The organism is Massilia sp. X63 (assembly GCF_041023745.1).
GTDB lineage: Bacteria > Pseudomonadota > Gammaproteobacteria > Burkholderiales > Burkholderiaceae_D > Telluria.
The window spans coordinates 113230-195355 of sequence record NZ_JBFTEF010000010.1 but is presented as its reverse complement, the minus strand read 5'-3'; the positions used below and the strand labels follow the sequence as shown (position 1 = coordinate 195355).

The window sequence follows — 82126 nt, the reverse complement described above, 5'->3', positions numbered from 1 at the left end:
GGCGCCGCGCCGCCAGGCGCCGCCCGCGCCGCCGCGGCGGCCGGCATGGTGCCGCCCGGGGTCACGCCGCCGAATGCCGGCATGCCCGCGGCCGCGCCGGCCAACGCCGCGCCGGGCACGGCAGCCGCCGCACCCGCCACCGGCGCGGCGCCGAACAGCCGCCAGGCGCTGAACGCGGCCAATGTTCCGATCAAGAGCGAAAAACTGGGTACCGCGGCGCCGAGCGAAGACGTCAAGAAGGCGCAGACCAGGTCGGTGCCGAAAGGGGTCGGCCCGGCGGTGGAGAAAAAGTCCACCCCCGAGACGGCGAACAAGCAATGAAGATGGGCAGCATGCCGATTGCGGTGATCATGCAGCGCCGCGCCGTGCAGCACCGCTGGGCCGACGAGGCCTGGGAGGCGGTGGGCGTGGTGCCCGACCGCGGCCAGCTGCCGCGCCTGCAGGTGCTGAGCCAGAGCCCGGAGCGCGACTACTACCTGGTGTCGGGTCTGGAGCTCGAGCTCTACACCGACGAGAACGAGGGCTACTACGAGAACTGCATGGCGCCCGAATCGAAGGTGTTCGTGCTGTGGCGCATGGAAGAGGGCAAGGCGATCCCGGTGCGCGCCTCGGTCAGCTACGTCGAGGGCACCCGCATGTTCGACTCCGGCGAGCAGGCCGACGGGGTGGCCATGCCGGCCGAGATCTATGCCTGGGTGGCCGGCTACCTGCGCGAGCACTACCAGCCCAAGCCGCGCGGGCGCCGCGGCCGCGAGCACGGATGAGCGGAGCCCCGATGTCGAACGAAGGTTTCCTGCGGCGCTGGGCGCGCCTCAAATCGACCGGCGGCGCAGCCGAAGCGGTGGCCGAGGCGCCGCCCGCAGCCCCGGCACCGGCGGCGCCCGCACCGGTCGCGGTTCCCGCATCCGCTACGCACCAGGACGAGGCCGGCGCGGCGCGGCGGCCGCTCCCCACCCTCGCCGACGCCGCCCGGCTCACGCCGGACGCCGATTTCTCCGCCTTCGTGGCGAAGGGCGTCGACAAATCGGTGCAGCGCCTGGCCCTCAAAAAACTGTTCGCCGATCCGCATTTCAATGCGATCGACGGACTCGACATGTACATGAACGACTACAACAAGGCGGCGCCGCTGCCGCCGGGCATGCTCGCTTCGCTCAAGCACGCCCCCGGCGTATTGAACCGGCTGCTGGACGACCAGCAGAAGGCGGTCGAGGCGGCAGGAGCCGCGCAAGCGGCAGAAGCGGCAGAAGCGGCCGAAGTAGCCGAGGCAGCCGAAGCAGCCGTAGCAATCGACACAGCCGCGGTAGCCGAACCAGCAGAGCAGGCGCCGCCGTCCACACGACAAGGGAACGCATGAACATCCGTTTTACCGACAATCCGCCGATCGACCCGGTCCAGGAAGGCCGCAACGCCCAGGCCAGGAGCGCCGCCGTCCTGGCCGCCGACGCCATCCCGGTGTTCGAGCCCAGCGTCACGGTGGACTACCGCTCGGCCGGCCGCAGCCTGGTGGTCGGCTCGGCCGAACACGCCTTGCCTTGGGCCGACCGCCTGGCCGGCGGCCTGCCCGTCACCGTCCTGCTGCTCGACAGCCAGGACAGCATCCCGGTGCGGCCCTATCCGGTGCACGTGGCGCGCACGGTGGCGGTGGCCGGCTGGCTGGGCGCTTTCGAGGCGCGCTGGCAGGCGCCCGGCCAGCCGGTCGGGCAGGGCCGCTTCGACCTGGTGCTCGACCTCAGCCCCAGCCGCCTGATCCCCAGCCACCAGCGTCCGCACGGTTATTACGCTCCCGGCTACGACGAGGCGGCCCGCCTCGAGGCCGTCGCGGCCATGCTCGACATGGTCGGCGACTTCGAAAAACCCAAGTACTTCTCGTACAAGGAACGCAGCTGCGCCCATGGCCGCAACGGCCGCAAGGGCTGCAGCGCCTGCATCGAGATCTGCTCGGCGCAGGCCATCGCCGACGACGGCGACCGGATCAAGGTGAATCCCTACCTGTGCGCCGGCTGCGGCGCCTGCTCCACGGTCTGCCCGACCGGCGCGATCAGCTACGCCTTCCCGCCGGCCGCGCTCACCGGCAAGCGCATGCAGGCCGCGCTGCGCTCCTACCGCGCGGCCGGCGGCGAAGATCCGGTGTTCCTGCTGCACGACCCCGAGCATGGCGCGGCCCTGCTGGCCCGGATGAGCGACGCCATGGGCGGCGATGCGATCCCCGGCCGGGTGATCCCGCTGGCCCTGCAGCACACCGCTTCGACCGGCATCGACGTCTGGTTCGGCGCGCTGGCCTACGGCGCGTCCGGCATCGCCATCCTGACGACAGGCCAGGAGGCGCCCCAGTACCTCGCCGCCCTCGACCAGCAGATGCAGATCGCCCAGGCGGTGCTCGACGGCCTCGGCTACGAGGGTCCGCACTTCCAGCTGCTGCAGGCGGCCGTCCCGGAAGAGCTGGCGGTGGCGCTGCGCCATGCGCCGCGCGGCCGGGCGCCGGCCGAGCCGGCCGTATTCCACCTGGCCAACGACAAGCGCAACACGCTCGACTACGCGCTCGAGCACCTGCACCGCCATGCCCCGGTCAAGCCCGAGCAGGTGGCGCTGCCCGCCGGCGCGCCCTTCGGCGCGATCGCCGTCGACCGCGCCAGCTGCAGCCTGTGCATGTCCTGCGTCGGCGCCTGCCCGGCAGGCGCGCTGCAGGACGGTCAGGGCGCGCCGCTGCTGCGCTTCATCGAGAAGAACTGCGTCCAGTGCGGGCTGTGCGCCAGCACCTGCCCGGAAACCGCCATCAGCCTGGTGCCGCGCCTGTCCTTCAGCGAGACGCGCGGCCAGGCGGTGGTGCTCAACGAGTCCCAGCCCTTCCACTGCATCCGCTGCGACAAGCCCTTCGGCACCCTGCAGATGGTCGAGAACATGCTCGGCCGCCTGGCCTCGCATCCGGCCTTCAGCGGCCACCTCGACCGTCTGCGCATGTGCGGCGACTGCCGCGTCATCGACATGATGGAGCCGGAAGGCGAGATGCGCATCACCGCCCTCAAGCGCAGCTGAGATCGGCGGCACGGCCGGCGCTGCCGGCCGTGCGTTCGACATCTGCATGCAGCGGCCCGCCGCCCGTCCGGGCAGCTTCAACTGCGCCCGCAAACATGGCAGAATGGCTACAGCAGCCATGCCAAACCAGTCACCAGGAGACACCATGACGCCAACCCAGCGCTTCCTTCAAGCGCGCGACTTCTTGCTGCAGCACCGGCTCGACTACGAGACCGCCTACCGCGACTACCGCGCGCCCCAGCTCGACGCCTTCAACTGGGGGCTGGATTATTTTGACCAGATGGCAAAAAATAACCCGGCGCCGGCGCTGTGGGTGGTCGAAGAAGACGGTTCCGAGCAGAAGATCAGCTTTGCCGACATGGCCTCGCGTTCGTGCCAGGTGGCCGAGTACCTGCGCCTGTGCGGCGTGAAGCGCGGCGACCGCGTGCTCCTGATGCTGCCGAACCGGGTCGAGCTGTGGGAGATCATGCTGGCCGGGATCAAGCTCGGCGCCGTGCTGGTGCCGACCACCATGCTGGTCTCGGGCGCCGACCTGCAGGACCGCCTCGAACGCGGGCGCGTGCGCCACGTCATCGCCCAGGCCTCCGAAGCGCGCAAGTTCGATGGCATGGCCGGCAGCTTCACCCGCATCGCCGTGGGCGGCGCTGCGGGCGCGAAACTGCACGGCTGGCACGACTTCGCGGACAGCCGCGAGGTGGTGTCGGTGTTCGACCCCCAAGGCGAAACCCGCGCCACCGATCCGCTGCTGCTGTACTTCACGTCCGGCACCACGGCCAAGCCCAAGCTGGTGCTGCACAGCCACCAGAGCTATCCGGTCGGGCACCTGTCGACCATGTACTGGATCGGCCTGCAGCCGGGCGACGTCCACTGGAACATCTCCTCGCCGGGCTGGGCCAAGCATGCCTGGAGCTGCTTCTTCGCGCCCTGGAATGCCGGCGCCACCATCTTCGTCTACAACTACGAGCGCTTCTCGGCCACGGCCGCGCTCGACACGATCCAGCGCTGCGGCGTGACCTCGCTGTGCGCGCCGCCGACGGTCTGGCGCATGATGATCAAGGAAGACCTGAGCGCCTGGAAGCCGCCGCTGCGCGAGCTGGTCGGGGCCGGCGAGCCGCTGAATCCCGAAGTGATCGAGCAGGTCGAGAAGGCCTGGGGCATCCGCATCCGCGACGGCTTCGGCCAGTCCGAAAGCACCTGCCAGATCGGCAACTCGCCGGGGCAGCGGATCAAGCCGGGCTCGATGGGCCGCCCGCTGCCTGGCTACCGGGTGGCCCTGCTCGACATCGACGACCAGCCTGCCGCGGAAGGCGAGATCGCGCTGGCGCTCGACCCGGCGCCGCTGGGCCTGATGATGTGCTACGAGGGCGACGACGACAAGACCGCCGCCGTCATGCGCGCCGGCCACTACCATACCGGCGACACCGCCAGCGTGGACGACGACGGCTATTACTTCTACGTCGGCCGCAACGACGACGTCTTCAAGTCCTCCGACTACCGCATCAGTCCCTTCGAGCTGGAAAGCGTGCTGGTCGAGCACGAGGACGTGCTGGAGGCGGCGATCGTGCCGAGCCCGGACCCGCTGCGCCTGTCGGTGCCCAAGGCCTTTGTTACGCTGCGCCAGGGCGTCCTGCCTTCCCGCGAGGTGGCCGCCGCGCTGTTCGCGTTTGCGCGCGCACGACTGGCGCCCTACAAGCGCATCCGCCGCATCGAGTTCCGCGAACTGCCCAAGACCATCTCGGGCAAGATCCGGCGGGTCGAACTGCGCAAGGAGGAAGCCGGGCGCGCCGGGGCGGGCGCGCAGGCGGACGGGCAGGGCGTCGAATACCGCGAGGAGGACTTCCCCGCCTAGCACAGCGGGGCGGGGGCGTGCTCCATGCAAGCATGCCCCCGTGCGCCTGCCGTCGAGTTGACGAAAAAAACAGGTCGTATATACTGATCCCGATTCCACCTTCTGTGATTCGAGCGGACATGCGCGGCATTTCATCCAACGGCTTCGGTTTTTCCTCCAGCGTGCGCCAGGCACACGCCGGCGCCGTTGCGGCCGTCCGCGTATCCCCTACCTCCCTGTCGCTCGGACTGAGCGTCTTCCAAGCTCGTCTGGCACAACGTTCGACGCGCGATCTCGCCTGCCTCTCTTGAGCTCGGCGAGCGTCCGTTGACGCTCCCGAGCCCCACCCACAAGACCGTCCAGCTGCCGCGGCGCCACCAGCGCCCGGCCTGATTCGTTACTGTCGGCCAGCCGTACCGGGCTGGGAAAGGCATTCCATGTGCAACAAGCAGTACCTGAGCCAGCGCGACCTGGCTGTTCTCCATCGGTTCGCACGCGAACATGGCATCGATGCCGGCTGCAGCGATCCCGCCGGCCGCCGGCTGGCCGGCCTGCTCGCCGCGGCCATCCCGCTGCCGGAGACCGACGAGGCGCAGGACCGGGTCGGGCTCGGCGCGACGGTCCACTACCGGCCCGCCGGCGCGCGCGACCTCAGCACCATCCTGATCGCCTGCCCCTACGACGCGAATGCGCTGCTGGCGCGCGTGACCATCCTCTCGCCGCTGGCGCTGGGCCTGCTGGGGCATGCCGTGGGCTGCACGGTCGCGATCGGGCTGCCGCTGGCGCGCTCGCTGCCGGTCGACATCGTCGCGGTCGAAGCACCGACACGCACGCCGGGCGCGGCGCCCTGGCTGCGCGGACTGCAGGATGCGCCGCCACCCCCAGTCAGCAACCTACCCGAAAGGAGAAGCCCATGACCGAGATGAACCGTGCCGGGTCGTTCCACCCGCAAGCCGAAGCAGCCGCGCCGCCGGCGTCGTCCGCGCACCAGGGCGGCATCGAGGAGCGCATCGCCGCCACCGGGCGCCGCATCGAGGCGCTGCAGCATCAGCTGGACGGCGCCATGGCCGAACTCGGCCACGCGCGGCGGCGCGCGGCGGCCGACCTGGCGCAGGCGGCGCGCTACGGCCACCAGGACCTGGCGCAGGACCTGCTGCCGTTCAAGGACGCGCTGGAAGCGGCGCTGGCGGTGCGCACCGGCGACGCCGCCGCCCTGCGCGCCGGCCTGGTGCTGGCCGGGCGCCAGCTCGACGCCGCGCTGGCGCGCCGGCACGGCTGACACATCGTTCTTACCATGCCGGCGCAAGACCGGCCCGCGGCGCCCGCCCATGGGCGGCGCCGCGCCATTCATCATCTGGAGGCACATTCATGCGTCGTTTCGACAGAATCCTGTTAGCGATCAACCAGCAGCACCCCGGCCGCGTCGAGTCGCGCGCCGCACTGCTCGCCCCCGGGCTCGGCATCGAGGCCTTCGACGTCGTTGCCGTCAAGCGCACCGGCGCCGGCATGGGCAGCGCGTCCACGGCCTACAGCCATGTCCGGGTCGAGCCAAGCGCACTGCGCGCATTCACCGGCGGCGCGGCGAGCGCCGGCAGTGCGCCGGCTTTCATCGACGGCGTCGAGGATGCCTGGATGGTCCAGCGCGGCCAGCCGGCCGAGGTGATCGCCGGGGCGGCCGAGCGGATCGGCGCCGACCTGACCCTGGCGGCCGGCAACCTGCGGCCGCGCCTGCCGTCCTGGGTGCGTTCCTCGCGCAACGCCGAGCTGATCCGCCTGTGCCGCAGCCCCGTGCTGCTGGTCCACGGCGAACCGCGCGACGTCTATCGCACCGTGGTGGTGGCCATCGATTTCTCGCGCGCCTCGCTGGCGGCGGCGCGCACCGCCGCGCTGCTCGCGCCTTCCGCCCGCTTCGTGTTCGTGCATGCCTGCCGCCTGCCGGAAGAACTCATGATGCGCGAGCTGGACCTGCCGGTGCGCACCCTGGAGGCCTACCGCGGGCGGGCCTGCGCGGCCGCGCGCGGCAAGCTCGACGACTTCATCGATCTGTACCTGCAGGACATGCCTTCCGGTACCCGCGAGGTCCGGGCCGGCCGTCCCCACGCCGTGGTGGCCGAGTGCGTGCGCCGGCACGGCGCCGACCTGCTGGTGCTGGGCCGCGGCGCGACCCATCCCGGCGCCTGGCTGTCGTCCTCGAACGTGATGCACAAGCTGGTGGACGAGGGCCTGTGCGACATCCTGGTCGGCGCCGACCGTTTCGGGGACGATGACGCCCCGCGCCTGGCGGCATGAACCGTTTCCCTCCCACCGTGATGTTCCGGATGCGCCGGATGCGAGGCCCTGCCGGCCTGGCGTCGGCTCGGGAATGCCCAGGCGCGGCCGTCAAGGCGGGCGCACGGCATGTCCCGGGCCTGTTTGCGGACACGAAGCGCGGCCCGGGTGCCGCGGCATGACGAACTTGCCCCGCAGGAGGGGCGACATGGAGGATGAAATGTCAATGTATCGACCGGGATTGTTTGGCCGGGATGCGGCGCTGCGCGCCAAGCAGCGGATGGAGCAGCGGATGGAGCGGCGCAGCAAGCGGCGCCTGGCGAAGCACCTGCTGGAGCGTAACGCGCAATGGCGCCGCACGGTGGTCAAGAGCATGGCGGCCGGCCTGGCGGCGGTGCTGGCGGCGCAGCTGCTGTTCGGCGAACTTGCCGCGGCGGCCCCGCTCGCCGCCGCAATCGGCGCCGCCTGAGCGCGGCGCCTTTTCAGGCTTGCCCGGTCACCCGACCGGGTTCTGCAGGTGCTGGCGCACCAGGTCCGCGATCGAATCCACCTGCAGTTTTTCCATTACCCGTGCCTTGTGCACTTCCACGGTACGCACGCTGATCCCGAGTTCCTCGGCGATCTCGCGGTTGTGCCGGCCCGCCACCACCAGCTCCATGACTTCGCGCTCGCGCGGGGTCAGGCTGGCATGGCGCTTCAGGTACTCGGGCGACGCGCGTCCGTCGCGCGGCGCCGCCGCGGCGCGCGCCAGCGCTTCCTCGATCGCCGCCACCAGCGGCCCTTCCTGCAAGGGCTTTTCCAGGAAGTCGACCGCCTCCGAACGGAATGCTTCGCGCGCCGAGTGCACGTCGCCGTGGCCGGTGATGATCAGGACCGGCAGGCGGCTGCCCAGTTCGCGCAGCTTCTTCTGCAGGCTCAGGCCGTCCATGCCCGGCATCCGGATGTCGAGCAGCAGGCATCCGCTGGCCTCGGGCGTCCAGGCGCGCAGGAAGGAGGGCGCGTCGGAAAAGAAGGCGGTGCGGTAGCCATGCAGGCTCAATAACAGGCCGAGCGCGTCGCGCACGGCGGCATCGTCGTCGACGATGTAGACAGTCTGGCTGCGGTCCATGCTAACAGGTCCTTTCGCCGGCCTCGGTCTGGGCCGGCAGGGTGATTTTCAGGATGGCGTGCCGCCCGGGCTCGACCGCGAGGGTGCCGCCGTGGGTCTCGATGATCGCGCGGCTGATCGCCAGGCCCAGGCCCAGGCCGCTCGACTTGAGCGAGATGAAGGGCTCGAACAGGCGGGCGCGGATCTTGTCGGCGATGCCGGGGCCATTGTCGGCGATCCGGATCCACACCGTGTCGCCCTCCATGCCGGCGTCCACCGCGATGCGGCGCTCGACGCCCTCGGGCATCGAGGCCACCGCGTGGATGGCGTTCGACAGCAGGTTGCGCAGCACGATCTCGAGCTGCACGCGGTCGCCCAGCAGGAAGGCCGGCGGCAACGGGCCGGTTTCCAGGCGCACGCCTTCCCTGGCCGCCTGGTCCGCGAACGAGGCGACCATGTCGCCCACCAGGGCGGGCAGGGCGACCGGGGCCAGCGCGGTGGTGCCGGTGCGGAAGAACTCGCGCAGTCGCTTGAGCACCTCCGAAGCGCGCTGCGATTCCGCGACCATCGCGCGGATGGTCTTCTGCAGCAGTTCCTCGCTGTCGCCGCGCGCCAGCAGGCGTTCGCAGGCGCTGCCGTACATCGACAGGGCGGTCAGCGGCTGGTTCAGTTCGTGCGCCACCGCACCCGCCATCTCGCCCGCCGCCGCCAGCCGCAGCGAATGGCGCAGCTCGTGGCTGGCGCGGCGCGCGACGTCGACCGCGATGCCGATCAGGAAGCCGGACAGGGTCAGGGTGAGCACCAGCATCTGCACGTTCGGCATCTGCGCGGCGTATGCGATCGGGCGCAGCGAGGCCACCGTGACGCCGATTTCCAGCACCAGAGCGGAAGTGACCGCGCCGGCCATGCCCTGGCGCGCGGCGGACCAGGCCAGCGGCAGGATCAGCAGGTAGTAGGCGAGCGACTCCGGCGCGGGTCGCTGCAGCGCCACGGCCAGCACCGCGGCCATCAGGGCGATGTAGGCGGCGGTCTCCCGGCGCAGCACCCGGCCGAGGTAGGAGGCGCGCAGTTCCGGGTCGAGCAGGAACTGGCTGACCGGCACCACCACCAGCATGCCGGCGGTCTCGGCGATCGCATAGCGCGACACGACGTCGAGCCAGGCGCGCGTGGCGAACACCTCCGCTCCGCGCAGGACGCTGGCATAGGCGACGGCGCCGGCCAGGCTGCCGAGGGTGGCGAACACCGCCCACAGCAACAGGCCCTGGTGGCTGGCATGGAAGGCGCTGCCGGGCAGGTAGCGGCGCATCGCCGTGCCGACGGCGAGGTAGATCGGCAGCGGCAGCAGTCCGGTGAGCAGGGACAGCGCCGGCTGGGCCGGAATGGCGGGGGTGACCGCGGCCGCCAGCAGCGCGGCGGCGACCAAAGGCAGGATCGCGCGCCGTCCGCAACGCAGGACCAGGAACAGCGCCAAGCCCGCGGCGGGGTGCCAGACCGGCGCGATGGTCTGGTGGCGCGCCTCCGGACCGCTGGTCACGTCGAGAACCAGGTAGACAAGGCAGAAAGCGCCGCCAAGCCAGAAGGCGCGGACGGCACGGAGATCGAACATGTCGGATTCCTCGGTGCGCCCCATCTCAGGGGCAAAAGCATGGCCGGGAGCGCCTGGCGGGACCTGCACGGCAGGCCGCATGGTCGCCGCATGCAAGGCATCAGGGTTTCCCTTACGCGGGCTGCGGATGTGGTGGACACCGGCGCCTCATTATACTGGAGCCATCGGGCGGCCGTCGATGCGCGGCAGTGGCGCAGGCCGCCGGCGGAGGATGGATGTCGGCAATGGATTGGGGCGCAAAGGATGGCGCAAACGAGGGCGCGAGCGCGGACTGGATGCTGGTCGCTGCCGAATGGTCGGACAGGACCGCGCAGGTGGCGCGGCGCGGAGCCAGCCTGGCGCAGCAGCGCGGCGAGCGCGGCCTGCTGGTGCACCTGCATCACTACGGGATCAAGCAGTTCCTGCGCGGGATGAGCGCCGAGGCATGCGCGCGCCACCAGCGCGAGCGCCTGGCGCAGCTCGCGCAACTGGTGCAGCGGCAGACCGGTTTCCGCTTCGAGATCGAGGTGCAGCGCAGCGGGCCGCAGGGCGGCGCCGACCTGCACCGGCGCTTCCGCCAGGCGCGCCTGAGCGTGGTCGAAGCGCAGCGCGCCTGGGACGGCGGCCACGCGCCCCGTTTTGCGCCGCCCTTGGCGCAGCGGCTCGCGCGCGAGGGCGGCCATCCGGTCCTGATGGTCAGGCGTGACGCCGCGCAGCCCTACCGGCGCGCCCTGGTGCTGGTGGACCCCGCCAAGCCCGCGGCGGATGCGCTCGCACATGTCCGGGGCGTGGCGCCGGCCGCGGAGATCGTGCTGCTGGCGGCGCTCGACCGCAAGGGCGAGAACCGGCTGCGCGCCACCGGCGCCGACGAGGAACGGATCGACGCGCTGCTGCAGCAGCAGCGCGAGGATGCACTGGAGCGCCTGGCCGGGCTGGAGGGCGTGCCCCGCATCGTCGAGCATGGCTACGCCCCGACCGTGCTCCAGTACGCGGAGCGACGCCTGCGCCCCGACCTGCTGGTGCTGCCGAACGACCGGGCGCAAGGGCTGCGGCGCCTGTTCCTGCGCAGCCTGGTCGGCGAGGCGCTGGCCCGATCCGACTGCGACATCCTGGTGCTGCCTGACGGCGGCGCAGGCTAGACCGGCGCGCGCGCCGGCCCCACTTCACATCGGCCAAGGAGGAAGGCGGTGTCGGACCAATCCTGTGTTTTCCCTTCGCATGCGCTCCCGTTCCCGGACAGCCGGCCGGCCGCCGCCCGACCTGCCGTGTCGACGGTGGTGCTGGGCTGGCAGCCCCACCCGTGGTGGCCGGTCCTGCACAACCTGCGGCGGGCGCAAGCCGCGCGCCTTGGCGGCGCCCACGCCGTGCTTCTGGTGCGCGCCGCAGCGCGCCGCCGTTACCGGCACGCCCTGTTCCCGACCGATTTTTCGGGCGCTTCGCTGGCCCTGCTGCGGCTGGCGATCGCGGTCCTGCCTCCCATGACCGTGACCCTGCTGCACGCCTACCGCGCATGCGGCGACGGTGTCCTGCAGGCCGCCGGCGTGGGCCCGCGAACGGTAGACGCCTGCCTGCAGCGCGCCGAGCGCAGCGCCCGTGCCGCCGGCTGGCGCTTCGCGCGCCAGGTCCGGTCCACCGATACGCGGCTGTCGCTGCTGGCGCTGCGCCAGCCCTGGGCCGGCGCGGTGGCCGACAGCGCCAGTGAATCCGGCGCCGACCTGCTGGTGCTGGCCGACGGGGGCGGGACCGGCTGGCGCCAATGGCGGCAGCGGGCGCGCTTGCGCGCGCTGCTGGCGCGCACCGACTGCGACGTGCTGCTGCTGGCGGGCAGCCGCCATTGAAAAGAGCGCTCTAGGGGAAACCCGTACGAGGCTGGGCGAATAGTCAGGACCGCCGATTTGGCCGATACTGCCGCCGGCTCCGGGGCGGCCTGTCCCGGTGCGCCTGCACGCACGACGAGTATCCCATGGACCTGACCAAGAATTTCATCAAGACGAAACGTCCCTGCGCGGAGGGCTTCCGCTGGTTCCTGCAACACCATGCGCAGGGGAGCGATTACCAGCCGCTGCTCGACGCCCTGGTGGCCGCCGGCCGGGTCGACGACGCCTGCTGGCTGCTGGCGCAGTTCGGCCCCACCGGCGCGGTGCTGGCGGTCGACGCGATCGATGCCGAGGCCCTGGTGTTCGCGGGTTCGCTCGAGGTGAAGGGCAACATCGAGATCGGCACGGTGCTGAGGACGGGCGGCGCCATCCGTGCCGGCGGCGGGATCCGCGCCGGCGTGTCGATCGAAGGCGGCGACGATATCCGCGTGGCCGGCGGCATCCAGTGCGGCGGCAAGCTCACGGCGGCGGGCAAGGTCGATGCCGGCTGGGGCGTGCATGTGCTGGGCGACATGCGCGTGGACGGCACGCTGCGCGCCGGTTGGGACATCGCCTGCGGCGGCATGCTGACCCTCGGGGGCGACTGCAACGCGGGACACGAGATCGTGCTGGGCGGCGCGGCGCGCTGCGAGCAGGGCATCCGGGCCGGCGGCGCGATCACCGCCCAGGGGGAGCTGCGCGCCGGCCGCGGCATCGAATCCGGCGCCGGCATCGAGTGCGGCGCCCACCTGGACGCGGCCTCGGGGATCAGGGCCTGCGGCGCCATCGTCGCCGGGGGCGCGATCCGGGCCGGCGAAAGCCTGCAGGCCGGCGAAGAGATCCGGGCCGGCGAGGGCTATGGCGTGTACGCCGGCCTCGCGGTGCAGCAGGACCGCTGGGACAGCAGCGCGCAGGTGCGTGCCTGCGCCCGGCCGCCGCAACTGCTGAGCGGCCACTGGGTGGGCGCGTGATGCCCGCGCGCCCGCAGCGGGAGCAGGCCGGTGTTTAGCGCCAGCTGGCTGGCGGAGCTGGGCTGGCGCAGGCCGGGACCGGCGGAGCTGCGGATCGACGTGGTGCACCGCCCCGACGACCTCGAACGCGAACTCGAGGAGCTGTACCGCCGCATGCAGCGTCCCGGACACCGGCTGCACGGCCTGGCGGTGGCGCCGGTAGCGCCGCTGGAGTTCCCCGGCCTGGTGTTCCGCCATCGCGAAGCCGACGGCGAACACTATGTGTATGCGGAAGACGTGCAGTTGCGCCGCCTGGCCGGCTACACGGTGTTCAACCGCCTGGTCGAGCTGGACCGGCGCGCCGACCGCCACCTGCGCGCCCCGCATTCCAAGTATGCCCCTGCCTACCAGCGTCGCGGCATCGCGACGGCCGTCTACCGCTGGTGGCTGCAGGGCGGGAACTGCCTGATCAGCGGCGCGCGCCAGTCGGCCGGCGCGCATGCGCTGTGGCGCGCGCTGGCGCGCGAGCGCACGCTGCTCAGCGTGGCGCTGCGCGACAAGACCCTGCGCCAGCAGCCTGGCGGCGCGGCGCCTTCGCACAGCGACGATTTCCATACCCGCATGATCCTGCTCGGCGCCGGCTGGAATGTGGAAGCCCTGGTGTCGCGCGCCGGGATGCTGCCCTGTGCCCTGGAGCGGTCCGCGACGGCGTGAGCGCGCGAGGCGCGCATGCCGTCAAAATGTGCGGCATCGGGCCGCCGATTCGCTCCATAATGTGTGCTCGACCTGCAATCGCGACGACCACACAAGGACCCATGAGCACCAGAACACGCAATCCCGCCGCCAAGGCCTACGAAGTCCGCAAGTCTCCTGTCCACGGCAACGGGGTGTTCGCCGTTGCGCCCATCGGCGCCGGCGAACGCATCATCGAATACCGGGGCGAGCGCATCACCTGGGACGAAGCGACCCGGCGCGCGGCCGCGGCGGGCGGCCCGATCAACCATACCTTCTACTTCACGCTGGCCGACGGCCGCGTGATCGACGGCGGCAGCGGCGGCAACGCGGCGCGCTGGATCAACCACGCCTGCTCGCCCAACTGCGAGGCCTTCGAGGACGACGGCCGCGTCTATATCCACGCGATGCGCGACATCGAAGCGGGCGAGGAGCTGAACTACAACTACGCGCTGATCTACGACGAGCGCCACACGCCGGCGCTCAAGAAGCTGTTCGCGTGCCGCTGCGGCACGCCCGGCTGCACCGGCACCATGCTGGCGCCGAAGAAGCGCGCTAAGCGCGGCGCCCCGAAGACCACCGCCACCACCTGAAGGAAGCCGATGAAGCCCGTCGTCCGTAGCCTGCTGGAGACCGACCTCTACAAGTTCACCATGTGGCAGGCGCTGCTGCACAGCCATCCGGGTGCTGTCGGCGAATACGAATTCCTGTGCCGCAACCAGCCGGCCTATCCGCTGGCCGAGCTCAAACCCGACATCGAACGCGAACTCGACCACCTGTGCTCGCTGATGTTCCTCGAGCACGAGGTCGACTACCTGCGCGGACTGCGCTTCATCAAGAGCGACTTCGCCGACTTCCTCACGCTGTTCCGCTTCCAGCGCAAGTTCATCCGGGTCGAGACCGACGGGCCGCACCTGCGCATCCGCGCCACCGGCCCGCTGGTGCACGTGATGGGTTTCGAGATCTTCGTGCTCTACATCGTCAACGAGCTGTATTTCCGCCGCTTCGACCAGCAGGCGGCGTTGGCCGAGGCGCGGCTGCGCCTGCAGCAGAAGCTCGACGAGCTGCGCGCCTTCGAACGCGAGCCGCAGCGCGCCACGCCCTTCGAGTTCTTCGACTTCGGCGTGCGCCGGCGTTTCTCGGGCGAGTGGCACGACGAAGTGGTGGCGACCATGGCGCGCGAGCTGCCGCAATTCTTCAAGGGCACCTCGAACGTCTACCTGGCGCACAAGTACAATCTGGTCCCGATCGGGACCATGGCGCACGAATACCTGCAGGCCTACCAGGCCTTCGGCGTACGCCTGCGCGATTTCCAGAAGGCGGCGCTGGAAGACTGGGTGCAGGAATACCGGGGCGACCTCGGCACCGCGCTCACCGACGTGGTCGGCATGGACGCCTTCCTGCGCGACTTCGACCTGTACTTCGCCAAGCTGTTCGACGGCCTGCGCCACGATTCGGGCGATCCGGTGGAGTGGGGCGAGAAGGCGCTGGCGCACTACGCCCGCCTGCGCATCGACGCGCGCAGCAAGCGCCTGGTGTTCTCGGACGCACTGACCGTGCCCAAGGCCCTCGACCTGTACCGGCACTTCGCCGACCGCACCATGCTGGGCTTCGGCATCGGCACCAAGCTCACCAACGACACGCCTTATCCGGCGCTGAACATCGTGATGAAGCTCACGCACTGCAATGGGCAGCCAGTGGCCAAGCTATCGGATACCGCGGGCAAGTCGATGTGCACCGACCAGACCTTCCTGGCGTATCTGCGCCAGGTGTTCCAGCACCCCGGCGAAGGCTGATCCCGTAGGGTGGCCGGCTTTGCCGGCCACCCTACACATGCGACAGCCGCTTCTGCCGCCGCGTAGGCGGCTCTTCCAGCTGGAAGGTATTCACCATTGCCGCCAGCTCGGCCGCCTGGGATTGCAGCGACTGCGCCGCGGCCGCCGCTTCCTCGACCAGCGCCGCGTTCTGCAGCGTCATCTCGTCGAGGCGGGCGATGGCCGCGTCGACCTGCTCGATGTCGGCGCGCTGGGCGCCGGTCGCGCTGCTGATCCTGCCCATGATGTCGGTGACGTGGTGCACGCCGTCGACCACCTGGCGGATGGTGTCGCCGGCTTCGCCGACCAGCACCGCGCCGGTGCCGACCTTGCTCACCGAGTCCTCGATCAGGGCCTTGATTTCCTTGGCCGCGGCAGCCGAGCGCTGCGCCAGGTTGCGCACCTCGCTCGCCACGACGGCAAAGCCGCGCCCCTGCTCGCCGGCGCGCGCCGCTTCGACCGCCGCATTCAAGGCCAGGATATTGGTCTGGAAGGCGATGCCGTCGATGACCGCGATGATGTCGACGATCTTCTTCGAGGATGCGTCGATCATCTGCATCGTGGTGACGACCTGGTCGACCGCCGCGCCGCCCTTGACCGAGATGCTTGAGGCCTGGGTGGCCAGCGTGCTGGCCTGGGCCGCGTAGTCGGCATTCTGGCGCACCGACACGATCAGCTGCTTCATCGCATTCGCCACCTGGGCCAGGGCCGCGGCCTGGGTTTCGGTGCGGCTCGACAGATCGAGGTTGCCCGCGGCGATCTCGGACGAGGCCGCTGCGATGGCGTCGGTCCCGCCGCGCACCTTGCCGACGATAGCGCTCAGGCCGTCGTGCATGGCGCTCATGGCGTACAGCAGGCTGTTCGGGCGGGCGCGGGCCGTGTCGACCGGCCGGTGCAGCTCGCCGCCGGCAATCGCGCGCGCAACGCTGGCGGCATACGCCGGTTCGCCGCCGAGCTGGCCGAGCAGGCTGCGCACCAGCACCACGGCCACCAGCACGCACAGCAGCACCGACAGGGCGCTCAGGCCGGTGATCCAGTAGCGCGTGCCCGAGGCCTCGGTGTTGGCGGCCGCCACCGCCCCGACGGTACGCGCCTGCAGTTCCCTGAGCAGGACGTCGATGTCGGCAACGATGCTGCGGCGCAGCGGGCTGCATTCCTCGACCAGGAAGCGGCCGAAGCCCTCCAGGTCGCCGGTGCTCCGGTACTTGCGCGGCCGTTCGAGTTCGCGCGCCATCGCCAGCATGCCCTCGCGCACCCTGGCGTAGTGCGGACTATCGCGCAGGACCGGATCGAGGCGGGCGAGGGCGGCCAGGTAGTCGGCCTTGTGCGCATCGACGAGCTCGAGTTCGCGCCGCGCGGCGACCTCGTCCTTGAATACGTAGGCATTACGCGCCGCGATGCCGGTCTGGGCGAGGGATTCGCGGGCCGCATACAGCGGCTCGAGTTCGCTGTTCCTGACCGTGTCCGCAAGCTGCAGTGCCCGCTCGATGCTGTTCACGCGCGATACCGAAAAAGCCGCCAGGATGAGGGTGACCGTCAGGATCAGGGCAAAAGCCGCATATAACCTGCTGGCGATGCCAGTATGCTGGATGGGTAACATAGGTGTTTTTTTTGAACAAATGAACAAATAGTTATTAATCGGGGTGAAGTTATTTACGAAATTTGGGTGCGATTCTGCGCCGATATTTGCTTCAATGCAACTGAAATTGAGCTATTTGTGTATATCGGAGACCTATCTTTCGGAAATACCTTTTAGATGAGGGATTTCGTCATTTCGGCTATACTTGGCGGGATAACCAGGACCGCTAATGCAGAGCAAGTTCACCGAAGAAGACCCGATCCTCACTACCAGTGCCGCAGCCCGCATGCTGGGCGTCGCCACCAGTACCGTACAGTTATGGATGGAAAGCGGAGCTATTCCATCCTGGAAAACTCCGGGTGGCCATCGGCGTACCCGCCAGAGCACGATCCAGGCCATGCTGGACCGTGCCGGTCCGCTGTCGGGCTCGCTTTCCGGCGAGACCCTGGTGCAGGCCCCGACCGATCCCGAATTCCTGTTGCAGGGCGGCGAAGGCTTCCCCGTCGTCGCGGACGAGCCGCGCCGTCTGGCCGCGCTCGCCGCCTCCGGCCTGGTCGACAGCCCACAGGAAGAGCGCTTCAACCGCATCGTGCGGCTGGCCGCCACCGTGACCGCCTCGCCGATCGCCCTGGTCTCGCTGCTGACGGCGCGCCGCCAGTGGTTCAAGGCGCGCGTCGGCCTGGGGCCGCAAGAAACCCCGCGCGAATGGGCCTTCTGCTCGCACGCCATCCTGCAGGGCGCGCCCTTCATGGTCGAAGATGCCGCCACCGACGAGCGCTTCCGCGAAAATCCGCTGGTGTTGGCCGAGCCCCATATCCGCTTCTATGCGGGCGTGCCGCTGCGCGACCGTTCCGGCCTGCCGATGGGTACCCTGTGCGTGATCGACCGCGAGCCGCGCCGCCTGCGTTCGGCCGAGCTGCAGGCGCTGTGCGACCTGGCCGATATCGCATCGTCCGAATTCCAGGCCAAGCCGGCCTGATCCAGATGCAATAAAGCGCGACAAAGTCGCGCTTCGCTTCCGGTATGCTGGACAGTCCGATCACGTCCATACCGGGAGACCCCATGCGATTTGCCCCTGCCGTCCTGCTGTCCGCCGTCGTTCTCGTCCAGCCTGCCGCCGCGCAGGACGCCCCGGTCGCCACGCAGGCCACCACGCAGGCCGCGGTCAAGGCGGCCGAATCCTGGCTGGCCCTGGCCGACGCGGGAGCATATGCCGACAGCTGGCGCCAGGGCGCGGCCCTGTTTCGCTCCGCGGTGACCGAGCAGGGCTGGGCCCAGGCCCTGCGCGCCGCGCGCGCGCCCTACGGGGCGGTAAAGGCGCGCGTGCTGGTGGCGGCGCAGTACACCCGCAAGCTGCCGGGGGCGCCGGAGGGCGACTACGTCGTGATCCAGTACCGAACCGAATTCGCCGCCAAACCGGGTGTCGAGACCGTCACCCCGATGCGCGAGGCAGACGGCAGCTGGAAGGTGTCCGGCTACTACATCAGGTAAGCGCCGGCAGCCAGGGGGGGCAGCCTAGAACTGCCCGCCGGCCAGCTTCCACAGCTGGGTCGGCAGCGCCGGCGGCGCATCCGGCTTGAAGAAAGCCGAATCCTGGATGTGCGAGGTGGTGACGAAGACCGTGCCGTCCGGGCCCTGGGTGAAGGTGTCGGGCCAGCGCAGGCGCGCGTCCTGCACCAGCACCTCGGGCTGCCCCTCGGGGCCGGCGTCGAGGTCGCGCAGCTTGACGGCATCGTCCTCCACGGCGCTGAGCAGCATCTTGTTGGTGCCGCGCGGGATCAACAGGCCGTCCGACACGCCGTTCTTGCCGTAGTCCTCGACCTCGGCGCCGACGTCCTGCCCCTGCAGTCCCTTGCCCAGCAGGGTGGCGGTGGCGATGCGGTACAGGGTGTCGCCCTTGATGGCCTGCCAGTACAGCCACTTGCCGTCGTCGGACAAAGCGATGCCGTCGGCCGAGAACTCGACGCCGCGCCCGTCCGGCCGGCGCAGCTCCTTGCCGTCGGCCTTGACGTTCAGGCCCTTCTTCATCTGGGTGGAGGGGTGGCCGTCGAGCAGGCGCACGGCCTTGCCCTGGTCCAGGTCGACCACCAGGATGGCGCCGACCACACCCGAATCGGTGATGAAGGCATGCTTGCCGTCCTGCGAGAAGCGCACGTCGTTCAGGTAGGAACCCTGCGGCGCGGCCTGTTCGTCGAAGGCGATGCTGCGCACCACCTTGTCGCTGGCCAGGTCGACCTGCACCAGCTTGGCGCCGCCCGCGACCAGGTGGGCCTGGGCCGGCGCGGCCGGATCCAGCACCCACAGGCTGCCGCGGCCGTCGGCGACGATGCTCTGCACGCAGATCCAGTGCCGCTCGGGCGGCAGTTCGTCCTTGCGGGCGTTGCGCCAGGCGTTCCATTGGTCGTCGGGGTAGGGGCGCAGCGCGCCGTCCTTGCCCACTTCGGCCACCGACACGGCAGTGTCCTCGGTCCAGCGCGGGAAGTTGACGAAAAGGCGATTGTCCTCCGAGACCGAGACGCCGGTGACCTGGTGCTCGAAAGCGGCCACCTGTTCGATGGTCCAGGACGGCGATGTGCTTGTGTCCAGACGTGTGCTCATGCTGCTCCTCTCATGGATGGTGCGGGCGCCGGCTTGCGCGGCGCGCGTGCGGTTTTCCTGGGGCGACCTTGTGCGGGTCCCTTCGATTTGGCGGCGGCGGCCCGGCGGCGTTCCTGCTCGCGCTTCTGTTCGGCTTCTTGTTCGTGGCGCAGGCGCTGCTGCAGCATGGCCAGCACCGCGGCTTCTTCCGGCTGCAGGGCGTGCAGGTCGTCAAGCAGTTCCTGTTCGGTGCGCTCGCGCAGCACCTCCAGTACCGTGCCGTCGAGGTAGGCGTCGAGTACCACCGGGTGCACGTAGCACTTGCGGCAGACCGAGGGCGTGTTGCCCAGCTTTTCGGCCACCGATTCGATCGCGCGCACGATGTTCTTCTTGGCCTGGGCTTCGGAATCGAATTTCTCGAACTCCTGCAGGGCCAGCGCGGCCAGCACGGTGCCCGACCAGGTGCGGAAATCCTTGGCGGTGTAGTCTTCGCCGGTGATTGCCCGCAGGTAGTCGTTGACGTCGCTCGAGTCGATGCTGTGGGTGTCGCCCGCGTCGTCCACGTACTGGAACAGTTCCTGGCCCGGCAGGTCGCGCGAGCGGCGGATGATGCGCGCCAGCCGGCGGTCGTGCACCTGCACCTTGTGGTACACCCCGCTCTTGCCGCGAAAGCGGAACTCGACGTCGCTGCCGTCGATTTTCACGTGGCGATTGCGCAGTGTGGTCAGGCCGAAGGACTTGTTGGTGCGGGCGTATTCCTCGTTACCGACACGCATCATGGTCGCTTCGAGCAGGTAGACGATGGTGGCCAGGGCCTTTTCGCGCGGCAGTCCGGGCAGCGACAGGGCGCGGTCGACCTCCTTGCGGATGCCCGGGAGGGCCTGGCCGAAATTCAGCATGCGTTCGTATTTCGCTTCGTCGCGCACGGCGCGCCACTTCGGGTGATAGCGATATTGCTTGCGGCCGCGGGCGTCGCGGCCGGTTGCCTGCAGGTGGCCGTTGGCTTGCGGGCAGATCCACACTTCGGTCCAGGCCGGCGGGATCGCCAGCGACTTGATGCGCGCCAGGGTGGCTTCGTCGGTGACCGGGTCGCCGGACGCGTCGAGGTAGCGCAGGCCGTCTCCCAGCTTTTCGCGCCGGATGCCGGGGCGGTCGTCATGGACGTAACGCAGTCCGGCGGCCTTGGCGGCTACGGGCGGGTCACTGAGCGGCTGCTCGGCGGAACCATGGTCTTCGCTGTGCATGATGGGGCTTCCCTGTGGTCTGGTCGGCCCGATCCTACGCCGAACCGGGCGCGGGCACCGTTCGGGAGCTCACTTAGGTAATGCGCGTTCTCCGCTAGTGCCTGGCCCGGGAGCGGTAGCGCGCCTCGACCAGGTCGATCTCCTGCACCAGGCGGCGCGCGATCTCGTCGGACAGCTCGCCCCTGCGCGCCATCTGCAGCAGCACATCGCGCTCGGCTCCCAGCGCCGCCAGCCGGTAATGGCGCTCGGCTTCTTCGGCGACGCGCACCCGCGCCGGATGGGTGCTGTCGCCCGATCCGCCGCCCAGGCGGTGCTGGTACAGCCCGCGCACCTGCTCGGCGGCGCTGGCATGGATGTCGGCATCCTTCTCGTCGAACGTTGCCGGATGGCCGGCGCTGTCGATGGCGCCGAGCGCGGCCAGCGCGGCCGCCTGGCGGGCCCGGTCTTCCTCGGCAACGAGGGTGGTTTCGGGAGGCAGCTCCAGGCCGCGCAGCAGACGCGGCAGCCCGATGCTGGCCACCACCAGCGAGATCACGATGACGGCGCTGGCCAGGAACACCGCCAGCTCGCGGCCTGGGAAGGGCGCGCCGCCGGGCAGCGCCAGCGGCAGTGTCAGGATGCCCGCCAGGGTGATGGCGCCGCGCACGCCGGCCAGCGAGGTGGCAAGGATCAGGCGCTTTCTCGGCATGATGCCTTCGCGCCCATGGCGCCGCGCCGCCACCCTGGCCAGCTGCAGCGAGACCCACACCCACAGCAGGCGCAGCAGGATCAGGCCGAAGCTGATCGCCAGTGCGGTGCCGGCCAGCCACCAGACGGCACGCGGCGCCGGCAGGTCGGGACCGGCCAGCGCGGCCCGGACAATGTCGGGCAGCTGCTCGCCCAGCAGCACGAACATCACGCCGTTCAGTGCGAATTGCATGGTGTCCCAGACCACATTGCGGCGCACCCGCGTGGTGGCCAGCGCGCGCCCGCTGAGCTCCACATAGCTCATGGTGATGCCGGCGGCCACCGCGGCCAGGATGCCCGACCCTTGCAGCCGTTCCGCGACCATGTAGGCGCCGAAGGGCAGCAGGACGTTGAGCAGGATCGAGGCCCCGGGCTCTTCGCCGAAGCGCTTGCCCAGCAGGCGTTGTGCGCCGCTGAGCGCCAGCGTGAGCAGGACGCCGGTAGCGATGCCGGCCAGCGCCACCCACAGGAAGGTGAGGGCGGCGCTCGACAGCGAGAACGTGCCAGTCAGCGCGGCCGCCACCGCGAAGCGGAAGCACACCAGGCCGCTGGCGTCGTTGAGCAGCGATTCTCCTTCGAGGATGTGCATCAGGCGCGGCGGGATCGGCACCCGCGCCGCGATCGAGCCGACCGCCACCGGGTCGGTCGGCGCCAGGATGGCGGCCAGGGCGAAGGACACCGCCAGCGGCAGTTCCGGCGCCAGCCAGTGGATCAGGAAGCCGGCGCCGGCGACCGTGAACAGCACCAGGCCGAGCGCCAGCTGGAGGATCACGCCCTTGTCGCGGAACAGCCCGACCTTGGGGATGCGCCAGCCGTCCAGGAACAGCAGCGGCGGCAGGAACAGGATGAAGAAGGTATGCGGATCGAGCCGCACCGGATGCCAGCCCATGCCGGCGATCAGCACGCCGAGTCCGATCTGCACCAGCGGCAGGGGCAGGGCGAGCGGCAGCAGGCGAACGATGTAGCCGCTCGCCACCACCGCCAGCAGCATGGCCAGCACTACTCCGACTTCACCCATGCGCGTCCTCTCCCGTGCAAAGCCCGATGATATGCCACCGGCCGGCGGCGGCGTCGCCCAACATGGCGCCCGGCCGGCCGGCTAGCGGGCGCCGGGCGTGGCGCCTTCCTGGGCCAGCAGCTCGCTCAGCTGCAGCGTATTGACCGGCTTGACCATGTAGTGGTCGAAGCCGGCCTCGCGGGCGGACTCGCGGTCCTGCTGGCGGCCGTAGCCGGTGGCGGCGACCAGCACGGCGCCGGCGGTCTGCGGCAGGCGGCGCAGGCGGCGCGCCAGTTCGTTGCCGTCCATGTCGGGCAGGCCGATGTCGAGCAGGCAGACCTGGGGCGCGAACACCTTCGCCAGCTCGAGGGCGTCGAGCGCGTTGTAGGCGATCTGGACCCGGTGCCCGGCGGCCTGCAGGAACAGTTCGAGGGTATGGGCGGCGTCGAGGTTGTCGTCCACCACCAGCACGCGCAGCGGCGCATGCGCGGTGGCGGCGTGGCGCACCGCTTCGGCGACCTGCGATTCGGTCTCCTGTTCGTAACGCGGCAGGCGGACGGTAAAGGTGCTGCCCTTGCCCGGGCCCGGGCTGGCGGCGCTGACACTGCCGCCGTGCAGCTCGACCAGGCTGCGGGCCAGCGCCAGACCCAGGCCGAGGCCGCCCTGCGAACGGTCGGGCGTGCGTTCGGCCTGGGTGAACAGGTCGAACACCCGGTCCACCAGCGCCGCGTCCATGCCGATGCCGTCGTCGGCCACGCTCAGCACGTAGCAGTCGGCGTCGGCATCCTCGCTCAGGCTCAGCTGGATGTGGCCGCCCTCGGGCGTGTACTTGGTGGCATTGCCGAGCAGGTTGGCCACCACCTGCACCAGGCGCTTGTGGTCGCCCTTGACCTGGGCCGGCGTGGCGGGCAGGTCGAGTACCACCTTGTGGCGGCGCGTCGTGATCAGCGGGCGGATCTGCTCGGCGGCGTCGTCCACCACCTTGCGCAGGTCGAGCACCGAGGTCGAGATCGAGACCAGGCCGCGGGTCACGCGCGACACGTCCAGCAGGTCGTCCACCAGGCTGGTCATGTGCTCGACCTGGCGCGCGATGATGGCGCAGGTCTGGGTGATCTGGGCATTGTCCGAGTGCAGCAGCTTGAGCAGGTGGGCGCCGGTGCTGATCGGCGCCAGCGGATTGCGCAATTCGTGGGCCAGCATCGCCAGGAACTCGTCCTTGCGCTGGTCGGCCGCGCGCAGTTCGCGTTCGGCCTGGCTGCGCGCCGCTTCCTTGGCCTGCAGCGCGGCCGCCATCTCGTCCAGGGCCGATGCCAGGCGGCCGATTTCCTCGTTGCCGTAGCTGATGCCGGAACGCGCCTGCAGTTCGCCGGCGGCGATGCGGCGCGCGGTGTCCATCAGCTTGCGCACGCGCTGCACGATCAGGATGTCGCCGGCCAGCCAGGCCGCCAGCAGCGCCAGGGCAGTGGTGATGGCCAGGCCCAGCAGCGACATCATCTGGGCCTCGCGCGCCGCCGCCGTGATGGTTTCGAGCGGCACCCCGATCGTCACCGTGTACTCCGACAGCGACGGGCCGCCCACGCGCGCGAAGGCATGCAGGCGCTCGATGCCGTCCTCGCCGCGCATCAGCACCGGATGCTGGGCCGGATCGCGCATGGCGGCCAGCAGGGCCGGGCTGATCTTCTTGCCGAACCAGCGCTCCGGATCGGGCCGGCGCGAGATCAGGAGGCCGTTCGCATCGGCGGTCTCGAGCATCGAGCCGTGCGGCAGGTTGATGTCGTTGACGAAGGTGTCGAGGCCGGCCAGGTCCATGGCCGAGAACACCACCGCCACCACGCGGCCGGCGCGGTCGGTGACCGGGTAGGTGAGGTTGATGGTGTGGCGGCGGATCACGCGACCGAACACGTAGTCGCCGGCGATGAAGCGGCGCTCGGCGATGGCGCGCCGGAAGTGGCGGCGGTCGCCCAGGTTCACCGGGTGCAGCATGGGCACCGCGCTGCAGGTGACCTCGCCGTCGAGGCGGATCAGGCCGAAGTTGACGTAGCCGTCGTTACGGTCCAGCACATCGGCCAGCAGGGCGTTGCAGCGGTCGGACGGGCCCATCAGGTCGGGCACGCTCACCAGGTCGACCAGGATCTGGCGCGCGCGCTCGAGCGACTGGGCCTCGTTGGCGGCGGCCAGGTTGGTCAGGCGCTGCAGGTTTTCCTCGGAGGCGCGGATCGCCGCTTCACGCTCGCGCACGCCGCCCAGCACCGTCATGACGGCGATCGGGGTGATCGCCAGCGCCACCAGCAGCATCAGGCGGCTGCGCAGGCTGTTCAGGCGTAGACGCTGGAGCAAGGGGTTCATCGGCATCGGCGTACTCGCGGTTGGCCTGCACCGACGTGGTGCAGGCATTTCTCTATTGTACTAAAACCCTGGGACAGACCGTATGGACGCATGCGTCGTCCATTATTACTTGACACTTAAAGCATCTGCCCATGTAAGATGTCGGCAACATATCGCCGCAACAGCGGACTGGGAGCGGGAATGAACATCGTGTGCGTGGGCGGCGGTCCGGCCGGCCTGTATTTCGGACTCTTGACCAAGAAGCGCCACCCGGAGCATACCGTGACCGTCGTCGAGCGCAACCGGGCCACCGACACTTTCGGCTGGGGCGTGGTGTTTTCCGACCAGACCCTCGGCAACCTGGCCGCCGCAGACGAGGAAAGCGCGCGCGCCATCCTGCAGTCCTTCAATCACTGGGACGATATCGACGTCCACTTCAAGGGCCGCACGATCACTTCCGGCGGCCACGGCTTCTGCGGCATCGGCCGCAAGCGCCTGCTGAACATCCTGCAGGAGCGCGGCGCCGCACTGGGCGTGCGCCTGGAGTTCGAACACGAGGTGCGCGACGACGCCGAGCTGGCCCGCCGCTACCGGGCCGACCTGGTGGTGGCCTGCGACGGCGTCAACAGCGCCGTATGCAACCGCCATGCGCAGGTATTCGAACCCGAGGTCGAACGCCGCCATTGCCGCTTCGTCTGGCTCGGCACGCGCAAGAAGTTCGAGGCCTTCACCTTCGCTTTCGAAGAAACCGCGCATGGCTGGTTCCAGGCCCACGCCTACCAGTACGACGGCGATACCTCGACCTTCATCGTCGAGACGCCGGAGGAAACCTGGCAGGCCGCCGGCCTGGAAGCCATGAGCCAGGAAGAAGCGCTGGCCTTCTGCGAGCGCCTGTTCGCGCGCTACCTCGACGGCCATCCTCTGATGGCCAACGCGGCCCACCTGCGCGGCTCCAGCATGTGGATCCGCTTTCCGCGCATCGCCTGCCGCCGCTGGGTCCACGTGCTCGAGGTCGACGACCAGCCCGACGGCCGCCGAGTTCCGGTGGTCCTGATGGGCGACGCCGCCCACACGGCCCACTTCTCGATCGGTTCCGGCACCAAGCTGGCGCTGGAAGACGCCATCGAGCTGGCGCGCTGCCTGGACGACCCCGCGCGGCCGCTGGAGCAGGCCCTGGCCGCCTACGAGGAGGCGCGCCGGGTCGAGGTGCTCAAGCTGCAGAGCGCGGCGCGCAATTCGATGGAATGGTTCGAGAACGTGCAACGGTATACGGCGATGGAGGCCGAGCAGTTCGCGTACTCGCTGCTGACGCGCAGCCAGCGCCTGTCGCACGAGAACCTGCGCCTGCGCGACCCGGACTACGTCACGGGTTTCGAGCGCTGGTTCGCGGCGCGCGCAGCCGCCCAGGCCGGCGTGCCGGCGCCCGCCGGCTTCACGCCGCCGATGTTCACGCCCTACAAAGTGCGCGGCGTGCTGCTGAAGAACCGCGTGATCGTCTCGCCGATGGCGCAATACTCGGCCGTGGAGGGCACGGTGGGCGACTTCCACCTGGCCCACCTCGGCGCCCGCGCGCTGGGCGGCGCCGCCCTGGTCATGGCCGAGATGACCTGCGTGGAGGCCGACGCCCGCATCACGCCCGGCTGTCCGGGACTGTACCGGCCGGAACATACGGCGGCCTGGAAGCGCATCGTCGACTTCGTGCACGCCAACAGCGATGCGAAAATTGGCGTGCAGCTGGGCCACGCCGGCGCCAAGGGCTCGACCCGGCCGATGTGGGACGGCATCGACCTGCCGCTGGCCGACGGCAACTGGCCGCTGGTCTCGGCATCGGCCCAGCAGTACCTGCAAGGCGTATCGCAGCTGGCGCGCGAAGCGACGATGGACGACCTGGAACGCATCAAGCGCGAGTTCGTGCGCGCCACGCAGGCGGCGCATGACGCCGGCTTCGACTGGCTGGAACTGCATTGCGCCCACGGCTACCTGCTGTCGAGCTTCATCTCGCCGCTCACCAACTGCCGCCAGGATGCCTACGGCGGCAGCCTGGAAAACCGCTGCCGCTATCCACTCGAGGTGTTTGCCGCGATCCGCGCCGCCTGGCCCCAGGACAAGCCGATCAGCGTGCGCCTGTCCGCCCACGACTGGGTCGAGGGCGGCATCACGCCCGACGACGCGGTGGCGATCGCGCGCCTGTTCAAGGCGCTTGGCGCGGACATGATCGACTGCTCGTCGGGCCAGGTCAGCAAGGAAGAGAAGCCGGTGTACGGGCGCATGTTCCAGACCCCGTTCGCCGACCGCATCCGTAACGAGGCCGGCATCCCGACCATCGCGGTCGGCGCGATCTACGAGGCCGACCATGTGAACGGCATCGTTTCGGCCGGCCGCGCCGACCTGTGCGCGGTGGCCCGGCCGCACCTGGCCAATCCGGTTTGGACCCTGCTCGAGGCCGCGCGCATCGGCTACACCGCGGCCAGCTGGCCGCGCCAGTACCGCCCGGGCAAGCTGCAGCTGGAACGCAACCTCGAACGCGAGCGCCAACTGCAGGCGGCCGGCGCGGGCTTGAGTCCGCAGCAGCTGGCGGCGCGCCTGCTCGAAGGCTGAATCATCCACTTCAGGAGTCATCGCATGCACTATCTACCGGGCCAGGCGCACCGGCTACCGGGCAGCCGCGCCAGCCTTGCCGGCTACCAGCCCACCCATTTCCAGTACACCGTGCAGGACCGGGTGGCGACCATCCTCCTCAACCGTCCGGAACGCAAGAATCCGCTCACCTTCGACTCCTACGCCGAGCTGCGCGACCTGTTCCGCGCGCTGAGTTACGCGGACGACGTCAAGGCCGTGGTCATCGCCGGCGCCGGCGAGAACTTCTGCTCGGGCGGCGACGTCCACGAGATCATCGGGCCGCTCACCCAGCTCGACATGCCGGGCCTGCTGGCCTTCACCCGCATGACCGGCGACCTGGTCAAGGCCATGCGCGCCTGCCCGCAGCCGATCGTCGCCTGCGTGGACGGGGTGTGCGCCGGCGCCGGGGCGATCCTGGCGCTGTCTTCCGACATCCGCTACGGCACCGCGCGCAGCAAGACCGCCTTCCTGTTCACCCGGGTCGGCCTGGCCGGCTGCGACATGGGCGCCTGCGCGCTGCTGCCGCGCGTGATCGGCCAGGGCAGGGCGGCCGAGCTGCTCTACACCGGGCGTGCAATGAAGGGCGACGAGGCGGAGCGCTGGGGCTTCTTCAACCGCCTGTGCGAACCCGCGACGGTACTGGGCGAGGCCCAGGCCTTCGCGGCAAGCCTCGCGTATGGGCCCACTTTCGCCCACGGCATGACCAAGAAGATGTTGCAGCAGGAATGGAACATGGGCGTGGACGAAGCCATCGAGGCCGAAGCCCAGGCCCAGGCAATCTGCATGGCCACCAACGACTTCCACCGCGCCTACCACGCCTTCGTGGCGAAGGAGACGCCGCGCTTCGAAGGAGACTGAGATGGCGGACCGCGACTACCTCGACTGGCCCTTCCTGGAGCCGCGCCACCGCGCGCTGGCGCTGGAACTCGACGCCTGGGCCGCCGGCCACCTGCACCAGGCGCATGGCAAGGACGTGGATGCCGCCTGCCGCGCGCTGGTGAAAGCGCTCGGCAGCGGCGGCTGGCTGCGGCACGCCGTCGGCGGCGCCGGCCGGGCGATCGACACCCGCGCCATCTGCCTGATCCGCGAGACCCTGGCGCGGCATGTCGGCCTGGCCGATTTCGCTTTTGCGATGCAGGGCCTGGGGAGCGGAGCGATCTCGCTGTTCGGCAGCGCGGCGCAGCAGCAGGCCTGGCTGCCGCGGGTGGCGGCCGGCGAAGCGATCGCCGCCTTCGCCCTGTCCGAGCCACAGGCCGGTTCCGACGTCGCCGCAATGCAGTGCGCCGCCCGCCAGGACGGCGACGGGTATGTGCTCGACGGCGAGAAGACCTGGATCTCCAACGGCGGCATCGCCGACTTCTACGTCGTGTTCGCCCGCACCGGGGACGGCGGCGAGGGTGGACGTGGTTCGAAGGGCATCTCGGCCTTCATCGTCGAAGCCGGTGCGCCCGGCCTGCAGATCGCCGAGCGCATCGAGGTGATCGCGCCGCACCCGCTGGCGCGCCTGCGTTTCGACGGCTGCCGCGTGCCGCTGGCCAACCGCATCGGCGAGGAAGGGCAGGGCTTCAAGGTGGCCATGGCCACGCTCGACGTGTTCCGCACCTCGGTGGCGGCGGCCAGCATCGGCTTCGCGCGCCGGGCCCTTGACGAGGCCTTGCGGCGCGCACGCACGCGGGCCATGTTCGGCAAGACCCTGGCCGACTTCCAGATCACCCAGGCCAAGCTGGCGCAGATGGCGACCGGCATCGACGCCGGCGCGCTGCTGACCTACCGCGCGGCCTGGCTGCGCGACGCCGGAAAACGCGTGACGAAGGAAGCGGCGATGGCCAAGCTGAGCGCGACCGAGACCGCGCAGCAGGTCATCGACGCGGCGCTGCAGATGTTCGGCGGGCAAGGCGTGGTCAGCGGCGAGACCGTCGAAACCCTGTACCGCGAAATCCGCGCGCTGCGCATCTACGAGGGCGCGAGCGAGGTCCAGCTGCTCATCATCGCGCGCGAACTGCTCAACCTGGAAGGAAATTAATGGACATCCTGCAACCGCCGGGCTGGGTGCGCCCGAAAGGCTATGCGAACGGCATCGCCGTGCGCGGCCGCCAGGTCTACGTCAGCGGCATGATCGGCTGGGATGCCGAGGGCCGCTTCCATACCGACGACTTCGTCGGCCAGGCGCGCCAGGCGCTCGACAACGTGCTGGCCGTGTTGCGCGAAGCGGGGGCGGGGCCGGAGCACATCGTGCGCATGACCTGGTACGTGCTCGACCGGCGCGAATATCTGGAGGCGGGCGCCGCGCTCGGCGCCGCCTACCGCGATGTGATCGGACGCAACTACCCTGCGATGAGCGCGGTGCAGGTGGCGGCCCTGATGGAGGAGCGGGCACGGGTCGAGATCGAAGTCACGGCCGTGATACCGGACTAGACACCTGGGGTCGGCACGCAGGATTCCTACAAACACAGGTGATGTCGCGGCGTGTCGGCGGGCCCGATTGAGCGGTATGATCCTTCCATGGTCCTTGTGGCCGGTCAGGCCTTGCTTGAAAGGAGAACCGCTATGCGCGCTTTATTATTGACGGCAGCCGGCGTCTGTTGCTTGCTCGGCTGTGCCACCCCTCAGGAACGGGCACAAACGCAGCTCGCCGAAATGGAACGCATGATGGCCGAATTCGGCCCGGCATGCTCGCAGCTGGGCTATGCGATGAATTCGGATCCGTGGCGCAACTGCGTGGTCAAGCTGGCCACCGAGAACGACAGCCGGCGGGGCGGCGTCTCGACCTCGATTTTCGGCGGATGGGGCAGCGGCGGACGCAGCGGCCTGGGCATCGGCATCGGCATCGGACGATAAGGGCGCCCGCCGCACGGCACGGGTGAGGGAGCGCGTGCTGCTTTTTCGTTGTAGCAATTGGTGAATTGCAATACCATCGGCAGCTTGCGGTGCGGCCTACCAGGTCCGCACCACCTTCCGTCTATTGTAAGGACCCGATTGCATGAAGATGTCTCCCTTGCCCCTGTTGCTGGCCGCCTGTTTCACGTCGACCTCGCTGGTCCCGGCCCATGCCGCCAAGCCCGTCGCCGCGGCGCCGAAGGCCCAGCTGAAGGTGGACTACCAGAAGTTCACGCTGCCGAACGGGCTCGAGGTGATCTTCCACATCGACCGCTCCGATCCGGTGGTGGCCGTGAACCTGACGGCGCACGTCGGCTCGGCCCGCGAAAAGGCCGGGCGCACCGGCTTTGCCCACCTGTTCGAACACTTGCTGTTCCTGGAATCGGAAAACCTGGGCAAGGGTGGCCTCGACAAGATGACGGCGCGCATCGGCGGCTCGGGCGCCAACGGCTCGACCTCGCAGGACCGCACCAACTACCTGCAGACGGTTCCCAAGGATGCACTGGAAAAGATGATCTGGGCCGAGGCGGACAAGCTCGGCTGGTTCATCAATACCGTCACCGATCCGGTGCTGGCCAAGGAAAAGCAGGTCGTCAAGAACGAAAAGCGCCAGGGTGTGGACAACGCGCCCTACGGCCACACCCGCTACGTGATCAACAAGGCCCTGTACCCGGCCGACCATCCGTATAACTGGCAGGTCATCGGTTCGCTGGACGACCTGCAGAACGCGACCTTGGATGACGTCAAGGAATTCTTCCGCCTGTGGTACGTGCCGAACAACGTGACCCTGGTGCTGGCGGGCGACTTCGACCCGGTGCAGGCCCGCAAGTGGGTCGAGAAGTACTTCTCCGAGATCAAGCGCGGCGCGCCGATCGCGCCGATTGCCAAGCGCCCGGGCATACTGAAGGAAACCGTCAAGCTGGCCCACGAGGACAATTTTGCCAAGTTGCCCGAGCTGACCATGGCCTGGCCGACCGTCGAGGACCTGCATCCGGACTCGTATGCACTGGAAGTGCTGGGCGAATACCTGTCACAGACCAAGCGCGCGCCCTTCTACCAGGTGCTGGTGGAAGACAGCAAGGTGGCCCCGGGCGTCCAGATGGGCAACCAGAGTTCCGAGATCGCGGGCCAGTTCATGCTGCGCGTGCGCGCCTTCGAGAACAAGCGCCTCGACGAGGTGGCGCTCGAAGTCGACAAGGCTTTCGCCAAGTTCGAAAAAGAAGGCATCTCGGAGCGCGACCTGAACCGGATCAAGGCCGGCCTCGAGACCCGTTTCTACAACTCGGTGTCCAGTGTGCTCGGCAAATCCGCGCTGCTGGCGGAATATAACTATCTGACGGGCAACCCCGGCTATGTGGCCGAAGGCATCAAGAAGACGCTGGCGGTCAGCACCGCCGACGTACGCCGCGTGTACGACACCTACATCAAGGGCAAGCCTTATGTAGCGACCAGTTTCGTACCCAAGGGCAAGCTGGCGCTGGCACTGAGCGGTTCGGGCAAGGCCGACGTCGTCGAGGAAAAAGTGGTGCAGGGCGCCGAGGCTGCGGTGGATCCGAGCAAGAATGCGGAGTACGCGCGCACCCCGTCCAGCTTCGACCGCAGCAAGGAACCCGCTTACGGTCCGGCGCCGGCGGTGAAGGTGCCGCAGGTGTGGGACACACGGCTGGCCAACGGCATGCGCGTGGTCGGCATCGAAAACCGCGAAGTGCCGCTGGTGCAGTTCGACATCGCCATCGACGGCGGCCTGCTGCTCGACCAGGCCGACAAGGTGGGCGTGGCCAACCTGATGGCGCGCATGCTGACCCAGGGAACGGCGAACAAGACCCCGCAGGAACTGGAAGAAGCGATCCAGCAGCTGGGCGCGACCATCAATGTCTCGGCGCGTACCGAAGAGGTGCGCGTCAGCGTGAATACGCTGGCCCGCAACTTCCAGCCGACCCTGGACCTGGTGCAGGAAATCCTGCTGGCGCCGCGCTGGGACGACAAGGAATTCGCTCTCATCAAGCAAAGCGTCCTGAGCCAGATCCGCCAGCAGGATGCCGAGCCGAATGCACTGGCCAGCCGCAACTTTGCCAAGCTTATCTACGGAAAGGACGATCCCCGTTCGCGCAACATCCTCGGCACCGCCGACAGCGTCAACGCGATCACGATCGAGGACCTGAAGGCCTACTACCAGGCCAACCTGTCGCCCTCGGTGGCGCGCATGCACGTCGTCGGCGCCCTGCCGAAGGCGACGGTGACACGCTCGCTGGCCGCACTCGGCCGCGAATGGAAGGCCAAACCGGTCGCCTTACCCGCCGTCGCAAGCGCAGCCGCTTCGGCGCCGGCCAAGGTGTATTTCGTGGACGTCCCCGACGCCAAGCAATCGGTGCTGCAGGTTGGCTACCGCGCGCTGGCGGTGACCGATCCGGACTATTACCCGGCCACCGTGAGCAACTACATCCTGGGCGGCGGCGGCTTCGCCTCGCGCCTGACCCAGCAACTGCGTGAAGGCAAGGGCTACACCTACGGCATCAACTCGAGCTTCGGCGGCAGCAAGAGCGCCGGGCCCTTCGTGATCGCCAGTGGCGTGCGCAGCAACGTCACGCTCGAGTCCGCCCAGCTGGTGAAGCAGATCCTGCAGGACTATCCGGCCAGCTATTCGGCAGCCGACCTGGAAACGACCAGGAACTTCCTGGTCAAGAGCAATGCGCGCGCCTTCGAGACCGCGAGCGCCAAGCTGGCCATGCTCGACAACATGAGCAAGTACGGCTGGCGCGCCGATTACCTCAAGGAGCGCGAGCGCATCGTGCAGTCGATGACGCTGCCGCAGGTCCAGGCCCTGTCGCAGAAGTACCTGGACCCGTCGAAGATGGTGTGGCTGGTGGTGGGCGACGCGAAGACGCAACTGCCGCGGATGAAGGAGCTGGGCTTCGACGAGCCGGTGCTGATCGCCAAGTAAGGAAGCGTGGGGCGCGCCGGTCCGGCGCCGGCCGCCCATTTCCCGTACCGCGGCAGGTGCGCTGCATGCTGCGCCGCATGAGCGCCAGCCCCGGCGCATTTCTGGTACGGTGGCTCCGAGAGCAATCCTTGGAGGCAGCATGAACAAGCAGATCGTACGCGTGATGGACAAGGTCGAGGAAGCCGAGCGTGCCCGCCAGGCGCTGCTGGACGCGGGCTTCGACCGCGACGGGATCGAGATCAGCCATACCGGCGACGAAGCCGGGCCTGCCGAAGCCAATTTCACGGTGGGCGATTCGCCGGCGGTGAAGGGCGGCACCGACTACAAGGACGTGTACTCGCCGGGCCTGGAGATCAGCAGCTGCGTCATCACCGTCACCGCCGACGAATCGCGGCTGGACAAGGCCGCGTCCATCCTCGAATACTACGGCGCCAAGGACAACGATCCGGCGCACCGCTGAAAAAACGGGCGGCCCGCGCCGCCCGCCGTCCGCCTCAGCTCCAGCTGAGGTCGGTCTTGCTCAGCGGTAGCTGGCGCACCCGCTTGCCGGTCGCGGCAAAGATCGCATTGCAGACGGCCGGCGCCAGCGGCGGCAGAGCCGGTTCGCCCAGGCCGGTCACCGGGTTGTCGGTCTTGATGAAATGGGTCTCGATCCGGGTCGGCGCGTCCGGCATGCGCAGCAGCTGGTAATCGTGGAAGTTGCTCTGCACGATGCGACCGTTCTGGATGTCCAGCTCCGGGAACATCATGGTCGACAGGGCGTCGATCACCGAACCTTCCACCTGGTTTTCCGCGCCCGACAGGTTGACGATCTGCGCACCGACGTCGGCCGCCACCACCACCCGGTCCACCTTCAGCTTGCCCTCGCGCGACACCGTCACCTCGGCCACCTGCGCCACATAGCCGCGGTGGCTGAAGTGGAAGGCGATGCCCTGGCCCTGGCCGCGCGGGAATGTCTTCTTGCCCCAGCCGGCGCGCTGCGCCACCTCGACCAGCACATGGCGCATGCGCTTGACGTCGTAGGGCTGGCCGCGCTCGACGCTGGCGGCCATCAGGTCCTTGTTGCCGAGCAGCTCGAGACGGAATTCCAGCGGGTCGCGGCCGCCGGCATGCGCCAGCTCGTCGATGAAGCTGTGCAGCACCCAGGAGAACACGCAGCTGCCCGGCGCCCGCCAGGGGCCCATCGGCACGCGGGTTTCCAGCATGGTCTGCTCGAACAGGCAGTTCTCCAGCCAGCGGCCGGGGAACTCGTCGCTGGAAAGGTTGCCGCCGCTGCCCGGCTGCAGCACGCTCTTGCCCTCGCGCTCGACGCGGTTGGCGAAGGTGACGAAGTGGTTGTGCCAGGCGATTGCCTTGCCGCCGGCGTCGACCCCGCCGCGCAGGAAGTGGAAGCCGCCCGGGCGGAAGTGGTCGTGCTGCAGGTCGTCTTCGCGGGTCCAGGTCAGCTTCACCGGGGCCGCCACCTGCTTCGCGATGGCGGTGGCCTCGACGATGAAGTCCGAGCTCAGGCGCCGGCCGAAGCCGCCGCCGCTGCGGATGATGTGCAGCTGGATCTTCTCCTTCGGGATGCCGAAGGTGCTGGTCACCAGGGCCTGGCCGGAGCCCGGGTTCTGGGTCGGCGCCCACAGTTCGAGCGCGCCGTCTTCCTTGAACCAGGCGGTGCAGTTCTGCGGCTCCATGCTGGCATGCGAGATGAAGGGGTAGCTGTAGGCGGCTTCGACTACCTTGGCGGCCTTGCCGAGCGCCGCCGGCACGTCGCCGTCCTTGCGCACGGTGGCTGCCCCGGCCCGCTTCGACGCCGCCTGCGCCTGGGCCGTGAAGTCGGCCCAGCTGTGCCCGGCGCCTTCGCCTTCGTCCCACACCACCTGCAGTTCGCGGCGCGCGCGCAGCGCGGCCCAGGTCGAGGTGGCGACGATCGCCACGCCCGGGCGCAGGCCGTTCAGGTTGGACGTGCCTTCGACGATGAAGGCATCCTTTACGCCCGGCATGGCCTTGATCGCGTCCAGGTTGGCCTGGAGCGGCTTGCCGCCGAAGACCGGGCACTTGGCATACACGGCGTACAGCATGCCGGGCAGGCGCACGTCGATGCCGAACAGCGGCTTGCCGCTGACGATGGCGGCGTTGTCGACGCCGCCGATGCGGGTGCCGAGCAGTTTGTAGCTCGCCGGATCTTTCAGCACCACGCTCGTCGCATCCGGCAGCGGCAGCCTGGCGGCGGCCTCCACCAGCGCGCCGTAGCCCATCCGGCGTTTGGTGGGGAGGTGCAGCACGGCCCCGCCTTCGGTGGCGCACTGCGCGGCCGGCACGCCCCAGGCGCCGGCCGCGGCCTGCACCAGCATCGCGCGCGCGGTGGCGCCCAGGCGGTGGAAGTTCTCGTAGTTGGTCGGGGTCGAGGTCGAGCCGCCGGCGCCTTGCGGCCCGTACAGCGCGGTGTCGAGGTCGCCCTGGACGATGCGTACGTCTTTCCACGCGACGTCGAGCTGTTCCGCGATCACCATCGGCAGCGAGGTCTTGATGCCCTGGCCGATCTCGGGCTGCTTCGAAATCAGCGTCACGCGGCCGTCGCGGCCGATGCGAATGAAGGCGTTCGGGGTGAAATCCGGGGCAGTCGCCGCGCGCGCGGCGGCCGCCAGTGCGCCCTCGGCCGACATGCCGAGCATGAAGGCGCCGCCGACGGCGCTGCTGCGCAGGAAGTTGCGGCGCGACGGCGAGGCCGGCGTGGTGCTCAGTGCCTTCATTTCTTGCCCTTTCCGGTGGCGGCAGGCGCGGCGGCAAGCGCGGCCGCGCGGTGGATGCCGGCGCGGATGCGGGTGTAGGTGGCGCAGCGGCACAGGTTGCCGGCCATCGCCGCATCGATCTGGGCGTCGGTCGGGTTCGGATGCTGCGCGAGCAGGTGGCAGGCGCTCATGATCTGGCCGGACTGGCAGTAGCCGCACTGCGGCACGTCGAGCTCCTGCCAGGCCAGCTGCAGCGGGTGCCGCGCTTGCGGGTCCAGGCCTTCGATGGTGGTGATCTTCTGCTTGCCGAGGCTCGCGACCGGCGTCAGGCAGGCGCGCGCCGGCACGCCGTCGATGTGCACGGTGCAGGCGCCGCACTGGCCGAGGCCGCAGCCATACTTGGTGCCGACCAGGCCGAGACTGTCGCGCAGGGCCCACAGCAGCGGGGTGTCGGGTTCGACGTCCACGGCCTGCGCCTTGCCGTTGATGTGCAGCGTATATTGAGTCATGAAGGCCTCGTTGATGGCGGAAGAAGTGCCGCATGCGGTGAATCCGCCATGCTAATCGAATCGACCGGCCTCAACAATATTGACGCTTGTTTTGCGGAACGAAACGGTTTGGCTACCGGGATTATGTAATACTTTGTCATTCTGCTGATGAGTCCCGTGACATACATGACCCAAACAGGCCCACGCCTGAGTTCTGCGAACCTGAAACTGCGGCTGGCCTCGGTTGCTGCCGTGCTGGTATTTGCCGCGACCCTGCTGGTAACGCTGTCGACGCTGTCGGTTGCCGAACGCGGCATGAAGGCCGTGATCGGTGACCAGCAATACACCGCCCTGTCGGGAGCGGCGTCCTTCCTGGACGACCGCCTGGCCGGGCGCCTGGGGCAGATCGAAGCGCTGGCCGCCAGCATCCCGCCGCGGCTGCGCACCGACTGGGCCGGACTGCGTCCCTTCCTGGCCGACCGGATCCGCCTGTGGGGCAGCGACGAGGAACTGAACCTGGTCGTGTTCGACGCCAACGGCGAGATGCAGATGTCGCTGCGCGAGCTGCCCGGGCCGACCACGCTGAATGCGCGCGGCACCGATTATTTCGAACGGGTGCTCGAGACGCACAAGGGCGTGATCTCGCGGCCGATCCGCAGCCGCCTTACCGGCAAGCACATCGTGGTCTTCAGCGCTCCGGTGCTGGACGAGGCGGGCAGGGTGGCCGCGGTCCTGACCGGCAGCGTCGACCTGGGGCGCTCGGGCTTCCTGCGCCAGATCGCCACCCTCAAGCCCGGCAAGACAGGCTACCTGTTCCTGATGACGGCCGACGGCGTCATCATCGATCACCCCGAGGAGTCGCGCATGTTCCAGCACGTCGGCAGCACCACGGGCGTGAACGAGGGCACCGATCGCGCCCTGGCCGGCTTCGAAGGCTGGCTGGAAACCCGCAGCAAGGACGGCACCGATTCGATCTATGCCTACAAGCGCCTGCGCAGCACCGGATGGATCATGGCGGCGCGCTACCCGAGCGCGGAAGCGTTCGCGCCGATGGACGCGATGCGCGAGAACGCCTTCTTCAGCGCCGGCGGCCTGGCGCTGGCGGCCGGCCTGCTGTCCTGGGGGCTGGTGTTCAGGCTGCTTTCGCCGCTGCAGGACCTGCGCGACAACGTGGCGGCGATCCGCGAGGACGGCGCCGACATCGAGGTGTTGCGCACCGGGCGCCGCGACGAGATCGGCGCGCTGGGGCGCGCCTTCCATGCGCTGATGGCCGAGCGCGAGCGGGCCGAGCACGAGCGCGCCGCCAGCGAGAAGCGCCTGCGCCTGATCACCGATAACCTGCCGGTGCTGATCTCCTACATCGACCGCGAGCACCGTTTCCGTTTCGGCAACGCGACCTACGAAAAATGGTTCGGCGTCACCCCCGACCAGCTGGTGGGCATGCCGGTGGCCCGGGTACTGGGCGCGGAAACGGTCGCCGGCATCTACCCGCAGCTCGAACAGGCCTTCGGCGGCCAGTCGGTCACGCACGAAGTGCGGCTGCCCGTGCGCGGCGAGCCGCGCATCCTGCAGGCGACCTACATTCCCGACCACCAGCCCGACGGCAGCGTGGCGGGCCTGTATTCGCTGGTGCACGACATGACCCATGTGAAGGAAGTCGAGGAACAGCTGCTGCAGCTGGCGCGGGTCGATACCCTGACCGGCATCGCCAACCGCCGCATGTTCGGCGAGGCGCTGCACCATGCGCTCGACCGTGCCCGGCGCAGCGGCAGGCCGCTGGCCCTGGCCTACCTCGACATCGATCACTTCAAGAAGATCAACGACACCCATGGCCACGGCGTCGGGGACGAGGTGCTCAAGGAGTTCGCGCGCCGCCTGACTGCGGGCGTGCGCGCCACCGATACCCCGGCGCGGCTGTCGGGCGACGAATTCGTGGTTATCCTCGAAGAAATCGGCACCCGCGCCGAAGCCGAGCACATCGCCGAAAAGATCGTGGACAGCATGCGCGTGCCGTTCCGCACCAGCGCTGGACAGGTAGCGGTGTCCACCAGCGTCGGGGTGGCGCTGTCGCAGCCGCGCCAGGCCCAGGAACAGCTGTTGGCGGCGGCCGACAGCGCGCTGTATGCCGCGAAAGGGAAGGGCCGGGACGGCTACGCCTTCTTCGAGGTTTGAGGCGGCGCCGCCGCCAGGCCGCGCCCCATGAAAGCGCCTAGAGCCCCTGCGGATAGGTTTCCGGCGGTTCGCTCGAATGCCAGCCGCTGGTCGCGTCGAGTGGCGTGACGGCGCTGGTGCGGTCGATGTGGATCAGCGCGTCGAACTGGCGCGGCAGCTGGGCCATGAAATAATGGCTGTGCCGCTCGCTGCGCGGCAGGTAGAGCACGCCGATGGCCCGCTCCAGCCGTTCGTCCATCAGCAGGTCGCGCGCCGGGCCGGGATCGCGCAGCGGCAGGAAGAAGCGTTCGATGCCGACGCTGTGCAGCAGGTGTTCGTAGCTGCCGGGCATGCCGGGACGCACGTGCTTGTGCTCGGCCGGGCCGTCCCACTCCGAGGCGGCGGTCACCCGGCCGTGGTAGGTGGAAAAGCCGATCAGGCAGGCGTCCGGTCCGTAGGCCTTGCGCGCCAGCTCGCCCACGTTCCATTCGCCCTGGCGCCCGATCTCGGTGGCGCGCGCGTCGCCGACGTGCGAGTTGTGCTCCCAGACGACGATCCTGGCCGGCTTGCCCTCGCGCGACAGGTGGCGGGCCAGCGCGTCGAGCGTCTCGGCCATGTGGCTGTCGCGCAGGTTCCAGGACGAGATGCGGCCCCGGAACATGGTGCGGTAGTATTCCTCCGCGTTCTTCACCAATCGGGCATTCTGCTGGGCGTAGAAGAATGCATCTTCGGGAGCGGCCCCGCCGGCGCCTTCGGCCTGCATGTAGTCGAAGGCGCGCTGCTGCAGGTCTTGCAGCGCCGCCTGCACCCCTTGCTGGCAGGACTCGGACATGCCGATGCTGGCGGCGTAGCCGTAATGCTGGCTGTCTTCGCCGTAGTGGTCGAAGCAGGCATAGCGGCGGCGCGTTTCCTGGGCCGCCACCGGGTCGACCTGGTCCAGGTAGCGCAGCACTTCCTGGATCGAGGTGAACAGGCTGTACAGGTCGAGCCCGTAGAAGCCGGCCTTGCCGGGGTGGCCGCCGGCGCCGGCGGCGTCGTTGTGCTTGCGCAGCCACTCGACGAAGTCCAGCACCGAGGTGTTGCGCCACATCCAGGCCGGGAAACGCGCGAAGCCGGACAGCGCCGCGCGGCCGTCCGGATCGCCGCCTTCGCCGCGCACGTAGCGGTTGACGCGCCGGGCATCCGGCCAGTCGGCTTCGACGGCCACCGCGGTGAAACCTTTTTCCTCGATCAGGCGTTGCGTGATGCGGGCGCGCTCTTCGTAGAACTCGGCGCTGCCGTGGGTGGCTTCGCCGAGCAGCACGAAACGGGCATCGCCGACGAGTTCGAGCAGCGGGTCGTAGTCGGCCGCGCTGCCCGTGAGCGGATGGGCCGCGCCGCGCAGGGCGGCGACCTCGCGGTCGGTGACGGTAGCCATGGTGCAGCCGATCGGGTTAGTGCAGGTAGCGGCTGCCGGACTGTTCGCCCTGGGGGAGGTAGGGCGCCTGCTCGCTTTCACCGGCATGCTTCGCCTGCGGCCCGGTGTCGCGCAAGTGGCCTCGCATGCTGTCACGCATGTTGTCCGATACGCGGTAGGTCTTGTCGCGCGTGCCCTGCAGCAGCAGGGCCAGGCCGGCCAGGCCGACCAGCAGGCCGCCCGGCGAGCGCCGCATCAGGCTGAGCAGGCCCAGCATGCCGCCGCCCAGCAGGGCCGGATGCGGCGCGGCCGCAAGCGTGCGCTCGTCGCGGCTGCCACCGCCGAGGCCGCGCAGCCAGCCTGCCAGGCCGCCGCGTTCGCGCGCGCTGTCGTAGTCGCGATCGGACTGGTAGCTGTTGTGGCGTGCCGCCAGGCGATCGCTGCCGGCGTCGTAGCTGTTGCGCCCGTTGTCATGGGCCTTGTCGTAGGCCTTGGCGGTTTCCCTGGCGCCGTACCTGGCGCTATCCCGGGCGCGGCTGGCGCTGTCCTCGATGCGCTGCGTGGCTTCCTGCACCCCGTGGCGAGCGCGTTCCAGCATCGGGGCGGCCTGCGACTGCAGGCGGCCGGCGCCGCGCGAGAGCGCGCCGGCGGCGCTGTCCTTCAGGCCGGCCAGCCGGTCGCCGGCGTTGTGCAGGGCGCTGTCGACCGTGGCCCCGGTGCGGGCGCCGGCGCTGCGCAGGGCGGACGCTGCGCGCGAACGGCGGGCGGAGCCGCGTTCCGGGTCGAGCAGGTACATCAGCAGCGCCCCTGCCGCTGCCGCGCCCAGCCATTTACCCACGCTGCCCACATCGGTTGCCGTTTCGGTTGGAATTGGTTTCATGTCCGCTCCTTTCGGTTGTCCTGGTTGCCCTGCCGTCAGCCTTGGCCCGCGGCGGGCTTCGCCCATGCCTGTGCCAGCAGGTCCTGCACTTCTTCATCATCCGTCTGCCCGAACGTGCGGTAGAACTGGCCGACCGCATGGAAGCGGGGCGGGGCCAGCGGGCAGACGACTTCGTCGGCTTCCTGCGCGAGCCGCGCGACGGTGTCGGGCGCGCCCACCGGCGCCGCGACCACCAGCCGCGCCACCCGCTGCCGGCTCGCCACCCGGACCGCGGCCAGCATGCTGGCGCCGGTCGCGATGCCGTCGTCGACCAGGATCGCGCAACGCCCTTCGAGCCGCGGCGGTGGCCGGCCGCCCCGGTACAGGCGGTCGCGCCGTTCGAGTTCGGCCAGTTCGCGCGCGGCGATCCGGTCGACCTGCTCCTGCGTCAGGCCCATCAGTCCGGGCACGCCCGGCTGCAGCACGCGTACGCCGCCGCTGCCGATCGCGCCGATCGCGTATTCCTCCTTGCCGGGCAGGCCCAGCTTGCGCACCAGCAGCACATCGAGCTCGGCCCCGAGGGCCTCGGCCACCTCGAAGGCAACCGGCACGCCGCCGCGCGGCAGGCCCAGCACGATCAGGTCGGGCTGGCCAGCGTAGTGGGCCAGGCTGCGGGCCAGCTGGCGGCCGGCGTGCTTGCGGTCCTTGTAGCCTTCGGTGTCGGGCATGGCGAAGCGCATCGAACGAAGAACGGCGAAACGTGGAACAGCGAACGTAAAAACGGCCGCGCCGCGCCGCGGCAGGGCGCCGCAACGCGGAACGCGGACCACGGAAAGCGCCGGCGGACGCTTACTGGATGGTCAGGCGGCGTGCTTCAGTGCCCTGCTTTTTCGGCAGGCTCAGCTGCAGAACGCCGTTCTCGAGCCGCGCCTGTGCCGCACCGTCGTCGACCTCGGTGGGCAGGGCAAAGCTGCGCATGAACCTGCGTGCGGTACGTTCAGCATACACCACGGTTTCACCGTCGCGGCGTTCGTTTGCCGAGCGGCATTCCGCTTCGATGGTGATGCGCTGGCCGTCCACCGAGACCTTGACGTCCTCCTTGTTCACGCCGGGGAGTTCGGCCTGGATTTCGTAGGTCTTCTCGGTTTCGCTGACATCCAGGCGCGGCGTCGCGGCGCCTTCGCCGGCCCATTGCCCGCCTTGGGCGAGCGGAGCAAGGAAGTCCTGGAACATGCTCTCGACCATTCGTCCGAACTGGTCCTCGACGGAACCCGGACGGTAGGCCGGGAGTGGGGTAGTACCTCTCCTGATGAGATTCATGATGGCCTCCATGCATGAAAGTCGACATTGTCCGGCGAGTGCCGGCAATGTCTTTATAGTATGGAGAGGGGCGGTTTTCAAGCTGGCCGTGCAGGCAGTGGGAACACTGCCCGCCCGCCGCATCGGCGGGCCTACCCGAGCAGCCTGCGATGAAAGCGCAGGTGGTCTTCGACGAAGCTCGAGATGAAGTAATAGCCGTGGTCGTAGCCGGCATGGCGGCGCAGGGTCAGCGGCTGGCCGGCGCGCGCGCAGGCTTCCTCGAAGGCTTCCGGGTACAGCTGCTCGGCCAGGAATTTGTCGGCCAGGCCCTGGTCGATCAGGATCCCGCCGGGGAAGGGGGCGGTGTCCATTGCGCTCATCAGCTCGGTTGCGTCGTACTGCCGCCACGCCGCCTGGTCGCTCCCCAGGTAGCCGCCGAAGGCCTTCTGGCCCCAGGGGCAGCGGGTCGGCGCGGCGATCGGCGCAAAGGCCGATACCGAGCGGAACAGGCCGGGATGACGCAGCGCCATCGTCAGCGCGCCGTGCCCGCCCATCGAGTGGCCGAAGATGCCGACCCGCGCCGGGTCGGCCGGCAGCGTGGCCAGCACCAGCTCGCGCAGTTCCAGGATGTGGCTGTGCATGCGGTAGTGGCGCGACCACTGCGGCTCGGTGGCGTCGACGTAGAAGCCGGCGCCCACGCCGAAGTCCCAGCTGTCGGTTTCGCCGGGCACGCCGGCGCCGCGCGGGCTGGTGTCGGGCGCGACCAGGATCAGGCCTTCCTGCGCCGCCACGCGCTGCGCGCCGGCCTTGATCATGAAGGTCTCTTCGGTACAGGTGAGGCCGGCGAGATAGAACAGCACCGGCAGGCGCTTGCCTTCGGCGCCGGGCGGCAGGTAGACGGAAAAGCGCATCGGCAGGCCGATGGCGGCCGAATCGACACGGTAGAAACGCTGGACACCGCCGAAACAGGCATGTTCGCTGAGGAGTTCTGGCATGGGTTGGCTGGATGAGTGGTCAATGCCGCAAGTATGCCTCGGCGCGTACGCGCTTGCCAGTCATACGCATCCGCGCATACCCAGCAGTGCGCCGATGAGGGCGCCGGCGCCCAGCATCCACAGCAGGTGCAGGCGGGTGCGCCAGATGAGGAGGCAGCTCGCGCCCGCCAGCAGCCAGAGCGGCCAGCCGCTGCGCGCCGGCGCGGCGCTGGCCAGCAGCCAGCTGGTGGCCAGCAGCATCCCGATCACGACCGGCGCCATGCCCAGGCGGAAGGCGCGCACCGCGCGCAGTTCGCGGTTGCGGTGCCCCCACTGCGCGACCTGGTAGTTGAGGATGGAGGAAGGCAGCAGGATGCCGGTCATGGTGACGGCCACGCCGGCGAAGGCGGCCGCCATGCTGCCGGTGTTCATGCCCAGGTGCCAGCCCATCAGCGCCACGAACAACACGTTCGGGCCCGGCGCCGCCTGCGCCAGCGCGATCGCATCGCTGAATTGCGACTGACTCAGCCAGCCTTCGTCTTCGACCAGCAAGCGCTGCATGTCGGCGGTGACGGAAATGGCGCCGCCGAACTGCATCAGGGACAGCATCAGGAAGTGCACGAACAGGGACAACCAGTCGTCCCATCCGAGCGCCAGCTGCACGGGCGTCATGGACGCAGGCGGCGCCAGGCCAGCGTGCAGCCAAGCCCGCCCAGGGATGGCAGCACCCACACCAGCGGCACGCGCAGCCAGGCCAGCAGCACGAAGGCGGCGGCCGCGATCGCGGCCGACCAGGACAGGGGAAGCGGGTTCTTTGCCAGCGCGCTGGAAAGCCTGAGGGCGGTGGCGGCGATCAGTCCGGCCGAGACCGCCGCCATGCCGCGCAGCGCCCCGGCCACGGCGGGATGGCCGGCGTAGCGCGCATGGAAGGCCGCCAGCAGCAGCACCAGGGCCAGCGGCAGCACGAGCAGCCCGGCCAGCGCGGCAAGCGCCCCGGCGGGGCCGAACCAGCGGGCGCCGAGCATGATCGACAGGTTGACCACGTTCGGCCCCGGCATGATCTGCGCCACCGCCCAGTCTTCGACGAATTCCTCCTGCGTCAGCCAGCGCTTGCGCTCGACCAGTTCGCGCTGGACGACCGCCAGCACGCCGCCGAAGCCCTGCAGGGCCAGGACGGTAAACGCGAGGAACAGGTCGGCGAGCGAGGCGGGGCGGGGACGGTGGGGGACCGGCGGCGGGAGCGGGGAGGGCATCCGCGGATTATCGCCGCTCCCCCGGGTGCCTGTCCACGCTCCGCCCGGCGCTCAGCCGCCGCCGATCCCCTCGGTGACCTTGCCGGTGCCGCCGCAGTTCGGGCAGGGTTTACCGTCGGACAGTTTGCCGCTGCCGGCGCAGGCGTCGCACACGTCTTCGCCGGTGCCGGGGGTGCCGGGCTCGGCGTCGTCGCCGGGATTCAGGTCGGGATCGTGGTGCATGCTCATGGCGTCCTCTCAGTTGGGTGACGCGGCCATTGTAGGCGGCCGTCGCGCAGGGCGGCGCAGCGCTGGCGCCTGGCGGTGCGCCAGGCACGCTCAGGAAGAAAGCGATTTGATTCGTATCTGACATTGACATTGTTCGCGCTTCGCCCATACTTCCCGCAGCCCCAGCACCCTTTATCTCAACGGAAAGGTCAGGCGCACGATGAATCCGCTTCACAGCTCCCCGAGCAATCCAGATGGCGCCGCCGGCGCCCCGGCTACCGAACATCGGCGCGATCTGCGCCGGCGCGAGATCGTGGACGATGGAATCGCCCTGGCGCGCGTCGCCGGCACCCTGTCCGCACTCGAATACCTCAAACTGCACGCGATCGAAGGACGGATCATCGCGCGCGTCCTGCTGGACCCGGCCAGGCGGCGCAGTGGTCCGGACCTGGCGGTTGCCTGAGCCTGCCGCGCAAGAGCTTATGCACAAAGATTTCCCAAAAAAAATTTTCGGTTTTTGCGTGCCGCGTATGCGACATGCATGCGTAAACCCTTGATTTCTGGGGCTATCGCGGTTGCCTTCCCAATAGGCAAATTGTTGAAAGCCGCACAGATGGCCGCATTCCGCGTGTCAAGCCCCCGCTTTTCCACATAGTTATTCACAGACTTTGTGGATATCCGGAAAAGCTTTTAAGTATTAGCGACTTAGCACGCTTTCTGCACGTTTTCCATGACCTGATCGCCTCAAACGCGCCGGTTTGAATCGTGCGCGCCCTTGACTTTCGCTTGTTTGGTGCTTGCACACGAGTACTGGATAAATGTACAGTATGGCATTTCCAGCTTCCGCCCTCCCATGTCCGCCGCTCTCGACCAGCCCGCCACCGACGACCCCTTCGCCGCCCTGAATCCGGAACAGCGCGCGGCGGTCGAGCACGACCTCGGTGCGGCCACCGTGCGGCCCTTGCTAGTGGTGGCCGGCGCCGGGTCGGGCAAGACCAATACGCTGGCGCACCGCGTCGCCCGGCTGATCGGGTCCGGCGCCGACCCCCAGCGCATCCTGCTGCTGACCTTTTCGCGGCGTGCCGCCGGCGAGATGAGCCAGCGCGCCAGCGGCGTACTGCAGCGCCTGCTCGGAAAGGGCGGGGCTGGCGGCCTGAACGCGGCGCCGGTGGCGCTGCCGTGGGCCGGTACCTTCCACGCGATCGGCGCGCGCCTGCTGCGGCAGTATGCCGGCCGCATCGGCCTGGACGAATCCTTTACCATCCACGACCGCGGCGACTCGGAAGACCTGATGGGACTGGTGCGCCACGAGATCGGCCTGTCCAGCCTTGCCAAGCGCTTTCCGCTGAAGGGTACCTGCCTGTCGATTTATTCGCGGGTGGTGAACAGCCGCGCACCGCTCCAGGACGTGTTGCAGTCCACCTTCCCCTGGTGCAGCGAGTGGGAAGCGCAACTGAAGACCCTGTTCGGCGCCTACGTCGATGCCAAGCAGGAGCAGAACGTCCTCGACTACGACGACCTGCTGCTGTTCTGGGCCGAGATGGCGGCCGACCCGGAGCTCGGCCCCGAGCTCGGCGCCCTGTTCGACCACGTGCTGGTCGACGAATACCAGGACACCAACCGCCTGCAGGCATCGATCATCACGGGCATGAAGCCGGGCGGCGAGGGCGTGATGGTGGTCGGCGACGATGCGCAGTCGATCTACGCCTTCCGCGGCGCCACGGTGCGCAACATCCTCGATTTCCCGAAGCAGTTCTCGCAGCCCGCGCAGGTGATCACCCTGGAGCGCAACTACCGCTCGACCCAGCCGATCCTGGACGCCTCGAATGCCGTCATCGCCGGCGCGCGCGAGCGCCATGCCAAGACCCTGTGGACCGACAAGGCGTCCAGCCTCAAGCCGCAACTGGTCCTGATCCCCGACGAGGCCGAGCAGGCACGCTGGACCTGCAACCGGATCCTCGAGCAGCGCGAGACGGGCATCGCCCTGAAGTCGCAGGCGGTGCTGTTCCGCGCGGCCAGCCACAGCGCCGCGCTGGAACTGGAACTGATGCGCCGTAACATCCCCTTCGTGAAGTTCGGCGGCCTGAAGTTCCTCGAGGCCGCCCACATCAAGGACGTGCTGGCCGTGCTGCGCTTCGCCCAGAACCCGAACGGACGCATGGCGGGTTTCCGCGTCGCCCAGCTGGTCCCGGGTATCGGCCCGGCCACTGCCAGCCGCCTGCTGGATGCGGTGGCCGAAGCGACCGATCCGGCCGCCGCGGTCGAAGCTTTCGCGGTCCCGGGCAAGAGCCTGGACGACTGGGCGGCGTTCGGCGCGCTGTACCGGCGCCTGCGCACACCCGGCCTGCGCTGGCCGGCCGACATCGAGCTCGTCAAGCAATGGTATTTGCCGCACCTGGAACGCATGTACGACGATGCCCAGGTGCGCGCCGCCGACGTCGAGCAGCTGGCCGCGCTGGCCGGCGGCCATGCCACCCGCGAGAGCTTCCTGGCCGAGATCACGCTCGATCCGCCCGAGGCCACCAGCGACCGCGCCGGCCCGCCGCTGCTCGACGAAGACTACGTGATCCTGTCGACCATCCACTCGAGCAAGGGCCAGGAATGGAAATCCGTGACCGTCCTGAACGTGGTGGACGGCTGCATTCCGTCGGACATGAGCACTGGCAATAACGACGATATCGAAGAGGAGCGGCGCCTGCTCTACGTGGCGATGACGCGCGCCCGCGAGCACCTGCAACTGGTGGTGCCGAACCGTTTCTTCATCAAGCAGCAGGCCGCGACCGGCGACCGCCACGTGTACGCGGCGCGCACCCGCTTCATCACGCCGGCCATGCTCAAGCATTTCGAGGAGACGACCTGGCTCAGCGCGGACACGCCGCAGCTGCGCAAGCCGGTGCCGGACAGCGTGCGGATGCTGGTCAGGGAGCGCGCCCGCAACGCGTGGAAATGACGGGAGATCGGACCACGTTAGCGACTTATCCCCTGCGCAGGGTTTTTGTAGGAATTTGCCGTACATGCTCGCACGGTAGGCAAGGAGTGCAGCGCTAAGTCATTGATTTTTAGCGGATTTCAATTTGCCTGCGGAACGGGCATTTTGTTGAAACCCGCACCATTACTGGCCTTTCGGCTTGTCAAGTGGTGCTTTTCCACAACTTTATCCACAGTTCTTGTGGATATTGGGGAATTTTCAATAAAATCAATGGTTTATCTTTCAGGATTGATTCGTGTCAATCTTTAGTGCTGCCGCCAGCAGGCGCAGGGCCGGCAGGGCGTTCATCTCCAGCCCGACGCCGTCGCGCACCGCGGCCTCGCGCGGATTGATGCGGATCAGCGGGGCCCCCTGCGATTCCCCCATCCTGCGCACCGATGGGATGTCGGTCCCGGCGCCGATTTCGATCACGGCGGGGCGGCGCACGCCGCCGCGCCAGCGCGCCAGTCGCGCGTATTGTGCGTCGCTGCGCTCCGGCAGCCAGGCGCCGTCATTGAACATCAGGATGTTCGGGCGCGCCAGCGCGCCGCAGCGCGGGCAGTGTGGCAGGGCGGAAACGAGCCGGCAGGATGCCATGTCGACCTCGGGGACGAGCGCGTCGGCCGGCCACACGACGTTGCAGCATGGCCGGGTGCACTGCAGGTGGTGGATCGAGCCATGGCATTCGACGACGCCGCCCGGGTCGAAACCGGCGCGCTGGAACTGGCCATCGACGTTGCTGGTGAACACGAAGCTACCGTGCGCCATGCGCGCCCCAAGCGCGCGCAGGATGGCGAAGCCCGGGTGCGGCGCGGTGGCCCGGTACAGGGCCAGGCGGTGGCCATAGAAGCCCCAGGCCAGGCGTGCATCGCTGTCGAAGGTATCCGGACAGGCCATCTCGTGGAAGGCCAGTCCGAGCCGCCGCAGCGGCGGGTAGGCGCGCCAGAATCCTTCGGCGCCGCGAAAATCGGGCAGGCCCGAGTCCACGCCCATGCCGGCGCCGGCCGCCACCAGCAGGCCGTCGGCCTCGTGCAACAGCGCGGCGGCGCGCGCGATGGCTTCGTCAGGCTGCTGCATTGCCGGCCTCGTGCTTGAGCCGTTCCAGTTCGGCCAGGAAGCGCTCCGCGGCCAGGCCCGGCGGCCACGGCTCCCACGGCGTGCAGCCGTACCGCGCCGCCAGCGGGTCCTGTTCCAGCACCGCTGCGCGGATCTTCAGCGTGCGCCGCACTTCATCGTGGGTCCAGCCGGTGACGTGCACCGCTTCGCTCGCCGCGGCCAGGCGGTCAGCCTGCTTGTGCAGCCGGTGCTCCCTTTCGGTCCAGGCCGGCAAGCCGTAGCGCACGAACACCATCTGCTCCAGGCGCCTGGTCAGCGCGTGGAAGCCCTCGCCCAGGAAGGGCTTGATCACCGAGATGGCATCGAAGCCGAGCAGGCCTTCCTCGGCGTCGTGCAGCAGTTCGCGCAGGTCCTGCAGGGCAGTCGGCCGGGGGCTGAGCGTGCGCCGCAGCAGCATCACGCTGAGCGAATGCTGGGCCACCGACAGGGGCAGCGGCCAGGCCGAATGCCCGCCCCAGCGGTAGGTGCGGGCCAGGCCGAGCGCCAGGTCGGCGTCGTCCCAGTCGAAAGGAGTCGGGTTGAGCAGGTCCAGTCGCTTTCCGGAAGGCATGCGGACCCAGGCGCGCACGTCGGCGCTGGATGAAATGTGCATGTGCCGATTTTACACACGGACGCCGGCATTCTCAGCATAATTGATGCAAGCAAAGACGCGCTGCTGCCGGGTTCTTACACTGGACCGGCTAGGCGGGCCCCGCCCGCACACAGGAGGCGATATGAAGGATGCGTACCGGAGCGATGCGGATGCCGGGGCGGACGCCCTGCGGGAATGCGACGTGCTGGTCGTGGGCGGCGGCATCAACGGCGCCGGCATCGCGCGCGACCTGGCCGGACGCGGCATGCGCGTGCTGCTGTGCGAGAAGGACGACCTCGGCGCGCATACGTCCTCGGCATCGAGCAAGCTGATTCACGGCGGCCTGCGCTACCTCGAGCACCGCGAATTCGGCCTGGTGCGCAAGGCGCTGGCCGAACGTGAAGTACTGCTGTGCAGCGCAGCGCACATCATGCATCCGCTGCGCTTCGTGATGCCGCACGACAGCAGCCAGCGGCCGGCCTGGCTGATCCGTGCCGGCCTGTTCCTGTATGACCGGCTGGCGCCGCGCGCCTTCCTGCCCCCCTCGAGCGCGGTCGAGCTGGCCGCGCACCAGGCCGGCGGCGCCCTCAAGCCGGCATTCAGGCGCGGCTTCGTGTATTCCGACGGCTGGGTCGACGATGCCCGGCTGGTGGTGCTCAACGCGCTCGACGCCCACGAACGCGGCGCCACGGTGCTGACCCACACGCGCTGCACGGCCTTCGAGCGCCATCCCGGGCACTGGACCGCGACCCTGGGGCAGGACGAAGGCGGCCGGCAGCGCAGCATGCGGGTACGCGCGCGGTGCCTGGTAAATGCCGCCGGCCCGTGGGCGGCGCAGGTGGCCCGGGCCGCCACCGGGGCCGCGCCCCGGCGGCGCCTGCGCCTGGTCAAGGGCAGCCACATCGTGGTGCCGCGCCTGTTCGAGCACAAGTACGCCTACATTTTCCAGCACCCGGACGGCCGCATCGTGTTCGCGATGCCCTACGAAGGCGCATTTACCCTCATCGGCACCACCGACGTCGAGTTCCAGGGCGACCCCGACACGGTCGCGATTGCCGGCACCGAGACCGCCTACCTGTGCGAGCTCGCCAACCGCTACTTCCGGCGCCAGATCGCGCCGGCCGACGTGGTATGGAGCTATTCCGGGGTGCGCCCCCTGCTCGAGGACGAGGCGGCCAGCGCCAGCGCGGCCACGCGCGACTACCTGCTCGGCCGCGACAGTGCGGGCGCGCCGCTGCTGTCCGTGTTCGGCGGCAAGATCACCACCTACCGCAGGCTGGCCGAGGAAGCGGCGGACTGGGTCGCCGGCGCGCTCGGACGGACCCGGCCCGGATGGACGGCGCGGGCCGTGCTGCCGGGCGGCGACCTGTTCGGCAGCACACCAGGCAGCCGGGCGGTGCTCGAATTCGACCGCTGGGTGGGCGCGCTCGGGCGCCGCCACCCGTGGCTGCCCGGCAGCCTGGCGCTGCGCTGGGCGCGCGCCTACGGTACCCGGGTCGAGATCCTGCTGGCGGGGGCCACGTGCCTGGACGACCTGGGCGACGAGGTGGCGCCCGGCCTGTACGCCGCCGAGCTGCGCTACCTGATGCGCCACGAATGGGCCGGCTGCGCCGAGGACGTGCTGTGGCGGCGCAGCAAGCTCGGCCTGCACCTGCCGCCCGGCTGCGCGGACGCCATCGCGGCCTGGATGGCGGCCGCGCGCGCGCAGGCGGGCAGGGCGGCGCTGATCGAGCCGGCCTGACACCGTAGCCGCCGGAGGCGCTTCAAGACGGGCTATGATGGGCGCTTCTCCATCATGACGAAAGGATCGGGATGCGCCTGTACACCAGCCCCCGTGCGCCGAACCCGCGCCGCGTCGCCATGTTCATGGCCGCGAAAGGCATCGACGGCATCGAACTGGTCGACGTCGACCTGAACGCCGGCGGCCACCGCACGGACGAATTCCTGGCCCTGAATCCGATGGCGCGGGTTCCGGTGCTGGTCCTCGACGACGGCCGCGCGCTCAGCGAGACCCGGGCGATCTGCACCTACCTCGAAGGCTTGTACCGCGAGCCGAACCTGATGGGCGTCGACGCCACCGAGCGCGCCTTCATCGAAATGGCCGACCGCCGCATGGAACTGCACCTGATGCTGGAGACGGCGCTGTGCGTGCGCCATACCCACCCCGGGCTGGCGGTGCTGGAGCAGCCGCAGTTTCCGGACTTCGGCGCGGCGCAAGGCGCCAGGATGCGCGCGACGGCGCGCTGGCTCGATGGCGAGCTGGCCCGGCAGCCCTACGTGGCCGGGCAGCGCTTCACGATCGCCGACATCACGGCCTTCTGCGCACTGGAATTCGCGCGCGGCCTGCTGAAGTTCCGGCCGGGCGCGGAAGGGATGGCGCACCTGCAGGCATGGCGCGACCGCATCGCGGCGGCGCACAAGGGCTAGCGCAGGTCAAAAAAAGCCGGCGCTTGCCGGCCTTGCTCAGCGCACCCGCTTGTACCACGCGCCGCCGTCGAACAGCGGCTGGTAATCGTCGGCCGCCGCATCGGTGGAACCCAGCTCGCGGTCCAGCCCCAGCACCCCGAACAGCGACAGGCTGTCGCGGAACAGGCGCAGCACGCGCTGGCGCAGCAGCGGTCCGAAGTCGGGCAGGGCGCGGCGGCAGACGATGCCGTGGAACTCGTTGAACGAGGCGTCCGTCACCAGGCTGTATTGCGCCCAGGTGATGCGTTCGCGCAGGCGCGGCAGCAGGCGCGCCTCGCCGCCCGACACTTCGAAGTAATCGCTGAGGCGGCCGCTGCCGCCGCTGGCCTCGTACTGGGCCTGCGACTGCGCCAGCTGGGCCACGGGCAGGCTGGCGCTGCGCGCCTCCAACAGCAGCTCGTCGCTGGCCAGGGTCGCGAACACCTCGGTGCGGCCGTACAGCTTTTCCTCGGCCAGCACGATCGCCAGCGTCCAGGCTTCGGCCACGCCGGCCGGCTCGGCCAGCCACACCTTGGGCAGGGCGGTCGGGCGCAGGCTGTCGCCCAGCGCGGTGCGCAGGCGGCGGGTGTCGGCGGGCAGGTCGAACAGCTCTGCCTTCGGCACCCCCAGCGACCGTACCACGTCCTGCGCCACCCCGGCTTCGTGCAGCACCCGCTCCTGCAGGCTGGAGATGGTGCCCAGCCCGCGCGCGCGCAGCAGGGCCAGCAGCCGCTCGCGCAGCGCGGGCCGCGCATAGCCGCGGAAATCGAAACCGAAGCGCTGGTAGACGGCTTCCAGCAGCAGCTCGATTTCGAGTTCCTCGGTGGCCTGCAGGTCGGCAAGTCCGGCAAAGCCCGACCAGACGCTCGATTCGCCCATCAGTGCTACCCTCAATGGAGCCAAACCCGCATCATCGACAGCAGCTGGGCCACGTCGACCGGCTTGGTGATGTAGTCGGAGGCGCCGGCGGCAATGCACTTGTCGCGGTCACCCTTCATCGCCTTCGCGGTCAGGGTGATGATCGGCAGCGAGCGGAACTTCGGGATGCGGCGGATCGCCCGCATCGTGTCGTAGCCGTCCATCTCCGGCATCATGATGTCCATCAGGACGATCTCGATGGTCGGGTCCTTCTCGAGCACCTCGATGCCGTCGCGGCCGTTCTCGGCGAACAGCACCTGCATCTGCTGGCGCTCCAGCAGCGTGGACAGGGCAAAGATGTTGCGCAGGTCGTCGTCGACGATCAGGACCTTGCGGCCGGCCAGGCCGCCGTCGAGGGCGTGGATCTCTTCCAGCATGCGGCGCTGCTGCTCCGGCAGGCTGGCCTGCGAACGGTGCAGGAACAGCGCGGTCTCGTCCAGCAGGCGTTCCGGCGAGCGCGCGTCCTTCATGACGATGGTCTTCGCATAGCGCTTGAGCTTGGTAACTTCCTTGCGCGACAGCTCCTTGGCGGTGTAGATCACCACCGGGAGGTCGCGCAGGCGCTCGTTGGCGCCGATACGATCCAGCAGGTCGAAGCCCGAGATGTCCGGCAGGGTCAGGTCCAGCACCATGCAGTCGAAGCGCGCGCTTTCCAGCGCCTCGAGGGCGGCGGCGCCGGTATCCACGGTGACCATGTGGATGTCGGCGTTGCCGATCAGCGAGACGATCGATTCGCGCTGTGCCATGTCGTCTTCGACCACCAGCAGCGAGCGTTTGCCGCCCATCAGGAACTTCTGGATGCGCTTGAACTCTTCCTGCAGCGCGTCGCGGCTGACCGGCTTGTTGATGTACGAGATCGCACCCTGGCGCAGCGCGCGCTCGCGCTCGCGCAGCGAGGACATCACGTGCACCGGGATGTGGCGGGTGTTCGGGTCGCGCTTGAGGCGATCCAGCACCGTGAAGCCGTCGATATCCGGCAGATCGATGTCGAGCAGGATCGCGGACGGCAGGTAGTCGCGCGCCAGCGACAGCGCCGAGTCGCCGCGCTGGGTGACGATGCCCTTGAAGTTCTTCTCGCGGGCGAAGTCGAGCAGCACCTTGGCGAAGCGCTCGTCGTCTTCCACGATCAGCACCGACGGGTCGCCCGGGGTCACCAGGCCGCGGTCGTCCAGCACCGAGGAGTATTCCACCAGCGAGCCGGTGTCCAGCGCATCGACGGTGGCCAGGTCGGTGGTGGCCTGGGCTGCGGCCTGGTAGCTCACCGGCTTCAGGGCCGGCGGCGGCGCCAGGCGGGCTGGCTGCGGTTGGCGCGCCTGCTCGTAGTTGACGAAGCCGGCGCGGTTGTACGGCAGGTACAGCGTGAAGGTCGACCCGACGTTGACGGTCGACTCCACGCGAATCTCGCCGCCCAGCAGGCGCGCCAGTTCGCGCGAAATCGACAGGCCCAGGCCGGTGCCGCCGTATTTGCGCGCGGTCGAGCCGTCGGCCTGCTGGAAGGCCTCGAAGATCAGCTGCAGCTTGTCGGACGGGATGCCGACGCCGGTGTCGCGCACCGAGAAGGCCAGCACCGCATCGGCGTGCACCAGGTTCGGGTGGTCGGCGGTCCAGCCGCTGTTGACCAGGCTGATGGTCAGGTCGACATGGCCGTGGCTGGTGAACTTGAACGCGTTCGACAGCAGGTTCTTCAGGACCTGCTGCAGGCGCGTGGTGTCGGTCATCACCGCGGTCGGCAGGTTGTCCGCCAGCTCGACCTGGAAGCCGAGGTGCTTGGCTTCGGCCATGTGGCGGAAGGTGCGGTCCACGTAGTTGCGCAGGTTCGAGAAGCGGTATTCGGACACGTCGAGCGTGACGGTACCGGATTCGATCTTCGACAGATCGAGAATGTCGTTGATCAGGGTCAGCAGGTCGGAACCGGAGCCGTGGATGGTCTTCGCGAATTCCACCTGCTTGCCCGACAGGTTGCCCTCGGGGTTATCCGAGAGCTGCTGCGCCAGGATCAGGAGCGAGTTCAGCGGCGTCCTCAGTTCGTGCGACATATTTGCCAGGAACTCGGACTTGTACTTGGACGACAGCGCCAGCTGGGTCGCCTTTTCTTCCAGCGCCAGCTTGGCCTGTTCCACCTCGCGGTTCTTGCGTTCCACCTCGATGTTCTGCTCGGACAGCAGGCGCGCCTTTTCCGCCAGTTCCTGGTTGGTCTGCTGCAGTTCCTGCGCCAGCGACTGCGACTGGGTCAGCAGCGATTCCGTACGGCTGTTCGCCTCGATGGTGTTCAGCACCACGCCGATCGATTCCATCAGCTGGTCGAGGAAGGACAGGTGGGTCTCGGTGAAGCGGTCGAGCGAAGCGATCTCGATGACCGCCTTGACCTGCTGTTCGAACAGGATCGGCAGCACCACGATGTTGTTCGGCGGCGCCGAGCCCAGGCCGGACGAGACCACGATGTAGTCGCGCGGCACGTCGGTCAGCCAGATGCGGGTCTTCTCCAGCGCGCACTGGCCCACCAGGCCTTCGCCCGGCAGGAAGGAGGTCGGCAGCTTGCGGCTGGAACGGTAGCCGTACGAGGCGATCATGCGCAGGCGCGCATCGGTCTCCTGCGAGTCCATCATGTAGAACACGCCGTGGTGGGCCGAGACCAGCGGCGCCAGCTCGGACAGGATCAGCTTGGTGACCGCCTGCAGGTCGCGCTGGCCCTGCAGCAGGCGGGTGAAGCGCGCCAGGTTGGTTTTCAGCCAGTCCTGCTGCGCGTTCTTCTGCGTGGTTTCCTTCAGGTTGCGAATCATCTCGTTGATGTTGTCCTTCAGGTAGGACACCTCGCCGCGCGCTTCCACCTGGATGGAACGCGACAAGTCGCCGCGGGTCACCGCCGTCGCCACCTCGCCGATCGCACGCATCTGGTTGGTCAGGTTCGCCGCCAGCTGGTTGACGTTCTCGGTCAAGTCCTTCCAGGTACCCGCCACGCCGGACACGTTCGCCTGGCCGCCGAGTTTACCTTCGGTGCCCACCTCACGGGCGACGCGGGTCACCTCGGATGCGAACGAGGACAGCTGGTCCACCATCACGTTGATGGTGTCTTTCAGTTCGAGAATCTCGCCCTTCACGTCCACGGTAATCTTCTTGGACAGGTCACCGCGCGCCACCGCGGTGGTCACCGCCGCGATGTTACGCACCTGGCCGGTCAGGTTAGAGGCCATGAAGTTCACGTTGTCGGTCAAGTCCTTCCAGGTGCCGCCCACGCCCGGCACGTAGGCCTGGCCGCCGAGTTTACCTTCGGTGCCCACCTCGCGCGCCACACGGGTCACCTCGGATGCGAACGAGGACAGCTGGTCCACCATGACGTTGATGGTGTTCTTCAGTTCGAGGATCTCGCCCTTCACGTCCACGGTAATCTTCTTGGACAGGTCGCCGTTCGCCACCGCGGTGGTCACTTCCGCGATGTTGCGCACCTGGCCGGTCAGGTTACCCGCCATGAAGTTCACGTTGTCGGTCAAGTCTTTCCACGTGCCCGCAACACCCGGCACGTTCGCCTGGCCGCCCAGGCGGCCCTCGGTACCCACCTCGCGCGCCACGCGGGTCACCTCGGATGCGAAGGAGTTCAGCTGGTCGACCATCACGTTGATGGTGTTCTTCAGTTCGAGAATCTCGCCCTTCACGTCCACGGTAATCTTCTTGGACAAGTCGCCGTTCGCCACCGCGGTGGTCACGTCCGCGATGTTACGCACCTGGCCGGTCAGGTTGCCCGCCATCGAGTTCACCGAGTCGGTCAAGTCCTTCCAGGTGCCGCCCACGCCCTTCACCTGCGCCTGGCCGCCCAGCTTGCCCTCGGTACCCACCTCGCGCGCCACGCGGGTCACCTCGGATGCGAACGAGGACAGCTGGTCCACCATCACGTTGATGGTGTTCTTCAGTTCGAGAATCTCGCCCTTCACGTCCACGGTAATCTTCTTGGACAGGTCGCCGTTCGCCACCGCGGTGGTCACCGCCGCGATGTTACGCACCTGGCCCGTCAGGTTCGAGGCCATGAAGTTCACGTTGTCGGTCAAGTCCTTCCAGGTGCCGCCCACGCCCGGCACGTAGGCCTGGCCGCCGAGTTTACCTTCGGTGCCCACCTCGCGCGCCACGCGCGTCACTTCCGATGCGAAGGAGCGCAGCTGGTCCACCATGACGTTGATGGTGTCCTTCAGCTGCAGGATCTCGCCGCGCACGTCCACGGTAATCTTCTTGGACAGGTCGCCGTTCGCCACCGCGGTGGTCACTTCCGCGATGTTGCGCACCTGGGAGGTCAGGTTGCCCGCCATCGAGTTGACCGAGTCGGTCAAGTCCTTCCAGGTACCCGCCACGCCCTTCACCTGCGCCTGGCCGCCCAGCTTGCCCTCGGTACCCACCTCGCGCGCCACGCGCGTCACCTCGGACGAGAACGAGGACAGCTGCTCCACCATGGTGTTCGCGGTCATCGCCGCGCGCAGGTACTGGCCCTTGAGCGGGTGACCGTCCACTTCCAGCGCCATGGTCTGCGACAGGTCGCCCTTGGCCACCGCGCCGATGACGCGCGCCATTTCGGTGGTCGGGCGCACCAGGTCGTCGATCAGGGTGTTGACCGAGCTGATGATGGTAGCCCAGCCACCCACCACGCCCGGCAGGTCGGCGCGCTGGGTCAGGTGGCCCTCGCGGCCCACCACGCGCGACACGTCGGTGACCGTCTCCACCATCTTCTGCTTGGTCTCGATGATGTCGTTGAGGGTGTCGGCGATCTTGCCGGACACCCCGGTCCAGTCCGAGGGCATGCGGACCGAGAAGTCGCCTTTTTTCAGCGCCATCAAGGTGGTCAGCAATAGTTTGACGTCCAACTGTTCGCCCATGTCGGTCATGTTGTTCATCGACTAGATCCTTGTTTCGGTAGTGATAGGGTGGGGCATCGCAGGCAGGGCGTGCGACTGTGAATTGTAAAAGGCTGAGTAGATACTCTTGTACAAACTCAAGTCAAGCATCGGTTTGGCGCTCAGGTGCTGGCTTAAAGAAATATTGCAGTTTAGAAAACTTCAGGAGAACATCCGGCGGAGGGTAGCCGAAACTAGCCGAATCTAGCGCACGCTTGAAGGTATTGTTGTATCGGTACTACAGTCCTGCACAAAATTGTTCCCGCATTAGTTGAGGGCGTGGCAATTGGTGAGTATCTGCGGAATAAACTCATTTAGCATGCAGGCGGTAAAGACCCGCTTTTGTCCCATGATCGACACTGCATTACTGCTTGCGCTACTCGAGGCCGAAGACGACCGCACCTGGACCGAGCGCTTGTTCGCCTTGGCACGCAGTCAGGGGTTCGACCAGATGTTATACGGCGTTGTGCCGTCGCGACATGTACGTTTCGAAAATGCCTTCACACGCAGCAATTATTCGTCCGAATGGCGCCATCGCTACGACGCCAACGGCTTCCACTATGTCGATCCGACGGTGGGCCATTGCGTCTCGAACACGCTGCCGCTGATCTGGACGCCGTCGACTTTCGGCGGAGGCGAGCCCGGCGCCCTGTACGAGGAGGCCAGCGCGCACGGCATCCGCAGCGGCGTGACGCTGCCGATCCATGGTCCGCAGGGCGAGCTGGGAATGATCAGCTTCGCGTCCGACAGTCGCCCCGACATGCCGTTCGAGCGCTTGCTGCTGCACGGGCTGCCTGCGCTGTCCCTGATCCGCGACTACGCCTTCGCCTCGTCGGCGCGTTTTCGCGAGGCGAAGGCGGAACCGGAGCTGCCGCGTCTGACCCGGCGCGAGCTCGAGGTCCTGCAATGGGTCATGGTCGGCAAGTCTTCATGGGAAGTCGCCCGGATCACCAACTGCTCCGAAGCGACCGTGAACTTTCACCTGGCGAACGTGCGCCAGAAGTTCGGCGTGAACACGCGCCAGCAGGCGGTCGTCAAGGCGATCGCCCTGGGCCTGATCACGCCTGAAGATCACCATCGCTGACCCGTCCGTTGACGTACAGGCGCAGCAGGATGGCGACCGGGGGCGGAACCGCCAGGCCGGTCTCGAAGCGGCTTCCGCTCGACTGGGTCACGCCGAAGCGGCTCCAGAATTTCTCCTGACTTTCGCGCTTGGCGATGCGCAGGCGCCGCAGTTCGTGCGGCGCGGCGCGCCCCAGCCCATTTCCCTGCGCGGCATGCTGGGCTTCCAGCTCCGCCGCCAATGCTTCGCACATCACTTCGTTCCCCATTTTTCTGCTCCTTGCGGTGGTTGGCTATGCAAACTGCAAGTATTCCACCAGCCGTCCACATAGCCACCTAGCAGAGCTGATAGTTCCAGTTTTGCCCGTCATGCATGAATCTTGTATGCGAAGTGCATAGCTTGATCCACCACAACCAGGGGCCAAAAATGAACATGCAGATCAAAATCGCAGCACGCCGTGAATTCAAATCGAAAGACCTGTGGGAAATGCATACCTTGCGCGCCAAGGTGTTCAGCGGGCGTCTGGGTTGGGAAGTGCCGGTCATGTCGGGCATGGAGATCGACGGCTACGACGCGCTCGATCCCGCCTATATGGTGATGCGCGCTCCGAACGGCCCGCTGCTCGGCTGCTGGCGCCTGCTGCCCACCGAAGAGCCCTACATGCTCAAGGATTCCTTCGCGCAGCTGCTGGAAGGCCGCGCCGCGCCCAGCGATCCGCGCATCTGGGAGCTGTCGCGCTTCGCCCTCGAGACCGACAAGGAGAACCGCTACGGCTTCTCGGACATGACCATGCAATGCTTCGAGGCCGTGGTCCGCTACGGCATGGAGAACGGCCTGACGCACTACGTGACCGTGACCACCACCGCGATGGAGCGCCTGACCCGGCGCGCCGGCGTGGTCACCAGCCGCCTCGGGGAGCCGCAGCGGATCGGGATCGAGAACGCGGTGGCCTTCTATGTGGACGTCCGGGCCACCTGGGAGGCCCTCTATGCAAGGCGCATGGCCTCCGAGGCGGCCTAGCAGCTACGCTCCCGGGCGGCGTCATGCGGCGCCGCGCAGCTGGCGCCGCAGGAAGGTCCAGGTCAGCGCCCACATGCGCGCGGTCTGCGCGTTGTCGGCGGCGCCGGCATGGCCACCTTCCGTGTTTTCCCAGTACAGCACGTCCTGGCCCAGTTCGAGCATGCGCGCGGCCATCTTGCGCGCATGGCCCGGATGGACCCGGTCGTCGCGGGTCGAGCTGGTGAACAGCACGCGCGGGTAGCGCTCGCCGGCGCGCAGCTGGTGGTAGGGCGAATAGCGCCCGATCCAGGCCCATTGGGCCGGGTCGTCCGGGTCGCCGTATTCGCCGATCCAGGAAGCGCCGGCCAGCAGCTGGTGATAGCGGCGCATGTCCAGCAGCGGCACCTGGCACACCGCGGCGTTGAACAGCTCCGGGCGCTGGGTGAGCACGGCGCCGACCAGCAGGCCGCCGTTGCTGCCGCCCATGATGCCGAGCCGGCGCGGGCTGCTGATCTTCCTGGCAACCAGGTCCTCGGCCACCGCGATGAAGTCATCGAAGGCGCGCTGGCGGTGTTCCTTCAGCGCCGCCTGGTGCCAGCGCGGGCCGAACTCGCCGCCGCCGCGGATGTTGGCGATCACGTAGACGCCGCCGCTCTCCAGCCAGGACGCGCCGCTGAGCGCCCCGTAGGAAGGCTTGAGCGAGACCTCGAAGCCGCCGTAGCCGTACAGGACGGTCGGATTGTCGCCGTCGAGGCGGATGTCGCGGCTCATCACGGCGAAATAGGGCACCCGGGCGCCGTCGCTGGACGTCGCTTCGAACTGGTGCACCTGCAGGTGCTGCGCGTCGAAGAAGGCGGGCATCGCCTTCAGCTGCTCCTTGACGTCGCTACCGACCTCCATCAGGTACAGGGTAGACGGCGCGGTAAACCCGGTCACGGTGACGAAGTAGCGGTTCGATGTCAAGGCATCGAAAGCCCAGGTATCGAGGGCGCCGAGGGCCGGCAGCGCGACCTCGCGCGCCTGCCAGCCTCCCGCCGCGCGGCGCAGCTCGACGATGCGGTTCTTCACCTTGTCGAGCACCGTGAGCAGCAGCGCGTCGCGCGTCACCGTCAGGCCGTCGAGCGAGGTGGTCGGCGACGGCGCGAACAGCACGTCGCAGCCTGTCTCGCCGCGCAGGAAACCGTCGAAATCCGCGGCCAGCAGCGCGCCTTGCGGATAGCGGCGCCCGCCGAACTCCCAATCGGAGCGCAGTTCGATCACCAGCTGATCGCGCAGTGCGAAGGCGTTGGCGTCCTCGGGCTTGGGCAGCTTGAGCAGGGCGCCCCCCTGCCGCACGAACAGCTCGCTGCTGTAGAAGCCGATCTGGCGCAACACGAATTCGCGTTCGAAACCGGGCGTGGGATCGCGCCAGGCCGAGGCCGACAGGTCTTCCGGCCTGGCCTCGTACACGGTTTCCGCCGCCGCCAGCGGCGTGCCGCGCCGCCACTGCTTGACGATGCGCGGATAGCCCGAGTCGGTGAGCGAGGCGGGACCGAAGTCGGTGCCGACGAACAGGGTGTCGCGGTCGACCCACGCGCAATCGCTCTTGGCTTCGGGCAGGCTGAAGGCCTGCTCGCCCTCGACGAAGCGGCCGGCAGCGGCATCGAACTCGCGCACCACATGGGCGTCGCCGCCGCCGCGCGACAGCGACACCAGGCAGCGCTCGCCCCCGGGTTCGAGCCAGGTGACGCCGCCCCAGACCCAGTTCTCGCCTTCGTTGCGCGCCAGCAGGTCGAGGTCGACCAGGGTTTCCCAGTCGGGCGCGTCCTGGCGGTAGGCCGCCAGCGTGGCGCGGCGCCAGATGCCGCGCGGGTGGGCGGCGTCGCGCCAGAAGTTGTACAGCAGGCCGGCATGGCAGGCGGCGTAGGGGATCTTTCCGGTGGAGTCGAGGATGGCGCGCAGGCGTTGGCGCAGGGCGGCGTACTCCGGTGGGGCCTCGAGTTCGCGTTCGGTGGCCGCGTTACGCTCGTCGACCCAGGCGCGCGCGCGGGCGCCGTCGACTTCTTCGAGCCAGAGGTAGGGGTCGTCGGGGACGGCAGAAATCGCCCGCGCGTCCTGCTGGTCTGGTGGCGTCATGGGATTGGTCTGTACTGATTCGGAAAAATATTGTTGAGCAGCTTGGCCTGCCGATTGCCTATACTAGCAATATCGAACAGGCAGAACCGCACGTCAGGAGCCCATGGAGTCTTCGTCCACCGGCAGTTCAGGAGTGAACGCCGCAGCCAACACCGCAGCCAATGCAGCGCAGCAGGGCGCCAGCGCCGCCCCCTGGGTGGCCGGGCTCGCGCTGTCGATCGCGGTCGGCGCCTTGTGCTACCGGGTCGCCGCCGGGACCGTCGAGGACGACTCGCGGCGCCGTTTCGAGACCGTGGCCCGGCTGGCCCAGGAGCGGATATCGAGCGCGATCTCCTCCTATGCGCGCGTGGTGCGCGGGATGTCGGCGCTGCATGCGGCAGGGGAAGGGCCGTTGACGCAGCTGCGCCTGCACCGCTACGTGGCGGCGCTCGACCTGCCGGCGCAGTTCCCGGCGATCGAGGCGGTTTCCTTCATCGCCCACGTGACCGATGAGCAGCGCGAGGCCTTCGTCGCCAGCGTGCGCAACGACCGCAGCGTGAACCCGGCCGGCTACCCGAACTTCGAGATCCGTCCCGCAGGGCGCCGTCCCTGGTACGCGGTAGTGACCTGGGTCGAACCGGCCAACCAACCCAACGACCGGCTCGGCTTCGACATCGCCGCCCAGCCCCATATCGCCGCGGTGGTGGCCCGGGCGCGCGACCAGGCAATCATGGGCGCTTCCGGCAGCCCGGTGCACCTGCAGCATCCGACCCCGCATACCGCGCTCGGGATGCGCGAGCCGCTCTACCTGGGCGGCCGCGTGCCGGCCACGCTGGATGAGCGGCGCGCACGCTACCTCGGCAGCATCGGCATCGCGTTCTCGGTCGACGAACTGGTGCGCCGCGCGCTCGGCCCGGACGGCCGCTCGCCGGTGGCGCTCAGTCTGTACAGCGAGGCCGGGCCGGCCCGTGGCGGCGCGGCCGCCGGCGCCGGCCTCGCACTCGACCCGCGCGACCGCCTGCTGGTCGGCCCCGAGGTGCGCGCCGACGACGGCAAGCTGCCGCCGTCCGCCAAGCGCTTCACGACCCTGCTCCCGATCGACTACGTCGGCACGCGCTGGAAGGCCCATTTCTCGGCCGATCGCGCCGCCATGGCGGCGGGCGCCGACCGCTACCTGCCACTGCTGGCCTTCGCTTCCGGCTTCGGCGTCAGCCTGCTGGGATTCGCGCTGTTCTTCAACCTGGTGCGTTCGCGCCGCGCCGCGCTCGACCAGCGCCTGCTGCTCGACTCGGTGCTGGACAACCTCGACGCCTACGTCTACCTGAAGGACAGCACGCGCCGCTTCCGCTATGTGAACGCAAAGAGCGCCGCCCTGATCGGGCTGCCCGCGGCCGCCATCGTCGGCCAGCGCGACCTCGACGTGGCGCCTGACTTCGCCGATGCCAGCTGGGAGCGCGACCGGCTGGCGCTGGAGCAGAACCAGCGTCATGCCTGCCAGGCCGAGCTGCCGCTGCCGGACGGCAGCGTGCGCCAGATGTGGAGCGTGCGCGTGCCCCTGCATCCGGAAGGCGAGATGCCGGCGGTGCTGTGCATCTCGACCGACGTCACCACCCTGCACGAGCTCAAGGCCCGCGCCGACGCCGCCAACCGGGCCAAGAGCGACTTCCTGTCGAACATGAGCCACGAGATCCGCACGCCGATGAACAGCATCATCGGCATGACCCACCTGGCGCTGCAGGCGCGCCCGGATGCGCAGTTGCGCAGCTACCTGGAGAAGATCTACCACTCGGGACATCACCTGCTGGGCATCATCAACGACATCCTCGACTTTTCCAAGATCGAGGCCGGCAAGCTGGAGCTCGACACCCGCGCCTTCATGCTGGAGGCCGTGATGCGCAACGTCGAGCAGCAACTGGGGCAGGCGGCCGCCGCCAAGGGCCTCGGCTTCGACGTCGACATCGCTCCCGAGCTGCTGCGCCCGCTGCGCGGCGATCCGCTACGCCTGGAGCAGGTACTGCTGAACTTCGCGGGCAACGCGGTCAAATTCTCGGATCGCGGCCGGATCCTGCTGCGCGCCCGGCTCGAGCACGCCTTCGGCCCGGAGCTGATGGTGCGCTTCGAGGTGCGCGACCGCGGCATCGGCATCGATTCCGACAAGCTGGCCGGCCTGTTCACCCCCTTCCACCAGGCCGACCCCTCGGCCACGCGGCGCCATGGCGGCACCGGCCTCGGCCTGGTGATCAGCAAGCAGCTGGTGGAGCTGATGCACGGGGAGGTCGGGGTCGACAGCATCGCCGGGCACGGCAGCACCTTCTGGTTCACTGCGCGCCTCGAGCTGAACCTGGCGCTGGAAGAGGGCGGCGCCGGCGCCGGCCTGGGCGCGGCGCCGCTGCCGGCCGAGGCCGGCGCGCGCCTGGACGGCTGCACGGTGCTGCTGGTCGAGGACAACCCGTTCAACCAGCAGGTCGGGCGCGAGCTGCTGCAGCATGCCGGGGCCGACGTGCGCGTGGCCGCCAACGGCGTGGAAGCGCTCGACGTGATGGCGCGCGAGCGCTTCGACTGCGTCCTGATGGACGTGCAGATGCCGGTCATGGACGGCCTGGAAGCCACCCGCCGGATCCGCCAGGATCCGGTCTTAGCCCGCACCCTGGTGATCGCGATGACGGCCAACGCCGGGGTGGAAGACCGCGCGCGTTGCCTGCAGGCCGGCATGGACGAATTCCTGAGCAAGCCGGTGGTGCCCGAACTGCTGGCGGCAACCATCGCGCGCTGCCTCGGCCGCAGTGCGGCGGCGGTCCCGGACGTGGTGGCGCCGCGCGCTCCCGGCGCCGGCCCGGCCACCGGGCTGGTCGCGGGCCTGGTCGACCTCTCCTTGTTGGAGAGCAACTTCGGCGGCGACCGCGAGCGCATGCGCAAATTCGCCTTCCTGTTCGTGTCGACCGCGCGCACCGCCCTGGGGGAGATCGATGCCGCGCTCGGCGCCGGCGACATGGCGGGCGTGAGCGCGGTGGCGCACCGCGTCAAGTCCTCGGCGCGCGCGGTCGGCGCGCTGGCCTTCGCCGACCTGTGCGAGGAGCTCGAGGGGCAGGGCGAGCGCCCGGCCCAGGCGCGCGCGCTGGCGGCGCGCCTGCGCGCCCAGCTGGGCCGCATCGAACGCGAGCTCGGCACCCGCCTGGGCACGCGCAACCAGGATGTCCAGTGAGTGCGCGATGTGTGGGCGATGAGCGTACGGTGCGTCTCGACCGGGCGGATCGCGCGGGTGTGATCGGTATCGTCTGCGCGGGATTGTCGAAGAGCTACTGAGCAGAGCCAAGCCTTCCGTGAAGCCGTCAAAACGGGTATCCTTTGCTCCTTGAGCAACGCGACCGTTCCGATGTCTTCCCCGATCACCCCAGGCTTGTTAATTTTGCACGGCAACCAGATGGAATTGCTGCGCAGCGCCATGTTCGACTGGCTGCGCATGCACCCGCTGGGCCCGCTCGAGCAGGAGACCATCCTGGTGCAGTCGAACGGGGTCGCCGAATGGCTCAAGATCGCCCTGGCCGAAGAGATGGGCGTGTGCGCCGCCACCCGCGTGGCGCTGCCGGCGCGCTTCCTGTGGGAAGCCTACCGCGGCATGCTGGGACGCGAGCGCGTGCCCACCCGCGCGCCCTTCGACAAGGACCCGCTCACCTGGCGCCTGATGCGCCTGCTGCCGGCCCTGCTGGACGACGCCAGCTATGCGCCGCTCAGGCAATTCCTGGGCGACGGCTGCCCCGAGCGCCGCCTGCAGCTGGCCGAGCGCCTGGCCGACCTGTACGACCAGTACCAGGTCTATCGCGCCGACTGGCTGGCCGATTGGGAAGCGGGGCGTGACCAGCTGCGGCGCGCGGTCGGCGACCCCGTGCCGCTGGGCCCCGACCTGAAATGGCAGGCCTGCCTGTGGCGCGAAATCCACGCCAGCCTGCCCCAGGAGCAGCGCGTCAGCGGCCGCGCCAGCATCCACGCGCAGTTTCTTGCCGCCGTCGCAGCGGAGCGCGAACCTGTGTCGCGCCTGCCGCGCCGGGTGATTTTGTTCGGCATGTCGACCCTGCCTTACCAGACCCTGCAGGCGATTGCAGCGCTGTCGCGCCATACCCAGGTGCTGTTCGCGGTGCCCAATCCCTGCCGCTTCTACTGGGGCGACATCATCGAGGGGCGCGAACTGCTGAGGGCTGCGCGGCGCCGCCAGCAACCGCGCGGGGGCCTGGAGCTGGCCGACGTGCCGGTCGAGGAACTGCACATGCACAGCCACCCGCTGCTGGCGAGCTGGGGCCGCCAGGGGCGCGACTTCGTGCGCATGCTCGACGAGTTCGACCAGGGCGAAGGCGCGCATTATGAAAACCTGCGGGTCGACCTGTTCGACGATGCCGAAGGCGAGACCCTGCTGGGCCAGGTGCAGGCCGCAGTGCGCGACCTGCTGCCGCCCGACGAGCATCCGCACACCCCGCCGCCGCGCGACGACCGTTCGATCGAGTTCCACATCACCCACAGCGTCCAGCGCGAGGTCGAGGTGCTGCACGACCAGCTGCTGTCCTGGTTCGCCCGGGACCCCAGCCTGCGCCCGCGCGACGTGGTGGTGATGGTGCCTGACATCGACGTGTTTTCGGCCGCCATCCATGCGGTGTTCGACCAGCATCGCAACAAGGACCCACGCCACATTCCCTTCGAGATCGGCGACGTGCGCGACCGCAGCGTGAATCCGCTGCTGGTGGCGCTCGAATGGTTGCTGCGCCTGCCGCAGCAGCGCTGCCGCCAGAGCGAAGTGCGCGACCTGCTCGACGTGCCCGCGGTGGCCGGGCGCTTTGGCCTGGAGGCCGACGACCTGCCCATCCTCGGCCGCTGGATCGAGGGCTCGGGCGTGCGCTGGGGCCTGGACCGCGAGCACCGCGCCGGACTGGGCCTGGCCTCGGTCGGCGAGCAGAATGCCTGGATCTTCGGCGTGCGCCGCATGCTGCTCGGCTATGCCAGCGGCGAAGGCAGGAGCTTTGCCGACATCGAGCCGTATGCCGAAGTGGGCGGCCTGGATGCCGCGCTGGCCGGCTCGCTGGCCCAGTTCATCGAGAGCCTGCTGCATTGGCGCGCCGAGCTGGCGCAGGCGCGCACCCCGGCCGGGTGGGGCGAGGCCGCGCGCGCCATGCTGGCAGCCTTCTTCCACCCCGGCGACGAGAAAGACCGCCTGACCCTGGCCCAGCTGCACGACGCGCTGCAGTGCTGGATCGAGACCTGCGACAGCGCCGAGTTCGACGAGCCGGTGCCGCTGGCGGTGATGCGCGAATCCTGGCTCGGCCAGCTCGACCAGCCGACCCTGAACCACCAGTTCGTGTCCGGCGGCGTGACCTTCTGCACCCTGATGCCGATGCGCGCGGTGCCGTTCCGCGTAGTGTGCCTGCTCGGCATGAACGACGGCGACTTCCCGCGCCGCGCCAGCCAGGCCGATTTCGACCTGCTGGCGCTGCCCGGCATGGCGCGCCCGGGCGACCGCTCGCGTCGCGACGACGACCGCTACCTGATGCTCGAGGCGCTGCTGTCGGCGCGCGACAAGCTGTACGTGAGCTGGGTCGGCCGCAACGTGCGCGACAACAGCGAGCAGCCGGCCTCGGTGCTGGTGGCGCAGCTGCGCGACTACCTGAAGAACGGCTGGGACCTCGACCTGTCCGAACGCACTACCGAACATGCGCTGCAGCCTTTCAGCCGCCGCTACTTCGAGCGCGGCGGCCTGCTGACCTATGCGGGCGAGTGGCGCTCGGCCCACAGCGAGGACGAAGCGGCGGCGCTCGATACGCTCCCGCCGTACGAGCTGGAACCCGGCTTCGTGCTCAAGCTGGGCGAACTGGCATCCTTCCTGCAGCAGCCGGTGCGCTATTTCTTCCGGCGCCGCCTGGGCGTGATCTTTACCAAGGCCGACGTGGTCGGCGAGGACGAGGAGCCGTTCGCGCTCGATTCGCTCGAACGCTACGCGGTCGAGGACCGCCTGCTCGACGACAGCGAGCCTGCCGACGAGAACACCGGCCTGGACGCCGCGCAGGTGCGCGCGGAACTGGAAGAGCGCACCGCACGCCTGGCGCGCGAAGGCGTGCTGCCGATCGGGCTGATGGGCCGCCAGTGGCAGCAGGAGCTGGTCGATAGCCTGGTGCCGGTGCGCTGCGCCTGGCTGACGCTGTGCGAGCGCTACCCGCAGCAGGCGCCCAAGCACGTGGTCAGCCTCGACCTGGCGGACGAGTACGGCCAGCACATCGTGCTGGGCGACTGGATCGACCGCCTGCACACCGACGGATCGGAAACCGCATGGCTGATGCGGGTGTCGTCGAAGGTGCTGGCCAAGGGCGGCGGCCTGCGCGGCGAGAAGCTGATCCTTCCATGGCTGCGCCAGCTTGCCGCGGCCGCTACCGGCGCGCCCGTGGCCGGGCACCTGGTGGCGCGTGACGCCGTGCTCGAGATGGCGCCGCTCGATCCCGCCGAGGCTGCGTCCACGCTGCACGACCTGGCCAGGCTGTGGCGCCGCAACCTCGATCGCCCGCTGGCGGTCGCCTGCAAGACCGCGCTTGCGCTGCTGCAGGGCGGCGATCCCTGCGAAGTCTACGAAGGCTCCTACGACAAGGGGGCGGCGCCCGGCGAAGTGGCCGAGCCCTGCCTGGCGCGCCAGTGGCCCGATTTCGCCACCCTGATCGCGGCCGGCGACTGGCCGCACGTCGCGCGCGACCTGTACGGGCCGCTGGCCGACTGGATCGCGTCCAGCGTCAGCGTCATGCCGCTGGACGGAGGCGGCGCATGAGCCAGCACCTCGACCCGCTCGGCTTCCCGCTGCATGGCTCGCGCCTGATCGAAGCCTCGGCCGGCACCGGCAAGACCTGGACCATCGCCGCACTCTACCTGCGCCTGGTGCTCGGCCACGGCGGCGCAGCCGCGTTTGCGCGCCCGCTGCTGCCGGCCGAGATCCTGGTGATGACCTTCACCCGCGCCGCCACCGGCGAGCTGGCCAACCGGGTGCGCGAGCGCCTGGTCGAGGCGGCTGCCTATTTCCGCGGACAGCTCGACCACGACCACCCTGCACGCCGCGATCCCTACCTGCGCGCACTCGCCGACGCCTACCCCGGCGAGGCCGAACGCAAGGTGGCCGCGCATCGCCTGGTGCTGGCGGCCGAGACCATGGACGAGGCGGCGATCTTCACGATCGACGCCTGGTGCCAGCGCATGTTGCGCGAGCATGCCTTCGATTCGGGCAGCCTGTTCGACGAGGAGCTGGTCAGCGACGAGCGCGCGCTGTTCGAGGACGCCGCACACGACTACTGGCGCCAGCACGTCTATCCGCTCGGCGCCGGTGAACTCGGCGCGGTGCTCGGGTGCTGGAAGGAAGTCGGCGCCCTCAAGGCCGGCGTGCGCGAGCTGGTCACGCGCACCCACCTGCTCGGCGACTGTCCGGCCGAGCCGCTCGGGAACCTGCTGCCGCGCGCCGAGCGCGCGTGGCGCGAGGGCCTGGCCGGCTTGAAGTCGGGCTGGAGCGAGCGGATCGACGAGATGGAACGGTGGATCGCCGGCCAGCGCGAGCGTCAGCCGCGCTGCTTCAACGGCAACAAGATGCGCGCGGACCTGCTGGCCAACTGGTTCGGACTGCTGCGCGCCTGGGCGGACGACCCCGAACTGGTCATGCCGGACCTGACCAAGCCGGCCTGGCACCGCCTGAGCCCCGACGGAATCGAAGAAGCCTTTGCCAACGGTTTCCGGGCCGAGGTGCCGGACTGTTTCGCCTGCGTCGGCCGCCTGCGCCAGGAGATCACGGCGCTGCCCACGGTGGCGCATGCCCTGCAGCGCCACGCCGCCGTCCATATCGCGCAGCGCGTGCGCGAGCTGAAGCAGCGCAACCGGCAGTTCGGGTTCGCCGATATGCTCGAGCGCCTGAAGGCCGCGCTCGAAGGGCCGAACGGCGAAGCGCTGCGCCAGCGCATCGTGCTGCAGTTCCCGGTGGCCATGATCGACGAATTCCAGGATACCTCGCCGGACCAGTACCGGATCTTCGACCTGCTGTACCGGGTGGAGCAGAACGACCCCGCGCAGGGCCTGTTCCTGATCGGCGACCCGAAGCAGTCGATCTACGGATTCCGCGGCGCCGACATCCACAGTTACCTGGCTGCGCGCCAGGCGACCGAAGGACGCCATTACCAGCTCGGCACCAACTACCGCTCGACGACGGCGGTGGTGGCGGCGGTCAACCGGGTGTTTGCCCATGCCGAGGGCACGGGAGAGCACCCCGGCTATCCGGGCGGCGCCTTCCGCTTCCGGCGCGGCGGCGTCAATCCGCTGCCGTTCGAGGCGGTCGCCGCCCAGGGCCGGGCCGAGCGCCTGGTGAGCAGCGGCGGCGACGCTCCGGCGCTGGCCCTGTGCTGCGCCGGCCCCATGAACAACAGCCAGGACTACCTGGAGTTTTTTGCGCAGCATTGCGCCGAGCATATCGTCGGCCTGCTGGGCGACGAACATGCGGGTTTCCGCGACGGCGAGCGCTTGCGCCGCCTGGTTCCGGCCGACATTGCGATCCTGGTGCGCAACCGGCACGAGGCGGCCGCGGTACGGCGCGCGCTGATGCAGCGGAAGGTGCGCAGCGTCTACCTGTCCGACCGCGATTCCGTCGTCACCAGCGAGGAAGCGGCGGACGTGCTGCGCTGGCTGTACGCGGTCGCCAGCCCGCTCGACGGCACCCTGGCGCGCGCCGCGTTCGCGACCCGCACCGCCGGCCTGGCCCTGAACGAACTGGCGCGGCTGTCCAGCGAGGAAGCCGCATGGGAGGCGCGGGTCGAGCAGTTGAAGGCCTTGCATGGCGCCTGGCAGCGCCAGGGCGTGCTGGCCATGCTGCGCCGCTTCGTGCACGAACTCGGGCTGCCGGCCCGCCTGCTGCGCGAACCGGGCGGCGAACGCCGGCTCACGAACCTGCTGCACCTGGCCGAGCTGCTGCAGGAGGCCAGCACCCAGCTCGAAGGCGAGCAGGCCTTGATCCGCTGGCTGGCCGAACAGATCAAGGGCATGGGCGAGGGCGGCGACGAGCGCGTGCTGCGGCTCGAGAGCGACGCCGAGCTGGTCAAGGTGGTGACGGTGTACAAGTCGAAAGGCCTGGAGTACCCGCTGGTGTACATCCCGTTCGCGGTCACGGTCCGGCCTACCACGCGCGAGCGGCGCGCCTTCTTCGAGTTCGTCGGCGAGGACGGCAGGCGCCGCCTCGACCTGTCGCGCGGCGACGAGTCGTTCGAGGCCGTCGAACGCGCGCGCCTGCAGGAAGACCTGCGCCTGCTGTACGTGGCCCTGACCCGGGCCCGCCACTACCTGTGGCTGGGGGTGGCGCCCTACAGCGGCCGCAAGAAAAGCGAAAACCTGTTGCATCTGTCGGCGCTGGGCTACCTGGCCGGCGGTGGCGAGCCGATCGAGCCGGACGCACTGCGCGCGCGCCTGGAGCAACTGTGCGGCGGCGTCGAAGGCATGGTGCTGCAAGACCTGGAGCTGGCTGCGGCGCGCACGCCGCTCCAGCGCGACGAGGAGCGCGCCGACCTGCTGGGCGCGCCGCGCTACGAGGCGCGCTTCGAGCGCGACTGGTCGGTCGGCTCGTTCACCTCGCTGGTGCGCCATGCGGTCGCCGCGCAGCCCGCGCCGCCGCCGGCGCCGATGCGGGCGCAGGAAGAAACCCTGCTCGAGGAAGACGCGCAGGTCGTGACGCCGCCGCGCATCGAGGACGCGCCCTGGCACCGCTTCCCGCGCGGCTCGGTACCCGGCAACTTCATGCACGAACAGCTCGAATGGATGGCGGGCGAAGGTTTTCAGCGCGCCGACGAGCCGGAGTTCATGCTGCGGCTCGGCCAGCGCATCGAGCGCGCCGGCTGGGGCCACCGCCAGGAAGACGCGCTGGCCTGGCTGCACGCGGCGGTGACCACCGCCTTGCCGCCGCTCGGGGCGTCCCTGAGCGAGCTGCGGGGCGACACGGCGCCGGTGCCGGAACTGGAATTCTGGTTCCCCAGCGAGCGCCTCGACGTCGCCGCGCTCGACCGCCTGTGCCGCACGCGCATCAACAAGGGCCTGGACCGGCCGACCCTGCCCGAGCGGGTGCTGCATGGCATGCTCAAGGGCTTCGCCGACCTGGTGTTCGAACACGAGGGCCGCTACTGGGTGCTCGACTACAAGACCAATGCGCTGGGACCGGGCGACGCCGCCTATACCCAGGCCGCGATGGAGCTGGGCATGGCGGACCACCGCTACGACATCCAGGGCAGCATCTACATGCTGGCGCTGCACCGCCTGCTGCGCAGCCGCCTGGGCGACGCCTACGAGCCGCGCCGCCAGCTGGGCGGCGCCGTGTTCCTGTTCCTGCGCGGGATCGCCAACGCCGACACGCGCGGCTGCTGCGTGCTGGCCCCGGACCTGGAACTGCTGGACGGACTGGAACGACTGCTGGATGGGGGCGAGCATGGCAAGGACTGAGGCGAACATCGAGCTGCTGTGGAGCGAGCTGGCGCGCCTGAGCGAGAGCGGCGAATTACGCCGGCTCTCGTGCGCCTTCGCCCGTTTCGTCGCGTCCCTCGCCGATGGAAGACCGGCGCCGCCGGCGCTGGTGCTGGCCGCCAGCGTGCTGTCCGAGCTGGAAGGGCAGGGCCACAGCTGCCTGCTGCTGGCCGACCTGGCCGCCGGACCGGCCGCGCTGCTCGGCTGGGAAGAGGAGCAGTGGAAGCTGCTGGCGCGCGCCGCCGGCCCGCTGCCCAAGTCCGCGCAGGGCTGGGCCAGGGAACTGGCCGGCTGCCAGCAGGTGTGGGACGTCAGCGCCTTCGATTACGACCAGCCGCTGGTGCTGGACGGCGACCGCCTCTACCTGCGCCGCTACTGGCGCGACGAGATGCAGGTGGCCCAGGCCGTGCGTGCGCGCGCGACGCGCAGGCGCGAGGTCGACACCGGGGTGGTGCGCGCCTGGCTCGACACGCTGTTCGCCGCCCGGCCTGGCGCCGACGGCCCGGACTGGCAGAAGCTGGCCTGCGCCATCGCCCTGCGCGGCGCGATGGCGATCATCACCGGCGGGCCCGGCACCGGCAAGACCTATACCGTGGCGCGCCTGCTGGCGCTGCTGTTCGCCACCGCACCCGAGGCGGGCAGCCAGCGCATCGCCCTGGCCGCGCCGACCGGCAAGGCCGCCGCGCGCCTGAAGCAGTCGATCGACAAGGCGCTGGGCGAACTGGCCGACAAGGTCGGGTCGCAGCTGCCGCTGCGCGACCTCACGCTGCGCATGGGAGCGGCGCGCACCCTGCACAGCCTGCTGGGGGCGCGTCCCGACACGCGCGCCTTTGCCCACCACCGCGGCAACCCGCTCGACGTCGACGTCCTGATCGTCGACGAAGCCTCGATGGTGCACCTGGAGATGATGGCCTCGCTGCTGGACGCGCTGCCACCGACCGCCACCCTGATCCTGCTGGGCGACAAGGACCAGCTGGCCTCGGTGGAGGCGGGCGCCGTGCTGGGCGACCTGTGCCACAACGCCGGCGCCGGCGGCTATACCGACGCCACCTGCGACTACGTGCGGGCCGCCAGCGGCGAGACCCTGCCGGCCGAATTCCTGGGCGATGCCGGCGCGCTGGCCCAGCAGACCGTGATGCTGCGCCACAGCCGTCGCTTCGGGGGACCAATCGGCCAGCTGGCGCTGGCGGTGAACGCGGGCGACGCGCTGCGCGCCGAAGCCGTGCTGCGGGCGGGCAGCGCGGATGGCGGCGGGGTGCGCTGGATCGAGAACGCCCAGCAGCAGCATGTGCTGCAGTTGGCGCAGTCCGGCTACGGTTCTTACCTGGACGTGTTGAATACCGGCGACAAGGCCGGATTGAACACGAACCATGAAGAATGGGTGCGCCAGGTCCTGCAGCGTTTCGAGTCCTTCCGCATCCTGTGCGCGGTGCGCGACGGCGAGTGGGGCGTGGCCGGCCTGAACGAGGCGGTAGCCGGGCGCCTGGCCAAGGCCGGGCTGCTGCACCCGAACGGCGAGTGGTACGTCGGCCGTCCGGTGATGGTCACCCGCAACGACTACGGCACCGGCGTCTACAACGGGGACATCGGCGTCACCCTGCCGGACCCGGCCCGGCCCGGCGCGTTGCGCGTCTATTTCCTGGAAGGCGATGCGGTGCGCAGCGTACTGGCGACCCGCCTGCGCAATGTCGAGACCGCGTTCGCGATGACCGTGCACAAGTCGCAGGGCTCCGAATTCCGGCATACCGTGCTGGCGCTGCCGCGCGAGCGCAGCGCCGTGCTCACCCGCGAGCTGGTCTACACGGGCATCACCCGCGCCAGCGAGCTGTTCACCCTGGTCTCGCCGCCGGGCACCGTGCTGCTCGAGGCCATCGCGGAGCGTACCCACCGCACCAGCGGCCTGCGCGGCATGATCGCGCCGAGCTCGCGCTAGCTCCTCCGCAGGACGTCCCCGTCCTGCACCTTCCTCTTCCGCAAGTATTGATCCTCACCAAGGACCGGGTTAGAACACGCTCCTATCTGCGAACTCGGCCGTTCGCGCTCAGTCTCACCTAACAAGAACAAAGTCCCAGGAAGCATTTTCGTGTAAATAAACAATATTCCCTTCGAAATTTTCACTCGCTCGTGCAGCTGCCATGAAGCCAATCGATCAGCAGACGGTACTGCTTTTCCACGACGCCGCCAACCGCGTGGCGCCGCGCGTCCCCTGCGTGCCGCAGTTCGACCTGCCGGACGACGAGCCAGCCGGCGCCTGGGCGCGCTGGTTCGCCCGCAGCTTCGACGTCTGGTGGCAGACCGGGCTGGTCGCCGGCGCGCTCGGCTACGTCCTCAGCCATACCTCGCCGGCCTTCCTGCGCTGGCTCGAGACGCCCTTCGGCTGGAAACTGTTCGGCCTGGCCTGCGTGCCGGGTGGCCTGCTGCTGGACGCGGCGCTGCACGCGTTGGCCGGCAATACGCCGGGCAAGGCCTTGCTCGGCCTGCGCATCCTCACGGTCGACGGCCGCGCTCCCGGTTTCCGTGAGCTGCTCGGGCGCAACCTGCGCATGTGGCGCGCCGGCCTGGCCCTGGGCCTGCCGGCCATCAGCCTGTTCACCATGGCGCGCCAGGGCCTGCGCCTGCGCCGGGGCGTCCAGGCCAGCTACGACCTCAACGATTTCCTGGTGCGCGCGCGGCCGATCGGCCGGCTGGCCAGGGGCGTGTTCGCCGTCGCCTTCGCCGGCCTGTTCGCGACCATCGTCGCCCTCGACGCCATGGACCGCCAGGACAGCCAGGAGACGACCGCCATGCTGGAGGCGCCGCCGTATGCCTGGCACAACCCGGCCACCGGTCGCGCCGCCGCGGTGTCGGCGCAATGGCGGCACGAACTACGCACCGGCCCCGATGGCGCGCCGCAGCACCTGTTTACCCAGCACAGCGGCCACGCGGTGGTGCTGTTCGCGCACGACCGCGTGCGCAGCTCGGCCCTGAGGCAGGATGCGGCGGCGCTCGAAGACCGGCTGGCCGACCGCTTCGAGCTGGCCGAGAGCTATTTTTCCGCCTTCCGCGGCAGACAGTCCTGGGTCGGTAAGGGGCAGCACAAGAAGGGGCCGGAACGGGTGCAACTGCGCATCGTCGAGGTGGACGGCAGGGCCTGGCGGGTGGTGGCGATGCAGTCGCCGCCGGCGGCCTACACGGACGACCTGGTGCGGGACCTGAGCGGGGCGTTGTGGGACACGGTCCTGCCGCCGGCACCGGCGCCGGCCGCAGCCCGCCGTGCCCAAGCAGGCCCCGAATCGAAGCCTTGAAGCTGGCCGCCGGCGGATCGAAAAAGGGGCCTGGCGGCCCCTTGCTATCTGCACAAAGACAGAGTTATTTCTTGCGGCGCTTCGGCACCACCTTGACCTTGCTGCGCTTCTTGACCGCCTTGACCTTGCTGCTGCCGGCGCTGGCCTTGATCCGGGCACGGCTCGACGAGGCCTTGAAGCGCGACCCGCGGCTCGCGGCCTTCGCCACGCGCACCGGCGCTTCTTCGCCGGTGATGAAGCGGCGGATATTCAGCGCGTCCAGGATGCGCGCCGACGAGGCATTCGCGTTCAGCAGGATCATGGTCGCGTTCTTGCCGGCGGCCTTGATGTTCATGATCAGGCAGCGGCCGGCTTCCGAGGTGTAGCCGGTCTTCGACAGGCCGATGTCCCAGCCCTTGGCGCCCACCAGGCGGTTGGTGTTGCGATACTCGACCTCGCGGCCGTTGATGTTGATCAGGTCCTTCGACTCGGTGGTCATGCGGGTGATCTCGGCATACCTGCTTGATGCCGTCGCCATCTTGACCAGGTCGCCCGCGGTCGAGCGGTTGTGCGGCGACAGGCCGGTGGGCTCTTCGATCACGGTCTGGCTCATGCCCAGGGCGGCGATCTTGCGCTTGACCGCGGCCTTGAAGCCTTCGGTGCCGCCCGGATAAGTGCGTGCCAGCGCGGCGGCGGCGCGGTTGTCCGAGGACATCAGGGCCAGCTGCAGCACGTCGCGGCGCGAGATCAGGGCGCCGACCGGCACCCGCGAGCTGCTGTGCTTGAAGGTGTCGACGTCGCTGCGGTCGATTTCGATCAGCTCGTCCATGTCCAGCCTGGCGTCGAGCACGACCATGGCAGTCATCAGCTTGGTGAGCGACGCGATCGGGACCACACGGTCCGCGTTCTTTTCCAGCAAAATCTTGCCGGTGTCATCTTCTACCACGAGCACCGATTGGGAGCCGAACGGCACCGCGATTGCGGCAGCCGAAAACGACATCAATACGGTGGCAAACAATTTTTTGAGCATTGTCGGGTTCAGGAGTGGGTTGTGTTGAGCGAAGGGCGCGGCGTAAGAAGCGCGCAGTCAACTATCTAGCTGTAGGGCAACTACAGTAGTTGGAAGATAGCATCAAGCCTGATGCATGTCTATGGCGCACAGGCAAAATCGGGCTTGTGAACGGGAATTTTTATCCAGATTAACGATTCTCGTGGTATTACGTCCATGAGAATCGTCAGCTCGCCCGCATTTCCGTCTCAGGAAACAACAAGCCCTGCTCGGGGCAGGGCTTGTTCGGGCAGTTTATTTCGACTGGTAGATCTTGTCGAACTCGCCACCGTCGTCGAAGTGGCGCTTCTGGGCGTTGCGCCAGCCGCCGAACAGTTCATCCACGGTGAACAGCTGGATCGGCTTGTAGTTGGCGGCGTATTTCTTCATCACCGCATCCGAGCGGACACGCAGGTAATGCTTGGCGCCGATTTCCTGGCCGGCCGGCGAGTACAGGAAGTTCAGGTAAGCGGTGGCTTCCTTGCGCTGATTGCGGCGGTCGACCACCTTGTCGACCACGGCCACCGGCGACTCGGCCAGGATCGAGGTGCGCGGGTAGACCACCTCGAAGTTGTCGCCGAATTCCTTGCGCACCATGCTCACTTCGTTCTCGAAGGTCACCAGCACGTCGCCGATCTGGCGCTGGGTGAAGGTGGTGGTGGCGGCCCGGCCGCCGGCGTCCAGGATCGGCACGTTCTTGAAGATGCGGCCGACCAGCTCGCGCGCCTGGGCCTCGTTGCCGCCTTTTTTCAGCACCGAGCCCCAGGCCGCCAGGTAGGTATAGCGGCCGTTGCCCGCCGTCTTCGGGTTCGGGATGATCACCTGCACGCCGGGACGCGCCAGGTCGTCCCAGTCGCGGATCTTCTTCGGGTTGCCCTTGCGCACCAGGTAGACCATGGTCGAATAGTAGGGCGCCGCATTGTTCGGGAATTTCTTCGCCCAGTCCTTGGCCACCAGGCCGCGGTCGGCCAGCATGTCGATGTCGTTGGCCTGGTTCATGGTCACAACCGAGGCTTCCAGGCCGTCGGCCACGGCGCGCGCCTGCTTGCTCGAGCCGCCGTGCGACTGCTTGATGCTGACGGTCTGGCCGGTCTGCTGCTTGTAGGCGGCGATGAAGGCCGGGTTGATGTCCTTGTACAACTCGCGCGCCACGTCGTAGGAAACGTTCAGCAGTTCGGTCGTGGCGGCGCCGGCCGACAAGGGCAGCGCCGCGCCCAGCGACAGGGCCAGCAGCAGGCGGCGAATCGACGAAATGCGCGGGGAAGTCAGGGTCATATGTGCTCGCTTTTCAAAATCTGGTGGTGACAAGATGCATCATCCCTCCCTTGCTCAAAATACGGAACAATACTTTCGTCATATGCTTAGTACTGCTGAGCAGGGCAGTGGCGCCGGCCGGCAGCGGCTTGCGCGAGGCCGGCCGGAATACGGATGTCCACAGCAGGCTTGGGGCCTTTCGGGTATAGTCGTGCCCAGCCATTGCGCCCGACGGCGCGGGTTTGACCCGTTATTTTTTGCATAGTGATTGATGTTTGATGTCCATGGTTCTTGACATTCGCAAGGCGGTACCCGGTGATGCTCCCGCCGCCTGCGCGCTGCTGCGCCGCTCGATCGAGGTCGGCTGCAAGGCCGACCACCAGGACCGGCCCGCCGTGCTGGAGGCCTGGCTCGGCAACAAGACGGCGGCCAATGTCGGCGCCTGGTTCGCCAACCAGAGCAATCACGCCCTGGTGGCCGAGCAGGTGGACGGCAAGCCGGGCGAGCTGCTCGGCCTGTGCCTGCTGAACCAGGCCGGCAAGGTGGCGCTGTGCTACGTGGCGCCGCAAGTTCTGCGCAGCGGCATCGGCAGCGCACTGCTGGCCGCGGCCGAGGAGCAGGCGCGCGCCTGGAACATCACCAAGCTGCACCTGCACAGCCCGGCGAGCGCGAGCGGCTTCTTCGCGCGCCTGGGTTATGTGAACGCGGGCAAGGACACCTCCTGCTTCGGCCTCGAATGCGACCTGCTGTGGAAGCAACTGGATGCCGGCGCCTGCGACACCGGGGCCGGCGCCGCGGCGCGCAAGCGTTTCTGCAACTGCAGCGGATGAGCCGGCGTCCTGCATCCGGCAAGCGTGTGCTTGCAACACAATGACGAACACTCCTTTTTTCCTCGGGAAGCTTGCGATATAGTAAGCGCCCCGATTGGATGAGTTAGAGTTCCTCGATGGCTTCACGTAGAGATTTCCTGCAGCAGGGCGCCCGCCTGTGCGCCCTGGGCCTCGGCGCCCAAGTCCTCACCCCGGCCGCGGCCGCGGCAGCGCCCCAGAGCACCGACCTGCAACCCCCGCCCGACCTGTTCGATGCACAACTGCTGGACCTGGACTTCTGGGTCAAGCCGCGCACCCTCTCGGTAGTGCGCCCGCAAAGCGGCGAGCGCGCCAGGGTGCTGTACTGGAAGGATGGCGAAGTCATCGATTCCGCCTACCAGGAGCTGTGCCATATCCTGCGCGACGTGAACGGCCGGGCGACCGCGCCGATCGATCCCAAGCTGTTCGAAATCCTGTGGGGCACCCAGGCCTTCATCGCGCGCTACGGCATGACCCAGCCGCTCGAGATCCTGTCCGGCTACCGCACCGAAGCCTCGAACAAGCGCCTGGTCGAGGAGGGCGTCCCGGCCGCGCGCAAGTCGCTGCACATGGTCGGCAAGGCCGCCGACATCCGCATCGCCAGCCTGAACGAGGAAGTGCTGGGCGGCCTGATCCGCAGCTTCCGCCAGGGCGGCGTCGGCTATTACTACCGTTCCGGCCCGAAGGGCGGCTGGATCCATGCGGACACCGGGCTGAACCGCACCTGGAAGGGCTGATGCCGGCGCGCCCTACGCGTGCGTGCGGGCGTCGAACTTCCGCTAATATGGACTTGTCAAGGCCAGGGCGGCTGCCCTGGTCGATTGGCGTGCTCTTCCAGGGAGGGAATGATGGCTACGATGAATACCCCAAGCATGGACCGCAGGACGATGGGCGAGCGGCGCACGGCGGTGCGCGCCCACCAGCGCCCCGCCATGTCGGCGCTCGACTACCTGGCGATGGTCCTCTTGATTGTTGGCGGCCTGAACTGGGCGATGGTCGGCCTGTTCGACGTCGACATGGTCGCCACCATCTTCGGCACGGGCAGTCCGGCGACCCGCATCGTCTACGTGGTGGTGGGCCTGGCGGCGCTGTACTCGATCTACACCACGGCCAAGATGGCCGGCAGCAAGCGCTCGACCTGAGCGGCATGCGCGTCGGGCTGATTTCCGACACGCACGGGTTGCTGCGCCCGCAGGCGCTCGACTTCCTGCGGGGCAGCGACCATATCATCCACGCGGGCGACGTTACCGGTCCCGAGATTCTCGCGCCGCTCGAGGCCATTGCGCCGCTGACCGTCGTGCGCGGCAACAACGACCGCGGCCCGTGGGCGCGCGCGATCCCCGAGACCGCCATCCTGCGGCTGGGAGCGGTCGCCATCTACGTCATCCACGACCTCAAGGAATTGCCGATCGACCCGGCGGGCGAGGGCATGCGCGTGGTCGTGTCCGGCCACTCGCACAAGCCGGCGCGCCAGGAACGCGGCGGCGTGCTCTACGTGAACCCGGGCAGCGCCGGGCGGCGCCGCTTCACCTTGCCGATCTCGGTGGGAGAACTGCTGGTCGAAGGCGACCGGGTCGAGGTTCGCCTGGTCACGCTGGAAGTCGACTAGTCGCCGGCCTGGGCGATAATACGGAAAACCGAGGAGCCCACATGACCGACCGAAGCACTGTCCATTCCGACGCCTCCATCATCGCCTCATGGTCGCGCAATACCGATCCCTGGACCGCGGCGGTGCGTGGCGGCGAGATCGCATCCCGTGTGCTGGCGACCAATGCGGCCATCGTCGAGGCGGTGCGGGCACGCGCACCGCGCACCGGCGTCGATCTCGGCTGCGGCGAAGGCTGGCTGGTGCGGGCGCTGCCGGAAGTTGCCATGGTCGGCGTGGACGCCAGCGCCGGCCTGGTCGCGCGGGCGCGCGAGGCCGGCGGCGGCGAGTTTCGCCAGCTGAGCTACGAAGAAATCGCGGCCGGCGCGCTGCAACTGGCGGCCGACGTCGCGGTCTGTAATTTTTCGCTGATCGGCGATGCCGCCGTGCGCGGCCTGTTGCGCGCCGCGCCCGGCTACCTGCGGCCGGGCGGGCACTTGCTGGTGCAGACCGTGCATCCGCTGATGGCCTGCGGCGACGCGCCCTATGCCGACGGCTGGCGCGACGGCAGCTGGGCCGGCTTCAGCAGCGACTTTGCCGACCCGGCGCCCTGGTACTTCCGTACCGTCTCGAGCTGGCTGGCGCTGTTCGAGGAACACGGCCTGCGCGTGGTCGAGATGCGCGAGCCGCTGCATCCGCACAACGGCAAGCCGGTGTCGCTGATCCTGGTCGGCCGCCTGGCGGGATCAGCGCTAGGGTGAGCGCAAGTACGCGCGCAGGCCGCGCGTCAGCACGAAGGGGAACACGCTGGCGTGGTCCTCGCCCTCGAACACCGTCAGGCCGGTCTTCAGGTTCGGATAACGGTGCGCCTTGAGCTGGCGCTCGAACTCGCGCAGGTCCGCGACCATGTCGGCATCGTCTTCCGAACGCGCGCGCTGCTTTCCCGGCGCCAGCGTCTCGCGTCCGCCGATCCCGAAGTAGACCGAGGCCGGCAAGTCCTTGTGCCGCGCGGCGTAGGCCTGCTCGCGTTCGAACATGATGCCGGCGTCGAACCACAGCGAGGGGCTGCCCAGGATGTAGTGCTCGAAACTGCGCGGCGCCTCCAGCATGATCTGCAGGCCGAGCAGGCTGCCGTAGGAGTGGCCGGCGAAGATCTTGCGCTGCATGTCGGCGCGGTAGTGGCGTGCGATGAAGGGGAAGACCTCGTCGACCACGAAGCGTCCGTAAGCCGCGGCCTCGCCGAAGGCCGGCGCGCGGCCCGGCATGTCGGACCGGTAGCTGTGCCCGCGCGGCACGCTGGGCGTGTAGTCGCGGCGCCGGCTGTACACGCCGCCTTCGCCGGTTGCGTACGACAGGCCGACCACGATCACTTCTTCCATGCCCGCATGCTTGTGCAGGCGCGAGGCGATGCTGCGCGTGAGCGGAAAGGCGTAGTTCGCGTCCGGCACGAACAGCAGCGGATAGCGCCTGCTTCCCTCGCGGTAGGAGTCGGGCAGGGCGACGAAGAGCTGGTAGTCGCGCCGCAGGCCGCTGGCGCGGATGGCGCGCACTTCGGTGTTCTCGAGCGCATAGGCGGGCGCGGCGAGGGCGCCCGGTGGCGCCGCGGCGGCGCTGCCGGCCAGGCAAGGGACGCCGAACAGCGCGGCGAACAGCAGGGGGAGGGAAACCTTCAAGCGTGCTTCCTTTCTTGTGTCTGGTGCAAATGCAGCGGAAGGGCGATACTGCCACGTAAAAATCCCGCAAGCCACGTAAAATAGGGCTCGTTCCGCTTTTACCCGCATCACATGAATCTGCCACCCGAATCCCCTCCGCCGCGCTTCCGTCCCCGTCCCTGGACCGCGCTCGAGACCCCGCAGGACGTCGAACTCTGGATCGATGAGCACAACCGCGCGCTGCAGGAGCTGGTCAAGCCCACCGAGACCGGCGTCGGCATCTGCTTCTCGCTGGCCGAGGGCGGCAATGTTTACATGCAGACCACCGGCGACGCCGTGATCCTCGACGTCGAGCCCGACGCCGACTGGATCGCGCCGCTGATCGTGGCCGCCACCGGGGCCGAGCCGCCGCGCGGCCAGGTCTGGGTGCTACCCGACGACCGCCTGGTCCAGCTGATCCTCGGCCTGTCGACGCTGGTGCTGAGCACCACCCTGGTCGTGGGCCATCCGTTCGGCGCACGCGGCCGCAGGTCTGGCTACTGAGACGCC

The 82126-nt window shown here is 68.9% G+C and carries 67 protein-coding genes and 1 pseudogene; 42 read left to right on the top strand and 26 right to left on the bottom strand.

The annotated features are described in order from the left end of the window. The 9 genes and pseudogenes from AB3347_RS19345 to AB3347_RS19305 all read left to right on the top strand — a co-directional run. Nucleotides 1-321: pseudogene (locus AB3347_RS19345) on the top strand (hypothetical protein); the annotation flags it as partial. Further along, on the top strand, nucleotides 318-764 hold the full coding sequence (locus AB3347_RS19340; protein ID WP_369093338.1) for a DUF3305 domain-containing protein: 447 nt from the start codon (nucleotides 318-320) through the stop codon (nucleotides 762-764). The pseudogene AB3347_RS19345 and the gene AB3347_RS19340, both read left to right, overlap by 4 nt. Nucleotides 765-775: 11 nt before the next feature. After that, nucleotides 776-1354 (top strand): DUF3306 domain-containing protein, encoded by a 579-nt coding sequence (locus tag AB3347_RS19335; RefSeq protein WP_369093337.1) that lies wholly within the window; start codon nucleotides 776-778, stop codon nucleotides 1352-1354. Next, nucleotides 1351-3033 carry a 4Fe-4S binding protein gene (locus AB3347_RS19330; protein WP_369093336.1) on the top strand — a complete coding sequence of 561 codons (1683 nt, stop codon included), beginning with the start codon at nucleotides 1351-1353 and terminating at the stop codon, nucleotides 3031-3033. Before AB3347_RS19335 ends, AB3347_RS19330 begins: the two co-directional genes overlap by 4 nt. A 145-nt stretch (nucleotides 3034-3178) precedes the next feature. Further along, nucleotides 3179-4882, top strand: a complete 1704-nt coding sequence (locus tag AB3347_RS19325) for an AMP-binding protein (RefSeq protein ID WP_369093335.1) — start codon at nucleotides 3179-3181, stop codon at nucleotides 4880-4882. A gap of 416 nt (nucleotides 4883-5298) precedes the next feature. Further along, nucleotides 5299-5778, top strand: coding sequence for a GreA/GreB family elongation factor (locus AB3347_RS19320; protein ID WP_369093334.1), 480 nt, complete (start codon nucleotides 5299-5301; stop codon nucleotides 5776-5778). Continuing rightward, nucleotides 5775-6140 carry a nucleotide exchange factor GrpE gene (gene grpE, locus AB3347_RS19315; RefSeq protein ID WP_369093333.1) on the top strand — a complete coding sequence of 122 codons (366 nt, stop codon included), beginning with the start codon at nucleotides 5775-5777 and terminating at the stop codon, nucleotides 6138-6140. The genes AB3347_RS19320 and grpE overlap by 4 nt, the downstream gene beginning before the upstream one ends. Before the next feature lie 89 nt (nucleotides 6141-6229). Further along, entirely contained in the window at nucleotides 6230-7150 is a 921-nt protein-coding gene (locus AB3347_RS19310; protein ID WP_369093332.1) for a universal stress protein, read from the top strand. Between the two features lie 199 nt (nucleotides 7151-7349). Beyond that, entirely contained in the window at nucleotides 7350-7598 is a 249-nt protein-coding gene (locus tag AB3347_RS19305) for a hypothetical protein (protein ID WP_369093331.1), read from the top strand. Between the two features lie 27 nt (nucleotides 7599-7625). On the opposite strand, the gene AB3347_RS19300 is transcribed toward AB3347_RS19305, so the two are convergent. Next, nucleotides 7626-8237, bottom strand: coding sequence for a response regulator transcription factor (locus tag AB3347_RS19300; protein WP_369093330.1), 612 nt, complete (start codon nucleotides 8235-8237; stop codon nucleotides 7626-7628). A 1-nt stretch (nucleotide 8238) separates the two neighbouring features. Further along, nucleotides 8239-9822 (bottom strand): ATP-binding protein, encoded by a 1584-nt coding sequence (locus tag AB3347_RS19295; RefSeq protein WP_369093329.1) that lies wholly within the window; start codon nucleotides 9820-9822, stop codon nucleotides 8239-8241. Nucleotides 9823-10046: 224 nt separating this feature from the next. On the opposite strand from AB3347_RS19295, the gene AB3347_RS19290 reads away from it, so the two are divergent. From AB3347_RS19290 to pncB, 6 genes are all read left to right on the top strand, one after another. Further along, entirely contained in the window at nucleotides 10047-10940 is an 894-nt protein-coding gene (locus AB3347_RS19290) for a universal stress protein (RefSeq protein WP_369093328.1), read from the top strand. A gap of 48 nt (nucleotides 10941-10988) precedes the next feature. After that, nucleotides 10989-11639: a universal stress protein gene (locus AB3347_RS19285; protein ID WP_369093327.1), complete on the top strand. Its 651-nt coding sequence runs from the start codon at nucleotides 10989-10991 to the stop codon at nucleotides 11637-11639. A 125-nt stretch (nucleotides 11640-11764) separates the two neighbouring features. Next, nucleotides 11765-12628, top strand: coding sequence for a hypothetical protein (locus AB3347_RS19280; RefSeq protein ID WP_369093326.1), 864 nt, complete (start codon nucleotides 11765-11767; stop codon nucleotides 12626-12628). 30 nt (nucleotides 12629-12658) lie between these two features. Then, nucleotides 12659-13321 carry an N-acetyltransferase gene (locus tag AB3347_RS19275; protein ID WP_369093325.1) on the top strand — a complete coding sequence of 221 codons (663 nt, stop codon included), beginning with the start codon at nucleotides 12659-12661 and terminating at the stop codon, nucleotides 13319-13321. 101 nt (nucleotides 13322-13422) lie between these two features. Next, nucleotides 13423-13932 carry an SET domain-containing protein gene (locus AB3347_RS19270; protein ID WP_369093324.1) on the top strand — a complete coding sequence of 170 codons (510 nt, stop codon included), beginning with the start codon at nucleotides 13423-13425 and terminating at the stop codon, nucleotides 13930-13932. A 9-nt stretch (nucleotides 13933-13941) separates the two neighbouring features. Next, nucleotides 13942-15135, top strand: coding sequence for a nicotinate phosphoribosyltransferase (gene pncB, locus AB3347_RS19265; protein ID WP_369093323.1), 1194 nt, complete (start codon nucleotides 13942-13944; stop codon nucleotides 15133-15135). 31 nt (nucleotides 15136-15166) lie between these two features. Here the strand turns inward: pncB and AB3347_RS19260 are convergent, their stop codons facing one another. Continuing rightward, on the bottom strand, nucleotides 15167-16753 hold the full coding sequence (locus AB3347_RS19260; protein WP_369093322.1) for a methyl-accepting chemotaxis protein: 1587 nt from the start codon (nucleotides 16751-16753) through the stop codon (nucleotides 15167-15169). Nucleotides 16754-16961: 208 nt separating this feature from the next. Between AB3347_RS19260 and AB3347_RS19255 the strand changes: the two genes are divergently transcribed. Beyond that, nucleotides 16962-17711, top strand: a complete 750-nt coding sequence (locus AB3347_RS19255) for a GAF domain-containing protein (RefSeq protein ID WP_369093321.1) — start codon at nucleotides 16962-16964, stop codon at nucleotides 17709-17711. An 83-nt stretch (nucleotides 17712-17794) separates the two neighbouring features. Then, nucleotides 17795-18223 carry a DUF4019 domain-containing protein gene (locus AB3347_RS19250; protein WP_369093320.1) on the top strand — a complete coding sequence of 143 codons (429 nt, stop codon included), beginning with the start codon at nucleotides 17795-17797 and terminating at the stop codon, nucleotides 18221-18223. A gap of 24 nt (nucleotides 18224-18247) precedes the next feature. Here the strand turns inward: AB3347_RS19250 and AB3347_RS19245 are convergent, their stop codons facing one another. The 4 genes from AB3347_RS19245 to AB3347_RS19230 all read right to left on the bottom strand — a co-directional run bounded on the left by AB3347_RS19245 (nucleotide 18248) and on the right by AB3347_RS19230 (nucleotide 24622). Further along, on the bottom strand, nucleotides 18248-19330 hold the full coding sequence (locus AB3347_RS19245) for an L-dopachrome tautomerase-related protein (protein WP_369093319.1): 1083 nt from the start codon (nucleotides 19328-19330) through the stop codon (nucleotides 18248-18250). After that, nucleotides 19327-20553, bottom strand: a complete 1227-nt coding sequence (locus tag AB3347_RS19240) for a DNA topoisomerase IB (protein WP_369093318.1) — start codon at nucleotides 20551-20553, stop codon at nucleotides 19327-19329. The genes AB3347_RS19245 and AB3347_RS19240 overlap by 4 nt, the downstream gene beginning before the upstream one ends. A 94-nt stretch (nucleotides 20554-20647) precedes the next feature. Then, nucleotides 20648-22297, bottom strand: coding sequence for a Na+/H+ antiporter (locus AB3347_RS19235; RefSeq protein WP_369093317.1), 1650 nt, complete (start codon nucleotides 22295-22297; stop codon nucleotides 20648-20650). Between the two features lie 81 nt (nucleotides 22298-22378). Beyond that, nucleotides 22379-24622, bottom strand: a complete 2244-nt coding sequence (locus AB3347_RS19230; RefSeq protein WP_369093316.1) for an ATP-binding protein — start codon at nucleotides 24620-24622, stop codon at nucleotides 22379-22381. A 180-nt stretch (nucleotides 24623-24802) separates the two neighbouring features. Here AB3347_RS19230 and AB3347_RS19225 point away from each other — a divergent pair, with 180 nt between their 5' ends. From AB3347_RS19225 to AB3347_RS19195, 7 genes are all read left to right on the top strand, one after another. Next, the gene (locus tag AB3347_RS19225) at nucleotides 24803-27199 is read left to right on the top strand and encodes a bifunctional salicylyl-CoA 5-hydroxylase/oxidoreductase (RefSeq protein WP_369093315.1); all 2397 of its coding nucleotides are present in this window, start codon (nucleotides 24803-24805) and stop codon (nucleotides 27197-27199) included. 24 nt (nucleotides 27200-27223) lie between these two features. Next, nucleotides 27224-28078, top strand: a complete 855-nt coding sequence (locus AB3347_RS19220) for an enoyl-CoA hydratase family protein (RefSeq protein WP_369093314.1) — start codon at nucleotides 27224-27226, stop codon at nucleotides 28076-28078. Between the two features lies 1 nt (nucleotide 28079). After that, the gene (locus AB3347_RS19215; RefSeq protein ID WP_369093313.1) at nucleotides 28080-29243 is read left to right on the top strand and encodes an acyl-CoA dehydrogenase family protein; all 1164 of its coding nucleotides are present in this window, start codon (nucleotides 28080-28082) and stop codon (nucleotides 29241-29243) included. Then, complete coding sequence (locus AB3347_RS19210) at nucleotides 29243-29635, top strand: RidA family protein (RefSeq protein WP_369093312.1); 393 nt, start codon at nucleotides 29243-29245, stop codon at nucleotides 29633-29635. The genes AB3347_RS19215 and AB3347_RS19210 overlap by 1 nt, the downstream gene beginning before the upstream one ends. A 222-nt stretch (nucleotides 29636-29857) precedes the next feature. After that, a complete protein-coding gene (locus AB3347_RS19205) occupies nucleotides 29858-30058 on the top strand; it encodes a hypothetical protein (RefSeq protein ID WP_369093311.1) in 201 nt (66 codons plus the stop codon). 142 nt (nucleotides 30059-30200) lie between these two features. Next, nucleotides 30201-33038, top strand: a complete 2838-nt coding sequence (locus tag AB3347_RS19200) for a M16 family metallopeptidase (RefSeq protein ID WP_369093310.1) — start codon at nucleotides 30201-30203, stop codon at nucleotides 33036-33038. Between the two features lie 139 nt (nucleotides 33039-33177). Next, nucleotides 33178-33498 (top strand): hypothetical protein, encoded by a 321-nt coding sequence (locus AB3347_RS19195; RefSeq protein WP_369093309.1) that lies wholly within the window; start codon nucleotides 33178-33180, stop codon nucleotides 33496-33498. 34 nt (nucleotides 33499-33532) lie between these two features. Here the strand turns inward: AB3347_RS19195 and AB3347_RS19190 are convergent, their stop codons facing one another. Continuing rightward, a complete protein-coding gene (locus AB3347_RS19190; RefSeq protein ID WP_369093308.1) occupies nucleotides 33533-35776 on the bottom strand; it encodes a molybdopterin cofactor-binding domain-containing protein in 2244 nt (747 codons plus the stop codon). Next, entirely contained in the window at nucleotides 35773-36264 is a 492-nt protein-coding gene (locus tag AB3347_RS19185; protein ID WP_369093307.1) for a (2Fe-2S)-binding protein, read from the bottom strand. Before AB3347_RS19185 ends, AB3347_RS19190 begins: the two co-directional genes overlap by 4 nt. Nucleotides 36265-36429: 165 nt before the next feature. Between AB3347_RS19185 and AB3347_RS19180 the strand changes: the two genes are divergently transcribed. Continuing rightward, nucleotides 36430-38415, top strand: coding sequence for a diguanylate cyclase (locus AB3347_RS19180; RefSeq protein ID WP_369093306.1), 1986 nt, complete (start codon nucleotides 36430-36432; stop codon nucleotides 38413-38415). 37 nt (nucleotides 38416-38452) lie between these two features. Here the strand turns inward: AB3347_RS19180 and AB3347_RS19175 are convergent, their stop codons facing one another. The 8 genes from AB3347_RS19175 to AB3347_RS19140 form a co-directional block, all read right to left on the bottom strand. Next, a complete protein-coding gene (locus AB3347_RS19175; RefSeq protein WP_369093305.1) occupies nucleotides 38453-39811 on the bottom strand; it encodes an erythromycin esterase family protein in 1359 nt (452 codons plus the stop codon). Between the two features lie 16 nt (nucleotides 39812-39827). Beyond that, on the bottom strand, nucleotides 39828-40670 hold the full coding sequence (locus tag AB3347_RS19170) for a hypothetical protein (RefSeq protein WP_369093304.1): 843 nt from the start codon (nucleotides 40668-40670) through the stop codon (nucleotides 39828-39830). A gap of 35 nt (nucleotides 40671-40705) precedes the next feature. Next, a complete protein-coding gene (locus AB3347_RS19165) occupies nucleotides 40706-41377 on the bottom strand; it encodes a phosphoribosyltransferase (RefSeq protein WP_369093303.1) in 672 nt (223 codons plus the stop codon). A 121-nt stretch (nucleotides 41378-41498) separates the two neighbouring features. After that, entirely contained in the window at nucleotides 41499-41969 is a 471-nt protein-coding gene (locus AB3347_RS19160; RefSeq protein WP_369093302.1) for an Hsp20/alpha crystallin family protein, read from the bottom strand. A 131-nt stretch (nucleotides 41970-42100) separates the two neighbouring features. Continuing rightward, nucleotides 42101-42943 (bottom strand): S-formylglutathione hydrolase, encoded by an 843-nt coding sequence (gene fghA, locus AB3347_RS19155; protein WP_369093301.1) that lies wholly within the window; start codon nucleotides 42941-42943, stop codon nucleotides 42101-42103. Nucleotides 42944-43003: 60 nt separating this feature from the next. Continuing rightward, on the bottom strand, nucleotides 43004-43594 hold the full coding sequence (locus tag AB3347_RS19150) for a chromate transporter (RefSeq protein WP_369093300.1): 591 nt from the start codon (nucleotides 43592-43594) through the stop codon (nucleotides 43004-43006). Beyond that, entirely contained in the window at nucleotides 43591-44175 is a 585-nt protein-coding gene (locus AB3347_RS19145; protein WP_369093299.1) for a chromate transporter, read from the bottom strand. Before AB3347_RS19145 ends, AB3347_RS19150 begins: the two co-directional genes overlap by 4 nt. A gap of 51 nt (nucleotides 44176-44226) precedes the next feature. After that, entirely contained in the window at nucleotides 44227-44403 is a 177-nt protein-coding gene (locus AB3347_RS19140; RefSeq protein WP_369093347.1) for a hypothetical protein, read from the bottom strand. A gap of 199 nt (nucleotides 44404-44602) precedes the next feature. Between AB3347_RS19140 and AB3347_RS19135 the strand changes: the two genes are divergently transcribed. Both AB3347_RS19135 and AB3347_RS19130 read left to right on the top strand, forming a co-directional pair. Further along, the gene (locus AB3347_RS19135) at nucleotides 44603-44845 is read left to right on the top strand and encodes a hypothetical protein (protein WP_369093298.1); all 243 of its coding nucleotides are present in this window, start codon (nucleotides 44603-44605) and stop codon (nucleotides 44843-44845) included. A 390-nt stretch (nucleotides 44846-45235) separates the two neighbouring features. After that, entirely contained in the window at nucleotides 45236-47332 is a 2097-nt protein-coding gene (locus AB3347_RS19130; RefSeq protein ID WP_369093297.1) for an ATP-dependent helicase, read from the top strand. A 261-nt stretch (nucleotides 47333-47593) separates the two neighbouring features. On the opposite strand, the gene AB3347_RS19125 is transcribed toward AB3347_RS19130, so the two are convergent. Both AB3347_RS19125 and AB3347_RS19120 read right to left on the bottom strand, forming a co-directional pair. Further along, nucleotides 47594-48427, bottom strand: coding sequence for an NAD-dependent deacetylase (locus AB3347_RS19125; RefSeq protein WP_369093296.1), 834 nt, complete (start codon nucleotides 48425-48427; stop codon nucleotides 47594-47596). Beyond that, on the bottom strand, nucleotides 48414-49058 hold the full coding sequence (locus AB3347_RS19120; RefSeq protein ID WP_369093295.1) for a phosphohydrolase: 645 nt from the start codon (nucleotides 49056-49058) through the stop codon (nucleotides 48414-48416). Before AB3347_RS19120 ends, AB3347_RS19125 begins: the two co-directional genes overlap by 14 nt. Before the next feature lie 121 nt (nucleotides 49059-49179). Here AB3347_RS19120 and glpD point away from each other — a divergent pair, with 121 nt between their 5' ends. Beyond that, nucleotides 49180-50778 carry a glycerol-3-phosphate dehydrogenase gene (gene glpD / locus AB3347_RS19115; RefSeq protein ID WP_369093294.1) on the top strand — a complete coding sequence of 533 codons (1599 nt, stop codon included), beginning with the start codon at nucleotides 49180-49182 and terminating at the stop codon, nucleotides 50776-50778. A gap of 71 nt (nucleotides 50779-50849) precedes the next feature. Further along, nucleotides 50850-51464, top strand: a complete 615-nt coding sequence (locus AB3347_RS19110) for a glutathione S-transferase family protein (RefSeq protein ID WP_369093293.1) — start codon at nucleotides 50850-50852, stop codon at nucleotides 51462-51464. Nucleotides 51465-51500: 36 nt separating this feature from the next. On the opposite strand, the gene AB3347_RS19105 is transcribed toward AB3347_RS19110, so the two are convergent. After that, nucleotides 51501-52361, bottom strand: coding sequence for a CheR family methyltransferase (locus tag AB3347_RS19105; protein ID WP_369093292.1), 861 nt, complete (start codon nucleotides 52359-52361; stop codon nucleotides 51501-51503). 11 nt (nucleotides 52362-52372) lie between these two features. Further along, nucleotides 52373-57274 (bottom strand): response regulator, encoded by a 4902-nt coding sequence (locus AB3347_RS19100; protein ID WP_369093291.1) that lies wholly within the window; start codon nucleotides 57272-57274, stop codon nucleotides 52373-52375. A 349-nt stretch (nucleotides 57275-57623) separates the two neighbouring features. On the opposite strand from AB3347_RS19100, the gene AB3347_RS19095 reads away from it, so the two are divergent. Next, nucleotides 57624-58358 carry a LuxR family transcriptional regulator gene (locus AB3347_RS19095; RefSeq protein ID WP_369093290.1) on the top strand — a complete coding sequence of 245 codons (735 nt, stop codon included), beginning with the start codon at nucleotides 57624-57626 and terminating at the stop codon, nucleotides 58356-58358. Here AB3347_RS19095 and AB3347_RS19090 read toward each other — a convergent pair. Beyond that, the gene (locus tag AB3347_RS19090; protein WP_369093289.1) at nucleotides 58333-58605 is read right to left on the bottom strand and encodes a helix-turn-helix domain-containing protein; all 273 of its coding nucleotides are present in this window, start codon (nucleotides 58603-58605) and stop codon (nucleotides 58333-58335) included. The genes AB3347_RS19095 and AB3347_RS19090 overlap by 26 nt on opposite strands. A 164-nt stretch (nucleotides 58606-58769) precedes the next feature. Here AB3347_RS19090 and AB3347_RS19085 point away from each other — a divergent pair, with 164 nt between their 5' ends. Next, nucleotides 58770-59357, top strand: coding sequence for an acyl-homoserine-lactone synthase (locus tag AB3347_RS19085; protein ID WP_369093288.1), 588 nt, complete (start codon nucleotides 58770-58772; stop codon nucleotides 59355-59357). Nucleotides 59358-59378: 21 nt separating this feature from the next. On the opposite strand, the gene AB3347_RS19080 is transcribed toward AB3347_RS19085, so the two are convergent. Next, nucleotides 59379-61451 (bottom strand): prolyl oligopeptidase family protein, encoded by a 2073-nt coding sequence (locus tag AB3347_RS19080; RefSeq protein WP_369093287.1) that lies wholly within the window; start codon nucleotides 61449-61451, stop codon nucleotides 59379-59381. Nucleotides 61452-61554: 103 nt separating this feature from the next. Here AB3347_RS19080 and AB3347_RS19075 point away from each other — a divergent pair, with 103 nt between their 5' ends. From AB3347_RS19075 to AB3347_RS19055, 5 genes are all read left to right on the top strand, one after another. Continuing rightward, entirely contained in the window at nucleotides 61555-64632 is a 3078-nt protein-coding gene (locus AB3347_RS19075; RefSeq protein WP_369093286.1) for a CHASE domain-containing protein, read from the top strand. A gap of 171 nt (nucleotides 64633-64803) precedes the next feature. Then, nucleotides 64804-68223 (top strand): exodeoxyribonuclease V subunit gamma, encoded by a 3420-nt coding sequence (gene recC, locus AB3347_RS19070; protein WP_369093285.1) that lies wholly within the window; start codon nucleotides 64804-64806, stop codon nucleotides 68221-68223. Then, the gene (gene recB / locus AB3347_RS19065) at nucleotides 68220-71906 is read left to right on the top strand and encodes an exodeoxyribonuclease V subunit beta (RefSeq protein WP_369093284.1); all 3687 of its coding nucleotides are present in this window, start codon (nucleotides 68220-68222) and stop codon (nucleotides 71904-71906) included. The genes recC and recB overlap by 4 nt, the downstream gene beginning before the upstream one ends. Then, nucleotides 71893-73860, top strand: a complete 1968-nt coding sequence (gene recD / locus AB3347_RS19060; protein ID WP_369093283.1) for an exodeoxyribonuclease V subunit alpha — start codon at nucleotides 71893-71895, stop codon at nucleotides 73858-73860. The genes recB and recD overlap by 14 nt, the downstream gene beginning before the upstream one ends. Before the next feature lie 202 nt (nucleotides 73861-74062). Next, nucleotides 74063-75211 (top strand): RDD family protein, encoded by a 1149-nt coding sequence (locus AB3347_RS19055; RefSeq protein ID WP_369093282.1) that lies wholly within the window; start codon nucleotides 74063-74065, stop codon nucleotides 75209-75211. Nucleotides 75212-75275: 64 nt separating this feature from the next. On the opposite strand, the gene AB3347_RS19050 is transcribed toward AB3347_RS19055, so the two are convergent. Continuing rightward, nucleotides 75276-76220 (bottom strand): serine hydrolase, encoded by a 945-nt coding sequence (locus AB3347_RS19050; protein WP_369093281.1) that lies wholly within the window; start codon nucleotides 76218-76220, stop codon nucleotides 75276-75278. A gap of 273 nt (nucleotides 76221-76493) precedes the next feature. Next, nucleotides 76494-77513 carry a sulfate ABC transporter substrate-binding protein gene (locus tag AB3347_RS19045; protein WP_369093280.1) on the bottom strand — a complete coding sequence of 340 codons (1020 nt, stop codon included), beginning with the start codon at nucleotides 77511-77513 and terminating at the stop codon, nucleotides 76494-76496. Nucleotides 77514-77770: 257 nt separating this feature from the next. On the opposite strand from AB3347_RS19045, the gene AB3347_RS19040 reads away from it, so the two are divergent. From AB3347_RS19040 to AB3347_RS19020, 5 genes are all read left to right on the top strand, one after another. Next, entirely contained in the window at nucleotides 77771-78322 is a 552-nt protein-coding gene (locus tag AB3347_RS19040; RefSeq protein ID WP_369093279.1) for a GNAT family N-acetyltransferase, read from the top strand. Between the two features lie 116 nt (nucleotides 78323-78438). Further along, a complete protein-coding gene (locus AB3347_RS19035; protein ID WP_369093278.1) occupies nucleotides 78439-79077 on the top strand; it encodes a YcbK family protein in 639 nt (212 codons plus the stop codon). 120 nt (nucleotides 79078-79197) lie between these two features. Beyond that, entirely contained in the window at nucleotides 79198-79482 is a 285-nt protein-coding gene (locus AB3347_RS19030) for a DUF378 domain-containing protein (protein ID WP_369093277.1), read from the top strand. A gap of 5 nt (nucleotides 79483-79487) precedes the next feature. Next, nucleotides 79488-79949 carry a metallophosphoesterase family protein gene (locus tag AB3347_RS19025; protein WP_369093276.1) on the top strand — a complete coding sequence of 154 codons (462 nt, stop codon included), beginning with the start codon at nucleotides 79488-79490 and terminating at the stop codon, nucleotides 79947-79949. A 41-nt stretch (nucleotides 79950-79990) separates the two neighbouring features. Further along, the gene (locus AB3347_RS19020) at nucleotides 79991-80686 is read left to right on the top strand and encodes a class I SAM-dependent methyltransferase (protein ID WP_369093275.1); all 696 of its coding nucleotides are present in this window, start codon (nucleotides 79991-79993) and stop codon (nucleotides 80684-80686) included. Here AB3347_RS19020 and AB3347_RS19015 read toward each other — a convergent pair. Next, nucleotides 80678-81598, bottom strand: coding sequence for an alpha/beta hydrolase (locus tag AB3347_RS19015; RefSeq protein ID WP_369093274.1), 921 nt, complete (start codon nucleotides 81596-81598; stop codon nucleotides 80678-80680). The two genes, AB3347_RS19020 and AB3347_RS19015, sit on opposite strands and share 9 nt — an antisense overlap. A 111-nt stretch (nucleotides 81599-81709) precedes the next feature. Here AB3347_RS19015 and AB3347_RS19010 point away from each other — a divergent pair, with 111 nt between their 5' ends. Continuing rightward, nucleotides 81710-82120, top strand: coding sequence for a hypothetical protein (locus tag AB3347_RS19010; RefSeq protein WP_369093273.1), 411 nt, complete (start codon nucleotides 81710-81712; stop codon nucleotides 82118-82120). Nucleotides 82121-82126 lie beyond the last annotated feature (6 nt).

Excerpts from the sequence above, each read along its gene's own strand:
- AB3347_RS19280 (WP_369093326.1), top strand. The coding sequence starts at position 11,765 with ATGGACCTGACCAAGAATTTCATCAAGACGAAACGTCCCTGCGCGGAG.
- AB3347_RS19180 (WP_369093306.1), top strand. The coding sequence starts at position 36,430 with ATGACCCAAACAGGCCCACGCCTGAGTTCTGCGAACCTGAAACTGCGG.
- AB3347_RS19240 (WP_369093318.1), bottom strand. The coding sequence starts at position 20,553 with ATGCACAGCGAAGACCATGGTTCCGCCGAGCAGCCGCTCAGTGACCCG.
- AB3347_RS19040 (WP_369093279.1), top strand. The coding sequence starts at position 77,771 with ATGTCCATGGTTCTTGACATTCGCAAGGCGGTACCCGGTGATGCTCCC.
- AB3347_RS19045 (WP_369093280.1), bottom strand. The coding sequence starts at position 77,513 with ATGACCCTGACTTCCCCGCGCATTTCGTCGATTCGCCGCCTGCTGCTG.
- recC (WP_369093285.1), top strand. The coding sequence starts at position 64,804 with ATGTCTTCCCCGATCACCCCAGGCTTGTTAATTTTGCACGGCAACCAG.
- AB3347_RS19225 (WP_369093315.1), top strand. The coding sequence starts at position 24,803 with ATGAACATCGTGTGCGTGGGCGGCGGTCCGGCCGGCCTGTATTTCGGA.
- AB3347_RS19210 (WP_369093312.1), top strand. The coding sequence starts at position 29,243 with ATGGACATCCTGCAACCGCCGGGCTGGGTGCGCCCGAAAGGCTATGCG.
- AB3347_RS19175 (WP_369093305.1), bottom strand. The coding sequence starts at position 39,811 with ATGGCTACCGTCACCGACCGCGAGGTCGCCGCCCTGCGCGGCGCGGCC.
- AB3347_RS19325 (WP_369093335.1), top strand. The coding sequence starts at position 3,179 with ATGACGCCAACCCAGCGCTTCCTTCAAGCGCGCGACTTCTTGCTGCAG.
- AB3347_RS19050 (WP_369093281.1), bottom strand. The coding sequence starts at position 76,220 with ATGCTCAAAAAATTGTTTGCCACCGTATTGATGTCGTTTTCGGCTGCC.
- AB3347_RS19105 (WP_369093292.1), bottom strand. The coding sequence starts at position 52,361 with ATGGGCGAATCGAGCGTCTGGTCGGGCTTTGCCGGACTTGCCGACCTG.
- AB3347_RS19300 (WP_369093330.1), bottom strand. The coding sequence starts at position 8,237 with ATGGACCGCAGCCAGACTGTCTACATCGTCGACGACGATGCCGCCGTG.
- AB3347_RS19160 (WP_369093302.1), bottom strand. The coding sequence starts at position 41,969 with ATGAATCTCATCAGGAGAGGTACTACCCCACTCCCGGCCTACCGTCCG.
- AB3347_RS19215 (WP_369093313.1), top strand. The coding sequence starts at position 28,080 with ATGGCGGACCGCGACTACCTCGACTGGCCCTTCCTGGAGCCGCGCCAC.
- AB3347_RS19100 (WP_369093291.1), bottom strand. The coding sequence starts at position 57,274 with ATGAACAACATGACCGACATGGGCGAACAGTTGGACGTCAAACTATTG.
- recD (WP_369093283.1), top strand. The coding sequence starts at position 71,893 with ATGGCAAGGACTGAGGCGAACATCGAGCTGCTGTGGAGCGAGCTGGCG.
- AB3347_RS19295 (WP_369093329.1), bottom strand. The coding sequence starts at position 9,822 with ATGTTCGATCTCCGTGCCGTCCGCGCCTTCTGGCTTGGCGGCGCTTTC.
- AB3347_RS19030 (WP_369093277.1), top strand. The coding sequence starts at position 79,198 with ATGAATACCCCAAGCATGGACCGCAGGACGATGGGCGAGCGGCGCACG.
- AB3347_RS19025 (WP_369093276.1), top strand. The coding sequence starts at position 79,488 with ATGCGCGTCGGGCTGATTTCCGACACGCACGGGTTGCTGCGCCCGCAG.
- AB3347_RS19190 (WP_369093308.1), bottom strand. The coding sequence starts at position 35,776 with ATGAAGGCACTGAGCACCACGCCGGCCTCGCCGTCGCGCCGCAACTTC.
- AB3347_RS19140 (WP_369093347.1), bottom strand. The coding sequence starts at position 44,403 with ATGAGCATGCACCACGATCCCGACCTGAATCCCGGCGACGACGCCGAG.
- grpE (WP_369093333.1), top strand. The coding sequence starts at position 5,775 with ATGACCGAGATGAACCGTGCCGGGTCGTTCCACCCGCAAGCCGAAGCA.
- AB3347_RS19340 (WP_369093338.1), top strand. The coding sequence starts at position 318 with ATGAAGATGGGCAGCATGCCGATTGCGGTGATCATGCAGCGCCGCGCC.
- AB3347_RS19200 (WP_369093310.1), top strand. The coding sequence starts at position 30,201 with ATGAAGATGTCTCCCTTGCCCCTGTTGCTGGCCGCCTGTTTCACGTCG.
- AB3347_RS19080 (WP_369093287.1), bottom strand. The coding sequence starts at position 61,451 with ATGACGCCACCAGACCAGCAGGACGCGCGGGCGATTTCTGCCGTCCCC.
- AB3347_RS19230 (WP_369093316.1), bottom strand. The coding sequence starts at position 24,622 with ATGAACCCCTTGCTCCAGCGTCTACGCCTGAACAGCCTGCGCAGCCGC.
- AB3347_RS19205 (WP_369093311.1), top strand. The coding sequence starts at position 29,858 with ATGGAACGCATGATGGCCGAATTCGGCCCGGCATGCTCGCAGCTGGGC.
- AB3347_RS19235 (WP_369093317.1), bottom strand. The coding sequence starts at position 22,297 with ATGGGTGAAGTCGGAGTAGTGCTGGCCATGCTGCTGGCGGTGGTGGCG.
- AB3347_RS19150 (WP_369093300.1), bottom strand. The coding sequence starts at position 43,594 with ATGACGCCCGTGCAGCTGGCGCTCGGATGGGACGACTGGTTGTCCCTG.
- AB3347_RS19185 (WP_369093307.1), bottom strand. The coding sequence starts at position 36,264 with ATGACTCAATATACGCTGCACATCAACGGCAAGGCGCAGGCCGTGGAC.
- AB3347_RS19010 (WP_369093273.1), top strand. The coding sequence starts at position 81,710 with ATGAATCTGCCACCCGAATCCCCTCCGCCGCGCTTCCGTCCCCGTCCC.
- AB3347_RS19250 (WP_369093320.1), top strand. The coding sequence starts at position 17,795 with ATGCGATTTGCCCCTGCCGTCCTGCTGTCCGCCGTCGTTCTCGTCCAG.
- AB3347_RS19090 (WP_369093289.1), bottom strand. The coding sequence starts at position 58,605 with ATGGGGAACGAAGTGATGTGCGAAGCATTGGCGGCGGAGCTGGAAGCC.
- AB3347_RS19260 (WP_369093322.1), bottom strand. The coding sequence starts at position 16,753 with ATGTTACCCATCCAGCATACTGGCATCGCCAGCAGGTTATATGCGGCT.
- recB (WP_369093284.1), top strand. The coding sequence starts at position 68,220 with ATGAGCCAGCACCTCGACCCGCTCGGCTTCCCGCTGCATGGCTCGCGC.
- AB3347_RS19320 (WP_369093334.1), top strand. The coding sequence starts at position 5,299 with ATGTGCAACAAGCAGTACCTGAGCCAGCGCGACCTGGCTGTTCTCCAT.
- AB3347_RS19220 (WP_369093314.1), top strand. The coding sequence starts at position 27,224 with ATGCACTATCTACCGGGCCAGGCGCACCGGCTACCGGGCAGCCGCGCC.
- AB3347_RS19055 (WP_369093282.1), top strand. The coding sequence starts at position 74,063 with ATGAAGCCAATCGATCAGCAGACGGTACTGCTTTTCCACGACGCCGCC.
- glpD (WP_369093294.1), top strand. The coding sequence starts at position 49,180 with ATGAAGGATGCGTACCGGAGCGATGCGGATGCCGGGGCGGACGCCCTG.
- AB3347_RS19170 (WP_369093304.1), bottom strand. The coding sequence starts at position 40,670 with ATGAAACCAATTCCAACCGAAACGGCAACCGATGTGGGCAGCGTGGGT.
- pncB (WP_369093323.1), top strand. The coding sequence starts at position 13,942 with ATGAAGCCCGTCGTCCGTAGCCTGCTGGAGACCGACCTCTACAAGTTC.
- AB3347_RS19195 (WP_369093309.1), top strand. The coding sequence starts at position 33,178 with ATGAACAAGCAGATCGTACGCGTGATGGACAAGGTCGAGGAAGCCGAG.
- AB3347_RS19135 (WP_369093298.1), top strand. The coding sequence starts at position 44,603 with ATGAATCCGCTTCACAGCTCCCCGAGCAATCCAGATGGCGCCGCCGGC.
- AB3347_RS19305 (WP_369093331.1), top strand. The coding sequence starts at position 7,350 with ATGTCAATGTATCGACCGGGATTGTTTGGCCGGGATGCGGCGCTGCGC.
- AB3347_RS19335 (WP_369093337.1), top strand. The coding sequence starts at position 776 with ATGTCGAACGAAGGTTTCCTGCGGCGCTGGGCGCGCCTCAAATCGACC.
- AB3347_RS19290 (WP_369093328.1), top strand. The coding sequence starts at position 10,047 with ATGGATTGGGGCGCAAAGGATGGCGCAAACGAGGGCGCGAGCGCGGAC.
- fghA (WP_369093301.1), bottom strand. The coding sequence starts at position 42,943 with ATGCCAGAACTCCTCAGCGAACATGCCTGTTTCGGCGGTGTCCAGCGT.
- AB3347_RS19120 (WP_369093295.1), bottom strand. The coding sequence starts at position 49,058 with ATGCACATTTCATCCAGCGCCGACGTGCGCGCCTGGGTCCGCATGCCT.
- AB3347_RS19255 (WP_369093321.1), top strand. The coding sequence starts at position 16,962 with ATGCAGAGCAAGTTCACCGAAGAAGACCCGATCCTCACTACCAGTGCC.
- AB3347_RS19095 (WP_369093290.1), top strand. The coding sequence starts at position 57,624 with ATGATCGACACTGCATTACTGCTTGCGCTACTCGAGGCCGAAGACGAC.
- AB3347_RS19130 (WP_369093297.1), top strand. The coding sequence starts at position 45,236 with ATGTCCGCCGCTCTCGACCAGCCCGCCACCGACGACCCCTTCGCCGCC.
- AB3347_RS19035 (WP_369093278.1), top strand. The coding sequence starts at position 78,439 with ATGGCTTCACGTAGAGATTTCCTGCAGCAGGGCGCCCGCCTGTGCGCC.
- AB3347_RS19110 (WP_369093293.1), top strand. The coding sequence starts at position 50,850 with ATGCGCCTGTACACCAGCCCCCGTGCGCCGAACCCGCGCCGCGTCGCC.
- AB3347_RS19165 (WP_369093303.1), bottom strand. The coding sequence starts at position 41,377 with ATGCCCGACACCGAAGGCTACAAGGACCGCAAGCACGCCGGCCGCCAG.
- AB3347_RS19020 (WP_369093275.1), top strand. The coding sequence starts at position 79,991 with ATGACCGACCGAAGCACTGTCCATTCCGACGCCTCCATCATCGCCTCA.
- AB3347_RS19075 (WP_369093286.1), top strand. The coding sequence starts at position 61,555 with ATGGAGTCTTCGTCCACCGGCAGTTCAGGAGTGAACGCCGCAGCCAAC.
- AB3347_RS19245 (WP_369093319.1), bottom strand. The coding sequence starts at position 19,330 with ATGAGCACACGTCTGGACACAAGCACATCGCCGTCCTGGACCATCGAA.
- AB3347_RS19085 (WP_369093288.1), top strand. The coding sequence starts at position 58,770 with ATGCAGATCAAAATCGCAGCACGCCGTGAATTCAAATCGAAAGACCTG.
- AB3347_RS19310 (WP_369093332.1), top strand. The coding sequence starts at position 6,230 with ATGCGTCGTTTCGACAGAATCCTGTTAGCGATCAACCAGCAGCACCCC.
- AB3347_RS19145 (WP_369093299.1), bottom strand. The coding sequence starts at position 44,175 with ATGCCCTCCCCGCTCCCGCCGCCGGTCCCCCACCGTCCCCGCCCCGCC.
- AB3347_RS19270 (WP_369093324.1), top strand. The coding sequence starts at position 13,423 with ATGAGCACCAGAACACGCAATCCCGCCGCCAAGGCCTACGAAGTCCGC.
- AB3347_RS19125 (WP_369093296.1), bottom strand. The coding sequence starts at position 48,427 with ATGCAGCAGCCTGACGAAGCCATCGCGCGCGCCGCCGCGCTGTTGCAC.
- AB3347_RS19330 (WP_369093336.1), top strand. The coding sequence starts at position 1,351 with ATGAACATCCGTTTTACCGACAATCCGCCGATCGACCCGGTCCAGGAA.